Here is a 108,621-nt window from a genome sequence, read left to right as displayed (position 1 = left end):
TTAAAACCACAATTTTTTCCGGGGGGGCCCGCGCCGCGGGGGGGGGGGGGGGCCCCCCCCGGGGCCCCCCCCGCGACCGGTTCGATATCGCAGCGCACCGCGTCGCGCGGATCGAAGCCGCGCATCGCCGCGAGCCCGCGACGCGCGCCGCCGCGCTGCCAGACGATCCATACCGGCACCGCGATGACCACGCCCGCGGCGAAACAGGTCAGTAGAAATTCCATCACTCGTGCTCCTTGTTTCGCAGCGGCATCGCGTAAGGTTCGGCGTGGCGGCGCGGTGGTGTCGCGCGGGGCGTGGTTGGGCGCGATGCGCTCGAGGCCTGGCTTTTCTGTGGCAACGCGCCTGGGAGCGCTGCGTTGCGTTGCGTCGCTTCGGCGGTCTGCGCGCGCTCGGCGATCGCGGCGTTCGCGGCGTTCGCAGTCTTCGCCGCGCCGTTGTCCGCAAACGCAGCCGCACCCTCCGCCGCCTCATCACGTGCCCACGTCAGCGCCTTTTCCACCGTCGCGAGTTGCTCCGCTGCCGCCAGCTCGGCCGCGCCCAACGCCCTCTGTTCGACCCGCAAACTCTGCCTCAGTCCCTCGGCGCCGCTCGCGCGCACCGGTGCCGCGAACAGATCGCTGTAGTCAGCAATCCGCGCGCGCCGGTTCGCCGCGTCCAGCGCAGCCAGCTCATCGCCGATGCTCTGCTCCGCCAGATGCACGAGCGCATCCGCAATCCGCTCGACCGGCACATCGAAGATGCGCGCCAGCGCGGCATCCGCATCGGCCAGCCGGCACGCGAACAGGAACACGTACAGATGCGACGCGTCGGCGGTAAACACATCGCCCTCGCGGCGCGGCACGCAATGCCGCAACGCGTCGACATGCGCGCACTGCGGCAGCAGCGTCAACTTGACGAGCACATGCGGCAACTGCAGCACCGCGCTGCGTTCGAGCACGGTGCGCACGCGCTCGCAGAACGCGTCGGCGGGCAAATAGCCGAGCACGGCGTCGCTCAACGCGGCGCTGAGCGCGGCGCGATAGTCGGCGGCGACCGGCCGCGCATGAAGCTGCCCTTGCAGCGATTGCAGCAGCGACTGCATGCGCGAGAACGGCAGATCGCGCCCCAGCACGAGGTTGGCGCCGAGCGTCAGCACCAGCAGCTCGTATTGATGACGCAGCACCTCCCCGCGTTCGACAATCACGATCTTCAGCGCGCGCCCCGCCTGCCGGCGCAGCGCATGGACCGCCGCGCACAACGCGTCGAGCTGCGCGCCGCCCGCGTAGTCGAGCACCACGGTCGCCGCCTGGGCATCGGCGCAGGCGGCCAGCACCGCCGCCTGATCGGCCAGCACTTCCCAGTGCGGCGGCACCCACGCCTCATGGCCGCGCACGACCGCGCGGCTCACCACGACCCGCTGTTCGTCGCGCGCAAGCAACCCTTCGCCGCGTGCGATCACGCCGCCCGGCGCATCGGCCGCCACGCCCAGGCGGCCGCTCTCGGCGAACCGCAGCGCACGGACCTCGCCGGTCACGAGCGTGCGATCGGAGCGCCAGAAGTCGACCTGCCACAACAACTCGCCGTGCGTGTGCTCCATGTGCGCGACCCCGGCGCACGCGGCGTGAAATTCGTTGCGGTCATACTGCGCGGCCGCGTTGTCCGCCGCTGTGCGCGTCGCGAGCCAATCGGTGTCGTCGAGGTCGGCCTCGCCCGACGGCGCGCCGAGCAGCAGCACGAGCGTGATGTTGCGCGCCGCGCACCAGTTGGCCAGCATGCGGCCCTCGCGGGCGAGCGCGCGGGCGTCGTCCCAGCTGAACCAGCGCTCGGCACCTTCGATGAAATACAGCGAGCGCGAGCGGAATCCGAAGCGCTTGAGCGCGCGCAGACCGCCGAACACCCTGGCGAGTTCGACGGGTGCGGCGCGCGGCGCGCTCGCTTGGGTGGCATCGACCGCATCGACCGCCTCGACCGCCTCGCCGACGGCCTGCGGCATCGCCAGCACGCTCAGATGACGCGGCCAGCCCGAAGCCGGTGCGTTCGCGCTAAAGCCGAGTTCGCGCAGACGCTGCGCTACGTCGGCGCGCTCGCGTGCGAGCACGACCGTGACATCGCGCGTTTGCGCAGCGCGTGCGCTCTGCCAGATCAGCGCATCGGCGCCGGGCGTACGCGGCGCCGCATAGAGCGCGTAGAGCTTGCCCGCTTCGAGCGAGGCCCATTCGTCGGGCAACGCGTCGAGCGCGAGCCGTCCGAGCTTGCGCGCAGCCGCTCGCGAGCCCGCGCGGCCGAAGGCTTGCAGCCAGCGGCGCACGAAGGCGCCGGGCGCCGCAGGCTTGAGTGGATTCGAAACGGTGCTCACGCGTGGATTCCCTGATCTGGTTGCATCGCCGGTCAATAGCTGGAGTAAAGACGCACGGGGCGCGGCGACAGACTGTTGTCCTGCTTGCGCGCGTCGAACGTATAGCGCAGATAGACCAGCGCGGAACTCGGTGCGTAGTCGTGCGAACGATCGATGCTCAGTTGCGCGCCCGCCAGCAGATGCTGATTGAAGCGGTATTGCACGATGCCCGCGAGCCCATACGAAAACGCGACGCCGCGCGTCGAGCTCGCGGCATTCACCAGCGTGCCGAGGCCGGGCGCCGCACCGAGCCCGGCCGGCAAACCGTTCGGGTAGTACGGCGAATTTTTCTCGTACGAGTTGGACACGCCGAGCGTCGCGGTCAGATCCCAGTTCAGCGCGTCATGCCGGCCGGCCCATTCGATCGGCACGCCGAGCGACAGATAGCGCTGCGGACTGTAGTAGCCGCCCTGGCCGAACGAATAGAAGCGCAGGTTGTTCGTGTAGTGCCACACGTTGCCGATCAGACCGGTGCTCACGAGCGTGTCGATGCGCCGATAGACCGGCACCGTGAATCCCGTGCGCAACGTGACCTCCTGATTGCTCGCGACGTTGCGGCCGGTCAGCATGCCCAGGCCGAGATCGGCGAACAGACTCGTCACGCCGACATCGACGGACGAATGCAGATCGATGCCGTCTCGGCGCACACCACCCCATACCGTGCCGGTCACCGGGTCGTGCATGCCGGCGTACGAAAGCTGGCTGCCTGTTTCGGGACGCCGCGAGCCGCTGACCGAGAAGCTCGCCGGTCCGGCATCGAACGCATAGCGCGCGCCGCCGACCAGGTAATGCACGGGGAACCCAAGCGGCGTCGTGCCGATGTCGAAGCGCCAGGCATCGGACGTATAGCCCGCGCCGAGCGCCACGCCGGTCACCGATTGATGCAGATACGGCGAGCTCGCGAGCAGCGCGGCGCGGGTCTGCGCCGCAATGCCGAGCGAGGCCGCGAGGTTGTCGGCCGCGCCGATGGTGCCGAACGTGTCGCGCGTGAATGCGTTGCCTTCGCTCACGTCGAGCGTGCCGGCATCCAGGTGCACGGTGTCGATATGCGCGAAAAAATGGCCGTCGTAGCGATACGGAATCTGCAGGTACAGCGGCGCCTGCCAGGCGCGCAGCTGCGAAATGCCGGCATCGCCCGATTTATACGCGGGCAGCCAGCCGGTCTCGATCTCCGGATTGCGGCGCTGTTCGAGATCGGCGAGCGCCGCTTGCGCGGGGGTGCCGTCGGGACCGGCGCTCACGCCCGCCGCGCGCTCCTGCGCGAACGACAGGCGGTACAGCGAAGCGGCCTCCTCGTATTGCCCGAGGTCCTGCGCGACGCGGCCGCTTTGCACCGTCACGTCCGGGCGAGCCGGATACGCGACGCGCAACGCCGACGTCACCCGCTGCGCCTCCTGCGGCTGACGCAGCGCGGCGAGCCGGCGCGCCGCCGAGAGCCGCGTGTCGACATCGTCGGGCGCGGCATCGTCGAGCACGCTGCGCACCAGATCGAGCGCGCTGCGGCGCTCGCCGCTCTGCTCCAGCACGCGGGCAAGCGCCAGCTGCACATCCGGGTCGTTGGGCGTGGCGGCCAGCACCGGACCCAGCGCGGCGCGCGCGGCCGCGTAGTGCCCTTGCAGGCGTTCGAGATCCGCGACTTCGAGTGCGTAGCGTTTGTCGCGCCGGCCCGCCGGGCTCACCTGGGCGAGCAACTGCCGCGCGCGTTGGTAGTCCTGACGATCGAGCGCCTCGTCGGTTTCGCGCAGCACAAGACGCAGCGCCTGGTCTTCGAGACGCGTGCTTTGCGCAGCGCTCAGCTTGACTTGCGGATCGTCGCGCAAGCGGGTCAGCCACGCGTCGAGTTCGGCGTTGCCGATCTTCGCGCTGGCGCTGCCGAGCAGATCGCCATAGCGCAGGCGCACGTCGGCATCGGTCTGCTGCGGGTGAGTGTCCATCCAGTTTTGCAGCAGCGCGAGGCCGCGCTGCGCTTCGCCCTGCTCGATCCACATCGCGCCGACCGCCGCGAGCAGATTCGGGTCGTCGGCGGCCAGGGCGCGGGCTTCGTCGAGCGCCTGGGTGGCGCCCGCGCGATCGTCGAGCGCAAACGCGGCGCGCGCCTTGACGAGCCACTGCTGCGCCTGCAGATTGCGCATGAGCGCGCGCATGCCGTCGGTGCGGTCGCGCTCGGCGATCGGCGCGAGCACGGCCTGCGCGCCGCCGATGTCGTCGAGCGAGTTGCGGTACAGCGCGCTCGCGTAGCGCATTTCGGGCGAGGCGGAGATCGCGAGGCCGTCGTCCATCACGACGCGGCCGAGTTGCGGCAAGCCCAGATCGCGATACAGACGCGCAAGCGCAAAGCGCGTCCATGGCGCGTCGGGCGCGGCGCGCAAGGACGCTTCGTAGCGCGCCGCTGCGGGCCCCCGCTGACCCGCGGCCAGCAGCGTCTCGGCCTGGTTCGCGAGCAGATCGGCGCGCAGTTGCGCGAGGCTCTGGCGATCGTCGGCGGCGGTGAAGCGGCTTTGCAAGGCGTCCAGCAAGGGCTCGACCTGCGCCGCGCGGCCGGTGTTCTCGAACAGCGTCTGCGTGCTGCGCAGCGCCGCGATGCTCGGCTCGCGCGCGGCCAGCAGGTCGCGCAGCAGGGGTTCGGCCGCGCTCCAGTCGTGCTGTGCGAGCAGCGCATCGGCCAGCATCAGCTTCGCGTCCGGGTTGCCGGGCTCCATCGCGAGCGCGGCGCGCGCGAACCGCTCGGCGTCTTGCGGCTGGCCGGCCGCCGCCGCGTCGCGGCTGTGCGCGAGCGTCCCCCAGAACTGCGCGGCGCGCGCGAGGCTCTCCCACTTCGCGCGATTGTCCGGCGCGAGCGCGGCTGCACGCAGAAACAGCGCGTGCGCTTCATCGCGCCGCCCGGCCCGCATGCGTACGAGACCCAGACCGCCGAGCGCTTCGGCATCGTCCGGACGCGCCTGCGCGGCGCGCGCGAGCAGCGCTTCCGCGCTCGTCAGATCGTCGCGCGCGAGCGCCTGCAGGCCGCGTTGCTGCGCGATGTAATCGGGATTGCGTTCGAGTTGCCGCTGCGCGTCGAGTTGCGCTTCGATCGCGGCGACCCGCTCCTTGAATTCGGTGTCGCCCGGAACGAGTTGCAGATAGGCGCGCAGCGCGTCGACGTACGCCGGGTCCGCGCCCGCCGATTGCAGCACGTGTCGCCACGCGTCGAGCGAGGCCGAGCGATCCGAGTCAGGCCGCGTCGCCAGATTCCATGCGATGCGGTTGGCCTCGGCACGCGTCTCGCCGCGCGCGTTGAGCAGGTTCGCGAGCACCAGCGCCGAATCGACGTCGGACGGATCGGCGGCGACCCGCTGCCGCAACGCGCCGATGGCCTGCGTGCGGCCCTCGGGCGTGCCGGCGATGATCTGGTAGTACTCGGCGCCGAGCGAGCCGGACGGTGCGCCGTGCGGAAACAGCGCGAGCAGGCGGCGCGTCGCCTCGGCGGACTGGCCGCTGCGCGCGAGCAGACGCACGGTCGCGAGTTCCTGGCGGCCGTTGGTGGCGACGCGGAACTCGTCTTCGATCTGCTGCGTCGCGGCTGTACCCGGTGCGGTGGAGCGCAGCCGCGTGAGCGTGGCCTGCGCGGCTTGCGCCTCGCCGAGGCGCAACTGGATGCGCACCTGCTCGGCGAGCAACGACGGATCGTCGGGGGCGATCAGCAGCGCTTTCTGGATCGCCTGCGACGCGAGGTCGTCGCGATGTTTCGTCGACCACATGCGGGCGGTGGCGAAGAGGCGTTGGGTGGCGGCGTACTGCGGGGCCGACGCGCCGGGCTTCGCATCGATCATCGCGGCGGAAGCCGCCTGCGGTGCCACGGCACGCGCCATCGCCGCTTGCGCGACATGCGCCCACACGCTGCCCGCCATACCCATCCACGCGAGCACGGCCAGCCGCGTCGTGCGCTTCACTGAGCCGAGGCGCGACATGGCGAACTCCATCGTGGATCGAGGGTGCCGTCGGCGGCAAAACGGTAATGGCCGTCGCGCCAGCCCAGCGCGAACAGGCTCAGCACGCTGCTGTAATAACCAGCGGGCGTCTCACGGTCGAGTTGCGCCGCGCGCGCGATCTGCGCATCGGCGAGCGCGTGCTCGCCGCGCGCGTCGAGAAATGGCGCGGCCGCCGCCGAGAAGCCGGCGTTGCCCATGTTCGCGCCGACGGCGCCGGTCGTCGTCTCGACTCTTTCCGGCGGCGCGCCATGCGCGGCGATGAAGTCCGCGAACGGCGCGAAGCGGGCGAGCAAAGCCGGCGCAAGCGGATCGCGCGGATCGAGCATGCCGGCCCACAGATACACGCGGATCGCGTTATACGCGCTCTCGGCCTGGGTCTGCGGGTCCGGTGCGAAACCCTGCTTCGCGCGATACAGCGCCCAGTCGGGCGCGAAGCCGCGCGGCGCGGTGTCGGTCAACACACGGCGGCTGCTCGCGAGAAGACGCGTCCAGCGCGCGTCGTCCGGCAGCCGCGTGGCGATGCCGCGAAGCACCTGGGGCGGCGAATAGCTCGGATTGACGCGCCATACGTCAGCCGCCGGATGAAAGCCGACCGGCCCCGGCAGCAGCGTCAGGCCGAGTCCCGCGATGCTGGCGGCTTCCTCGTCGAGCACGCGCTTCGCGAGCACCGCGCCGCGCGCCGTGTAGCTGCGCTCGTGCCACGCGTGACCGGCTTCGAGCAGCGCATACGCGATCCACAGGTCCGCATCCGACGATGCGTTCGCGTCGAGCACCTTCCACTGCCCATCGTCCGCGCGGCCCCATAGCCAGGCCGGCAGATGCGCGGTCAGGTCGCCTTGCGCGAGATGCTGTTCGGTCCATTGCAGGATCGTGTCGAAGGCCGCGCGATCGTTCTCGACCAGCGCAAGGAAAAGCGCGTACGACTGGCCTTCGGAGACGGTGCGCGAATCGTTCGAGCCGACGTCGATCACCCGGCCGTCGGCGGAGATGAAATCGCGCTTGAATTGTTGCCAGCGTGGCCAGGGGGAGCGTGGGCAGTTTGCGGGGGGCGTGGCAGTCGCGTTTGACGGGCTGGTTGTGCTGGTTGCGTCGGTTGCGCCAGTCGCCAGAACGGCGTGAGCGGCGTGAGCATTCGATGCAATAGCCGCATTCGCTCCGCCGCCCCATTGCGTGATCTCGCCCGCAACCGCCTGCTGCGCGCCCATCCCCATCACGATCGACGCCCCCGCCAGGGCCATCGCCACGCCAACGGCCCGCACGACAACCACAGCGACCTTCAGGCCCAAACCCCGACCCGCATCCCCTCGTACATCGCCCCGCCCCCGTCCCGACGGCGCCTTGCCCCTCACCGGCGTCATCGTTCAGACTCCCCGGCGGCGCGCGGCCAGTTCCTGCAACGCGGTGAACGCGCCGATCGCCAGCAGCAGCCCGGCCAGCGCGCCGAGCACGCCGAGCAGGACCGGGTGCTCGATCGCACGGCTCCACAACTTCGCATACCACGGCACATAGCCGACCACATACGCGTCGCCGACGCGCATGCTGTCCACTTCGCCGCCGCGCAGCAACGCGACGTCGCCCTGCAACTGCGCGACGCGGTCGGGCTTCTCGAGCATGTCGAGCAACTGCGACAACTGCTGCTGATCGGTGGCCGTCAACGCGACCACGCTGCGTCCCTTGCTGCCCGGCAGCTCGAAACCCATCAGCGCGGCGAGCGCGCCGTCGCGGTCGATACGCGCGCTGCCATCCGGCAGATGCGCGCCGTTGCGCCACTGCTCCTTCACCGAAAACGATGCGCGCGTAATCGGACCGTCGGAAGCGCCGTCGTTCGATGCCGCGCCGATGCTCAGCGGCAACGCGTCGCGCCAACGTGCAAGCAGCGGCGCCGAGCCGTTGCCGCCGATCACGAGCAGATCCTTGCCGCTCAGGAGCGCAAGCTCGCGAGGCCGCGCGATCTGCACGCGCAGCGCCGGATAGCCGGTCCACTGCCCCATGTGGCCGAGCATCGTCAGCATGCCTTCGATTTCCTGCGGCGCAGGATGCTCGGGAATCACCACGGCTGTCTGCGAGAGATCGGCGTAGCGCGTGAACGGGAAGCCGCTGTTCGCGAAGTACGCGAGGTTCGGCATCTGCGCGTAGTGGACGAAGCCCGAGAAGTCGATCGTCGAATCGGGGTCGACCGCGGCCTGCACCGGATTCGAGGCCACCGACTGGCACAGCCCGGTCTTCTGCGAATCCAGATTGAAGCGCAACTGCAACTGGTTCGAGCTGCCGACGCGGAATGCGGGAATGTCGAGCGCGCTGCTCGAGCGGTTGCCGCCGTTCGACAGCACCGGCAGTTGCAGACGGCCTTGCGCGTCGTCGGCGCTGGCCGGCGCGAGCCGGTACGACTTGACGAGCTGGTCGTTGATCTGCACCGCGAGCGCCGAGTTGTTCTGCACCGTCGGCGCGGTATAGCGGTATTTCAGGTTCAGCGGCACGCCCGCGCCGTTCCACGAGAACAGATCGGCGGGCACGCGCAGATTCAGGCGGATTGCGTCCGGCGCGCTGCCCTGCACCTGCAGCTGGTTCGGCGTGTCGATCAGTTCCTTGAACGCGACCGGGCGATCCACCGGTACCCAGCGCGGCGCATCGTACGGTTTGCGCGGCGCACCGATGTCGATCTGCCCGATGCGCACGGCGGGCCCCGCCATCGCCGTCTTGCCGAGCACGAGCGCGGCGCTGGCCTGGTCGACTTCCTGCGCCGTGCGGCCCGTCACGATCAGCAGCTTCTTGCCCGGCGCGGCGGGATTGTCGGCGACGATGAGCATCGGGCCGCTCACCGTCGGCAGCTTCAGACCGGCGGGCAACTGCGCGCTGCGCGCGACCACCACCGCGTGCGCATCGGACGGCAACGCGGACACAGCCGGAAAGCGCGCCTGCCGGTAATCGGCCTGAGCGCCGAACCACGAGGCGAGCACGCCTGCGCTGCGCAGCGTCGCGTTGTCGGCGCCGGCCGGCAGCACGAACGGCAGCATCAGCCGGCTCACGTCGCGCCGGTCGAAAAACGGCGCGGGCAATAGCGCCAGATCGTCGGGCAAGCGGATCGGCGCGCTGTCGAGAATCAGCTCGCTCGTCGGACTGACGTCGGCCCATAGCGCCGAGTTGTCCGGGTCCTCGCAATGGTCGAGCGTGTAATGCGCGATCAGCCGCAGATCGAGCTGGTTGTAATCGGTAAGAAAGCGCGGGTCGAGCGCGATCTCCTGCGTGACGATCTGCCCGGCGTGTTCGCGATCGAACGGCACGGTCGCGACCACTTCGTTGTTGATCGACACCTTCAGATGCGAGAGCGGAAAGACCAGCGCCGGCGAATACGTATAGCGCAGGCGCAGCCGCGCCGCGGTGACCACGCGATCGAGCCGCACGCCGACGTTGACGGTGCGCGCGTCGTCGAGTCCGCGCAGGTTCAGCGGTTGATACGCGCCTAACGCAGCGAACGACAGGTGGGTGGTGGAGTTTGCCGCGTCGGCAGCAGCGCCGGCCTTGCCGGATGCAGTCGCCGCGTTAGTCGCAGGCGTTCCGTTCGCGGCGTTGGCAGCGAGGAGGCCCGCTATCGCCGCATTCGACGCCGGCGCGAAAACCGCAACCGATGACGCCGGACGCGCAACCGATGCAATCGATCCAGCGGGCACGGACGGCGCAGCGGCCGATACGGCGGCATAGAGAGCGCCGAATGCGGCGGTCAGCGACAGGCACAACGATACGACAGGTTTCATGACAGATCAGCTTGTTGGACCTCGGCCGTCCGCCCTTGACTGCATTGGGCACTGTGCGAATTCGGTCTGCCGCACGCGCGCGCGGAAATGGAAACGGATTGCGACTCGACCGCGATGCGGTCCTCTACCCCTGTATTACGGAAGATCTGGCGAAACCTTGAATGACCGGCAGGACGACGGGCGTGGCCACACATTGGAGCGGGTGCGGCACGGCGTGCCGGAAGCTCGTTCTTGTATTCCGTCGTCAGTCGGCTGCGGCAGCCCCGCGCCGAAGGGCGGCGCAAAGATAGCACAAAGTTGTGACAATTTGTGACATTTAAGGCATGCTGCCGCCTTTGAACGCAGTGCCGATCATGAGCAATCCGACCGAATCCCCCGCGCCCTGTGCGCCCGCAAAACGTAGTGGTCCTCTGCGTGCGCTATTCGCGCTGCGGCACTCGTGCGATGGCATCGTCGCGGCATTGCGCGAGGAGAGCGCGTTTCGCCAGGAGGCCGCGCTCGCGGCGATTCTGGTGCCGGGGGCGTTGCTGATGCCGGTGAGCGCGATCGAGCGCGTGCTGCTGATCGTGTCGGTATTGCTGGTGCTGCTGGTGGAGTTGCTCAATTCGAGCATCGAGGCTGCGATCGACCGGATTTCGCTCGAACGCCACGAGTTATCGAAGCGCGCGAAAGATTGCGGCAGTGCGGCCGTGACGATCGCGCTGCTGATTTGCGCGGTGACGTGGGGCGTGTTGAGCGGGCCGATTGTCTATCACTGGATACGCGGATAGCGCGGCAAGGTTTTTACGCTGCGCGCTCCATTTCGCGCTTTGCGTGAACGATGCGCAGGCTCGCAAACGTTAGCGGATGAATCAATGGTGCCGCTTTGCCTTGGGTGATTCGACTGCCGCGGATGGGTCGTTCGGGTCGAGCGCCGAATCGAGCGCAATCACCGCGGCCAGTTCGGCGATCTGCGATTGCGCGAAAACGCGAATGCCGTGCTGTCGCAACAGCGTCGCGGTGACGCCCGCGCCAGCGTGCGTGGCGCCGCTGAATTCGCCGTCGTGGATGAACGTGCTGCCGCACGAGGGACTGCCGTCGGCCAGCAACGCGTAGCGGCAGTTTTCCGCTTGCGCGCGCCGCAACGCATGCTCGGCACCGGCAATGAATAGCGCGGTGACGTCTGCGCCTGTGTTCTCGGGGATCGACGCTGCGTGGTTCAGCACGTCGGCGCCGCTGCGGCGCCACTGGATTTCCGCAGGCGGCCGCGGAGTCGGCAATCCCGCGGCCACTTCCGGGCACACGAGCACGAGACGGCCTTCGTCGCGCCAGCGCGCGAACCACGCATCGTGGGCAGTTTTGGCGGCACCGTCGTAGCGGACCGGGTGGCCGGCCAGACACGCGCTGACCAGAATCTTCAACATGACGATGAATGCGCCTTCGCGGGCGGGCGGCTTTGGGCAGAAGATTGTAATGTGAATGGCCCGTTGCGCCGGTATCAAGTTCGACAAGACGCCAGGCGCTCATCGCCTCGCCGCCCTTTCATCGCGCAAATCCAACCCGCTTCGATGATCCGCCACGCACCTCACGCGCGTGCGCATCCGTGGGCACACCTATTGCTCCATTCCGCTCACCGGCAAATCACCCGTCGAAGCATGCCATGCCCGCGACGGGTCGCCGTTTGTTACTTCAATCCAGCAATCCATCGGTGGGAGGTCCCATGCTTCGATACGCTGTAATTTTCTTCATTATCGCCATCATCGCCGCTGTGTTCGGCTTTGGCGGCATCGCCGCAGGCGCGACGGAAATCGCCAAGGTCCTGTTCTTCATCTTCGTGGTGATCTTCCTCGTCACCCTGCTGATGGGCGTGATACGACGCTGAGCGCCGCCTCGGCAGATAGCTGGAAACAGACCCTGCCCCGATGCGAGCAGCTGGGCGTCGATGCAATACTTGCCACACGGTATTGCAATAGTTGCTGCCCGCGTCGGGGCTTCATTCGTGCCATACGCGCCCTCGCGCGCGTGCTACTCACTTGTCATCGACACAATGCCCTGCAGCAGCGCTGCGCCAGCACGCATGCTTCGCGGCACCCATTCACGCCGCGCACGCAATCGGCTGCGCCACGCTCAGACGATGCGACCAGTTGGCGAGCGTGCGCGTCGCCACGGGTGGCTTGCTCAGAATCGCGCTGTCATAGCGTTTGCCTTCCACATGCATGAAGTCGACGATGCGAAACCCCTGGCCGCGATAGAACGCAATCTGCTGCGCAGCCGGTTGCGGCGTGTCGAGCGCAAGCTCCGCATAACCGCGCGTCGCAGCCCAATGCTCGGCAAACGCGATCAGCAGCGTGCCGATGCCGCGTCCCTGCCACTGAGGCTCCACGGCGAACTGCCGCAAGCTCGCGATATCGTCGTGCCGGTAGAGTTCGCACGACGAGCCGTGGTCCGGCGCGTACAGCGTCATCGTGCCGACCGTGCGTCCTTCGCAGACCGCCACGTAGCAATCGCCGCGCGTCGCGCGCGAGCGCGTGGTCTCGACGCTCTGATCCACACACGTGCAGTTCAGCCCCATTGCGCCGAGCGGCGCGAAGGCCCGATGCAGCATCGCCGTCAACGCGACGAATGAATCGCGCGCCGCGTCGAAGCGGCGCAATTCGACATGGCCGATGCCATGACACACGTAGTCGATACGAACGGTTTGTTTGGTCGTACGTCGCTTCACGTTGAGCACCTCGAACAATCGGGATGCTCGAAGTGTAGAGTTCGCCTGGAAGCGTCTCAAGAAAAAATGTCGTAAAAACTCACAGGGAAATCAGGCGATGTTTTCCGCTTCATAGAGACGCCGGCCCGCTGCATCCTTCGCGCCAAGGATGGGCTCGAAGTCGATCGGCCATTCGATGCCGATGTCGGGATCGCACCACAGGAGGCAGCGCTCGAGTTCCGGAAACCAGTACTCGGTGGTTTTCCAAATGCACTCGGCGACGTCGGACAGCACCACGAAGCCATGCGCGAAGCCCGGCGGAACCCAGATTTGCCGTTGATTGGCCGCGCTCAGATATTCGCCGCACCACTTGCCGAAGTTCGGCGAATTGAGCCGCACGTCCACGACGACGTCGAACACCTCGCCCTGCACGATCCGTATCAGCCGGCCCTGTGGACGTTGGACCTGATAGTGCAATCCGCGCAGCACGCCGCGCACCGCGCGCAAATGCCGGTCCTGCACGAAATCGAAACCTTTCGAGACGTCATCGGCAAACTCGTCCGCGCTAAAGCTCTCGAAGCAGAAGCCGAGGTCGTCCCAAAACACCTCAGGCTCGATGAGTTTCACATCCGGCAATGCCGTCGCCATTACCTTGTTGCCCATTGCCACTCTGCTCGTAAGAAGGCTGGCCGGCGAGAATACGGCCGCCGCTGTGGCCGCATTCAACAGTGATGAGGCGCACCCGTCGGCACGGGCGCCTTCCTGACATCCTACGCCTCGTTCGCCACCCTGCTGCGCGCGCGATATTCCGTGGGCGAAAGCGCCATGCGCTTGCGGAAGATCTTCGCGAGACGATCGCCGTTGCCGGTGCCGCTGCGCCGCGCGATCTTGTCGACCGGCAATTCGGTCTCGGTGAGGAAGTTGCACGCAATGCGCAGCCGCACCTGCAGAAGATAGTCCGATGGCGTGACCTGCATCTCGTGCTTGAAGCGGCGCAGGAAATTGCGCTCGCTCATTGCGGCCACCTGCGCCGCGTCGGCCACCGACACCGGACGATCGCAGTTCGCCTCCATCCAGCGCGCCGCGGCGCGGATTTTTTCAGCGACGCTCAGCGTGCCCCCTTCGGCGGGCAGCGGCACCCACGTCGCCGCCATCCCGGGCATAACGCGATCGGCGACGCTGCGCGCGAGTTCGGCGCCCAGGTCGCGCTTGATGAACATCAGCGCGGCGCGCGCGCAATCGTGACGGTCGTTGGACGCGCTCAGCGCGGCCTCGCTCGATGCACCGCCGGGATAGCGATTCATCTGCAGGCCGTCATGGTCGGTGGGACCGGCGGCTTCCAGTACGAGCCGGCCCTCGCCGATCGTTTCGATCGCCCGCGTACGCGCCTGCACCGCACGCAGCCAGATGAGCAGCCGCTCGTCGCGTGCGGCCGCCAGCGCGCCGTGGCCGCCGGCGATGAACAGCACGTCGAAACCGCTGCCGAAGCGCGCATCGATGCGATCGGTCCAGATGCGCGCCGACGAGGAACTGGAGACGCTGCCGCCCTCCATCGACAGAAACTGCACTTCGTAGGGCGGCTCTTCGCCGGCTCGCGAACCCGACAGTTCATTGGCACTCTGGAACATCTCGACCACCGTACCAGGCCCCAGCAGCCAGAAACCGTCGAACAGCAATATTCCAATTCGCCGCGCTGCGGTACGGACGTTCAAAGTCGGCGTGTGAAGCCACGTAATTCTCGCGGTATCAAGATGCATTTGCGGCATGATCTTCCCCAAACGGTCATACGTTGTGGACCCCGATGCCCCGTTAGCCGTCCGAGACGGACGAATGAATTATTACGACTGGAATTGCCGACAAGGCCGCTTAACGGATTAAGCGTGATGTTAGCGGAATGAACCGCCCGAGTAAATTTGAAAAACAAATTGACATCAGAAAATAGAATGTATGAAGAAAACGATTATCCGCCGTTTCATATGACAACCCGGCAAACCACGCCGGCACGGCGCACAGCGGGGAGCCCTCAGCGTCGGCAGGCCGCCGGGCCATATCCGGCCTCACTTTCCGGCGAATCGCGGCCAGACTTTCAGATGCTGCGAAGAAACGATTTGCGAACCCGTCCGTCACCGCACGAGTTCAAAGTGTTTCAAACATGAACTCGCAATCGCCCGGATAATGGCCGCTCAATACCTGATTTATTCGCAAATCGCAAATTTATCGACTTGAACTCCAGCCTGGTCGCCGATATCCTTAATTCAACGGAATTAATATCTAAAAGCACATTTCCGCGGGTGTCTGGAAATGTTTCTATATTGAAACATCGGGCGCCTTGCGCATGAGCTGATACGTCCCTTCAATGCGCAGATCGTTTATTACGTCAGATGAATAAACGCGTTGCAGCAATCGGGCACACATTTTCCTTAAACAAAGTTTCATCCGCGGATCGCGATCTTTAAGGAAAGGCCCGCTGAGGCCGCCCGATAATTTGCGCAATGTGATCGTCGTAAGGAGCTGAACCATGTCGCGCCCAATGAACATCGAGAGAGTCAACGAGTATGGACGCAACGCGGTCCGTATCGCCATCGACGGCAGCGCGGTGCTGCTCGAGGCGGCCGATCTGGACGCGCTGATCGAGCACCTCGCCGTGTTGCGCGCCACGATGCGCCCGGAAGTGCCCACGGCGCCGGTGCGCTCGCATCGGTATGTGATCGAGGTCGACCCTTGCTGGCACACGGAAAAGCCTGCGCTGAACGACGGCGCGGTCATGTTCCTGAGACATTCCGGTCTAGGCTGGGCGGGCTTCGCGCTGCCCGCCGAAAGTCTCGCCAAACTGCATCACGCGCTCACGCAGCATCTGGAAGCATCGTTCGAAATACACGGCATGCTCAACTGAAATGCCGCCGAACGGCGGCTGTTGCGTGTCGCGCGGCACGGCGCTTCAGGTTGCGGGCGCAATGCGCGGCGCAAGCCGCCTATTCTTCATTTGCCGCGTCACCGCGACTAGTTTCATTCAAGCTTCTGTCCCCGGCGCGGCTTTGTCCGCGCTCTTTTTTGCCAATTACTTAGTTATCTTGATGATCTCATGAGAAGCCACGGTACGCGGCGCTTCCGCACAGTTCATGAACATTGCACAAAGTTAAAAAAGACTTAATCCATCTAGTGGCGCGGATTTATCCGCGCTCACGGAAGATATGTCCATCGCCCTTCTCTACTGTTCCCCTATGAACCAGCTACAAGCGATGCGAGTCTTCACACGGGTAGTCGATCTCGCGAGCTTCAACCTCGCGGCGCGACAGTTAGGCATGTCCGCCGCCGCGGTGACGCGCAGCGTCTGCACCTTGGAGGCACATCTGAACATGCGCCTGCTCAATCGCACCACGCGCAGTCTTTCGCTAACCGACGTGGGCCGCGAGTATCTCGACGGTTGCCGCGCGATCATCGAAAAGCTCGACGAAATGGAATCCAGTCTGCTGGAAACCACGCGCGATCCGCAAGGCACGTTGCGTATCGCGACCCCGATGACGTTCGCCACCGCCGGCCTCGGCGCGTTGCTGGCCGCCTATCGAACGCGGCATCCCAGAGTGGACTTCGACGTCACCACGTTCGACACGCCCATCGACCTCGTGGAAGGCGGTTTCGACGTGTGCTTCTGCGACGACCGGCGCCTGTCCAACTCCTCGCTGGTCAGCCGCACGCTCACCAGCGTCGACGACATGACGGTGGCGTCGCCCGTTTATCTCGCCCGCAACGGCATGCCGCGCGACCCAGCCGCCTTGAACCGCCACGGCCTGCTGACAGTGTCCGACGGCACGTCGCGCGCGTGGGAATTCGCGGATGCCGACGGCGTCTACCGCGTCAACACCGGCAGCGCGCTCACCGCGAGCAGCAGCGCGATGGTGCGCGTGGCCGCCCTCAACCATATGGGCATCGCGCTGCTGCCGCAGCCGATCATCGCCGACGACCTCGCGCGCGGCGCCCTCGTGCCGGTGCTCGAACAGTTCGAGGTCAACGGCGGCCCGCGCCAGATATCGATCCTCTACTCCGGCCGCAACTATCTGTCGATGCGCGTGCGCAGCTTCATCGACTTCGCGGTCGGCCAGTACCGGGCGCCGGACCGGTCCGTTGCGCTGCGCGCGGTCGCCTGACACGGGCGCGCGCATCATGCCGAGAATCCTGACGATCGAAGACGACGAGCTGATCGCGCACGACATCGTGCGCACGCTCAGCGCCAGCGGCTTTTCCGTCGACGTGGCGCGCACCGGCCGCGAAGGGATGGCCAAAGCGATGGCCGGCGACTACGACGTCGTCACGCTCGACCGGATGCTGCCCGATCTCGACGGCCTGACGATCGTCGCGACGATGCGCGGCGTCGGCATGGAAACGCCCGTGCTGGTGATGAGCGCGATGTCCGACGTCGATCAGCGCATTCAGGGGCTGCGCGCCGGCGGCGACGACTATCTGACCAAACCGTTCTCGCCCGAAGAGATGTTCGCCCGCATCGAAGTGCTGCTGCGGCGCCGTCCGCGCCACGCCAAGGCCGAAACGCTGCTGCGCAGCGGCGCGCTCGAACTCGATCTGGTGCGCCGCAAAGTCACCTACCGGCAGCGCGAACTCGATCTGCAACCCACCGAGTTTCGCGTGCTCGAATTCATGATGCGCCACAGCGGCCAGGTGCTCACGCGCACGATGATTTTCGAAGCCGTGTGGGGCTGCCGCTTCGACCCCGGCACCAATCTGATCGACGTGCATGTGGGACGTTTGCGCAAGAAAGTCGAGACGCCCGGCGAGCGCCCGTTGATTCGCACGATTCGCGGCGCGGGCTATCTGTTCGGCTGACACGCACACGCGCCTTGACGTCCCACACAAGACGAGCGCTGGCATTCATTGCATGAATCGCCAGAGTCCGTTTTTTTCCGCACATCCACGGCGCCTACTCGCGCACCACTCGCGCACCCCTCACGACACACCACGCATCCGGCGCACCGCTTCCTAAAACTTGTTTCATCTGTTGAGTCGGTGCGTGTTAGGACTCGCTCCCCAGAATGCCGTTACGGGAGCGCGCCGCGCGAATCCCGCTCACCACACGCCAGCGCAGATTCAATCGCGCCTCTGAACGGAGCAGCCTTCGATGTTGAAAATAGTCCGGTTAGCTTTGACCCGGCCCTACACGTTCATCGTGCTTGCGTTGCTGATCCTGCTGATCGGCCCGCTTGCCGCATTGCGCACGCCAACGGATATCTTTCCCGACATCCGCATTCCCGTCATCAGCGTGGTGTGGAACTACGCCGGCCTGCAACCGGACGATATGTCCGGGCGCATCGTCACTTACTATGAGCGCACGCTCGGCACGACCGTCAACGACGTCGCGCATATCGAGTCGCAATCGTTTCGCGGCTACGGCATCGTCAAGATCTTCTTTCAACCGAGCGTGGACATCCGCACCGCCACCGCGCAGGTGACCTCCGTCTCGCAGACGGTTCTCAAACAGATGCCACCCGGCACCACGCCGCCGCAGATCCTGAACTACAACGCGTCGACGGTGCCGGTGCTGCAACTCGCCCTGACAAGCAACACGCTCGACGAACAGAAGCTCGCCGACTACGCGACCAACTTCATTCGTCCGCAATTGCTGAGCGTGCCGGGCGTCGCGATTCCGACGCCGTACGGCGGCAAGACGCGCGAAGTGCAGATCGATCTCGACCCGCAAGCGTTGCAGGCCAAAAAGCTCTCCGCCAACGACGTCGCCACCGCGCTCGCGCAGCAGAACCAGATCATTCCGGCGGGCACCGAGAAGATCGGCCGCTTCGAATACAACATCAAACTGAACAACAGCCCGCTCGCGCTCGACGAACTGAACGCGCTGCCGATCAAGACCATCGACGGCGCGACCCTCTATATCCGCGACGTCGCGCACGTGCGCGACGGCTATCCGCCGCAAGGCAACGTGGTGCGCGTGGACGGTCATCGCGCGGTGCTGATGAGTATTCTGAAGAACGGTTCGGCCTCGACGCTCGACATCATCGCGGGCGTCAAGGCGCAACTGCCGCGTATCGAAGCGACGCTGCCGCCGGGGCTCAAGCTCGTCACGATGGGCGATCAATCGACCTTCGTGAAGGGCGCGGTCAGCGGTGTCGCGCGCGAGGGCATCATCGCCGCGGCGCTCACGTCGTTGATGATCCTGCTGTTTCTCGGCAGCTGGCGCTCCACGCTGATCATCGCGGCATCGATTCCGCTCGCCGTGCTCGCCGCGATCGCCGGCCTCGCGGCGATGGGCGAAACGCTCAACGTGATGACGCTCGGCGGCCTCGCACTGGCCGTCGGGATTCTGGTCGACGACGCCACCGTCACGATCGAAAACATCAACTGGCATCTGGAACAAGGCAAGGACGTGAAGCGCGCGATTCTCGACGGCGCCGCGCAGATCGTCGGGCCCGCCTTCGTGTCGCTGCTGTGTATCTGCATCGTGTTCGTGCCGATGCTGCTGCTCGACGGCATCGCACGCTTCCTGTTCGTGCCGATGGCCGAAGCGGTGATCTTCGCGATGATCGCGTCGTTCATCCTGTCGCGCACCTTCGTGCCGATGCTCGCGCAATACCTGTTGCGCCCGCACGCGTCCGGCGGCCATGCATCCGGCGAGCTGGCCGCGGTGATGGACCCGCATGGCGACCACGCGCACGCGGCGCCGTCGCGCAATCCGCTGGTGCGTTTCCAGCGCGCTTTCGAGCAGCGCTTCGAGCGCGTGCGCGGCGTGTACCGGATCGTGCTCGGCCTCGCGCTCACGCATCGCAAGCGCTTCGTGGCGGGTTTCCTGATCGTGGTCGGCGCGTCGTTCCTGCTCGCGCCGTGGCTCGGCCGCAATTTCTTTCCGGACATCGACTCCGGTGAAATCGCGCTTCACGTGCGTGCGCCGATCGGCACGCGCATCGAAGATACCGCCGCGCAATTCGATCTGATCGAGAACGCAGTGCGCCGCGCCATTCCGCCGGATCAGTTGCGCAGCATCGTCGACAACATCGGCCTGCCCAATAGCGGGATCAACCTGACGTACAACAACAGCGGCACGATCGGTCCGCAAGACGGCGATATCCTGATCTCGCTGAACGAAAAGCACCAGCCGACCGCGGACTTCGTGCGCACGTTGCGCGCAAGCCTGCCGCGCGAATTTCCCGGCACCACGTTCGCATTCCTGCCCGCCGATATCGTCAGCCAGATCCTCAATTTCGGCGCGCCCGCGCCGATCGATCTGCAGGTGGCCGGCCCGAACCAGGCGGCCAATCATCGCTACGCGAACGAACTGATGCGACGCATGCGCATGATCCCCGGCATTGCCGACACGCGCATGCAGCAGGCCGCGACCTACCCGCAATTCACCGTGTCGGTGGACCGCTCGCGCGCCGATCAGCTCGGCATCACCGAGCAGGACGTCACGAACTCCGTGGTGGCGAGCCTGTCCGGCACGAGCCAGGTGTCGCCCACCTACTGGCTCAATCCGCAGAACGGCGTGTCGTATCCGATCGTCGCGCAGACGCCGCAATACCGGATGACGTCGCTGTCGAATCTGAACAACCTGCCCGTGACCGGCAAGAGCGGTGACGCGCAGCTACTCGGCGGCATTGCGACGATCACGCGCGGCGTGGGCAATGCGGTGGTCTCGCACTACAACATCGAGCCGCTCTACGACGTGTTCGCGACGACCCAGGGCCAGGATCTCGGCGCGGTGGCGGCGCAAATCCAGCACATCGTGCGGGCCACCGCGAAAGACGCGCCGAAGGGTTCGATCGTCACGTTGCGCGGCCAGGTGCAGACCATGAACAGCGCGTTCCTCGGACTATCGCTCGGTCTCGTCGGCGCGATTGCGCTGATCTATCTGCTGATCGTCGTGAACTTCCATTCGTGGAGCGATGCGTTCGTGATCGTCACCGCGTTGCCGGCGGCGTTGGCCGGCATCGTGTGGATGCTGTTCACCACGCATACGCCGCTTTCGGTACCCGCATTGACCGGCGCGATTCTCTGCATGGGCGTGGCGACCGCCAACAGCATTCTGGTGGTGAGCTTCGCGCGCGAACGGTTCGCCATGACCGGCAATGCGTTGGTCGCCGCGATGGAAGCCGGCTTCACGCGCTTTCGTCCGGTGCTGATGACGGCGCTCGCGATGATCATCGGCATGGCGCCGATGGCGCTCGGCCTCGGTGACGGCGGCGAACAGAACGCGCCGCTCGGCCGCGCCGTGATCGGCGGGCTGATTTGCGCGACCTTCGCGACCTTGCTGTTCGTGCCCGTCGTGTTCAGCATCGTGCACCGGCGCGACACCGCGCATGCGCCTTCCGACGACCATTCCTCATCCGAACCCGGAGTCCAACATGTCCACTGAGATCGAGATCAATTCGCCGAAGCGGCTGCGCCATCTGAAGCTCATCGGGCTCGCCGCGCTGCTCGCGGCGGCCGGCGTCGTCACGAGCGGCATCGTCAGCCGCGTGCAGGCGAAGCAGGAACTGACCACGTGGTCCGCCCAGCAGGCGATGCCCACGGTGGTCGCCTACACGCCGAAACACGACTCCGCCACGCAGGCGCTGGTGCTGCCGGGCCATCTGTCGGCCTTCGTCAACGCGCCGATCTACGCGCGCGTGTCGGGTTATCTGCATGCGTGGTACGCGGACATCGGCACGCAGGTCAAGGCCGGACAGCTGCTCGGCGTGATCGACACGCCGGACCTCGATCAGCAATTGCAGCAGGCGCGCGCGGATCTGCAGAACTCGCAGGCCAACGAGAAACTCGCGGCCTCCACGGCGCGCCGCTGGACCCAGATGCTGCAGCAGGATTCCGTCTCGCAGCAGGACGCCGACGAAAAGACCAGCGACCTCGTCGCGAAACAGGCCACGGTCGCGGCGAACCAGGCCAACGTGCGGCGGCTCGAAGCGCTCGAGTCGTTCAAGCGCATCACCGCGCCGTTCGATGGCGTGGTCACCGCGCGCACCACCGACATCGGCGCGCTGATCAACGCGGGCGGCGGCAATGGCCCGGAACTGTTCTCGGTGTCCGATGCGCACCGGCTGCGCGTCTACGTGAGCGTGCCGCAGGACGAAGCGGCCGCCATCCAGCCAGGCATGGTCGCGACGCTCACCGTGCCCGAGCGGCCGGGCATGAAGTTCGACGCCCGGCTCGTCGATACCGACGATGCGATCACGCCATCCTCCGGCACGCTGCTGGTTCAACTCGTGGTCGACAATCACGACGGCCTGCTGATTCCCGGCGAATACACCGAGGTGCACTTCGCGCTGCCAGGCAACGCGCATGCGCTGTCGATTCCGGCAAGCTCGCTGATCTTCCGGCAGAACGGCCTGCAGGTCGCCGTGGTCGGTCACGACAACCGCGCGGTGCTCAAGCCGGTGTCGATCGCGACCGATCTCGGCACGCATGTCGAGATCGCCTCGGGTTTGAACGCGACGGACCGCGTGATCGACAATCCGCCCGACTCGCTCGCTTCCGGCGATCAGGTGCGGCTGCAAGGCAAGCCTCCTGTCACTCGTGAGGCGAACGGCGCTGCTTTGGTGGAACGGCGCGCGGCGGAGAGCGCACATGGATAAACGGCGTCTGTGCATTGCTCTCGTGGCGGCCGCGTTGCTGAGCGGCTGTTCGTTCGCGCCGCCCTATCACGCGCCCGTCACCCCCCTGCCCACCACGTTCAAGGAAGGCGGCGCGTGGCAGCTCGCGCGTCCGGCCGACCGCGTCCCGCGCGACGCATGGTGGAGCGTGTATCGCGATCCCGTGCTGGCGCGCCTCGAAGCGCAGGTGGCGGCGGCCAATCCGGACGTGGCTGCCGCCGTCGCACGCCATGACGAGGCCAGTGCCGATCTGGCGCAAGCGCGCTCGAGCCTGTTCCCGACGATCGGCGCGCAAGCATCGGTGGAGCGCCAGCGGCAATCGGACAACCGGCCGCTGCGCGGCACGGATCAACCCTCCGTGTACGGCGCGAATACGGTCGACGTCGGCATCAGCTACGATCTCGACCTGTGGGGCAAGGTCCGCAACGAGGTGTCCGCGGGCCGCGCGGCGGTGCAGGCGAGCGAAGCCGATCTCGCATCCGTGCGGCTGAGTTTGCAGGCAAGCCTCGCCGATGCCTACTTCAATCTGCGCGGGCTCGACGCACAACAGCAACTGCTCGACGACACGATCGACACCTATCGGCGCGCGCTCACGCTCACGCTGAGCCGCCACGCCGGCGGCATCGCCTCGGAGCTCGACGTGTCGCGCGCCCAGACACAACTCGACATCGCGCGCGCTTCCGCCGACGATATCGCCGCGCGCCGCGCGCTCTACGAACACGCGATCGCCAGCCTGACCGGCACGCCCGCATCGGACTTCTCGCTCGGCGCCGCGACCGATGCAGCCTATTTGCCGTCGATTCCCACCGGCGTTCCGGCCGCACTGCTGCAACGGCGCCCGGACATCGCCGCCGCCGAGCGCCGCGTCGCGCGGGCGAACGCGCAGATCGGCGTCGCCAGGGCGGCGTTCTTCCCGGACGTCTCGCTCGGCCTCGACGGCGGCTATCAAAGCGACACGCTGTCGCCGTGGCTGATGGCGCCGAACGAAATGTGGTCGGTCGGGCCGAGTCTCGTGTTCACGCTGTTCGACGGCGGCCGCCGCGCCGCGCTGACGCAGCACGCGCGCGCGATGCTCGCGGAGAACGGCGCGAAGTACAAAGCGGCCGTGCTGCTCGCGTTCCAGCAGGTCGAGGACAATCTCGCGCAACTGCATCATCTCGGCGACGAAGCCACGCGGCAGGACGAAGCGCTGAACGCCGCGCAACGCACGCTGACGCTGTCGATGTCGCGCTATCGCGACGGCGTGGTGAGTTATCTGGACGTGGTCACCGCGCAGACCACCGAGCTCGACACGCAGATTGCCGCGCTGAACCTCAATACGCGGCGTCTGCTGGCTTCGGTGGGGTTGATCGAGGCACTGGGCGGCGGATGGTCGGCGAGCGGCGCCACGGCCGCGCCTGAGGTGCAGGCCGCGCAAGCGTCGTCCGTGCAGCCGCGCGTCGTCGCGTCCCACGGTTGAGGGGCACCCCGTTCGGGAAGCGGCGCTTTTCGACGATAAACGTTTGCTCGTGAGAAGTCGCCGGCCCATTACCGGCGACTACGTCTTCATGCCCCCCGCTCAGAACCGATGCCGCACGCCTACCGCGACGACAGCCTGCCGGTTGTTCGACGACGCCGTCAGCGAATAGATCGACGCGTTACCGAGCACCGCGATGCCGTCCGCGCCCGACACGTTTTGATACACACCTTGCAGATACAGATCGGTGCGGCGCGATAACGCGTAATCCGCCTGCAGCATGAACTGATTCCATTTCGGCGCGATGCTCCGGCCGTCGTCGCTGAAATACCCGTCGGTGAACGTGTATGAACCGCCCAGCGTGAGGGCTGGCGTCAGCGCATAGCGCGCATTGAGTTCGTAGTTGTTGAAGGTCAGCAGATCGCCGCCGAGCGTCGAATACGAGCCGCCTTGCATGATCTGGTCGGGCTCGTTGAGGATCGTGCGCGTGAACACCACGCCCACCGTCGCCGCGCCGTACGTATAGCGCCCCGCCGCGCCGAGAATGCGCTGCCGCGCGGCGGTGAACGTCGCATCGCCGTCGCTGCTGCTCACGGCGCCGCCCGTGTTCGCGGGTTGATCGACGCCGCCCGCGCGATTCACCTGCAGATACGCGACGGCCAGGTTGAACGGACCGCCGGCCCATTGCGCGCCGAGGCTGTATGCGCTGTTGTTGCTGAAGCCGCCCGCCGCGTTGCTGAACGCATACGCACCGCCGAACGTCAGACCGTCGTAGGTCGCACTGCGGAATTTCAGCGCGTTGTTCAGGCGCAGATCGTTGTTGAGGTTGTCGTTGTCGAACGGATGATCGGCGAGGTTGCCGCCGAAGCCCGAGCCGGTCGCCGACAACGGTGCGACGAAATCCACGAGGAAATCGTACTGCCGTCCCAGCGTCACCGTGCCCCCTTGCCTGCTCGCGAGACCCACCCATGCCTGCCGGCCGAATTCGTCGCCGCCATTGGAGAACTTGCCGTTGTCGAGATTGAAGCCGTTCTCCAGGTCGAACACCGCGCTCAGGCCACCGCCGAGATCCTCGTTGCCGCGCAAGCCCCAGCGGTTGGTGCTGAGGTTGCCGCTTGCCAGCATCCAGTTGCTTTTGCCGCCCGAGGCCGTCTTCTGATTGCTGATGTAGTCGAGACCGGTGTCGAGCGTGCCGTACAACGTGACGCTGCTTTGTGCGTACGCCGCTGTGCCGAACGTGCCGGCCAGCGCGACGAGCGTGGTTGCCATTGCTTTTTTCATGTTTGATTCCGGGTAAGAGAAAGCGCCGGCCCGCGCATTCACGGACCGATCCCGCACACCGTGCGGGTAGCCGCAATGTAGATAGACGCGGTGACACACCCATGATCAAAACAGGCCGCTTCATGAAACGTTTTTTATCTTCACGACATGCGTGCGATGAACGCCTGTGCGCCCCGTAAAAACGCTGCATCGATGGATAAATATCTTTTCATGCATACATCGCCGATCCGCTAACGCCCACTGACTATCCTGTTCATCAGCCGGTCCGCGAATGCATTGCGGTTCGCGCATCGGCCTCACCCAAATTGATTGATAAGGATGACGAACATGAAATCCCTGACGCTTGCCATCGCCTTGATCGGCGCCACCGCAACGGCTTCCGCTTTCGCCCAGACGTCCACGGCGCCCACGCAACAGAACGCGGCGCCGTCGATGCAGGTCGCCTCGAACTCCATGTCCGCGGTCAATGCCGCCGGCTCGTGGGTGTCGCCATACGGCCAGGCGACCGGAGAGAAAACGCGCGCGCAGGTCTACCAGGAACTGGTGCACGCGGAGAAGGACGGTCAGCTCGCGTATCTCAACTCGACGCTTTACGCGCATTGAGTGGCGCATTCCGAAGCACCTGCCGATGCGTGCGAGCGTGGCACTACCGCTCGCATCCGGCGTCGCGGCTGCGGCCCTTGCGGCCGTCGCAGCCGTCGCGGCGCCGTTGGCGTGCGGCGCGTTGAACCGCGCTCCTTTGCTTGCCGCCCCTGGTTAGCGGCGCTCGTCGAAGGCGACGAATGCATCCCCTTCCCTCGCCGCACGCCCCGCACCGCGGTTTTTCCCACGACACTATCGATCACTCTGCGATGACCCTCCGCACCGCCCTCAACCGCTCCGCCCGTTTCGCCGTCGCCGCCATTGCCGCCGGACTGCTGTTATCCGGCTGCGCAACGACGACATCGAACAGCGCCGACAGCTGTGTCGGCCCACCCAGCTACTGCAATGTCTATTTCGGCTCCTGAGGCAATGAGCGCGTAGCCCGTCGGGCAACGCGCTTTTCCGTCTGGAGCCGATGCGTCAGAACGAATGTCGAATGCCGACCCGGCCGACAACCTGCTCGCCATCGGATGAAGGATCGAAGCCGGCGATCTGCGCGAGCGCGCCGCCACTCGCTCTTTGCAGCACGGCCAGCGCATACACCGCGGTGCGCTTCGACACCTCGTACTCCGCGCTCAGATTGAGCTGCTGATACTTCGGCTCCTGGCCGGTCGCATGATTGCGGCCGTCCGTATAGGTATAGCCCGCCGCGAGATTCAGCTGACTCGTCGCCTGAAACGTGCCCGCGATTTCGTAGTTCTGGAACTTGACGTCCTGACCGTCATCGCCCTGCTGGAAATTGACGTTGGTGAAGTTGCCCATCACCTTGAACTTGCCAAGCGACCAGGAAGCACCCGCGGCAAAGATGTTCTGGCTGCGCGCGTTTGCCAGATAGTTGCCGTACACCGCATTGGTGAAGCCCGAGCCGTTCTGATAGCTCTGGATCGACTCCTGCGGATCGTTGACGCGCAAATAGCCCGCGCCAATCGAGAACGGCCCGTTCGAATACGATGCCGCCGCGCTATAGGCCGCGTTGTTCGAGAACTGTCCGGCCTGCCCGCCGAACGAATAGAGCGCCTCACCCGTGAAGCCGCCGATGTTGGGACTCGTGTACTTCACCGCATTGCTGATCGCAAAGCCGTTATCGAGGTTATCCATATCGTTAGGGTGCGAAAAATACCAGCCACCGTAACTGTCGTTCAGCGAGAACGGCTCGATCAGGTCGACGACCGGGTCCCACTGCCGCCCGAGTGTCACCGTGCCCATCGACTACTGGCGATTCCCACATAGGCGTTGCGCGAAAACGCAAGGCCGCTGCCCAGACCGCCGTTGCTCGAATTGAAGCCGCTTTCGAGGTCGAAGATCGCGGCGAGACCGCCGCCGAGATCTTCCTTGCCCCTGAGCCCCCAACGACTTCCCGCGCTCACGCCGCTGGCCATCTGATAGAGATGGCTGCCGTCGACATTGCTGGCGAAATCGATCCCCGTATCGAGCACGCCGTAGAGCGTGACGCTGCTTTGCGCGTGCGCAACGGATGCCATACCGGCACATAGGAGCGCGCCGACCAGATGCGTCAGCTTCATCTTCTGATTCATGAATATCCTTTTGTTTAATTGAGGATGCCTGAAGGCCATGGAGACACCGCAATGCCTGTCACCACGCAACGAATATATCGAGGCCAGAAAGCACCGCCTTTGCAAGACAGTCTTTCAATCAATACGTTGGATTTTCATGAACCGTTCATTGACTCGATGCGAGTCAATGCTCTGAATTGCCGCGAAGAAGCGGACAACAAAAAACCCGCATCACTTGCAGCAGACGCGGGCTTGAAGAGTTGAAAAAATGACTGCGCAGGCAGAGAGCATCAGGAAGAAACCGAGACCTGGTAGCCGAACCGGCTCACCGTCTCGATCTTCACTTGCGGCACGTCAGCGACCAGCTTTCTTCTCAACCGGGAGACAACCAGATTGACGCTGGACGGATCGACATCGTCTTTTTCTGGCCACGCGTAGCGAATCAGCTGATCGCGTGCGACCGGCGCATTCAACTGTCTCAACAGGCATTCGAGCAGAAGAAATTCGCGGCGTGTCACCGCCACCCGGCGCATGCCGCAAACCAGTTCCCGGGTCGCGACATCGAGAGACGGCGCGTTGAGCGCTATCGCGGCAGAAAAAGTGGCGGTTGAAGAGAAAACGGCCGCCGCCGAGCGCGTCCCGCCTGTGCGCTGCAACGCCTGCAAACGTTCATGCATTTCTATGAACGAATAGGGCTGGCAGAAGCAGGCATCCGCGCCCGCCCGCAACGCTCTCGTGCGATCCTGGGCGGTGGCGGCACCCAGCACGGCAACGATCGCCGCGCCGCTTGCGGCCAGCGTGAATTCCGCGAGCATCGCCTGAAACGCCGGATAGAGCGCAACGTCGAGCACCATCAACACGATCGCATCAAAGGGCTCCTGCGTCGCGAGGAAAACGCCGTCGCGCAGATCGTCGGCCCGCTGCAAACTATGAGCACTCTCCTGAAGCGCCTTGAACAGCCACGCGGCTTCAGGATGAGAAGGCCCCACGAACAGCACGCGCATTCAACACCTTGCCAGAACGGAAAAAGAAACGAAGCTCACGCGAGCGTCCTCGACCAGCATTCGATGGAGATGCGCGCGCCCGGTTGCGCATTGCCGATCTTCATCGAGAAGTCGTGCACGCGCATCACCGCGGACACGATGCTCAGGCCCAGTCCGGAGCCGGCGAGATGCCGCGTGCTATCGCCACGATAGAACCGCTGCAGCACGGCGTCGCGCTCGTCGGCGGCAATGCCGGGGCCGTTGTCGACAATGTCCACTTGCGGCCCCGCGAGAGTCTGGCGCAATTCCATCCGTACCTCGCCGCCTTCGGGGGTGAACTTGATCGCATTGTCCACGAGGTTGCTCAGCGCTTCGAAGAGCAAGGCGCGGTCGCCGTGAATCGTATCGACTGGCTGCGTATACACCGAGAACCGGATCGAACGGATCTCGGCGAGCGGCTCGTAAAGCTCGCCGACTTCCTCGACCAAGATCTGCAACTGCATCTCGCTGAATCCGCCGCGCCGCTGCAAGGTGCCGATCTCGGAGATGCGCAGCATCGCGCGAAAGCGGTTGAGCAGCGCGTCGGTCTCGGTGCGCGCGCGCTCCATCAAGTCCGATAGCTCGGCGTCGTCGAGCGCGGCGGTGCGCTCCGCCGCGTGCGCGAGCAAGGTGCGCACATGCGCGAGCGGCGTGCGCAGATCGTGCGCGATGCCGTCGCACGCGCCCTTCACCTCGTTCATCAGACGCTCGACCTCGGCGAGCATATGGTTGACGAGATGCGCGAGCATATCCACTTCATCGCGTCCGCCAATCGGCAGACGTTGGGCAAGATCACCCTGCGCGATGCGCTGCGTGACGCGCCGGATCGCTTTGAGGCGACGCATCTGCCGCACGCTCAGCGCGAGGCCGCCAGCCGTGCCGGCGAGCAGACAGAGTATGCCGCCGCCCACCAGCGCCCTGATGATGGTCTCGCGAATCCGCAGGATATGCGTGAGATCACGCGCGACCACGAGCGTCGAGCCGTCCTGGCGCCGCTCGGCCATGGCGCGGACCACCGGCGCCTGTTCGTCGCGGTCCATCGACAGGGCGAGATCGAGTGTCTTGCCGGTGCGGTCGGTCGGCAGTTGCTGCGGAAGCACGAGCACGTCGCCGGCCAGCTGACGGCCGTCCGCCGCAAACAGGCCGTAGTAGTTGGTATGCATGTGCTCGTGCTCGATGCGCCGGTAAATCGCCGTCGCGAGTTCCGAATCGGGCAGCGAATCGAAGTAGATCAGTTGCCAGTCCATCACCACGTCGGTCTCGCGCTCCATGTCGCCGGTCACCGCCCAGCCGATGAAGCCGAGCAGCAGCATCACGGAGAGCGAAAAGATGACCGCGTAGATCGCGAGCAGACGGAAGGTGGTCGAATGCCAGCGCCGCCCGAGCGCAGATTGAGCGGGAAAGGTTGTGTCCATCAGGATGGCTCGCTCATGCGAGGATGTAACCCGAACCCCGTACGGTCTGGATCATCGGCTCCACGCCGGGCGGGTCGATCTTTTTGCGCAGCCGGCCCATGTGCACGTCGATGAGGTTCGTACCGGGATCGAAGTGATAACCCCACACCGCCTCGAACAGCATCGTGCGCGTGATGGTCTGCCCCGCATGACGCATCATGAATTCGAGCACGCGATACTCGGTGGGCAACAGCGCGATTTCCTCGCCGTCGCGCTGCACCTTGCGTGAAATCAGATCGAGTTCGAGCGGGCCGACCCGCAAATGCGTGTCGAGTTGGGCGGCCGGCGTCTGATTGCGCCGCAGCAGCACTTCGAGCCGGGCGGTCATTTCTTCGGGATCGAACGGCTTGGTCAGATAGTCGTCGCCGCCGGCGCGCAGGCCGCGCACGCGTTCGTCGACATCGCCGAGCGCGCTCAACATCAGCACCGGCGTCTGAATGCCGATGCTGCGCATGGTGGTGAGAATCGTGAGGCCGTCGAGACCAGGCAGCATGCGGTCGAGCGTGATCACGTCGTAGTCTTCGCTGATCGCGCGCGCCATGCCGTCGCGACCGTTGGCCACCCAATCCACAGTGAAGCCGCGGCTTTTCAGCTCACCGACAATTTCATTCGCGGTAATTTCATCGTCTTCGATCGTCAATACACGCGACATGATCATTGCATGCGCCACCGCCAGCTCTACCGATGCAAGAGGCGGGCGCGACCGGTTATCAGTAGAAGGACATGATGCCATATTCGGCTTGCGCGTTCAGTGCACAGGCGTGCGGTTCGACGGCTGTCGACGCTTCGCCCCGGTGCCTGCGTGCAGGCTACGCGAGCGCTGCTAGCGGCTGCGTATCCGTTTCATGAAGAAAATTTTAAGTTGGCGGCGAGATCGTCAAAAGCATGCGCGAACGACGCTAAAACAAATTTCATTCTGCCGACGCCGCTTCGGTAAACCGCCTCCACTAGCCTACGGTCATCCCGCTGCTTTACTCGCGGTCCGACTCGACCCTTCTCGTGGATGGTATGAAAATGAAGCTCGCAACGAAAGCTTTGATCACTACGCTTCTGCTGACCGGGAGCGCATCGGCGATGGCCGCGCCCGGTCTCTCGCCGCAACAGTGCCATGACTATCCGTTCACCCAGGTAAAAGGCGAGGTGACGCATAAGCAGTTGATGCGTGAACTCGGCGAGCTTGAGGCGGTTGGCTACAGCCCCGGCAATGGCGACGACAACGACTATCCGGATGATCTGCAGCAGGCAGAGCAAAAATTGCAGGCGGAGTATCGCGCGGACTGCGTAGGCGCCGCGCCGCAAGTGTCGGCGAGTGTCGCCGGGCACTGATGCCGCGAAGCGGCGCAAACACGTTTCGCGCCGCTTCGCTTCCTCACCCGTTCGTCCCCTCGCCCGCCACCACGGCCGCCGTCCCCTGCTGCGTTCGCGCGAGCACAGGCCGCAACGCCGCACCCGTATGGCTGGCCGCGACACGCGCGAGACCTTCGGGGTCCGTCGCCGCGACAATCGTCCCGCCGCCCACGCCGCCCTCCGGACCGAGATCGATGATCCAGTCCGCCTCGGCAATCACGTCGAGATCGTGCTCGATGACGACGACGCTATGGCCGCCATCCGCGAGACGATGCAGCACGCGAATCAGCTTCGCGACGTCCGCCATATGCAGCCCGACCGTCGGCTCGTCCAGCACATACAGTGTGTGCGGCGGTTTCTGACCGCGCCGTGTGATGTCGTCGCGCACCTTGCTCAATTCGGTCACGAGCTTGATCCGCTGCGCTTCGCCGCCCGACAACGTGGGCGACGGCTGGCCGAGGGTGAGATAGCCGAGCCCGACGTCCTTCATCAATTGCAACGGATGCCCGATGTTCGTGATGGACGAGAAAAACTCGACAGCCTCGTCGATTTCCATGGTCAGCACGTCGCCGATGTTCTTGCCGCGCCATGTGACCGCCAGCGTCTCGGGATTGAAGCGCTGCCCGTGGCACACATCGCAAGGCACTTTCACGTCCGGCAGAAAGCTCATGCCGATCGTGCGCACGCCCTGCCCCTCGCACGCCGGACAACGGCCGTCACCGGTGTTGAACGAGAAGCGCGAGGCCGTATAGCCACGCGCGCGCGCTTCGAGCGTGCCCGCGAACAGCTTGCGGATCGCATCCCACACGCCGATGTAAGTGGCGGGACACGAACGCGGCGTCTTGCCGATCGGCGTCTGATCGACTTCGAGCACGCGGTCGATACTCTCCCAGCCGGTGATCGAATCGCACCCTTGCCACGCATGCGTGACGTTCAGCGGCGCGCGCGGCGCCGAGCGCGCCAGCACGCTGGAGCGCCGGTTCGCGGCGGGCTTCTCCTCGGCCGCGGCGCGCGCACGCCGCGTAGCCGGCGACGACAGCACCGAACGCCCGACCGCATCCAGCAGATTGGCCATCAGCACGTCGCGCGCGAGCGTGGACTTGCCGGACCCGCTGACGCCGGTCACCGCGACCAGCCGCGACAGCGGAATGCCCACCGTGACATTGCGCAGGTTGTGCAGCTTGCCGCCATGCACGCTCAGCCAGTTCTCCGGCACCGCGGCCGCGCGCTTGCCCGGTGCGACTACCGCGCGGCGCGGCTGCAACGGATGCACGATCGGATTCGCGAGAAACTGCCCGGTGAGCGAATCGGGCTGCGCCGACAGATCGGCCACACTGCCCTGCGCGATCAACGTACCGCCGCGCTTGCCCGCCCCCGGCCCGATATCGATGATGTGATCCGCGCGCCGGATCGTGTCCTCGTCATGCTCGACGACCACCAGCGTATTGCCCTTCTCGCCGAGCTTGCGCAACGCGTTCAGCAAAATCTGGTTGTCGCGCGGATGCAGGCCGATAGTGGGCTCGTCGAGCACGTAGCACACGCCCTGCAGATTGCTGCCGAGTTGCGCGGCGAGCCGGATGCGCTGCGCTTCGCCGCCCGACAGACTCGGCGCCGCCCGATCGAGGCTCAGATAGCCGAGCCCGACCTCTTCCAGAAACTGCAGACGGCTGCCGATTTCGCTGATCACGTCGCGCGCGATTTCCGCGTCGCGGCCGGTCATCTCGACGCTGTCGATCCACGCGCGCGTGTCGGCCACGGTCCACTGCGCGACGTCGACGATCGCCTGCGCGTCGAACGTGACCGCGCGTGCGGTCGGGTTCAGACGCGTGCCCGAGCAATCGGGACACGGTTCGTCGACGAGGCCTTCGGGTTCCTGCTCCTCCGACGGCAAGCTCTGCTCGCGGCCGCGATTGTCGTCGACGACGATCGTGTCGTCGTACGCGGCGCGTTGCTCACGCGTGAGCGACAGGCCCGTGCCGACGCAGGTCGTGCACCAGCCATGCTTGCTGTTGTACGAGAACATGCGCGGATCGAGTTCGGGATAGCTGGTGCCGCACACCGGACACGCGCGCTTCGTGGACAGTACCTTCACCGTGCCGAGCGGCGCGGTGGGATGGCCCCCGGTGATCGCGTCGTGCAGACCGTCGAGCGGCGCGAGCAGATGCATCACGCCCTTGCCGACTTCCAGCGTCCGGTCGAGCGCCTCGCGCAATTCGGCTTCATGGTCCGCCGACACGACGAGGTCGGCGACCGGCAATTCGATCGTATGTTCGCGGAAGCGATCGAGCTTCGGCCACGGGTCCACCGGCACGAACTCGCCATCGACACGCAGATGCGTATTGCCGCGCGCCTTTGCCCATTTCGCCAGGTCCGTATAGACGCCCTTGCGGTTCACGACGAGCGGCGCAAGGAAGCCGACATGCTGCCCCTTGTGATCGCGCAGCAATTGCGCCGCGATCGATTCGACGCTTTGCGACGTGACGGGCGTACCGTCGTGAATGCAGTGCTGCAAACCGAGTTTCACGTACAGCAGCCGCAGGAAGTGCCACACCTCCGACGTGGTCGCCACCGTGCTCTTGCGGCCGCCGCGCGAGAGGCGCTGCTCGATCGCGACGGTCGGCGGGATGCCGTACACCGCGTCGACCTCGGGCCGCCCGGCCGGCTGCACGATGGAGCGCGCGTACGCGTTCAGCGATTCGAGATAGCGGCGCTGCCCTTCGTGGAACAGAATGTCGAACGCGAGCGTGGACTTGCCCGAACCGGACACGCCGGTAATCACGTTGAACTTGCCGTGCGGAATGTCCACGTCGAGCGCTTTGAGGTTGTGCTCGCGCGCATTGACGATGCGCACCACGTCCTCGCCTTCGATCGCCCGGCGCGCGCGCGCCGCGCTCAGCGCCTTCTGCAGCGGAATGCCTTGCGACGCCGGTTCGGCCGCCGCGCCCATCGCGCGGTCGTACTGCAGCAGCGCCTCGCCGGTATGCGATTCCGCGCATTGCTTGACGTCTTCCGGCGTGCCCGCGCACAGCACGCGGCCGCCGCCGTCGCCGCCTTCGGGACCGAGGTCGATCAGCCAGTCGGCCGCGCGAATCACGTCGAGATTGTGTTCGATCACGATCAGCGAGTGACCGCTCGCGAGCAGTTTGCCGAACGCCTGCATCAGCTTGGCGATGTCGTCGAAATGCAGGCCGGTGGTCGGTTCGTCGAACATGAAGAGGCGCTTTGCGACCGGCTGCTTCGCGCTGCGCGCACCGCGCGCCTGCGCCGATTCCGCGAGAAAGCCCGCGAGCTTGAGACGCTGCGCTTCGCCGCCGGACAGCGTGGGCACCGGCTGGCCGAGCTTCACGTATTCCAGACCGACGTCGACGATGGGCTGCAGCACGCGCAATACTTCGGCATCCTTTGCGAAATAGGCTGTAGCCTCGCTGACCGTCAGCTCCAGCACGTCGGCAATGCTCAGCGCGCGCGCCGGCTCGCCGCGCTCGATCTTCACTTCGAGCAGTTCCGCGCGATAACGGCGGCCATCGCAATCCGGACAACGCAGATACACGTCGCTCAGGAACTGCATCTCGATGTGCTCGAACCCCGAGCCGCCGCAGGTCGGGCAGCGGCCGTCGCCCGAGTTGAAGCTGAACATGCCGGGGCCGTAGCCGCGTTGCTGCGCGAGCGGCGCCTTGGCGAACAGCTTGCGGATTTCGTCGAACGCGCCGACGTAACTGGCCGGATTCGAACGCGCGGTCTTGCCGATCGGCGACTGGTCAACGAACACGACGTCCGTGACCTGATCGGCGCCGGTGAGGCTTCTGAACGCGCCCGGCGATTCCGTGGCGAGCCCGAAGTGCCGCGCCATCGCCGGATAGAGCACGTCCTGCAGCAGCGTGGATTTGCCGGAGCCCGACACGCCCGTCACGCAGACGAGCCGCTGCAGCGGAATCTCGACCGTCACGTCACGCAGATTGTGTTGCGTCGCGCCTTCGAGCACGATGCGCGGCGTGCCGGCATCGACGGCGCGCTGCGACCAGTGCGCCGCGTCGGCGACATGGCGGCGGCCGCCGAGGTACTCGCCGGTCAGCGTGCCGGACGAGCGGATCGCCTCGGGCGCGCCGTCGAAAATGATCGAGCCGCCGCGCTCGCCCGGCCCGGGCCCCATGTCGATCAGACGATCCGCCGCGAGCATCACCGACGGGTCGTGTTCGACCACCACCAGCGTGTTGCCCGCGTCACGCAGCCGATGCATTGCCTCGACAATCCGGTTCAGGTCGCGCGGATGCAAGCCGATGCTCGGCTCGTCGAGCACGAACAGCGTCTTGGTGAGCGACGTGCCGAGCGCCGTGGTCAGGTTGATCCGCTGCACCTCGCCGCCCGACAGCGTGCGGCTTTGCCGGTCGAGCGTCAGATAACCGAGCCCGACGTCGCAGAGATATTTGAGACGCGTGCGCACTTCGGCGAGCAGCAGTTTCAGCGCGTCGTCGAGCAACGCGCTCGGCAGGCTGATCTCGTCGAAGAAGCGGCGGATGCGCTCGATCGGCATCAGCATCAGGTCGTGCACGGTCAGACCCGGCAGCGCTTCGAGCTGCGCGCGGGTCCACCGCACGCCGCGCGGCATGAAGCGCTTAGCGGGCGGGAGCACGTCGTCCGCATTCGCCTTGCTGCCCAGGCGCCACAGCAACGATTCCGTTTTCAGACGCGCGCCGCCGCAGGTTTCGCACGGCGTATAGCTGCGGTACTTCGACAGCAGCACGCGAATATGCATCTTGTACGCTTTGGATTCGAGGTACTCGAAAAAGCGTTTGACGCCGTACCAATGGCTCTGCCACTTGCCGTTCCAGTCCGGCGAACCGTTGATGACCCAGTCGCGCTCGGCGTCGGTCAGTTCACCCCACGGCGTGCCGCGGCGGATGTCGGCCTTCGCCGCGTAGCGCATCAGGTCGTCCTGGCACTCCTTCCAGGCGGGCGTTTGCATCGGCTTGATCGCGCCCTCGCGCAGCGTCTTGCGCGCATCGGGAATCACGAGGCCCAGGTCGACGCCGATCACGCGGCCGAAACCGCGGCAGACTTCGCACGCGCCATAGGCCGAGTTGAACGAGAACAGCGCGGGTTGCGGGTCGGCGTAGCGCAGATCGCTTTCCGGGCTGTGCAAACCGGTGGAGAAACGCCAGATTTGCGGTTCGGCTTCCTGACTTACCGGCCCCTCCGACGCAGCGGGCAGCACGTAGATATTGACGCGCCCGCCGCCGCGCTTGAGCGACGCCTCGATCGACTCGACCACCCGTTGTTTATCGACCGAACGCAGCCGGAAACGGTCGGCCACCACGTCAAGCAGCTTGCGCTTGCCGGTGGGCGAATCGACTTCGCGCTGCGCCTGCACGCGCGTGTAGCCGCTCGCCGACAGCCACTGCTCCACTTCCTGCTCGGAGGCCGAGTCCGGCAATTCGACCGGGAACGTGACGACCAGCCGCGGCTCGTTCTGCGCGGTGCGCTCGAGCAGCTCGGCGTAGATCGTTTCGGGCGTGTCGTGACGCACCTGCTGCGCGGTCTGGCAGTCGAACAGTTCGGCCGCGCGCGCGTAGAGCAGCTTCAGGTGGTCGTTGAGTTCCGTCATGGTGCCGACGGTGGAGCGCGAACTGCGCACCGGGTTGGTCTGGTCGATCGCGATGGCGGGCGGCACGCCGTCCACCCGGTCGACTTGCGGCCGGTCCATGCGATCCAGAAACTGCCGGGCATACGCGCTGAAGGTTTCGACGTAGCGCCGCTGGCCTTCCGCATACAGCGTGTCGAACACGAGACTCGACTTGCCGGAGCCCGACGGCCCGGTGACGACCGTCATTTCGCCGGTTCGCACGTCGAGGTCGACGTTCTTGAGGTTGTGCTGGCGCGCGCCGCGAATCTTGATAGTGCCGTTAGATGACAATTTTTCCGACCGTCTGAATGTCTGAATGAGTGGGGCCACCTCTCACGGACGCCTCGCGACCGCGCAAGTTCGGTGCAGCCGGGAACGGCGGCACGCACACGCGACGAGCGCCGCGCGCGCATTGAAGCCCTCAGGTTGCAGCGGGATACTATACTGTATATCTATACAGTTTTCCATGACGCGCGCAGGATGCGCTGTCGAACCGCGTCCTGGCTTGAGGAGCGGCGAAGCACGCGCGCTGCCGGACCCGTCAGCAAGCGTTGTGCCGATCTGGGCAAGAAGATTCGAGGGCCGCGAGGGGCGGCAATCCGGGGGTCGGGTGAGCGTGCCTCGCCGCCCTAACCGTACGCGCTTTCCACGCTAACCGGCCCCGCCGCCGATGCCACGGCTTGCGCTCGCGCACCGCCCTCGCCAAGCGCATACGCCACGCACCGCCTCGCCAGCACCTCGCTCGGATCGACGAGACGCACCACCCGACCGCCCGGGCACGCGAGCACCGCGTCGCGCAGCAGCAGCGGCAACTCGGTGCAGGCCAGCACGATGACCTGCACGCCTTGCGCGACGAGGTCGTCGACCGCCGCCGCGAGGTCGTCCGCGCACTCGCCCGACGTGTAGCCCGCCTTGGCGCCGCGCGGTCCGTAGATGGCGTTCATCAGCCGTCCCTGCGCGGGCGCGTCCGGCGCAATCTGCGCGAAGCCGCGCGCTGCGAGCGCCTGTTCGTAGACACGGCTCGCCAGCGTGCCCGACGTCGCCAGCACGCCGACTTCGCGCAGGCCCGGAAAGGTCTCGCGCAGATAATCGGCGGTACAGGTCAGCATATTCACGATCGGCACGCCCAGCGCCGGCTGGATCTGCTCGATGAACGCGTGCGCGGTATTGCACGGAATCGCGATCAGATCCGCGCCGCCTTCTTCGAGCGTCTTGCATGCGGCGTACAGCGCGAGTGTCGGATCGTCGCCGCCGCCGACGAGCGCCTCGGTGCGGTCCGGAATCTGCGGATTCTGTTCGACCATCACCTTGATGTGATCCTGGTCGCGCGCGGCCGGCGTGTTGCGCACCAGTTTGGCCATGAAATCGACGGTCGCCGCGGGGCCGACGCCGCCCACCACGCCCAGCTTGAAGCGCCGCGCCGGCCGCGCATAGTGGGCCGCCGCGACATGGCGCGCATAGACCTGATTGGTGTCGACGAGCGGCACGTCGAGCGGCTCGAGCGCGCGCAGGACGAGGCCGATTTCGGCCAGCCCCGGCAGGATGATCTCGGCCCCCTGCGCGACCAGGTCGGCGCAAGCCGCGCGCAGCAATTCCACCGGCCGGCCATGCAGACGGCCGGTGCGGATGCCCTCGTCGCCGTACACGGCGCTCGTCACGCAATCGACGCCCGTGCCGTGACGCGGATGCAGCACGTCGAACCGCGCGGCATCGAAATAGCGTTCAAAAAGGCCGTTTTCGCGGATGACCCCGCTGGTTAGCACGCCGATCCGCCGCACCGACGGAAACGTCCGCCGCACGTGGGTGGTGAGCGCCGTCATGATGTTGGCGACCGGTACGGCGAGGTTCGCCGAGAGTTCGTCGATGAAGGTATGGCTGAGGAAGCACGGCAGCACGATCGCATCGACGCCGCGCTTTTCCAGCTCGCGCATCGTGTCGAACATGTGGATCTTGAACTGGACGTTCGCTGTGTCCGGCGCGCTCGCGCCTTGCCAGCAGCGCGGCTCGAACACCAGATCGACGGCCCCCGCCGCGCCGGGCCGGCGCGCGGCGGTGCCGATTCTGCTCAGGATGTCGGCGCCGGCGAGCTGGGCCGCGCCCGCCGCCACGCCCAGCGAACGAAAGCGATGCATGATGACTTCCCCCGTCATTGTCCATCCGCCTTGATGGTAGGCGGCTTTTGCGCTTGAGGATGACATTATGTCGGCCGCGCATGACGTGGGGTTAACCACGAAAATCCGGTTTCTTGGCCTTAATTCGCGGCCCGCCTGCCGGGCCGCGTATCGGGAAACCGCCTAGGCCGCTTCGGCGACGCCGTGCGCCGCGCCCCGCTTGCGGCGTTCGAGCGTGCCGATGCAGACCAATGAAACGCCCGCGAGACAGCTATAAAACACCGCAAGCGGCCACCATGCACCCGGATAGTGATGCGCGAGCACGGTACCGATCAACGGCGTCAAGCCGCCGGCCAGCGCGGCGCACATCTGGTACGACAGCGAGATGGCCGAATAGCGCACGCGCACCGGGAACGCGGTCGACATGAAGCCGGCCATCACCGCGTACGAACTCGACATGCACATCACCGCCAGCGCGATGCCGGTCACGATCGCCACCGGCCGCCCGGTCGAGACCAGCGCGAACATCGGATACGGCGACAGCATCGCCAGCGCCGCCGCGCCCTTCAGGAAGCGTCCGGTGCCGATGCGTTGCGCGAACCAGCCCGAACCCAGCTGCGTGAACAGCTGGATGAACGCGACCACGAACAGGGCATCGAGAATCAGCGAACGATCGAGGCCGAGCGTCTGGGTCGTGTAATTGAGCATGAACGTGTTGACGAACCACGCGCCCGCCACGCCGATCACGTTTGCACCGAGACACAGCAGCACGGTGCGCCACGCGTCGCGCACTACTTCGGCGACAGGCAGCGCGGCCACGCGCCGCTGCGCCTTGAGCGCGTCGAATTCCGGCGATTCGCCGACGCCCGAGCGGATCAGCAGCCCGACCACCAGCAGCACCGCGCTCGCGAGAAACGGCAGGCGCCAGCCCCAGCCGAGAAACGCGTCCTTGTCCATCGACGCCACCGCGCGAAACGCCAGCAGCGACAGGATCAGACCCGCCGGACTGCCGAGTTGCGCGAAGGACGCGAAGAACGTGCGCTTGCCCTTGGGCGCATGCTCGCTCGCCATCAGCACCGCGCCGCCCCACTCGCCGCCGATCGCAATGCCCTGCGCGACGCGCAGCAGCACCAGCAGCACCGGCGCCCAGATGCCGGCGCTCGCGTAGGTGGGCAGCAAGCCGATGCCGACCGTGCCGACGCCCATGATCGCGAGCGTCGCGACCAGCGCCTTCTTGCGTCCGATGCGGTCGCCCAGATGGCCGAACACCAGCCCGCCGAACGGCCGCGCGAAGAAGCCCACCGCGAAGGTGCCGAACGACGCGAGTGTCGCGAAGAACGGGTCGCTGCCGGGAAAGAACAGCTTGCCGAATATCAGCGCGGACGCGGTGGCGTAGATGTAGAAGTCGTACCACTCGATGGTGGTGCCGACGAACGCGGCGGCTGCCGCGCGCCTGGGTTGACGGGTTGCTGCGTGATCGTCTGGCTCGCGATGCATGTCTGTGTCTCCGAGATCGTTCTTGTGTCAAAAGCGCGGCTTCTGCGTGCCGTCGCCGGAAAACGTGCGCGTCAGCTTTCGACCCTGCCGGCCTTCAGTACGCCCGCTTCGAACAGACGCTGCTGGGTCGCCGCGTCGATACCCAATGCGTCGAGCACGTCGCGCGTATCGGCGCCGAGCGACGGCGGCGCGTTGCGATAGGTCGCCGGTGTGCGCGACAGCTTGATCGGCGACGCGGTGCCGCGGTACTCGCCCATCTCGATCACCATGCCGCGATGCAACGTATGCGGATGCCTCGCGACGACCTCGACGGTTTGCACGGGGCCGCACGGCACGCCCGCGTGGATCAGCGCCTGCGCGAGCGGTTCGCAGTCGTGCGTGGCGAGCAGGCTTTCGAGCGCCGCCTTCAATGGCTCGCGATGCGCGCAGCGGCTGCGGTTGTCGGCGTAGCGCGGATCGTCGGCGAGTTCGGGCGCGCCGAGATGCGCGCACAGCTTCGCGAACTGCCGGTCGTTGCCGACCGCGAGAAAGATCGGCGCAGTTGCGGTGCGGTAGCTGTCGTACGGCGTGATGTTCGGATGCGCGTTGCCGCTTCTCTGCGGCGTGCGGCCCGAGCCAAAATAGTTCGGCAGATGCGGATGCAGCAGCGACACGCCGCAGTCGTAGAGCGCAATGTCGATCGACTGGCCGCGCCCGCTCTTCGCACGCTCGGCGAGCGCGAGCAGAATGCCGGCGAGCGCGTTCAGACCCGTGACCATGTCGACGACCGGCAGGCCGACACGCGTGGCCGGTCCGTCACGCTCGCCGTTTACGCTCATCAGGCCGGTCATCGCCTGGATCGCGGCGTCGTAGCCGGGCAAGCCGCCGAGCGGGCCGTCCGGACCGAAGCCCGATACGGCGCAATGAATCAGTGTCGGAAAGCGTTCGCGCAAGTCGCGTTCGTAGTCCATGCCCCAGCGCGCGAGCGTGCCCGGCTTGAAGTTTTCGACCAGCACGTCGGCGTCTTCGAGCAGCTTCCACAGGATCGCGCGGCCTTCGTCGCGCGACAGATCGACCGCGATGCCCTGCTTGTTGCGGTTCACACCGGCGAAGTACCACGCGGTGTCGCCGTAGAACGGCGGACCCCAGCCGCGCGTCTCGTCGCCGTCGGGCGGTTCGAGCTTGATCACCTGGGCGCCGTGATCCGCGAGTGCTTGCGTGCAGTAAGGGCCGCCGAGCACGCGGCTCAGGTCGATGACCTTGATGCCTTGCAGTGCGCCCTGGGTGGCTTGGGTGGCTTGGGTGGCTTGGGTCGCTTGGGTCGCTTGGGTCGCTTGGGCGGTTTGCGCCGCATGGTTCAGGAATCCGGTCATTGCGCGCCTCCGGCCGGCAGCAGTTGCAGGGCCTGATCGAGCGTCACGTCGCGGCCGTCGACCAGCGCGTCGATCACTTCGCTGTCGTCCGTCGCACGACGAACGTCGAGCGGATCGGACGGCAAGAGCTTGTGCCGCACCACCAGATGCGCGAGCGCCAGACGCCGGTAGTCCGGCGCGAGGCGCGCGCCTTCGCACGCCATCAGCACCGCCGTGCTCGCGTGATACAGCGCCGAGCCGGCCTGCCGCACCCATTCGTCGCGGCCCGATTCGGCAACGCTCGCCAGCGCGTCGCAAGCGCGCGTCAGGATCGAGCGCAGCAGCGCCAGGCTGGCCGCAGGCAAGCCCGCCGCGCCAAGCAGGTCTTGCAGATAAGCACGCAACGGTTCGAGCGCGCCGTCGCGCTTCGCGGCCCGCGCGATGTCGAGCGCGACGATGTTGCTGGTGCCTTCCCAGATCGAGCCGAGATGCGCATCGCGCACGAGCCGCGCGTCGCTCCATTCCTCGATGTAGCCGGTGCCGCCGCGCACTTCCATCGCGTCGCCGGTGACGCGGCGCGCGTCGCGGCAAGCGCGGAACTTGATCAGCGGCGTGAGGATGCGCACGCACTTCGCCGCCGCGCGATCGCCCGCATCGGCCTGCGGCAGCAGCAGCGCGATGCGCATGAACATCGAACGCGCCTGTTCGGCGGGCAGCATCATCTTCATCAGTTGCCGCTGCATCAACGGCATGTCGATCAGCTTGCGGCCGAACGCCTCACGATTGCGCGCGATGTGCAGCGCCTCGGTCAGCGCACGGCGCATCAGCCCCGCCGCGCGCACGCCGTTCGACAGCCGCGACATGTTGATCATGTCGGCCATCTGATGAAAGCCGCGCCCCACTTCGCCGATCAGATACGCGTGCGCGCCTTCCAGCACGATCTCGCCGCTCGCCATCGAACGGCTGCCGAGCTTGTCTTTCAGACGCACGATCCGGTAGCGGTTGCGCGAGCCGTCGGGCAGCGTCTTCGGCAGCAGGAACAGGCCGAGGCCGTTGATGCCGGACGGCGCATTGTCGGGACGCGCGAGCACCATCGCCAGATCGGCATCGGCATTCGAGCAGAACCATTTGTCGCCGTACAGACGCCACGCCGCGTCGCCGTTCGCATCGGTTTCGAGTGCCGCACGCGTGGCGATGCGCGCGACGTCGGAGCCGGCCGCCTGCTCGGTCATGAACATCGCGCCTTGAAACAGCGTGTCGAAATCGCGCGAGGCCAGCATCGGCAGAAAGCGCGCGACCAGTTCGGGCGCGCCGAATTTGCGCAGCGTGCGCGTGAGCGAATCGGTCATGCTGACGGGGCAGCACAGGCCGAATTCCGCCTGCACGAACAGGAACGTCAGTGCGTATTTGACGAGCGGCGGCGGTGGTGTCTTGCCGTCGCGGGTGTCGTGGCTCAGCGACGCGAGCCCCAGCTCGGAATACGCGACGCGTTCCAGCGCGACGTAATCGGGGTGCTTGTCGATGCTCTGCAGCGCTTCGCCGCGGCGCGTGCGATGGCGCAATTGCGGCGGGTTCCGGTCGGCGGAAAGCGCCCATACGTCGAGTTCGTCGGATGCGCGCTGGCCCAGCTCAACGAGCTGGCTTTCGAGTTCACGGTATAGCTCGTCGCCGAGATGCAGCCTGATGAGGCGCGCGAAATCCGGATCGCTCGTGAAGAAGTTGATGCCCCGGCTATCGGGAATGTTGGACGAGCCGTGCACCGGCTGCGCGATGATTTCGCTCATGCTTGTCTCCTGTCTTGTGGGAAGAGCATAGAAGCGGCTTCGATAATCGTCTAATACAACTTATATCCGGTACGATAGACACAGCTTATCGATAACAACGGAGACTGCCGTGGACCTGAAGCAATTGCGCTATTTCGTGGCGGTCGCCGAGGAACTGCATTTCGGCCGCGCGGCCAAGCGGCTGTTCATCTCGCAACCGGCGCTGAGCTTCGACATCCGCAAGTTCGAAGAGCAACTCGGCGTGCAACTGCTCGCGCGCACCAACAAGTCGGTCGCGCTGACCAACGCCGGGCAGGTGCTGCTCGGTGAAGCGCGCCGCCTGCTATTGCAGGCGGGCGAAGCCGAACGCATCACGGTGCGCTCGGCGCACGGCCTCGCCGGCCGTCTGCGGATCGGCTTCGTGAATTCGATGTTGTACCGGGGCATGCCGCAGGCAGTGAGCCGTTTCGAAGCCGACTATCCGGGCGTCGAAATCGTATTGAAGGAGATGAACACCAGCGAGCAGGTGCATGCGATCCAGCGGATGCAGATCGACATGGGTTGCGCGCATTGGGGCAACTTCCCGTCCGACGTCACGTCCACCCCGGTGTTTTCCGAGCCGTTCCTGTGCTGCCTGCCGGTCGATCATCCGCTCGCGCGCAAGCGCCGGGTCGATCTGCGCGCGCTCGCGCAGGAGCCGTTCATTCTGTTTCCGCGCACCGTGTCGCCGCATTATCACGATCTGATCATCGCGCAGTGCGTGAGCGCGGGGTTCAGTCCGTTGATTCGCCATGAGGCGCGGCTGTGGCAGACCGTCGTCACGATGGTCGGCTTCGGCATGGGGGTCGCGCTGGTGCCGTACACGTTGCGGCAGGTGCAGGACCCGCGCGTGTGCTTTTTGCCGCTGCGCGGCGAGACGCTGCTATCGCAAGTGCTGCTGTTGCGCAGGAGCGGCGATGCGGAGCCGGTCGCCGACCGCTTCGTCGAGTACCTCGACGAAGCCGCCGGCAAGTCCGCGAAACCGCCTCATTCGCCGCCGTCGAGGCGCCCGGCGTAGGCGCTCAACAGCTTGTGGGCGATCATGTCCACGGCCGGTTTGACGAGGCCGTTCTTGTCGGTCCAGACTTTGGGCGTCAAGGTGCCGCTCAGGGCGACGCTGTCGGCGTCGCTCAAGGCGAGCAGCGCGGTTTGCACGTCGTCGTCGAATGCAATCACGTTGACGAAGATCGTGTCGCCGTCGTTGGTGGCCGCGCGCACCTTGCAGGTGACGAAGCGCCTGCCGTTCTGCCCCGTGCGGATCTGAGCCTCGCCGTATAAACGTCCGCCCACCAGTCCTTCTATCATTGTGTCGCTCCAGTTATTGCGTGTCCCCAGGGAGTTTTGCTTTGGATGCGTTCCGAGGGTACTTCATTCGGGCGCACTTCCGGGGCACATCCTTGCGGTATATCGTGCGAAAGGCCCGTCGGCCAGCGCGGTGCGTATGATCCCATGAGAAGCCGCTCGGCTCGCAGAGAAAAACAGGTGCGTGCAGGTCAGCAGGATAGCGCCTGGCTGGCCCGCGCTCGCCGTGGATCTTTCCTCGCCCGTCACGCTATATGCCGCTTGCCGGTCAGTGACTCGTCATTCGGCCGTCGCGCGTCGCCAATCGTGGGGAGGTCGATTACAAGTTTGCTCACCTTGTCGCGAGTCACGTAGCTTGCACCGCGCAACGCTGCAAGACGCCGGCCTCAGATCGGACCGGGACCCATTGAAGGTAACCCCGAAAATCGAAATTCACCCTTGCGAACAATGCGCTTAATTATCTACGACCGCGCTTCTAAACTTGGCATCACCTGCTATGGATTCGATCCCGTGCTGTCGGCGCATGGTATGCCGTCAATACAGTGCAATACCGGCCTGAGAAGGCTTATTGTGCGTCGCGCGAGCTGATCGGGACATAGAGGGCATCGTGGGCCTGAACGAGGTGCCGGTCACGCAGGTCGGCTTTACACCGCGATGGAGAAATACGAATGGATCGTTGAGTCGAAATCCAGTCCAATCAAGGAGGAGCAGATTATGAACAAGCCAACCAGCGCATTCATCGCGGCCGTCGCTGCGCTCACGCTGTCGGCCGGCGCGTATGCACAGAGTAACAACACGCTGGCGACCCCGAGCACCGTGTCGCCGGTCCATACAACGAACACGACGAGCGGCTACGGCACGCCTGGCGTCACCAACTCGGACAGCGGTATGGGCGCCGGGTCACCGAACTCGGGCCTGCCGGGTAGCACGAACAATAGCTCGACGTCCCTCACCAACGCTCCCGGCAGTCACAATACGCTGGCGACGCCGACCACCGTGTCGCCGGCTGCCCAATAACCGCAATTCAGGACGACAACCAGCCGCAGCCGCAACCAAGCGCCAGGCGACTGCGCGCTTCAATCGCGTAGGGCGCAGTTGTAATTGTGAACGGTGCCCCGTTTCGCGACTAGCGGAAGTTTCGCGACTAGCGGGAGCTGGTTAGTACGATCGACCTGCACGGCTCCATGCTGTCGAGCGTCACGACAGCCGATGGGCGCGCGAACAGTTCAAGCCTCGGCAGAGCGATGCATCAAGACGCTTAGCGTGTGTCGTAACGGATTATCCTCACGAAATCCGTAAATCTGAAATTCGGGTTCCTCATTCGCCACCTGTCGCAAGAAAGACCGCTGTCCTGACAGACAGCGGTCTTTGTTTCTCCCCGACTTCTCCCCGGCCTCTTCCTGGCAGCGGCTTGCGTCACACCGACGGCTTGCATGCCCGTAGGGTGACGAATAACAGCGACCGGCGACACGTTTAAGCGACGGTGGAAACAGGTTAATGCAACTGGCCCGACCTGCCATCACGCGCCGAATGGCCGAATTCGCCCCAGCGTTGAATGACCGCTTCGCGGAAAATCGGGGAACCGAAATGGGTCAAGCAGAGACGCTCGCTGTTACGCGGCCCCCTTCGCACCGACGAGGTCGTGCAACGTCAAGTGAACCAGAACGCAGACAGCTCGCCACTCAAACGAAACGCCGGCTCAACGTTAAACGACCAACGCGGCCACGGAGCGCCCGCAACGACAACGCCACCACGTCCACTTCAACGCTGAACGCCTCCCGACTCAGGCGTCATATCCACACCGCGCACGAGCCGCTTCGCCAGCCGCGGTTGCCGCAACTGTTCGAGCCACCATTGCAACGCGCGCCCTTCGTGATCGCCGCGCCACGCGACGTACAACACGTTCGGCTCGCGCGGATCCGCAGTCGTCTTCTCAACCAGCTCGCCCTGCTTCAATAGCGACGCCACCCGCTGACGCGGCAGCCACCCCACTCCCAAACCGTCGCGCTGCGCGAGAATCTTTGCCCGCATGCTCGGCAGCGCCAGCGACGCCTGCCCGCCCATCACGCCATAAGCCCGCCCCGCCGTGGTACGCGACGAATCGGCGACCACCACCGCGCGATGTTCGAGGATCCGTTCGCGGCCGAGCGGCCCTTCGACAGCCGCCAGCGGATGACGCGGCGACACCGCGAACACCCAGTCCATTACCCCGAGTTCGAACCAGCGCAGGCCGGGAATCGCCGGCGGCTCATTGGTCGCGCCGACGATCAGATCCGCACGGCCGTCGCGCAACGCTTCCCAGGTGCCGCTCAGCACTTCGTGCGTGAAGCGCAACTTGACGCCCGAGTTCAGCGCATCGAACGCACGCACTACCGGCATCAGCAGCTCGAATTCGAGGATCTCATCCGTGACCACCCACAGCCGGTCCTCCCAGCCGCTCGCGATCTGCTTCACGCGCTGCGTCATGCGCGCCATGTCGAGCATCAGGCGCGCGGCTTCGTCGGCGAGAAGCTGGCCGGCGGGCGTCAGTTGCAGCCGGTAGCGGCGCCGGTCGAACAGCAGCGCGTCGAAGCGCGTTTCGAGTTGCCGCGCGGCATGCGACACCGTGGACGGCGCCTTACCGAGGCGCGCCGCCGCGCGCGACAGGCTGCCGGTTTCGCGAATCGCGTCAAGCAAGGCCAGTTCGTCTTCGGACAACATGTTCCATTCCTTCGAACGAGTTCGACGCAAAGATGGTACGGCAAAGCGATGAAGCGAGTCCACTATAGCGATATCGCGGCTGAAAAGAGGCCGAATAGATCGCGCGATGCGCCTTCAGAAAAATCGCACGAGTGATCCGGAAGGCAATCTGATCCATATCTTTGGACCGCGTGAGGCAATGATGTAAGTGTGGGAGTGGGTCGCGCGGGTTTGTCGCGCGCAGGCGGTAGCTGCCGTGCATCCACCTGAGTGCCCTTGCTCACGTCGAGCGCCGCGTCGCCTCACCATAAAGCCATCCACACGAGCCCACTGACAGACGCCGTTGCGCTCGCGCCCCCGCCTCGCCACAAAGCCGTCCGCACAGCCCCATTCACGCGCCCTCCCGCGCCGACTCCCCAGCCGCCTCGAAAATATCCCGCAACCATTGCGCAAACACCCGCACACGCGACGACAACTGGCGGTTTTGCGGATACAGCACCGAAACCGGCATCGGCGGCGGCGGGAAATCCGCAAGGATGATCTTCAGCCGCCCCGCTGCCAGTTCCCCCGCGACCCGGTATTGCGGCACTTGCACGATCCCCAGTCCGGCGAGCGCCGAACCGGCATAGAGATCGGCCCCCGTCACCGACACCGCCGACGGCAGCACCATCGCCGTATCCCGCCCGTCGATGCGGAATTCGAGCGGCACCGGCTTGCCGGTCGCGCTCGACACGTAGTTCACCGCACGGTGCGTGGACAGCGCAGTCGGATCGGCCGGCTCGCCATATTCCGCGAGATACGTCGGACTCGCCACCGTCACTTGCGGCAGTTGCGCGACGCGCCGCCCCACCATCGACGAATCCTGCAGATTGCCCGCGCGCAGCACGCAGTCGATCCCCTCGCGCACCAGGTCGACGAGGCGGTCGTCCTCACCGATCGTCAGCTCGATCTCGGGATAGCGCGCGAGAAACGCCGGCAGCGCCGGCACGACGAAGTGCCGCGCCAGCGTGCCCTGCAGATTCACCCGCAACAACCCCTTCGGTGCGAGATTCGAGAACGAACCCTCGGCCTCTTCCATGTCGGCGATCAGCCTTATGCAGCGGCGGTAATACGCTTCGCCGTCATGCGTGAGCCGCACCGTGCGCGTGGTGCGCTCCAGCAGCCGCGCGCCGAGCCGCTGCTCCATGCGCTTCATCAGATTGGTGACGGTGGCGCGCGGAATCTGCAGGTCGTCCGACGCGCGCGTGAAACTCTGCCGCTCGGCGATCCGCACGAAAACCCGCATTTCCTCGAAACGATCCATGGTCGGCATCCCGGCGGCCGGGCGCCGCCCATTATTAAAGCAAATGGAATGATCATGCTCATTCTAACGTGATTATCTATGCCGAAAACGCGTCCATGATTCACCTCACCTACTCACCACCTCGAAGGAAACGAATCATGAACACGCTCAACAACGCTCAAGTCGCCATCGTGACCGGCGCATCCCGTGGCATCGGCGCGGCGGTCGCGCAACGTCTCGCGAAGGACGGTTTCGCGGTTGCCATCAACTACGCATCCAGCTCGGCCGAAGCCGATGCATTGGTGAGCGAACTCACCGCCGCGGGCGGGAAAGCAATCGCGGTGAAAGCGGACGTGTCGAACGCCGACGACGTGCGCCGTATGTTCGACGTCACCGAACAGCAACTCGGCAAGGTGGACGTGCTGGTCAACAACGCCGGCGTGCTCAAGACCTTGCCGCTCGCCGACACCAGCGACGCGCTGTACGACCAGACCTTCGACATCAACGTGCGCGGCACCTTCAACACGTTGCGCGAAGCGGCCGCGCGGATGAACGACGGCGGGCGCATCGTCAACTTTTCGAGCACCACGCTCGCGCTGAACATGCCGGGCTACGCGATCTACAACGCAACGAAGGCGGCCGTCGAAGCCTTCACGCATGTGTTCGCGAAGGAACTGCGCGGCCGCAACATCACCGTCAACGCGGTGGCGCCGGGTCCGATCGCGACGTCGCTGTTCCTCGACGGCAAGACCGACGAGCAGATCCAGAACTTCGCGAAGATGCCGCCGCTGCAACGCCTCGGCCAGCCGGACGATATCGCGTCGGTGGTGGCGTTCCTCGCAGGCGCGGACGCGGGCTGGGTCAACGGTCAGATCCTGCGCGCGAACGGCGGCCTCGCCTGAGGCGATCGATTCGCTGCGGGCGCGCCCCGCGCGGCTTTCAAGGCCATCACATCGTCAATTGAATTGAATCGAATCGGAGGAAAAAATGCGCAAGAACGTCATCCTGGTCACGGGCGCCGGTACGGGCATCGGCAAGCTCACGGCCCAATCGCTGGCCGAGGCCGGCCACGTCGTCTACGCGACGATGCGCGACGTCGACGGCCGCAACAGGCCGCGCGCCGATACATTGCGCGCGCTCGCTCAAGCGCAGGACCTGCAGTTGCATCCGCTCGAACTCGACGTGTTGTCGCAAGACTCGGCCGATGCCGCCGCCGCGACGATCGTGCGCGAGCAGGGCCGGCTCGACGTGGTGATGCAGAACGCGGGGCATCTGGTGGTCGGCCCGAGCGAAGCGTTCACGCCGGAAGAAATGATGAAGGTATTCGACACCAACCTGTTCGGCGCGCAGCGCGTGAACCGCGCCGTGCTGCCTTACCTGCGTCAGCAGGAAGCCGGCCTGATGCTGTGGGTCAGCAGTACGACGACCAAAGGCGGCTTTCCGCCCTTCCTCGGTCCGTATGGCGCGGCGAAGGCCGCGATGGATTCACTCGCGGTCACACTGACGTATGAGATCGCGCGCTTCGGCATCGAAACCTCGATCGTGGTGCCGGGCGCGTTCACGCGCGGCACCGAGCATTTCCCGAGCGCCGGCAAGCCCGCCGATACCGAACGCGCAGCGGCGTATGCGCGCTATGACGGCGTGATGGACCGCATCGGCGAGCGCCTGTCCGAACTCACGCCGGACGACGCGACGCCGCAAGCCGTCGCCGATGAGATCGTGCGGATCGTCGCGCTGCCGTCGGGCGAGCGGCCGATGCGCTCGGTCATCGACTTCGTCGGCGACGGCGCACGCGAAGTGCTCGAAGTATCGGAGCGCGTGCGCATCGAGTTCGCGCGGCGCATTGGTATGGGGGATTTGCTGGAGGCGCGGGTTAAGCGGTGAGTGACGAGGGGGTGGTTGGGAGGCGAGATCGGTGATCGTGTATGCGTGGGTGGTTACCGCTTGCCATTCCCATTCCGCCACGCCCCGCACTCACCCCACGATTCCCTTACCGCCTCCACCTTCCCGGCCCCATCCCTACAGGACCCGCAAACTCATGCCCCGCCCCATCCTGAACGCAATCGCAGCCCTCCTGCCCCTGCTCGCCACCGCCTGCGATGCCGGCCAGCCGCCGCCCGACGCGTCCCTCTCCACCCGGAGCACGACCATGGAACCTTCGGTCACTTATCTTCATCTGTTGAAACACACGCCGTTCTTCACGAACCTGACGACCGGGCAGTTGCGCTGGGTCATCGGTCATTCGCATGAATGGGAAGCGCGCGCCGGCACGGTCGTCGCCGAACGCGACGGCAACGCCGCGAGCGGCGCGCAGGATCGGGCAATCTGGATTCTGCTGGACGGCGGCTGGCAACTCGAAGCCGCCGGTCATACGTACCCCGCTGATCACGCGAGCGCGGGCAAGTGGTTCAGTGCGGCGATGACGGATCGGCTATGCCGCCTCGTCACGACCGAACACAGCTACGTGATGAAAATCGAACGCGCCGACTTCGACGCGATGCTCGCGCAAGGTTTTGCGTTCGGCCCGCATATCGACGCGGGCCGCCACTACTATGGCGAACTCTTCGCCGCTCCGGTCTCACTCGCACAATGACGCCGAACCGGAACGTATCGCTACGGCACGAAAAACGGCGCGCTCACACCGCCTTCGGATTACGCTCCTCGAATCCTTCCTGGTGCCAATAGGGATAAGCGGGACGCACGGCGCTCGCCGCGTCGAGTTTCGCAACCTGCTCGGGCGTCAGGTTCCAGCCGACCGCGCCGAGGTTCTGCCGCAGTTGCTCCTCGTTGCGCGCGCCGATCAGCACCGTCGACACCGTCGGCCGTTGCAGCAGCCAGTTCAATGCGATTTGCGGCACCGTCTTGCCGGTTTCCGCGGCCACTTCGTCGATGGCATCGAGCACGCGGAACAGATACTCGTCCGGCACCGGCGGACCCATGTCGGCGGTCTTGTGCAGCCGGCTCGAATCGGGCAGCGGCTGGCCGCGCTTGATCTTGCCGGTCAGACGTCCCCAGCCGAGCGGGCTCCACACCACCGCACCCACGCCCTGGTCGATGCTGAGCGGCATCAGCTCCCACTCGTAGTCGCGGCCGACCAGCGAGTAGTAGGTCTGATTCGCGACATAGCGCGGATAGCCGTAGCGGTCCGCGACATCTTGCGACTTCATCAGATGCCAGCCGGAGAAATTCGACACACCGGTGTAGCGGATCTTGCCGGCGCGCACGAGATCGTCGAGCGTCGACAGGACTTCGGCGACCGGTGTTCTGGCGTCGAAACCATGCAGTTGGAACAGGTCGATGTAATCAGTTTGCAAGCGCTTGAGCGCGGCGTCGACCGCCTGGATCAGATGGAAGCGCGACGAACCGACGCTGTTCGGGCCGTCGTCGAAACGGAAGGTCGCCTTGGTCGAGATGATCGCCTTGTCGCGCTTGCCCTTGAGCGCTTCACCGAGCACCGATTCCGATGCACCGCTCGAATAAATGTCCGCGGTGTCGAACATCGTGACGCCCGCGTCGAAGCAGATGTCGATCAGGCGGCGCGCTTCGGCGACGTCGGTGGCGCCCCACGCCTCGAAAAATTCGCCCTTGCCGCCAAACGTGCCCGTGCCGAAACTCAGGACCGGCACCTTGAAACCGGATGCACCCAGATGTCTGTATTCCATTGATGAATCTCCGTGGCCTAGCCGTCGATAAGCGGATGCTCAGTCTACGCGTGTCTGGGCAAATGCGTCGGCGGGGAAGGCTGGGAATTGGCGGCAACGCGATGCACGACGAGCGGGTCAACCTCACCGTGCATCAACAGGCACAAGCGGCCTCCCTACTCCCCCTCTCTCGTCAACGCGTTCAACGCTTCGCGCGTGGCCCGCATCACACTGTCCCAATCCCCTAACGCCGGCTGCCTGAACAGCCGCGCGTGCGGATACCACGGCGTATCGCTGCGCTCCAGCAACCAGCGCCAGCAGGTGTCGAAGCGGTTCAGAATCCAGACCGGCTTGCCCAGCGCGCCGGCCAGATGCGCAGTCGACGTATCCACCGAAATCACCAGATCGAGGTTGGCAACCAGCGCGGCGGTATCCGCGAAATCGTGCAGGTCTTCCGTGTAATCGACGACGCACCCGCTCAACGCGCTGCCCGCCAACTGCGACGCCGCCGCCCCCTTTTGCAGGCTGAAAAAGCACACGCCCGGCACCTCGACAACCGGTGCGAAACGTTCGAGCGCAATCGAGCGGCGCTCGTCGATCCTGCGCAACTCCGCGACGTGCGAGCGGTTTTCGCCCGCCCACACGAGGCCCACTTTCAGACGCCGATCGGCCTGCGCATCGATACGCTCGCCCCATGCGCGCACGGCCTCGGTATCCGCGAACAGATAAGGCGTCGACGCGGGAATGCTCGCTTCGTCGGTCCTGAACGCGAGCGGCAAACTCAGCAACGGACAGTGGCAATCGAACGGCGGCAACGGCTGACCCGCTTCGACCAGCTGGCCGACACCGTCGAGCGTGGTCATGAGGCGCATCAGCGAAGACGGCACTTCGAGCACGACCTTCGCGCCGAGCTTCGACACCAGCGCGGCATAGCGGCAAAACTGCAGCGTGTCGCCGAGCCCCTGCTCCGCATGCAACAGAATCGTCTTGCCGTCGATGGGAAAATCGCCGAGCCACAGCGGCTGCGCGAAACCGCGCCTCGCCGCCTTGATCCGGGCGCGCTCCCAGCGCGATTCGTATTGCCGCCAGCCGGCTTCGAACTGCCCCATTCGCAGCAGACATAGCGACTGATTCCAGCGCGTTTCCACCGAACCGGGGTCGAGCGCGAGTGCGCGCTCATAACTCGACAGCGCTTGCGCATGCTGATCGAGGTCGCTCTGCGCGAGGCCGAGATTGCTCCATGCATCGACGAAGGCCGGCGCCAGTTCCAACGCGCGCCGGTAGCTGTGCTCCGCTTCTTGCGGCCGGTTCATGTCGGCGAGCACGGTGCCGCGATTGCTCCACGCCGCGGCATAGTCCGGGCGCAATGCAAGTGCGTGATCGAGGTCCGCGAGCGCGTCGCCGGCGCGGCCCATGTCGCGCAACAGGCACGCGCGATTGTTCCAGAACGGCGCGGCCTCCGGCATCGACGCGATGGCGCGATCGAAAGCGGCAAGCGCGTCGAGCGACCGGTTCAGACCGGCCAGCGCATTGCCGCGATTGTTCAATGCATCGGGGAAATTGGGCTGCAATGCGAGCGCGCGATCGGCGCTGGCAAGGCCTTCGGTGTAGCGCTGCTGTGCATTCAGCGCGTAAGCCAGGTTCGAATGAACGGGCGCCTGTTTCGCGTTGACGGCCAGCGCCTTTTTGAGCAGATCGCTGCCCTCTTGGGGACGGCCCGTTTGCAACGCGAGTTCGCCGAGCCATTTCAATGCGTCGAAATGGCGTGGCTTGAGTTCGAGAATCTCGCGATAGAGTTCTTCGGCCTCGACGATCGCGCCGTTCTGCTGCAGCGCGACGGCCTGCCGAAGCATGTAGTCCAACTGTTGCGGCAGATTGCCGGGCTTGTTCATACGGTCAGCTTCGATGGGATGCGCGAGAAATCGCCGGTGCGGTGCCGATGCGCGCGGCGTCCGGACAGACGCGGCGTGTAGCACGCAAGAAAAGAGCGATTATCGTCGAAAGCACCGCTTCGAACCACTGCCGGCATGCGGCGCGCAAGCGTGGCACGCCGGTTTTGCAGCAGGCCGGACACTCCCGCCGTCCGGCCCGTACGACACGCGTCGCGTCTTACGCATCACACATAGGCGGCGAAACATGACGCAACGCGCATCACCCCCCTTACTGCGCCGTGCCCGACAGATGCTTGCGCTTCGCGAGGTCCTGCGCCATCGCGTAATGCTGCTGAATGGTCGGCAGCGCCTTCTTCGCCGCGTCCTTCAACTGCTCGTCGCGGCCCGAGGCGATTTCCGCCTGGAACGCCGACAACGTCTTCTGTTCGCCGGCAAGCGCGACCTGTTCGATATACGTCTTGTCGAACTCCGCGCCGCGCAGATTGTTGATGCTCGCGAGCACCGCCGCGTCGGGATCGTTCTTCGGCACGTCGACGCCGCGCGGGCTCGCTGCGCGCAGCGCGTCCGAGATCTTCGCGTTATCGGTCGAGACGCGTTCGGCAAATGCCTTCACGTCGCGGTCGGTGGAACGCGACGTCGCGATGCGCGCGGCGTCGCGCTGCGTCGCGATGGCCTTGGTGCCGTCCGCGATGAACGTCTGGTCGGCGGCATGCAGGCGGGCCGTGTCCGCCGCTGCCGGTGCGGCTGTGGTGGTCTGAGCGCTGGCCGCGGTGGCGACAGCCAGAAGGCCGGTCATGCAGGCGCTGGCGATGGTGGCGAGAGGCAAGCGGATCATACGTTCTCCTTGAGGTGGAAGCGAAACAGCAGCGATGCGTGTGCGCGTCGAACATCACGCTGCGGAAAAAATTGCAGCCCGGCCCGAAGGCCGCCGACGGCGCCACGCTTTTATCGCTGTCGATTCTAGGAGGCGTGCGAAAGACCATGTGAAACGGTGCTGTCGCTTCTGTAACCTTAGGTAACCTTCATAACAATGCCTTGACATGCCGGTATCGCGCGTACTTTCCGCGTCCCGCCCGACGCCTGCGCGTTAGCGAGACGATGCGATTAAAACAGCGAGGAACCCCTGAATTTTTCTCCAATGGCGCCGATAACCGAAAGGTAAGCCACGCGCCAGGGGCCGACGCAACACTGCCTGGCGCACGACACACGGCGCAATCCTGGAGAGATTCGATGGCGGAAGAACAGCGAGCCAATCACGAACGCAGCAACCTGACCAGCTCCAACAAATTCGAGTTGTTGCTGTATCGCCTCGGCAGCGTGCCGGGCAGCGATGCGCATGAGCTGTACGGAATCAACGTCTTCAAAGTGCGGGAAATCTCGACCATGCCGCCGGTCACGCCGATCGCCGGTTCATCGCCGTTCGTGATGGGCGCGGTGGATATTCGCGGGCAGATCATTCCGGTGATCGACTTGCCGCGCCTGATGGGCTGTGAGCCGACCCGCGGCCTGAACATCCTGCTGGTCACGGAATTCGCGCGTTCGACGCAGGCGTTCGCCGTCGAGGAAGTGGACGATATCGTGCGGCTGGAATGGAACCAGGTGCTGTCCGCCGACGGCACCGCGGGCGGCAATCTCGTCACCAGCATTGCGCGCATCGACGGCAATACGGGCGATTCGCGGCTCGCGCAGGTGATCGACGTGGAGCAGGTGCTGCGCGACGTGTTTCCGTCACAGCACCCGAGCGTCGATCCCACTTCGGTCGGTGAGGCGCTGGGCATCCGCCCTGGCGCGAAGATTCTCGCCGCCGACGATTCCGGTTTCGCGCGCAAGCTGATCGAGCAGGCCTTGAGCGCGATCGGCGCGGACTACGTGATGACCAAGACCGGCGAAGAGGCCTGGAATACGTTGCAGCAGGTCGCGCGTGAAGCGCAAGCGAGCGGCGCCCGGGTCAAGGACCATATCGCACTGGTGCTGACCGATCTCGAGATGCCGGAGATGGACGGCTTCATGCTGACGCGTCAGATCAAAGCCGACGAACGGACCCGCGACATTCCAGTGATCATCCATTCATCGTTGACGGGCGCGGCGAACGAAGCGCACGTGAAGAATGCCGGCGCGAATGGCTACGTGGCGAAGTTCGCCGCGGCCGAGCTGGCCGATGCGATTCGGCATGCGCTGGGCGCGGTGCCTGAGGCTGCTTGAGGTGGTGAGAGGTTGCGGGTGGTCGATTACGCTCGCCCGGAAGATCGCTTAGGTTCGGCCCGGCGCGAACCGCATCGAGATCGAGCGGGCCGCGCCATGAAGGCGATGCAGCGCCGCCTCTATCGACGCGACGCGAGTTCCACCGAGAAGGCCACACGCCCCGTTTCGACACCCATCGTGTTGAGTCGCTTCGGTGCGTGAAAACCTTCGAGCTTCGCACGTTGCTCCGTCGTGCCGATATCGAGCAGCACAAGCAGTTCCGCGGCCACCGCATAGAGCATGGCGAGATTGCCGTCCTCGATCTTCACCGCGATGCCGAGCGCGCCAGCCGCGCCCAGGCGCGCGGTCTGCGCCGACGCGCGCACGCCGAACGCATAACTGCCGTCCGCGCCGACCTTGCCGACCAGCGCGCCGTCGAACGCCTGCATCAATACCGTACAGAATCGGTCCACGCCGCCCACCAGTTCCGGATACGCCGTCATCGCGCGATAAATGCGTGCGAGCGCAGCCGTGCGCGGCGCTACCGATGCGGCCGCCGATGACGCCGTAACCTCGTCCTGCGCGGCAGCCAGCTTCGCGAACATACGCGCGAGCCGGTCTAGCGGAAAAGCCGGCGTCGGCAGATTGCAGCCATCGGTCGACCACAGCACCGCGTCGGCGGGCAGATCGCATACGTCGGCAACGGTCTGCTTCACGCGCGTCTGCATCGGATGCCCGGGCCGTTCGTAGCCGTCGAGCGCCGCGCCGATCGCCCGCGCCCCGGCCAGCATGCCGGCGTGCTTGCCGGAGCAGTTGCTGCATACGCCGCCCGGCTTGAAATCGCGCTTGAGCCAGTCGATATACACCGCATCCGATAGCGGCGGATGGCCGCCGCAGCGCAGATCCGCTTCGCTCGCCTGCGCTTTCGCCAGCATGCCGCGCGTGCGCTCGATGTGACGCGCCTCGCTGCTGTGCGACGCGCACATCAGCGCGAGATCGGCTTCATCGAAACCGAAACGTTCGAGCGCGCCGGTTTCCAGCACCGCCAGCGCTTGCGCCGGCTTCGCCGCGGAACGCGCAAGCGTCACGCGCGCCGGATCGCCGAACGAATACAACAGGCGGCCGCTCGCGTCGACTACCGCGACATGCGCGAGATGCGTGTTTTCAATCGCCTCGCCGCGATAGACGGTCGCTGCGACCGGCGCGGTTTCGTGCAGGGTCATGCTCGTTCTCCTCATGAGCGCCGCGGCAGTGCGAGCGCACTGAATCGTCGGCGGCGCGAGCGATTCTACGTTCGTTTCGCAACTCGAACCAGGGTGCAGTCACGTTGCGTCAGTTTGCATCGAGACGCTCGCGCAGATGCTCGACCAGGTAATCGATCAACGCCCTTACCTTCGGCGGCAAAAAGCGGTTCGGCGGATACAGCAGCCACACCGTGCCCTCGTACGCGCGCGCTTCGAGACGCCAGTCCGGCAGTACCTGCACCAGCTCGCCGCTCTGCAACGCGGGCACCGCGGCAAACTCCGGCACGCTCGCGATGCCGAAGTCCTGCTGCGCGGCTTCGAGCCGGGCCAGCGCATGGTTGGCGATGTAGCGCCCCTTCACATCGACGCTTTGCGTTTCCGCGCCGCGGCGAAAGCGCCAGCGATTGTCGTCGGCGGTTTCGCCGAGATAGATGCAGTCGTGCTTCAGCAGATCGCGCGGCTGCGCAGGCGCGCCGCGCGCGCGCAAGTACGCGGGCGACGCCACCAGCAGCCAGCGCACCGCGCCGAGCCGCCGGCCCGCCAGACCTTGCGGCGGATGCTCGGTCAGACGGATCACGAGGTCGACGTCGTCGGCGAGCGGGTCGACGTCGTGGTCGGTGAAGAGCAGTTGCAGATCCACTTCGTCATACGCGCGCAGGAAGCCGGCGATCAGCGGATGAATCACCGCCTTCGCGAACTGGGTCGGCGCGCTCACGCTCACCTTGCCTTGCGGCCGTCCGGCCAGTTGCCCGGCGGCGTCGACCGCACCCGATGCGGCGCTCACCATGTCGCGGCAGAACCGCACCACCTGCGCCCCCGATTCCGTGACCCGCACCGTGCGCGTGGACCGTTCGAGCAGACGGGTCGCGAGCGCGTCTTCGAGCCGCTTGATCTGCCGGCTGACCGTGGACGGCGTGCTGCCCAACTGACGCGCGGCTACCGAGAAATTGCCGGCATCGACGACGCGTGCAAACACCGCCATGTCCGGCAGCAGCGCGAAAAGCTCGGTTGGGGTCATCGTGGCAGGCCCTTTCGGCGGGATATCGATTAATGCATTTGCGACATAAATGTTGTGCGCATCGACCCAATTATCGCCTCATACGCAAAGCTCGACAATACGCATTCCGTTGCTCGCGGTCGAGGTCTTTCAATGTCGAAACAAGAACGTCTGCTCCTGCTGTCCGATCTGATGCTGCTCGCGGTCGCGGTGGTATGGGGGACCAGTTACGGTGTCGTAAAAAGCGCGCTGGTGTTTTATCCGGTGCTGGGTCTGCTGGCGCTGCGCTTCGGCGTCACGTTCGTGATCCTGTCGCCCGCGTTGCGCCATCTGCGCGCCGCCGACGCCCGCACGCTGCGCGGCGTGCTGATCGCCGGCCTGCTGCTGCTCGGCATCTTCCTGTGCGAAACCTTCGGCATCCTGATGACCCGCGCGGCCAACGCCGCGTTTCTGATCAGCCTGTGCGTGGTGTTGACGCCGCTCGTCGAATGGTTGCTGCTCAAGCGCCGGCCGAGCCGCATCGAATGGGTCGCGGTGGCGCTGTCGCTGTTCGGCGCCTGGCTGCTGGCCGGCGACGGCGCGCTGAGCTTGAATCCGGGCGATGCACTGATCCTGCTCGCCGCGTTGCTGCGCGCATTGACCGTGTGCGTGACCAAGCGCGTGATGCGCGATTCAGCGCTGCCGCCGTTGTCGGTGACTGCCGTGCAGTCGGGTGTGGTGGCGTTCGGCAGCGCGGCGGCGGCCTGGCTGTTTGCGCCACATCAGCAATGGCAAGCCGTGCCGACGCTGAGCGGCCACGCGACGTTCTGGGCCTACGTCGCGTATCTGGTGCTGGCCTGCACGCTGTTCGCGTTCTTCGCGCAGAACTTCGCGATCAAGCGCAGTAGTCCGACGCGCGTGTCGCTGCTGATGGGCAGCGAGCCCGCGTTCGGCGCGCTGTTCGCGTGTATCTGGTTAGGTGAACGGATTTCGACGACCGCGTGGATCGGTGGCGCGCTAATCGTCGCCGCGTCGATTCTGGCGACGGTACGTTGGAGTGCCTGGCGCACGAACGTCGCGCAGGCCTGACGGGGAACTGGCGCGGCGCGATACCGGCGACGGCGCTCTGGCACAGCTGGCGTGCGAGCGCCACGCGGGCGTGATGAGAAACTGGCGCGGCGCGCCCACAGCATCATCGTGCCGCGAGCGCACCGATGCCACGGCCCGCCCGGCGCAGCTTGCGCGCAGCCGCGCCCGTTGGCGAATCAGCGCACCGCGACGACGCCCCGCTCGCTCACCACTTCGCCTCGCTGCAACACATACGCGAGACGCTCGCCCTGCCCGGTCAGCACGCCGATATCCTTCAGCGGATCGCCGTCCACCACCAGCACGTCGGCAATCGCGCCCGCCTCGATGACACCGAGCTTGCCCTTCAACTCGACAATGTCCGCAGCGATCGTCGTCGCCGAGCGCAACGCTTCCAGATTACCGAGCACGTCTGCGCGAATACGCAACTCGTCGCTCTGGAACGTGTGCATCTCGCCGAGCAGGTCCGAACCGAAACCCATCGGCACGCCCGCATTCGCATAGATCTGCAGCGAATCACGCCCTGCCTGGCGCACGGTTTCGATCTTCGCGATCGAATCGGCCGGCAAACCGTAGTCCGCGCCGTGTTTGGCCAACGCGTCGTAGGTGACGAGCGTGGGCACGACGAACGCGCCATGCTCGCGCATCAGTTGCGCGGCGGCTTCGTCGACGAGGTTGCCGTGCTCGATCGTTCGCACACCGCAGCGAATCGCCCGCGAGATCGCGCGGCCCGTGTACGCGTGCGCCATCACGTAGGTGTTGGCCGCTTGCGCCTCGGCGACGATCGCGCGGATTTCGTCCTCGGAATACTGCGTGTTGCTGATCGGATCGGTCGGCGACGCGACGCCGCCCGACGCCATGATCTTGATCTGCGTGGCGCCCTTCTGGATCTCTTCACGCACGGCGAGCCGCACCGCGTCCACGCCGTCGACCACGCGCGCAATCGCGCCCGCGCGAAACGCGCATGAGCACGGTTCGAGCACGTCGCCGCGCGGCCGGAAATCGCCATGACCGCCGGTCTGCGACAACGCCTTGCCCGACGGGAAAATCCGCGGCCCTGGAACCAGGCCGCTTTCGAGCGCCTGCGTCAACGCCCAATCCGCGCCGCCCGCATCGCGCACGCTCGTGAAGCCGCGCCCGAGCATCGCCTTCAGAATCGGCAACGCGCGAATCGCGGTGAGGATGTTCGGCTGCGCCGCGTTCACGCCCAGGTTCGCACGAGAAGCCAGCACGTGCACGTGACAGTCGATCAGGCCAGGCATCACCGTCTTGCCGCGCGCGTCGATCACGCGCGCGTTCGGCAGATCGACGGGACGGTCGGTGACTTCGACGATATGGCCGTTTTCGATCACGACATGATGATGTTCGAGCAACGCGCCCTGCGCCAGATCGAGTACGTTGCCGCCGCTGATTACCGTAATGCTCATTGATATCTTCCTGACTGGATGAAGGAAACCGTCCGGCCCCCGGCGGACCGGACGCGCCGCTTCAGGCGCGGCGTTGGCGCGAATCGCGCACGAAGAAGGTGCCGGTGAGGCTGATGGCCGCGGCGATCATCACGTAGATTGCGGGCGCCATGTTGCTGCCCGTCGAGGCGATCAGCCACGTGATGAAGAACGGTGCGAAGCCGCCGAAGATCGTCACGGCGAAGTTGTAGGCGACGGACAATCCGGTCGACAGCACCTTGGTCGGAAACAGTTCGGAGAACGCAGCGAGTATCGGCCCGGTGTACGCGGCGATCAGCAAGCCGAACACGCCCTGGAACACCATCAGCGACGCGAGGCCCGGCGTGTGATTGATGTAGGCGAACATCGGCCATGCGAGCAGCAGGATCGAAACGGCCGCGCCGGACAGGAACACGCGGCGGCCGAAGCGGTCCGCCAGCTTGCCGACCACCGGCGAGAAGCACATGATCATCAGGCCGCCGAACATGCCAGCGAAAAAGCCGGTGGATTGCGGCAGATGCAACGTGCGCACCGAGTAGGTCGGCATATAGAACAGCAGCACGTAGGTGCAGACCGTCCACAGGATCACCATCGAAAAGCTCGCGAACGTCTCGCGCGGAAAGCGCTGGAACACTTCGGCGAGCGGCGAATCGTTCTTCGCTTCGTCGGCCACCGCGCTGAACGCCGGCGTTTCATCCATGCGGCTGCGAATGAAATAGCCGACTGGTCCGATCAGAATGCCGATCAGGAACGGCATTCTCCAGCCCCACGAGTGCAGCGCGTCCGCGCTCAGGTTGGTGGTCACGAAGGTGCCGACCGCCGCGCCGAGCAGCACGGCGAAGCCGATGCTCGACTGAATCCAGCTCGAATAGAAAGCGCGCTGATTGGCCGGCGCGTATTCGGTGAGGAACGCGGTAGCGGTGCCCATTTCGCCGCCGGCCGAGAAGCCTTGCAGCAAACGCGCCATCACGATCAGCACCGGCGCCCACAGGCCGATCTGCTCGTAGGTGGGGGCGAGGCCGATCAACGCGGTGCCGCCCGCCATCAGCAGAATGGTCAGCGAGAGCGCCGCCTTTCTGCCGACCTTGTCCGCATACACGCCGAGCACGATGCCGCCCACCGGCCGCATGAAAAAGCCCACGCCGAAGGTCGCGACCGCGAGCAGCAGCGAGCTCAGTTCATTGCCGGTCGGAAAGAACAGCTTCGCGATGATGACCGCGAAAAAGCTGTACACGGTGAAGTCGAACCACTCGAGCCCATTGCCGAGCACGGTGGCGATGATGGCGCGGCGCCGTTGCCGCGCGAGCGAGTCGACGGAGAGTGCGACGTTGGATGAAAGCGTTCCCTGCATGGTCTCTTTCCTCATCTGGCTGCCCTGTCAGGCGAAAGTGTCGGCAACGCGCCGCGCCGTGATCGAGCGGCGCCTTCGCAGGCATAACACCGATCCTAGAGACACCTGAATTGTTTTCGAAACGAAAGATTCGCATGCACGCATGCGCGTAGCGCATGCGAAGCGGAATTCCGGGAATTAACCGGCCGCCCTGCCCATCTGCTCTTCGGCCTGCTCGAACAGCCAGCGCGTGAAGAGGCGCGCCGCCTGGTTCTGCGAGCGATCGTTCGGCGACACCACGTAATAGCCGCCGCCGTGACTCGCCGACGCCTGCGTCGCGCGCACCAGCAGCCCTTCGCTCAGGCACGCGTCGATCATATGCCGCCAGCCGAGCACCACGCCCTGGCCGAGAATCGCCATCTGCACGAGTTGCGGATAATGATTGACGACGACCGACTGCGGCGAAGCCGGCATCTGCACACCGTTCAGACGGAACCACTCGGACCACGACATCCATTGCCGCTGGCCGTCCTCCTGCATCAGCAGGGTTTCGTGCGCGAGGTCGGCGGGTTCGAGCACGCGGCCGGCGAGATATCCGGGCGAACATACCGGGTAGACCTCTTCGTCGAAGATGCGGCGCGCGGTGAAATGCGGTTCGGCGCGCTGACGGCTGTAGTACAGACCCACGTCGAATTCCGCAGGCGACAGCGACGCGAGACCGTCGCGTACGATCATTCTGATTTTTACGTTCGGATGCGCGGCGCGAAACGCGCCAAGCCGGGGCGTGAGCCACAGCACCGCGACGCCGGACGAGCACGCGATCGTCAGTTCGAGGTCGCCGTAGCGCTTCATCACATCGAGCGTGGCTTCGGAGCAGGTGGCGAGCAGCCATTGCACGTGCTTTGCGTAGCCTTCGCCGGCGATCGTCAGACGCAACGCGCGATGCTCGCGCACGAATAGCGAGCGGCCAAGGAAGTCTTCGAGCTGGGCGATCTGCCGGCTCACCGCGCTTTGCGTCAGATGCAGTTCGGCGGCGGCCTTGGTGAAACTCGCATGCCGCACGGCCGATTCGAACGCGACCAGACATTGGAGCGGAGGTAAAGGGGCGATGCGCATGATGACGATGGCCGAGTGACGATCGCACCATCATAGCGGGTGCGGGCATCGGTTCGATCATGTGGATGATGAAGGTCGTCGTGGTGTGTCGATGGGCAGATGGGTTCGCGCGTCACGCCGGGTCTTGCTGCGCGCAGTGGCCCTCACGCGCAACAGGCATGCGTCACGGGCATGGATGCCAGGAAAGACGCCGCGCGCCGTGCAGCCTTGGTGCGAACGCGATGAGGGCTCAGTCGCACCAGGCGCGTATTGTCATTCCACGCGGCCGATCCCGGCCAACGCTGGCACTACTCTCGATCAACGGCTCGGCGCCAGTTCCTCTTCGCGCTCCAGCGAGCGGGTGTCGCGCAGTGCAGGAAACAGCTTCATCCACAGCATCGCGACCGTGATTGTCGCGATGCCGCCGACCAGCACCGCCGTCCGCGCGCCCCACCACCCCGCCGTCACGCCCGATTCGAATTCGCCGAGTTGATTCGAGGTCCCAATGAAAAGCGAATTGACCGCGCTGACACGGCCCAGCATTTCGTCGGGCGTGCGCAATTGCACGAGCGAGAGGCGCACCACCACGCTGATGGTGTCCGACGCGCCCAACATCATCAGCGCAAACAGCGACAGGAAGAATTGATGCGACAGACCGAACACCACCGTGGCCAGGCCGAACGCGATCACGCCGCCGAACATCGCCGCGCCGGGCCGGTTGCGCAACGGGAAATGCGCGAGCCAGATGGTGCCCGCAAGCGCCCCGATCGCGGTGCCCGAGCGCAGCAGACCGAGACCGAGCGGCCCCGTGTGCAGCATGTCGCGCGCGAAGATCGGCAACAGCGCGGTCGCGCCGCCGAACAGCACGGCGAACAGATCGAGGGAGAGTGCGCCGAGAATCACCGGCTCCTTGCGGATAAACGCGATGCCCGAAAAGATCGACTCGAGCGTCACGGGCGCGCGGCTCGCGGGTTTCGTTTGCAGCGGGATGCTCCACACGGATGCGGCGGCGGCCGCGAACGACAGCGTGCACGCGAGGTAGGCAGCGCCCGGACCAATGCCGTACAGCAAACCACCCAACGCGGGGCCGGCGATCTGCGCCGTCTGATTCGCGGACGTGGCCCATGCGGTCGCTTTGGGCAAATAGCCGCGCGGCACGACGGCGGGCAACAGCGAGGCGACCGCGGGCGATTCGAACGCGCGCGCCGCGCCGACGCAGGCGGCCAGCACATAGATGACCGGCGCGCTGATCCAGCCGCCGAAGGTACCGAAAGCAAACAGCAAGGCAGCGACGCTTTCGAGGCTCTGGCAGATGGCCGCGATGCGGCGGCGGTCGTAGCGGTCGGCGACGTGCCCGACCACGAGCGTTAGCAGGAACATCGGCAGAAACTGCGCGAGGCCGACGAGACCGAGTGCGAAGGCGCTATGCGTGAGCGCGTAGATGTGCCAGCCCATCGCCACGGCGAGCATCTGGAACGATAGCGACGACAGGATGCGGGTGCACCAGAAGCGCCGGAATGGGAGGTGCTTCGGGAGGCTGAAGGTCGGGGAATCGGCGGGGTCGGCGGGAGATGGGGGCATCGGTGGGGTCGGCGGGAGATGGGGGCATCGGTGGGCTGGTCTTTACGTAGCGGGCTTGGGCGGGCGCTAGTTTAGTGCAAGATGCGCATCACTACGATGTCGAACCGCCTGGGGCTATCTCGTGAACCTTAACGATCGACTCGACGAGGACATGGCGGCGGCTCACAGCAAGGGGCATCGTCGTGTAGAAAAGGCGGCCGCGATCAAGGGGACTGCGGACATTCTGCGCATACTCTTGAACTGTAGATATTTGCCGTGCGCTACACTTTCGGCTCGAACCGGAGACCGCCGCCAGTGCACACAATCAAATCCAGAAATCGTACAGCAGAATTGCTTTCGTTCCTCGTCTTCCTCGCGGGGATAGCGGCGGCAGCTATCACCTTGGCGGTAATCGCCCGGACGTACCTCCCCCTCTTCTCAAGCGATTACGAGCAGGTATTCTTTCGCGCCGCTCAATTGAAACACGGAGAGATCAGCGTCGCGGACTTTGTGTTTCGCCGGCAGGTTGACCACCCCCATTTCATTGTCTTCGGTTTGGCATATCTGGATGCCATGTTCCTCGGCGGGCGTGCATGGTTGCTGTACGCGGCCAGTTTTGCATTTTGTTCGGCGACCATCGCAACAATCTCAGTGTCCATCTTTCGATCTGAACGGGACCGCGCGACACGCTTCGCGCTGATGGGTCTTGCGATCTTCCTTCTGCTTGGCCCTCAAAACATAGGCATCCTTGAGTGGCCGTTTCAGGTCACATTGGTCGGCACCGCGTCTCTGATAACAGTAGCCTCGTATTTACTCACGCGCGATCAAACGGTATCGAAGTCATTCCTCGCCGGGCTGCTTCTCGCTGTCGCGATCATCAGTCATGGGGCTGGCGTGCTGGCGATTCCTGTTCTGATCGCATTAGCTTTAATAGTGCGCAGAAAGAGCTTGGTCGTTATTGCGGTTTTGCTCACGATAGAATTTTCGGTGTACGCGGCTCACTATCCGGCGACACCTCATATTCACCTCGCGGCGATATTAGCGAAAATGATTCACGCGCCGTCCGCCTGGATCGGGATCCCGGCATACGTCTCGTATCTGCTCGGACATGGAGTGGCGTTCGGAGTGCTGAGCGCTGCCGCCGATGCGATCCTGGGTGCCGTTGGACTCTGTGCCTATTTATTTTCGATCGTCCGGTTTGTGCGCTTCAAACAGGGCAGTGCGCACCTCGCGTTTATTTCGACCTTCGGCTTGCTCGCCTGTTTGACGAGTGTCACGCTCAATATCGCCTACGAGGACTTGCGCAATGTGAATGTGAACTTCAGCTATTTTTTCGCCGTTCGGTATCTACCGTGGACCGCCCTCTTCTGGATCGGAACATTTGCGAATTCAATTAGTGCCGCCCGCTCGGTGCGCGTTGCGGCGCCCACGATCTCCGCAGTGGCGGCCGTCTTTCTCGCCATTGGTTCCATTCCTGCGATTCAACGGACTAACGCGGACTTCTCCTCGCGAGTCGCCATCATCGACAATTTCGGTTGTCTGGAGAAAGTTTCCGCATGTGTTCTTTCGCGCGCCGTGAGCCTGCCTGTCGATTCAGTTCGCCCATGGAGCGCGAGGGTGTTCGGATGGCAGCGGGAAGTCGGCGTATCGAACCTTCCCAGCGAAAACGCCTGTGTTGGAGGAGCGCAAACCAAGTTTGCGCCGGATTCAATACTTGAACACGTCATCAGCGTGCAGCCCGCCGACTTTTCCGACGTGAATTGGAGCCGGGGCATATCGAGAACGCGGGCGGGCTTCTTCGTAAGCAATGCTTCGGTGGTGGCGGATTTGAAGCCGTGCGACGTCGTCAAGCTGGCCGACGGCACGGTTCGCGGGATCGTCGAGATAGATGGTCGTAACGTCTATGTTGAAGGTGGACTGTTACCGGCCAGTGCGGGCTACCCCGCCATGATCGGCGTAATTCAGCACTAGCATGCGAGCCGCATCGCGCGGTCTTGTCGCTAGCGGAGGGTGAAAGGCTGCCTCGGATTTAGTTGAACAGCGCCTCGAGACGCACCCGAAGGCCAGATCAGCCGCCTTTACGAGTCTCCAAACAGGAGATCGAAAAGTAGCGGCGGCGAAGCCGAGGCCACTACGGTCCACTGGTATCATTACCAATGGAGACGACAGGCGCTTCTTACATGGACAATCACATGCCATACATACAAGACGACCCGAACTTCAAAAAAGCAATTCTCGATCCGCCGTAGTAAGCTACTCGCAGGAATCAATCTGGCTGCGCCGGGCACGCCTTCGATATGCACGCGCGCGACGCCGACGCTGATCTCAATCACTCCCGCGACGACCAGCTGGGCCTTGTTCTGCGATTGAGCGGACAACGCAACCGCGTTTTCGATCGTGCGTTCGTCGTGCGCCACTTCTACCGGCAATAGTGTTGCCGGCTCATACTGCCCAGCTTGATAGGCCCGGCGCGGCTTGAACAACAGATTCGTATTGAGCCCGTGTTCGAGAGCCAGTCGGGCGACCAAGACACTCGGTTCACATGCCAGCTTTGCGAGTTCTCGCCGAAACTCGATGGGGTGATCAGGGGTGCCTTTACGCGTGCGTCTCGCCGCTGTCGCTATCTCAGGTGACAAAGTAGTCTCCACCACCTGCTTGGTGAGGCGTACTGTGTCCACTTTGGCGTCAGCGGTCTAGACGGTGCTCAAGCAACGCTTACGGAAAGACGTATCAAGCCGACTCCGCAAGCCAGAACACATTGCTGGTCGCAACGACGCGACGCCGACGGGCTTCTACTGGGTGGCGAAGACAACACGCAAGTGCCATTCACGCTCGACGACCTAAAGGGCTTGTATGGCGTAATGCTCACGTAAGGCAATGTGGCGTTCAGCAAACTCCAGACGCTCAAGGCCAGCGTTCGATCTGCCACATCTACATCCGCGGTGGCAGCGGTTGCTTGGTAGGGCGACTCGGCATGACGCGGCCCTCCCCAGCGGTTGTTATCATTTAACTGCCGTCATGTGGGCTGCCCGACCGCCATGCAGTGATCGGGTAGCTAGCCAGCTCCCAAGTGCTATGCCGGGCTTCTCGACGAATAGATAGGTAGCTATGCATACCGACAGCAGCACCAACGCTGCTATCGCTTGAGCTACAAAAAAGTGCTTAGGCCCCGTCAAAGAGGACTCTAGCAGTGGCCCAGACGTGAACATGAACACGAGGACGGCACCATGCATCAGGTACAGGCTATAGCTGACATCACCCAGGCGTCGGGCGCCGGTTAGCTTGAGCAGTCCGAAGATCGAAGTTCCGCCTGCGATCAACGCAAAGAAGCCGCCAAGCAACATTGTGGCTAGCTGGGCATACGCGGTATCGCAAAAACGGAAGGCTCCGGTCAGCAACAATATCGCCCCGATGGAGCGCAAGGGCCCGTCTCCACGAATGGCCGGATATTCCCGATTGATCGATGCGGCTAACATCCCACACAAAAACTGCGCAATGAAAAAGCGCACGCCGGGACCGACTGCGCCATCGACGAAGAGCACGAATAGTTGGAGGGCAACGACAATGAGAGTCGTGTTGCGATTCCTGGCCAATAGCGCTAAGAGTGGCAAAGACGCATAAAACAGCCATTCATAGTAGAGGGACCACGACTGGCCAATGATTCCGAGTGTATTCGGATAGTTAAGAAACGGCTCTGGATTCTGAACCATACCGAAGGCAAGCCATTGTATGGCCTGCCTTGCGATATGCGATGCGGGGATGTCTGCTGGAACGCCTATCGCCTTAAGTGTCGCAAGGCCGTAGACTATTGCCACGAAGCAGTACAGCGGCGCAATTCGAAAGAAGCGTTTGATGTACAAAGACTTCCACGCGACCGGCTGTTGTGCGCTGATTAATCTGGACCAAAAGAGAAATCCAGTGATCATGAAAAAAAGCGAGACGCCGACCGAACCCAGCATTTCATAAAAGTGGGACGGGAACTTCGGCGCGCTTATGCTCGGACGAAAGTGTCCGAGTGAAGAATGATGGAAAAAAACGGCAAGCGCGAGGAAACCCCTTAAGCCATCCAGCGACTGCAGCCTTCGCGTCGAATGGAAGTCGGGAGTATCCAGTATTGAGAATAGTCTTTGGGGTGTAAGAACGAGAACCAAGACGGCGACCGTAAGTGCCGTAGGCCATATGGCGTAATTATTCATTTGCATGGGCGGGCAAGACACCGCCTAGGTATATTTATCTGACGCCTGCCAGGCTGCGTACAGGCAGGCGTTCCTGCACCTGCATCGGTCCATCGGGGAGCTAGGCGCACGACATCTATTTGAGCGAACGGCCTTCCTTGTACCCGTGCAGTCGGTAATGCGTGTAAGCGTCGATGCCTGCTGCTGCTACGTCAGGATGAGCTTTCAGATAACTTTCAGAGTCGAATTCACCCGGTACGCGTCCTTCGAATCGCCCGGTGGTGAAATAGTGGTGACCCGGATCCCATCCGGACTGTGCGACATCGGGATTCGTTTTCAGGTAGCCCTCTGTATCAAACGGCAAGTTCATCACAGAAGCAGGCATGCCTATCAGATCGTGGTAGCAAGTGCATCCCTCCGCAAAGAAATGGCACACCACCGCTTTTCTGCTCACGCGGGCTGGATCTTTCATTCTGCTGCCGCCGTGCAGAAGATTTGCATGCCACAGCAACACATCACCCTTATTCGGAAGGAAGTAGTGAGCTTCGAGAGTATGCGTAGAGATTAGATTTTGGACGGCGGGTTCATATTTGCTCTTGTATGCCTTGTAGCCAACATCAAACGGGATGTCCAGCTCGTCAGACATGAGATAAGGGAGCTTGTGGCTACCAGGGTGGTAGACGAGCGGGCCGCTGTCCGGGTGAATGTCCTCGAAGGCGATCCAGTTTGCGACCAAATACCCAGTCGGATAGGTCGACATATGGATTGAATCGGAGTGCTGTAGCTGCTCGCTGCTCTTATGTCCAGAAATTGTCTGGAACGGGAGGGCTCGGGTTCCCAGCAGCAGGCTAACGATTCCGGACATCCGGTCATCGAAAAGCATCTCCTTTACCTTTCCGACCTTAAAATGCGTATTGAGTACGCGACCGGGAAGGGTGTCGCCTTCAAACAACGGCTCATTGGGGGGTTGAACATTTCCCGACGCAATTTCCGCTTCGTATGCAGCCCACGTTGCGTCTAACTGTTCGTGGCTGAAAAATCCCTTCAGGATGATATAGCCGTCTCGCTCCCATTTTCTGCAGAGCTCGGCTTCTTCCTCAGTCAGTTCCTGTGCGTGCAGGCGTGCTTCAATCTGCTCCTTCGCATCCGGGCGATCCAGCCACGGGTGCGGCCCGGAATCCGGGAAGTCCTTATGGCGAAACGGCTGCGTATCAACGTCGATCGGGACCTCCGGTACCACCGTTTTTTCGTAGAACCGTTTGAAATTTCGTTTATTTGATTGATCGTTCATGACGTTACTTAAGAAAAATGCCCGGCGCGTAAGGCCCAGACTTGTAATGACGTCTACTTCGAAACGGCAGAATATAGCAAAACTGGGGAATCCACTTGCAGATTTCACGACCGATAACCCAAGGGTCGAAAGGTGAGCCGCGCGGAACCCTAGCGGCACATTGCTATTGCCGACGTTCTTTAAAGGTTTGCTGATGTAGGTGTAGCGCACTGTCACTGTTTTGTAGGCGACGGACGCGCCAGCCACCCACGTGAGCTGCGGCTTAGGCAACGTAGCCTTTTCTCATGCGACGGAATCGACTGTCGCGTCATATTTCGCATGCCCACACGACTCAAAAGTCTGACCGAACCAAGGAGTTATTCAGGCAAGCGACGCAAAATGGCTTGCGTTTTATGATTCGCTGCCGGCAGGCTTGCAAGATGCATTGCCGGCTCCGACTCAAGCTTGACGGCGTGCGATAAAAAACACGTCCTGGTGGTTATCCCAAGCGCCCGCGTCAAAATCTAAGACTCGGAAACCAAGTCTCTCGACTGCATTCAGCATCCAAGAGTGCGGGGTTAATGACACTCCGTACGACTTGCCAATATAGTCGACCGTCTTTTTTTCGAATGGCTGTTCTGGCGTGTAGTTTGCAAAACCGTATGAACCTGCTGCATAAGCGCTGAGGAGGGCGGATTTGTCCTCTGGGGCAACTTCGAACCACCCGCCAAGCGAAAGCATCTCGTGTGCACGAACACCATGCGTCGTGACAACAGCAACGCCCTGGCGAGCAAGCTTAGCCAGAAAGTGCTCGAGCACAGTTCGCGCATCGCTCTCTGAAAGATGGGTTAGCAGAGACCCCATAACGGCGATGTCAAACATGGCCGCCGCTATAGAGCGAAACTCGTTGACCGGATCGACGACGTAGTGGCCTTTAACACCGAAGGTCTGAGCCGTGTAGTCGACGGCCGGAACCATAATATCTGCGACTTCAATCCGGCTCGGGTCGAACCGTTTCACGAGATGCCGAGTCACTCTGCCGTAGCCGCAAGGCAATTCAAGAATGCGGGGGGCGGAACTGCCCGCTAATTCTGCCGCCCGCTCGGCAAAGAGGGCAAATTGCTTTCCGCACGCCTCATAGTGTGCAAGCGATCCAGTAAACATGTCGTCATCGGGATGAATCGTTTCCGCCTGCATAAGTGGCCCTTCACCTTTAGCTGATGATCCGCAATTGTACGCAATCTGCCAGTCACCCACCGATATTCTAAGGTCACAAGGTGGGCTGAACGGACCCTAGCGGCGCATTGCTATTGCTGACGTTCTTCGACGGCGTGCTGATATAGGTGTAGCGCACTCGCTGCTCGGCCCTACGGCTCTGACCGACCTGAACCCGAGGCACATTCACCCGTACATAGACAAAGCGATCATCAAAGACTTCGGCGCGCCGTGAAATTGAAGTGCTATCACATGCGTACACGAACCCGTGGGAATACATCGGAGCAAATCCACCGCCGGCCCGGAGCCGCATGGTATGGGCCCTCTTCCCTTATTCTTCGCGATGACTCAATGGGAACTCGACGCCGGTGCATCGAACAACGGCGACAATGCATGCGCCGAATCGAAGCAACGATCGATTTGAAAGCCGACTCCCCGACGCTGGATGGAGAGCCGCAACCCTATTAATGTCGCTTAGCTGCGCGTCCGTTGTCCGCTGCAAGCTATACCACCCGTTCAAATCGCGAGATAAAAGTGACATTCGAACAGTGGGCGAAGAAGGACTTGAACAACCATCAATCGGCATATTCGGCGGCAAAGGGGGCGTGGGATTACCTTACAAACTGTGCGCTGCGAAAGCGCGCAGATGAGACCAAGCGCGAGCCATATACGGCCAGATCAGCCGCCTTTACCAGTCTCCAAACAGGAGATCGAAAAGTAGCAGCGGCGAACCCGAGGCCACTACGGTCCACTGGTATCATTGCCAATGGAGACGACAGGCGCTTACATGGACAATCACATGCCATACATACAAGACGACCGAACTTCAAAAAGCAATTCTCGATCCGCCGTAGTAAGCTACTCGCAGGAATCAATCTGGATACAGCCACCGGCGTGGAGATCGGGGCGCTCTGTCGGCCATTTGTACGGCGTGAAGATGGACCGATTATTTACGTAGACTACACCGACACTGATTCGTTAAGCCAACGTTACGCCAGCGATCCAATGGTTGACATCACCAGAATCGTTGACGTTGATGCGATCTGGGGAGAAAACACGCTCATCGATGCCGTCAAGGGCCAATGTGTTGACTACGTTGTTGCGTCCCACGTTGTTGAACATGTACCTGACTTGGTCGCCTGGTTACGCGAGATCGCGTCCATTCTCCACCCGACCGGCGAACTGCGCCTTATTGTCCCCGACAAACGATTCACGTTCGACTATTTCAGGCGCGAGAGCAGTCTTTCAGATGTCCTGCTTAGCCATGTAATCGGCGCGCGGATTCCACAGCCGCATTCGATTCTTGATTTCGCATTAAATGCCGCAGATATCGACACGGCAACGGCTTGGCGAAGGAAAATTCGCATCGAAGAAACGCGCCGTGGGCATACCCTTGAAGGGGCACTGATACTAGCTAAAGACGCTATCGAGCGCGGCATTTATCATGATGTTCACTGTTGGACTTTTACGCCTGCGTCTTTTGCGTTGATCCTCAGGGATCTCGCGAGCGCCGGCCTAACAGATTTTGCATGTGAAGGCTTTTACGACACCGAATATAACGATTCCGAGTTCTTCGTGAGGCTGCGCCGTTCCAATAACAAAGATTACATTTTGCAGAGCTGGACGAGAATGCATAACGTAGCCTGGAAAGCTCGCGGATTGTGGCGCCTGAAACGTAAGCTAATAGCCAACCATGGGAAGCGACGACCTCCTGAGCTTTTTGCAATGCACGGTCCGCGCATTCCCAACGAAGCCAGCGAGCTTGATCCTGTTGTGCCTATTGCGTTGCCGCCAAACTTTCGCGCAGAAGAATATCTCCAGGCAAATCCAGACGTTAGGGCCGCTGGGTCAGATCCAGCCCAGCACTATCTGATTTGCGGCTGGAAAGAAGGCAGGAAAATCAAGCTGCCGGATCAGGCAATTGGGATCGAGTGAATTCGTTAGGGAAAGGCAGTAGCTTTTCCAGCATGAATCATCCATCCTCGATGTTTCCCAAGTTCGCGAATGCTGCTCGATTCTGGCGGGGCGAACATGCCGCGCGGCTATACGCTTCTGCTCCCATTTCGGTTGTGTCGGCTGCGAGCCAAATGCGCGAGCGATGCAGGCGCGTTTGAGAACGCCCGGACACTTCTTGCGCACGCTGATGTCAAGGTCGCAGAGTGGACTACAGAAGAAAACAGGACCGCATGGAACCGTTGCGCTGACGATTCTATGGCACAGCGCAAACTTTTAGTCGGCCGTTAAGCCTGACGGGAAGGGTGGCGGAGAGACGGTCCGCCTAATTGATGAATATTGGCCGATACGAAAAGATACGAATACCCGTCAAATCAGCCACAGCAAAGGCATTTATGTATATCAACCGCTAAGGGAAAATGCTACCATCTACCTCGCAAGTGTGGGTAGAAACGTGGGTAGAAAATTTAGGCGGACCAATGGCACGACCGATTAAAAAGCTATCAGCAACCAAGGTACGGCAGGAAAAAACACCCGGCTACTACAGCGACGGCGGCGGCCTGTATTTACAGATTAGCCCCAGCGGTTCCAAGTCGTGGATTTTCCGCTACGCCCGGAACAAGAAATCTCACGAAATCGGGCTGGGCGCGTATCTGAATGTTCCCCTGGAAGCCGCCCGCGACAAGGCTGATGGTATGCGACGCGCGCTAGGAAACGGCGACGACCCGCTGGCCATGCGCCAGTCAGAGCGCGCGAAAATCGCGGCGAAAATGACTTTCACGGAGTGCGCGACTGCCTATATCGATGCGCACAAGCCTGGATGGAAGAACGTCAAGCACGCCGAGCAATGGACGAACACGCTGACGACGTATGCTGCGCCATTTATCGGCAAAAAGGACGTGGCGAACGTCGATACACACGACGTTGTGCGGGTGCTGGAGCCAATCTGGACAACCAAGAACGAAACGGCGTCGCGCGTTCGGGGGCGAATGGAGAAGGTACTAGCGTGGGCGACTACGCGCGGCCTGCGCAGCGGCGAAAATCCTGCGCGCTGGAAAGGCCATCTAGATACGTTGCTGGCAAAACCTAGCGCCGTCCAGGCCGATGAACACCATCCCGCGCTGCCCTACCCTCAGATTTCATCGTTCGCGGCTGCATTGCGAAGCATCGACGGAATTGCAGCCAGGGCGCTGGAGTTCGCCATTCTCACTGCTGCTCGCACTCAGGAAATCATCGGGGCGCAATGGTCCGAAATCGACATGGACTCAAAGCTGTGGACCATTCCTGCTGAACGCATGAAGATGAAACAGTTGCACCGCGTGCCACTGAGCGCCAAGGCAATTGTCATCTTGAAGGCAATGGAAAAAACGCGCCTGGACGATTTCGTCTTTCCGGGTATGACTAAGGATAAGGGCCTATCGAATATGTCCCTTCTAGCCGTTATCAAGCGCATGAACGGCGCAGCGAAATCGAAGGGCGACGCACCAGCGCCAATCTGGTTCGATCCGAAGACCGGCGCGCCGGTGGTGCCGCATGGATTTCGCTCAACATTCCGCGATTGGGCGGCGGAGTGTACGAGCTTTCCTAGGGAACTGGCGGAAAAGGCATTGGCTCACGCCGTCCGTAGCGAAGTGGAAGCGGCCTATCAGCGCGGCGACTATCTGGCGAAGCGCGCCAAGCTGATGGACGCCTGGGCGGAATACTGCGCCGGGAAACGATCCCGGCAAGCCGCCTAGGGAACGAAATAAGGCCCGCACATCGGGCCTTTTTCTTGCCCAAAAAACCCTCATGTGGTTTTCGAAAACCCCCGCGTAGAAGATGCGTCCTATCCGCTAATAAATGCGGCTATCGATTCTTATACATAGGACGTTCAGATGCAAACCACACAGACGCACGCACGCATTCTCCGCATCCAATCGGTTAGCGAAATGACTGGACTGGCCATCCCGACTATCTATCTGCACGCACGCCTTGGCACATTTCCGAAGCAGATCAAGCTTGGCCCACGCGCTGCGGGTTGGCTCGCCAGCGAGGTCAACACGTGGATCGAGTCGCGCGCTGCCGCTCGCGGCCAATAAAAAAGGGAGCACCACAGCCATGGCACTCCCCGAAGAAAAACAACATACCGTCGAAAATTTTAAAGCGTGGTCCGCAGAGACACAAGCGCAGCGACAAGCCATGCAATCAGCCATCCGCGATGATGCGCGAGAAAACGTCGTGCGCTTCGTGATGCACGAAATGCAGAAAGGTTATTCCCTGGATGAGGCTGGCGATATGTTTCTCAAAGTCGCCAATTGGAAGCCCCGACGCCCCGACGCATTTGTGCAGGCAGCCCGTGAAACGCTGGCCGCAATGGGCTGGACCCCGAAGCGGGAGCGCGCATGACGGAAAAGGCAGTAACCGACGCAGTATTGGTTAGCCCGTTTCTGGCTGTCCAACGCCTAGCAGCCGCAGGCGTGATGGTTCAACCGAACGGACGCGGCGAAGCGATTGGAACGGTCTCTAACGTCCGCGAGGTACTGGAAAGGCATCCGCGCTTCTCCGGGTGCTTCTGGAACGATACGTTCCATCAGGAAGTCTTTACGACGTGGGACTGCGAAAAGCCGCGACGGTGGGCCGACGTGGACCGCATCGCAATCGCGGACGTGCTGCAAGGCGAAATGGGGCTGGTCAAGTTCACGCCTGATATGGTGGAACAGGCTGTAATGGTTCTGGCGACGAAGAACCAACGCGACCACCTGAAAGCATGGCTGCAATCGCTCCACTGGGATGGTAAGCCGCGTCTGGATTCCTGGCTGACAAAAGCCGCTGGCGCGCCGAATGACGAATACCATACGGCTGTCGCCCGAAACTTCATCATATCCATGGTTGCACGCGGCATCGCGCCAGGTTGCAAGGTTGACACTATGCCAGTGTTCGAAGGCAGCCAAGGTAAAGGCAAATCTACCCTTCTTGCGGTTCTAGGCGGGCCTTTCTATGCCGAGCTTACCGACTCCCTGGACAGCAAAGATTTCTTCGTGTCCATTCAGGGCAAGTGGCTGGTTGAGATTGCCGAACTGGACGCGTTCCGGAAGTCGGACATTACGCGCATCAAGCAGGTCCTTAGCTCGCAAACCGATCGATTCCGGCCGCCGTATGCCAAACATTCCATCGACGCACCCAGGCGAACCGTATTCGCAGGCACGACGAACGAAAGCGACTATCTGCGCGACGCGACGGGCGCGCGTCGATTCTGGCCAGTCGCTGTTGGCAAGATTGATATTGAATGGCTCACCTGCAACCGCGAACAGCTATTCGCAGAAGCCGCGGAACTGTACACGGGCACTGCGACGTGGTGGGAAGTGCCCGAGCATGCACACCGCCAGCAAGCCGAAGAAAGGCGCGAGGATGACGCCTGGGAATCGGTTATCTCCGAATACTGCTTGGGACGCAAAGAAATCATCGTGACTCATCTGCTGCGCGACGCCATCGGGCTGGATACGGCCAAGCAGGGCAAGACAGAGCAAATGCGTGCGGCAAAGATTCTTCGCGCGCTGGGCTGGGAGCGCAAAACCACCCGCAAAGGAAGCCGACTTATTAAGGCGTGGCACAGAGTGACGCCAGAACCCGACGCCCCGTTTTAACGCATACCCGCTTTCGGCGGGTTTTTTGTTCCCAGCTTGTTACCAGCTTGGCGGCCATGTGGTAATGCCGAAAGCCGCGCCGCTTAAGGGCTGTTACCTTGTTACCTCTGTTACCACCTTAAATTAAAGAAAACCTATAGAAGTATTTATGGGGAGGAGATGGAATGCATGTTTTTGCGGTAACACAGGTAACACTCCCCGCAAGCCCAATATACACAGGGGTTACCGCGTCACCACCTCGATTTCGGCAGGTGGATACAGGTAACGCCAAGCTGGTAACAAAATGCGTTTAAACGCGAAATACCTCAGATCAAAATTCGAATTAGAGCAAAACATCTAACAATATATTTCCACGACACATCAATACGTTACGAACATTTAAATCGAAAATTGTTTCCATAAGAAAACGCGTGTTGACATAGGTAAACAGCGCTAACTATCCAATCCTTTTCCGACTAGATACTATTCGTGCCATCAAACGTTATCTAGAGGTTAGCGAATGTCCCAAAGACTAAGCGACGTTGTTTTAGCCGCCCTTACTCAGCAGATTGCGGGTGAGATTGAACAGTTACTGCTGAATCGCATCCAGGCAATGCGTATCGGTCATTCATCGGCCTTGCTGAGTGCCGAAGCGAGCAACGACATTCGGCGCATTGTTCGTCGCGTCATTGGTGATTCTGCGATCGACTATCGCGGCTCCAACGGGGTGGGCGATGTCAATAGCTGACGCAACCAAGCGGCATCAACGCGAACGCGATCAACTTGGCAAGCGGCATATACAGATGCTGCGCGCTGTCTCTCCCGGCGATGTGATTGCCTGGATGACATGCGGGTGCATCATCGCTGCTGAGGCATTCGCTAGCGGGCTGAGCGCATGGAACGGCCGCGCCGATGGGCTTGTTAGACCGCGTGGCATCTCTCAGACCGAAGGCAAAGGGTTTGCGTACGCGCTGACTCGACGCGGCGTAACAGCATAGCCGGACGTTGATGCACCCTGTGCACCGCCTAGGCCCCTCCCCCCTACTAGGGTCCTTCCTGACGGGGTGACGGGGCGGGGTACAAAGCACCGCGTGAATAAATTTCTGAGAGGAATTTCAAAACGAACACTACTACTATGTTCGCATATCGAACAATCTGATCACAAAGCAGAAAGTGACTTTCCAGAAGTAGTTCCCGACGCACCATAACCAACAAGGACCGCCACGATGCACGACGCTACAAACCACGCGATGAACGATCACAGTCCCGCATATGCTTGTACGGCAGAAAGGATGGCCATGCTGTTCGGCATCCCCGAGCAAAATATTCAGTTGTATGCACGCGATGGCATGCTTCCCAGCCTGGCTGACGGGAAACACGATTGTGTATGGCTTCTCAACCTCGCCATCGGCCAACAAATCACCGCTGGCCAGAAGGCATCGTTGCCTGTTACCGCCACTGTCGTGCTGGGCTGGCTGGATTCCATCGGGGACGATCTTGAAGACGATGACGTTCGCGCCTTCATTGCTGTATTTGAGCGCAACGGCTTCACTCGCAGCGACTTCAACTCTGCTCTAGATGCAGCGCTCCACTTCTGCGACTCCCGGCAGGAATCGCGGTAGGCGCAGGAAAAACCCTCATGTGTAGTTAGTGCGCAGAAGTCTGAATAATACAGATGAACGCACACTAGTTCGTATTCCTATTCATTTATTAAACGAAAAATGCCCACACCAAACAAGCTTTATGACCTTTTCGACTTTGCCCGCAACGCGCAGGGCGATAAGCCGCTGTTCAACCAAAACGGCGACGTGCGCGCCGTCATTCCGGGCAGCCCGTCGGTGCGCGGCATCATCGATTTGAACAGCGATGAACTGCCGAAGATTCAGGCCGCAGACGGCACGCTAAAGCGTCCGCCGAATGGCAGGCCTGCTGTGGAAAACCTGAAAATCGACGCCGCAATCCTGCGCCAATCGCTGGTGGCACAAGCTGGTGCGGAAATCATCATTTACAAAGACCCCACCGAGGCTGTTTCCACGGGTGTGCTAGGCGATGTGGTGATGATGAGCAAACAGGCTTACTTCGAAACGTTCGAGGCTGCACCGTTCTCACCGGTCGCAGATGGCGACGAAGTGGCCGTTTCGCCCCTGCCGACCAAGCGGGCGCAAATTCACCTGGATGCGGCAGGTGGCCCGCAAACCAACACGGCCATTTATGGCCTGCGATTCGAGTTCAGCCGTGCCACCCTGAAAAGCTATCCGTCGATTGAAGACGCGGTCATGCACGCCATTGCTCAAGGCCTGGCGCGCGGCGCCGATGCCGTGTTGCTGGGCGCACTGGTTGCGGCCAACCCAGCCCTATTCACCCTGGCTTCCGCTGCTGCCGCTGGCGTCCGCATGAGCGAGCTTCGCGGACTGGTCGGCACATCGGGCAACGGTGCCGCAATCGACAACAATGGTGTATTGCGGGCTGCTGGCATCACTGCCGAACTGACGCCCGATATGGCTGACACCATCGTGGGTTCGTTTACACGTTCGGCCGTGATGATTCGCAGCGACGTGGACGTGATCGTGGACCGTACCAAAATCGACGGTTCGCTGGCCCTGACGGCATGGGCTGCGCTTCAGCCGCTGCTCCCGGATACGACGCGTTTCTGGACGGTGGAGGCGTAATGGCACTGCATATCATTGGCCACTGCGGCAATTGCCAGGCTACTACCAGCCGCACCGTTGAAGGTTCTTATCAGTGCCGCGCCTGCCATAAAAAAGGCATCAAGCCCATTCAGGCGCAGCGTGCCGAGAAAGCGGCAAAGAATGCTAGCGAGTTGCCGCGTCACATTGAGGACTCGCTGGCAGATGCCGCCTACATCCTGCGTTCAGCCGACGAGAGCGGTCCGCGAGTTGCCGTAAGCATTCGTGACCTAGGTTCTTTCATGCTGGGCGGCGAAAGTGGCGAAGACATTGTGGACCGCATCCAGCGCATTTGGCCGACGCTGAACGATGCGCAGGTGCGCCGCGTCGTTCGCTACATCGACGCTTGCGCAAAGGCTAGGATTCGGGCGGCTACGGAGCGCCCCAGCCGCGAGCATATCCGCTGGGTCGATCGGTATTGAGACAGGGCATCAACATGCAAACAAGCACTTTCGAAGCAACGGCGAAAGCACGCTTTACCCTGGTTGCCGAGCGTGATTTGTTGGCGGCCATCGAAGCCCACAAAGAACGCATCGAGCAGCAGACGGGCATGCGGGTTTCTTTGAGCCAGGTAGCAACCGGCCTGCTGCGCCGTGGGCTTGAACTGGCGAGCGATTCATGAAGCCGCCTCGCACCATGCACACGAAGGAAAGCAGATGCAAGATAGTTCAGCGCCGACGTGATCCCGTTGCGCGCGCCATGCGATTCATAGCCGATCGCAAAAAGGCTAAGTACGCCAATCGACACCCGCCGTACCACCGGTAAGACGCATCTTTTTCGCGCTGGCCCCGACGCCGGAAGTATCGGGGCATTCCTCTGGAACGCGGTCAATAAATTTGGCTGATCTTATTGATACAGTCGGAGAAGTTGGACTCAAGAAAGTACGCGTTGTTTTTGCTGAACTTCCCCTTCCATTCGAGAAAGCTTGGTTCGGCGGCTTGGGACCCAACATAAGTCACAGCTGCCTTCGTTTTCCCTAGCTCGTCCCAAATATGGGTATCTTCGGCGACCACTCGCACGCCAATCACAACCGCGCGGCGAGCGCTCGCCAACACGGTACGCCAGTGGGCTTGGTGTTGCTCAACGTAGTCAGGACTAACTTTTACCGCTTTGCCCTTCGCATACATGGCAATCGCTGGCGCTACACTATCTTCGTTGAGGCAGCGGTAAATTGTTTGATCCTGGTTCAGCGGTTTAATTCGCGCTTGAATATCAGCCCTTCCGCTGCCGGAAAAAGTCGAGTTCCGGAACATTCCTACAGGAATATCCGGCCAAAAATTACAAGAGCCGTGCAGCTTCAAGATTCGCACGCTTCGCGCGACAGGTGAGACGCTATATTCCGTATCGAATCCGAGCCGAGCAGCTGCGAGTTCCAGCAAAATGTCGTAGTTGAGGCTGCAATACACGACCCGGCGAATACCTAGTGTTTCAAGCAAGCGGATGTACGTGTTATTCGGCCCGGGACGGAACTGCGCGAGATAGTGAGCTAGTTCACGCTGGAATGCCATGATGTTTCCGCCGCTATGCTCATAGAATCGTGCCATTCCATCTTCGAAATTTGCACGAAACGCGGCCTTCAAGTCATCAGGCAGAGACGCAGCGACCCCACCGGAAGCTTCCAAGGCGCCAAAAAGTCCTCCACCTAAAGGCGGCGTGTGTGGCGTCGCATCTTCGCTGCCGAAACTCGCCCCGGCTCCCAGCAATACAACACGAACCATAATTCGTCCGTCCAAAGTGACCTGCAATCATCGGAACGTAGACCAACGAGTTGCGCTGGCGGCGACGTCGGAGGTATCGGGGAAGTGATTTACGTCCCAGACTCGGTACAATGCTCCATCACACCACTGGGCAAATATCATGGCCGAAGACGAACCACTTTGGGAAGAAGAACTCAAAAAAAATCTAGTCGAAATCAACGACGTCTTCGTGAAGGAACAGAAAGGTGATAAGACCAGCGTGCCACCAGAGCAGTTGTACCACTATACAAACATAGCTGGACTTCAGGGAATCATACAGTCATCCAGGCTTTGGGCAACTAATACTCCCTTTCTGAACGATGCAGGCGAACATCGTTACGCCTGCAGTTTGCTACGCGATTTGCTGAAAGAGCGTCGATCACAGACGAACAATGAAGATTTACTTACTTTTTACAATGAAATTGAAGCAAGTTTGAATGCAATAAATCTCGGAGTTTATACGCATTTTATCGCTTGCCTATGCACCGAACGGGACCTTCTTTCTCAATGGCGTGCGTATGGAGCAGGTGGCGGATACGCGATAGGGTTTGATCCTTTGAAATTCAATGGGCATACTTACGCGCAAAATCCGCAAAGGCAGTATGAGCTTCACAGAGTCATTTATGAGCCAACGCAACAAAAAAGCTTTTTGAGAAAATTTCTAAAGAGATACGAGGATTTCATTGAAATCGGAATTGATAGCAAAGTAAATGACCCTGAGAGGTACATAGATCTGTGCTCTATTTATTTTGTATCCGACGTAGATGATTGGCTAATATCTTTTAAAAACTCTGCATTTGCAGAGGAAAACGAGTGGCGATTAATTGTTCGTCGCAGAAAGGGAGAAAATCGTCTTTTTGAAAGCGTCAGATTCCGTGCGGGAAAAGGAACCCTTGTCCCGTATTGCGAACTGGACGTCACAAATTCAACAGTTGCGGCTCCTGCGCCAACACTACCTATCACAGAGATCATGATTGGCCCCTCACCGGCGCCAGACCTAGCCAACGAAGGCATTCAGATGTTCATGCAAGCTATGGGATACAACGATATACCCGTGATCCATTCCAGCATCCCGTTGAGATAAGTCTATTGCGCTGGCGCTCGCAACTCCGAGGCGGCGACATTGCTTGCGGGTTACTGGCACAAAATCGGCGGAGGAAATCAATGGATGAATTTCAGCGCAAGGTACAGTACACCCGCGACAACCAGTTGCGACGCGACCAAATGAACCTTGGTCTTTGCTAGGGCACCAGTCAACTCTGGCGACGTTAACCTTAAGTCGGCTCTCATAGTGCCCGACTGTCCGAACAAATCGTGCAGTACACTGGCCAGCGCTTCCGCTTGACGCCGTTCTAAACCTGCGTCAGTGAGACGCCGGGTCATCCGTAGCGTGTCGATCATCCTTGCCCCCAATCCCGTTGTCGATCAGATTGTAGTCAATCCACGGAAAGAAGCCGCAAACACTGCCCGTGGGCCATGAAAATGGAATGTGGGTGGAAGTGTGGGTAGACAAAGCACATAAACAAAAAAGCCCATGAAATCATGGGCTTAATTTTGTTCCTGGCGGAGAGACGGGGATTCGAACCCCGGATAGGTTATTAACCTATACACGCTTTCCAGGCGTGCGACTTAAACCGCTCATCCATCTCTCCGGCGGGGAGCCGAATTATAGCAAACTTCGCGCCGTGTGCCACACCCATGCGAAAACCCGCTCAAGGATGCCGGATATAGTCCACCAGCGCGATCGTATAGGCATCCGGTTTGCGGTCGATCAGACTCACGCCGATCGCCACCAGGAACCCCGCCGGCACGCCGAACACGCCCGAGCTGATCGGCTCGATGCCAAACCAGCGCGCGCCCGTGAAACCCGTCATCTGCGTGAAGAACGGATAGGTCGAGACGATGTAATAGATGCACACCACGAGTCCCGCCACCATGCCGGCCACCGCGCCGAGCCGCGTCGTGCGCTTCCAGAACACGCCGAGCACCAGCACCGGAAACAGACTCGACGCCGCCAGCGAAAACGCCGCGCCCACCAGAAACAGAATATTCCCCGTGTTCAGCGACGCCACATACGACGCGAACAGCGCCACCCCCAGCAGCAGAATCTTCGAGATCGTCACGCGCCGCTGGCTTGACGCGCCGGGGTCGACCATGTGGTAGTACACGTCGTGCGACAAGGCGTTGGCGATCGTCAGCAGCAAACCATCCGCAGTCGACAACGCCGCGGCCAGCGCGCCGGCCGCGATCAAACCCGACATCACATACGGCAGCCCCGCGATCTCCGGCGCGGCAAGCACCACCATATCCGGCTGCATCTGGATCTCGCTCCATCGCACGATGCCGTCGCCGTTCGTATCGGCGAGGCTGATCAGGCTCGGCTCGACCTTGCGCCATTGCATGAGCCATTGCGGCAGATCGGCAAAGTGATGGCCGACCAGGTTGCTCAGCATCTCGTACTTGATCAGCACCGCGAGCACCGGCACCGTCAGATAGAACAGCGCGACGAAAAAGAGCGTCCAGCCGACCGAGCGCCGCGCGGACGCCACCGAAGTCGTCGTGTTGTAGCGCGTCAGGATGTGCGGCAGGCTCGCCGTGCCGAGCGACAGACACAGCAGCAGCGAAAGAAAATTGCGTTCGTGGATGCGCCGGTCCGCGTCGTTGACGGCGGGAAACGGCTCGTGCATCGGCACCGGCGCGGCCGCGCGCATCAGCAGTTCGTCGCGATGCCGGGTCCAGACGATCTGCGCGGCGGCGGCGTCGCGCGGGAACTGTTCGAGCGCCCTTTCGCGCTCCTTGATATCGCGCAGCGGCCCGTTGTGGCGGCGCAGGTCGGCGACTTCCTGCGTGAGCCGCTGCTTCTCGTCGACGAACGAGTGCGGCAACGCGTCGAGGCGTATCTGCATCAGCGTCGCGCGGCGTCGATAATCGTCTCGCACGGTCTGTTCGAGCGGCTCGTCGCGCACCTGCTGCTCGAGGCGCTCCATGCGCTCCATCAAACGGCCATAACTGACTTGCGGAACCCAGCCGAGGCCGTCCTTATGCGCGATCATCGACACGGGAATCAGGATCGCCGCGATCAGGATGATGTACTGCGCGACCTGCGTCCACGTGACGGCGCGCATGCCGCCAAGAAACGAACACACCAGGATGCCCGCGAGTCCGCAGAAAATGCCGATGGCGAAATCCACGCCGATAAAACGCGTCGCGATCAGTCCGACGCCCTGGATCTGCGCGACCAGATAGACGAACGAGCACAGGATCGCGGCCAGTGCGGCGAGCCCGCGCACCGCGTTGCTCGAAAAGCGCGTGCCGAGAAAATCGGGAATCGTGTAGCGCGCGAGCTTGCGCACGTAGGGCGCAAGGAGGAACGCGACAAGGCAATAGCCGCCGGTCCAGCCCATCAGATACGCGAGACCGTCGTATCCGGTTGCATAGATCGACCCGGCCAGTCCGATGAACGACGCGGCCGACAACCAGTCGGCCGCGGTCGCCATGCCGTTGAACGCGGACGGCACGCGCCGCCCCGCCACGTAGTATTCGACCAGATCGGACGTACGCGAGAGCACGCCGATCACCGCGTACACCGCAATCGGCACAAACAGGAACACGTAGCCGATCCATACACCTGGCCCGGTGTTGCGCTCGATGCGCCACATCACGTAGATGAACAGCAGGAACCCGAGCGTATACAGCGCGTAGGAGCGGATTAGCCGATGCGTGAGTTTCATCGGCTCAGCGTCCGCGCCCGGTTGACGCGTTGGCATCGGCATTCGTGCTTGCGCTGGCTGCGGCGCTTGCGCTTGCGCTTGCATTCGCATGCGCATCCGCATCCGCATCCGCATCGAACGCACGTTGCAGGCGGCGGTCGGCACGCTGCATCAGCACGATATACACGACGATGAGCGCAAGGTAGACGAGGATCGCGCCCTGTGCGCCGAAATAGAACGGCAGACTGAAACCGCCGATGCGCACATGCGCCAACGCGGGTGCGATCAGCGGCAGCACGAACGACACGATGAAGCCGATGGTCATGAGCGTCGCGATCAGCGCGAGATTGAAGCGCCAGTACTTCTGATGCGCTCGCGCCATCGCCGCCGAAACCGCAGGCGGTTCGGGCGCGGGATGAAGCGTAGCGTGAGAGGAGTGGTGCGGCGCGGCCATGCGCCTATTTAACAAAAAGCCACCGGGCAGGCAATCGGGATTGTCCGCGCGGTGGCATCGACGGTGTGGCCCAAGTGGTCTAAGCAGACGACCAGTGATCGCCGTTTGCGTCAGATCAAGCGCGCATCGTTCGGCACGCGCTTGTCACGGCCACAGACTAACCGCCGCTCAGAGCGACTCCCCGAGCTGATCGAGAATCGCCGGGTTCTCCAGGGTGGACACGTCCTGAGTGATGGCCTCGCCCTTCGCGAGCGAGCGCAGCAGGCGGCGCATGATCTTGCCCGAACGGGTCTTCGGCAGATTTTCGCCGAAGCGGATGTCCTTCGGCTTCGCAATCGGACCGATCTCCTTGCCGACCCAGTTGCGCAGTTCGTTGGCGAGCTTCACGGCCGCCTCGCCTTGCGGACGTGCGCCCTTGAGCACGACGAACGCGCACACGGCCTCACCCGTGGTCGCATCGGGCCGGCCCACCACCGCGGCCTCGGCCACGAGCGGATTCGACACCAGCGCCGACTCGATCTCCATCGTCCCGAGCCGGTGACCCGACACGTTGAGCACGTCGTCGATGCGGCCCATGATCGTGAAGTAGCCGGTCTCCTTGTCGCGCACCGCGCCGTCGCCGGCGAGATACAGCGTGCCGCCGAGTTCTTCGGGGAAGTAGCTCTTCTTATAGCGGTCCGGGTCGCCCCAGACGTTGCGCAGCATCGACGGCCACGGACGCTTCACCACCAGAATGCCGCCCTGCCCGTTCGGCACGTCCTGCCCGGTTTCGTCGACGACCGCCGCCATGATGCCCGGCAGCGGCAGCGTGCACGAACCCGGCACGAGCGGCGTGGCGCCCGGCAGCGGCGTGATCATGTGGCCGCCGGTTTCGGTTTGCCACCACGTATCGACGATCGGGCAACGGCCGCCACCAACGTTCTCGTGATACCACACCCATGCTTCCGGATTGATCGGCTCGCCGACCGTGCCGATGATGCGCAGCGTCGACAGGTCGTAGCTCTTCGGATGCACTTTCGCGTCGGCTTCGGCGGCCTTGATCAGCGAGCGGATCGCGGTCGGCGCGGTGTAGAACAGCGTGACCTTGTGCTTCGCGATCATGTCCCAGAAGCGCCCGGCGTTCGGATAGGTCGGCACGCCTTCGAACACGACCTGGGTGCCGCCAAGCGTCAGCGGGCCATACGCGATGTAGCTATGCCCGGTGATCCAGCCAATGTCGGCGGTGCACCAGAACACGTCGGTGGGCTTCCAGTCGAAGGTCCACTTCAGGGTCTGCGCGGCCCACAGCAGATAGCCGCCGGTGCTGTGCTGCACGCCCTTCGGCTTGCCGGTCGAACCGGACGTGTAGAGGATGAAAAGCGGATGCTCGGCGCCGACCCACTCGGGCGCGCATTGATCCGACTCGGCTTGCGCGAGTTCATGCATCCACAGGTCGCGGCCTTCGTTCCACGCGACCTTACCGCCGGTGCGCCGATACACGATCACGCTCGTGACCGCTTCGCAGCCGCCCATCGCGAGGGCTTCGTCGGCGATGTTTTTCAGCGGCAAGGCCTTGCCGCCGCGCATCTGTTCGTCGGAAGTGATGAGCGCGACCGCACCCACGTCCACCAGCCGCTCGTTGAGCGACTTCGACGAGAAGCCGCCGAACACCACCGAATGCGTCGCACCGATGCGAGCGCAAGCCTGCATCGCGACGACACCTTCGATCGACATCGGCATGTAGATCACCACGCGGTCGCCCTTTTTCACGCCGCGCTTCTTCAGCGCGTTCGCAAAGCGCGACACGCGTTGCAGCAGATCCTGATAGGTGACGTTGGTGACGGTGCCGTCGTCGGCTTCGAAGACGATCGCAACGCGCCCGCCATGGCCGGCTTCGACATGACGATCGAGGCTGTTATACGAGGCGTTCAGCTGACCGTCTTCGAACCACGTGTAGAACGGCGCCTTCGATTCGTCGAGCACCTTGCTGAAGGGGGTGTTCCAGCTCAGCGTCTCGCGAGCGAGGCGCCCCCAGAAGCCTTCGTAATCGCGTTCCGCTTCGGCGGCCAGCGCCCGGTACGCATCCATGCCGGAAATGGTCGCGCCTGCCGCTGCTTCAGCGGAGGGCGGGAAAACACGGCGTTCCTGAAGAACCGATTCAATCGCAGACATCGACAACCCCTTGGTGAAGATGAAACGTAAATCCTGTACCGGCGCGCCCGTGGCGCGCCATGTCCTGTCGGCGCCGACCTCGATGACCGACGCGCGCTGTCTCCAACCCTCGCGCAGCGAAACGCCGGGCGCCGCGCCGCGGCCTGTTCGCCTGCACAGTCTATCCATGCGGCGCTGCAGCATGGATACGTGCAGGAACTCGCCGCTCTCATGCCCAAAACATAAGCGTTGCAACTTACCAGCCACTTACGCGAGCCGCATCGGCTTGCCAGCGAAAACCCTTAGCCGCCGGGCAGACACGCGGCACGCCTGTGCAACGTGCCGCGGACGGCCTGAACCGTGACGCACACGACATACAAGCGGCGCAGTCGACACTACGCAAGTCCAGGCGCGCATGCTACGCGTTACGCCACGTTTATGTATTCGAACTCGCATACGATGTGCACATCGCACGCGTTGCGACGCCGGGCATCCGCCCTCATGTCTGCCCGTGTGCCTTTACGCTGGTTCTCACGGCCTCTTACAATGCTAACTGAACTAGCCGCCCGGACTCCAGCTTGAATCGCTACGCCCTTCTTCTCATCACCTCGATGCTGCTGGTCGGCAGCAATGTCGGAATCGGTAAATCGATCGTCGAGTTCGTCCCCGTCCCGCTGTTCGCGCTGCTGCGCTTCGTGATCGCGATGGCGGTGCTCTGGCCGCTCCTGCGTGTGGCGAAACTGCGCCGCGTCAAACGCGACGAATGGGTCAACCTGTTTCTGCAGGCGCTGTTCGGCACCTTCGGATTTACGTTGCTGATGCTCAACGGCGTGCAGCGCACCAGCGCCGTGGCGGCCGGCGTCATCACCAGCACGATCCCCGCGGTCGTCGCGTTGCTGTCGTGGCTGATCCTCAAGGAGCGGCCGAACGGCCGGGCGCTGGCGTCGATCGCGTTGGCGATCGTCGGCGTCGTCGTGATCAATCTCGCGCACATTGGCCAGAACGCGGCCGGCGAGACCTCGTTCGTCGGCAATCTGATGGTGCTCGGCGCGGTGTGCTGCGAATCGCTCTACATCATCCTGTCGCGCCGTCTCACCCAAACGCTCGCGCCGATCGACATCTGCGCGTACACGCACCTGTTCGGCCTGCTGCTGATGCTGCCGCTCGGCGCCGGCGCGCTCGTGCACTTCGACTATCAGGCGGTGCCGCTCAGCATCTGGACGCTGGTGCTGTGGTACGGACTGTCAGCCAGCATCTTCTCGTTCTGGCTGTGGATGAAGGGCATCCGTCATGTGCCGGGCAGTCTCGCGGGCGTGTTCAGCGCGGTGCTGCCGGTGGCCGCGGCGATCTACGGCATCACGTTTCTCGGCGAACGGCCCACGCTCGCGCACGGCTTCGCGCTCGCCTGCGTGGTCGCGGGCATCGGACTCGCGAGCCTGAAAACGAGGCGGGTGCCGCCGGTGGCGTCCTGAGCACGCCGCCCGGCCAAGATGTGGCTCAGGCGGTTCACGGGGCCCGCCCTGCCCGCCGCGCCGCAGCAAATTCACCCGACGCTGTACAATAGCGCGCCTGACGCAAGCTTACCCGGCGCTCTCACGCCGTGCACCGAGCCGTCTGCGCATGGTTTGCGTGTCCGATCCGCGTGCGTCATTGCACACCGGTCCGCGCATGTGGTCCGTGTTCCGTCACCCGCGTTTCATCTGATTCTTGCCTATGTCTGCTCCGCGACCCGACTCCGCCCGTCAGCGCCGCCCGATGCGTCCGCTGCCCGTCATCATCTTCATGAGCCGCTGGCTGCAGGTGCCGCTCTACCTGGGCCTGATCATCGCGCAGGCTGTCTACGTCGTGCTGTTCCTCAAGGAAGTCTGGCATCTGGTCACGGCGTCGATGACGCTCGACGAAACCAACATCATGCTGGTCGTGCTCGGCCTGATCGACGTGGTGATGATCTCGAACCTGCTGATCATGGTGATCATCGGCGGGTATGAAACCTTCGTCTCGCGCCTCGGCGTAGAGGGTCATCCGGACGAACCGGAATGGCTCGACCACGTGAACGCCGGTGTGCTCAAAGTCAAATTGTCGATGGCGCTGATCAGCATCTCGTCGATCCATCTGCTGAAGACCTTCATCAGTCCCGACCAGAACACGACCCACACGATCATGTGGCAGGTCATCATCCACGTGGCGTTCCTCGTGTCCGCGCTGGTGATGGCGCTGGTCGACCGCCTCACCACGCATACGCATCCCAGGCATTTCGAAGAACCCGCGGCGCTGCATGCCGTGGCTTCCGCAAAAGGTTCCACTCCCCTGAAGGCGCACGACTGACCGCACCGCGCTGCGATCGGAAAACAAGCGCCGTTGTCCCCACTGAGCCAAGCCATGACCGTCATCAAACAGGAAGATCTGATTCAGAGCATTGCTGATTCGCTTCAGTACATCAGCTATTACCACCCGCTCGACTACATCCAGGCCTTGGGCCGCGCTTACGAGCTCGAACAGAGCCCGGCGGCGAAGGACGCCATCGCGCAGATTCTCACCAACAGCCGCATGTGCGCGGAAGGCAAGCGCCCGATCTGCCAGGACACCGGCATCGTCACGGTGTTCGTGAAGGTCGGCATGGACGTGCGTTGGGACGGCGCGACGATGGGCGTCACCGAGATGATCAACGAAGGCGTGCGCCGCGGTTATCTGAACCCGGACAACGTGCTGCGCGCGTCGATCGTGAGCCCGCCCGAAGGCGCGCGCAAGAACACGAAGGACAACACGCCGGCCGTGATCCATTACGAGATCGTGCCGGGCAACACCGTCGACGTGCAGGTCGCGGCCAAGGGCGGCGGCTCGGAAAACAAGTCGAAGTTCGCGATGCTCAATCCGTCGGATTCGATCGTCGACTGGATTCTCAAGACCGTGCCGACCATGGGCGCGGGCTGGTGTCCGCCGGGCATGCTCGGCATCGGCATCGGCGGCACCGCTGAAAAAGCGATGGTGATGGCCAAGGAATCGCTGATGGACCCGATCGACATTCAGGACGTGATCGCACGCGGCCCGAAGGACTGGATCGAGGAACTGCGCGTGGAACTCCATGAGAAGGTCAATGCGCTCGGTATCGGCGCGCAGGGTCTCGGCGGTCTCGCCACCGTGCTCGACGTGAAGATCATGGCCGCGCCGACGCACGCCGCGTCCAAGCCGATCGCGATCATCCCGAACTGCGCGGCCACGCGCCACGCACACTTCACGCTCGACGGCTCGGGCGTCGCGAAGCTCGAAGCGCCGTCGCTCGACGCATGGCCGAAAGTCCAGTGGGAACCGAACACGGAAACCAGTAAGCGTGTCGACCTGAACACACTGACACCGGAAGAAGTTGCCGCCTGGAAGCCGGGCCAGACGCTGCTGCTGTCGGGCAAGATGTTGACGGGGCGCGACGCCGCGCACAAGCGCATCGCCGACATGCTGGCGAAGGGCGAAAAGCTGCCGGTCGACTTCACGAACCGCGTAATCTACTACGTCGGCCCGGTCGATCCGGTGCGCGACGAAGCAGTCGGCCCGGCAGGCCCGACCACCGCCACGCGGATGGACAAGTTCACCGAAACGATGCTCTCGCAAACGGGCCTCATTTCGATGATCGGCAAGGCCGAGCGCGGACCGGTTGCGATCGAGGCGATCAAGAAGCACAAGGCCGCGTATCTGATGGCCGTGGGCGGCGCCGCGTATCTCGTGTCGAAAGCGATTCGCAGCGCGAAGGTGCTCGCGTTCGAAGACCTCGGCATGGAAGCGATCTACGAGTTCGACGTGCAGGACATGCCGGTGACGGTCGCCGTCGATTCGAACGGCACGTCGGTACATCAGACCGGGCCGAAGGAATGGCAGGCGAAGATCGGCAAGATTCCGGTTGCGACGGTTTGATCGATACCAGGATCTACTGAAGAAAACGGAAACCGGGGCCTTGCGCCCCGGTTTTTTTATAACGAAATGAGAACAATAAGCAACACGCGAAAACCTTCGAAATCAGGCGCAAAACTGCATTTTTACCTTGGCTTTTCGGGCGTCGGCGTTTATCGTTCTGGAAAATTGAACCCCCATTAAAGGACACATCATGCAAGGCGATAAGAAGGTCATCGAATATCTCAACGCTCAGTTGAAAAACGAGCTGACCGCCATTAATCAGTACTTCCTGCATGCACGTATGTATCGTCACTGGGGTCTGGAAAAACTCGGCAAGCACGAATACGACGAGTCGATCGGTGAGATGAAGCATGCCGACTGGCTTATCGAACGCATTTTCATGCTCGACGGTCTGCCCAATCTGCAAGACCTGCACAAACTGCTGATCGGCGAGGAAACCAAAGAGATCCTCGAATGCGATCTGAAGCTCGAACAGATTTCGCAGAGCACCTGCAAGGAAGCCATCGTGTATTGCGAATCGGTCCGCGATTTCATCTCGCGCGAAATCTTCACGAAGATTCTCGACGACACGGAAGAACATATCGACTGGCTCGAAACCCAAATCGATCTGATCGACAAGGTCGGCATCCAGAATTACCAGCAAAGCGCAATGGGTACGGTCGAGTCCTGATCGATCCACGCTGAAAACAGTCCGCGCGACGCATGGACCAGGTCACTCACGACGGCATTCGCCATGACCGGTTCCGCGCGGGCGATATACTTGCGCACCTTCCCGTTTTTCCGAGCATCCCTTGACCGCCGCGCCATGCGCGCGCTCTTCGCCTATGCCTGCACAATCGCCGTCCCCGACCGTCCGGACATTCGCCTCGGGCGCCGCTTCGAGCGCGCCGGTGGGCATTTTCGATTCGGGCCTGGGCGGTTTGTCGGTGTTCAGGGCGGTCCGGGCGCAACTGCCTGACGAAGCCATCCTGTATGTCGCCGATTCGCTCTACGCACCGTATGGCGAGCGCGACGACGACTTCATCGCCGACCGCACGCTCGCGATCGGCGAATGGCTGGTCAAGCAAGGTGCGAAAGCGCTGGTTGTCGCCTGCAACACGGCGACCGCGCAATCAATCGCCCTGGTCCGCGAAAAGCTGCCCATTCCGCTGGTGGGCGTCGAGCCCGGCATCAAGCCGGCTGCGCTGCAGTCCAAAACCCGCGTGGCCGGCGTGCTCGCCACCCAGGTGACCTTGCGCAGCGCCCGCTTTCAGGGACTGATCGAGCGCTATGCCGCCGATTGCCGCTTCCTCTGCCAACCCGGCCACGGGCTCGTGCAAGCCGTCGAACGCTGCGACGTCGGCTCGGCCGAGGTGCGCACGCTGCTGCGCGGCTACCTTCAACCGATGCTCGATGCCGGCGCCGACACGCTGGTGCTCGGCTGCACCCACTACCCGTTTCTGGACGAGGCGATTCGCGACATCGTCGGCGATCGGCTCACGCTGATCGACACGAGCGTCGCCATTGCGCGTCAGTTGGAACGCGTACTGGACCAGCACGGCCTGCGCGACGCCACGCAAAACGCGGACGCGGCTCTGCCCCGTTTTTGTTCGACCGGCGACGGCACCCATCAGCAGCAACTCGCGGCCACCCTCCTGCATATCGACGCGGCCGTCGAACAGGTACAGATTCCTTCGCGCCGCACGGCAGCGCCGGACTCCCAAGCCGCATAAACCGCCCGTCCGGCACATTGTGGCGCCCTCCAAGGGCGTTTTTGCCCACGTTTCGGGCATTTTCTGCCGTATCAGCCGAGAGACGTCCAACACCACTCCTTAGACGAAACCCTTCTAAGAGTCTGGTTTTGTTACAAAAAATCACGCAGGGCTCTTGCCAAACGGCCCAAACAAAATGATAATAATTCGCATTAACGTTAGCTATGACGTCCTGCCATGATTGTCTGTGTCTGCAAGTCCGTTTCTGACCGCACGATCCGTTCCTCGATCGCGAATGGCGTCGACTCGTTCGACGAGCTTCAGTTCGAGTTGGGCGTCGCTTCCTGCTGCGGCAAGTGCGAAGAGTCCGTGCGCGATGTCATGCTGCAAAGCGGCGTGTGCGCCAGCCGCTGCGGCGTCGGCATCGAGCTTCATCCGCAAGCTGTCCCGCTGACATTCTACGAACGCAAAGCCGCCTGAAGGCTGCTTTTGGGCACGCCGCGAGCCCTGCCAAGGGGCGCCCGGCGTCCCGCTGTTTCAAGCGCCGTTTCAAGCGCTGCATTACGCGTTATCCCACTGCCGTCAGCAAGCCAGTATCCGTCTTCGTACCAGCCAGCTACCCGCTCACCCATCGAAAGGAGTTCGAGATGGAATTGCTGATTGGTTTCGTGACTACTTTATTTATTTCGCTGCTGATCTTCCGAACATGACGATGTCTTGTCTGACGCGTTGCTCCACCAGCGCGCTGCCACGCTAACATGCAGGCCTCGCCTACTGTCCCGGCTGGCGCGAAGCCGGCTTCGTCCGCTCGTATGAACTCCCGTGCGATGACTGCGACCGCCGTAGTGGCGGTAATTCACATCAGTTTGCTAGCGGTGATCATGACGCTGCGTCACGAGCCCGTGCAGCCCACGCTCGAATCGCACGTGATGACCGCGCAGTTGTTGCCGCCGGCGCCGCTCGCCGCGCCGGTCGCGATGGAATCCATCGCGCCGCCGCCGCCGAAGCCGGCGCCACCGGTTCATACGAAGCCCAAGGTCCAGCCGAAGCCGACTCCGACGCCCAAACCGACGCCGACGCCGTTGCCTCAGGCAGCCGCACCGTCACCGACCCCTGTCGCGGCGCCCGATCCGGCGCCGCCCGCGCCCGCCGCGCCAGCGACGCCTCCGGCTGAGGCCGCGCCGGCAATCGGCCGTCAGACGATGGAGATCAGCGCGCCGAAGAACGTCTCACATCTCGACTGCAACATCGCCAGGCCCGAATACCCGTCGCTCTCGAAGCGGCGCGGCGAAACCGGCACCGCGTATGTGAAGTTCGTGGTCGGCCTGACGGGCAGGCTCGAGAACATCGAGTTGAAAAAGAGCAGCGGCTTCAGCCGCCTCGACGATGCCGCGCTCGCCGCCGTGCGCGCGAGCGCCTGCAAACCGTATCTTGAGAACGGCCAGCCGATTCGGGCCGCGTACACCCAGCCTTACGACTTCAATCTGAGCGATTGAAGCAGATTCTAAAAAAGGACTTGCAATGCAAAACTACGGATTGGCGCACGTGTGGGCGCAAGGGGATTTCGTGACGCGCGGCATCGCGCTCGCGCTGTTGATCATGTCGGTGATGTCGTGGAGCGTGATCGTCGTCAAAGGCTGGAATGTGATGCGCCTGAACCGCCTCACGAAGAATGCCGAAAAAGCCTTCTGGCATTCGGACGATCTCGCCGACGGCGTGAAGAAACTCGGCGCCGGCTCCTCGACGCCGCAGGACAACCCGTTCCTCGCGCTGGCGCTGTCGGGCCAGGAAGCGGCCGATCACCATCATCAAACGCAGCCGCATCTGCACGATCGCATGGACGTGTCGGACTGGATCACGCGCTGCCTTAAGGACACCATGGATGAAAGCGTCGCGCGCATGCAGAGCGGTCTCGCGATTCTCGCGTCGATCGGCAGCACGGCGCCGTTCGTCGGTCTGTTCGGCACGGTGTGGGGCATCTACCACGCACTGCTGGCAATCGGTGCGAGCGGCCAGTCGTCGATCGACCAGGTCGCAGGCCCGGTCGGCGAAGCGCTGATCATGACCGCGTTCGGCCTGTTCGTGGCGATTCCCGCCGTGCTCGGCTACAACGCACTGACGCGCGCCAACAAGGGCATTGTCGCCAAGCTGAGCCGCTTTGCGCATGGCTTGCACGCGTTCTTCGTGACGGGCGCACGCCTGTCGTCGTCCAGGCGCGGCGACGGCCTGCGTCTCGCGACCCGCGCGAACTGATCGACGAGGCACTCCGATGGCAATGAGCCCCTTCGCCGGCGACGATGACGACGGCCTGATGAACGAGATCAACATGACGCCGCTCGTCGACGTGATGTTGGTTCTCCTGATTGTCTTCATGGTGACGATTCCAGTGATTCGTCACGCTGTCAAAATCGATCTGCCGCATGCAAGCAGTCAGAAAGAAGATACCAAGCCCGCGCAGGTGACGGTCGCGATCGACGCGGACGGCAACGTCCTGTGGAACGACCAGAAGGTCGACGAAGCAACGTTGAGCGCGAAAATTGCAGAGGCCGCGCAAGCGAGCCCGCAACCGGAACTGCATCTGGACGCGGACCGCAAGGTCCCGTACGAGAAAGTGGCGCAGGTGATGTCGGCGGCTCAGTCCGGCGGCCTCACGAAGATTGGTTTCGTGACGCAGCCCAAAGCCAAATAAGCCTGGCAAGTAACGCTGCTCTGGAACCCCGGCGCGTTACCCGACACCTGCCAAAAAACGCGCAAAAGCCCTTGAAACAGGGGACAAAAAGTAAAAGGCCTTCATCGTCAGATGAAGGCCTTTTTTTGTGCGCACTCGGCGCCTTCGGGCGGCGGGCTCATTTGCCATCGGTCGCAGATTGACGGCTTCCTGGGTCACCGCATGCGACAGCCGTGATCGACACGGACAGCGCGCTCAGCCCTATCAGGCTCGCTATGATAGCGGCCATGAGTTTCCGCATAAGAGACTCCTTAGCGAAGGGATTTCACTATAGGCCCGCGAGCGCGCGCATTCAAGCAAACGGCCATTGAAAGTACTCATGACAGCCCACGCTTAAATGCTAAAAGCGATGTCGCCACGCGCAACGCCCTATGACACGACCGCGAGCGATGCCTGCGCCGTGGCCGTCTCTTCGCGTACTGGACACTCGCCCATGATGTGTTTGCCGTCGTCCGGATCGAGCATTTCGACCAGATAATCGACGAATGCGCGCACGGCCGGCACCATCCCCTGGCGCGACACGAATACGGCGTACAACTGAGGTGTCGGAAAGGTCCAGCCCGGCATCACCGGCGACAACTGTCCCGTGCGCAACGCGGCGCCATACATCATCTCCGGCAGCGCGGCGATGCCGACGCCGGCGAGTACCGCTTCACGAATCGTCATCAGATCGGCAGTCACGAGGCGCGGCTCATGTTCGTGCGCGTGTCGCGTGCCGTCGGGCGAGATCAGGTTATAGACGTGGCGGCCGTCGCCGGTCGGCACGTCAAGCGTTTCGAAGCGGTTCAGATCGGCGGGCGTGAGCGGCGGCGCGTTCTGCTGCAGCAGGCTCGGCGCACCGACCAGCATCTGCTGCGTGCGCCACAAGGGCCGCACCACGATGTTGGCGTTTTCCGGCGGATCGGAGCGCACGCGCAGCGCGACGTCGATCGAGTCCTCGAACAGGTCGACCACGCGGTTCGTCACCCGCATCACCACTTTGACTTCGGGATAGCGATGCATGAATTCGGGCAGGATCGTCGACAGGATGGTCTGCGAGACCGTGACCGGTACGCTGACGCGCACGGTGCCGCGCGGCGACGAGCGCAGTTGCTGTACGACGTTGACCGCCGCCTGCGCCTCACTCAGCATTGCCTGACAGTGCTGATAGAACAGTTGACCGGCCTCGGTCAGCGCCAGCTTGCGCGTGGAACGTTGCAGCAGACGCACACCCAGCGACGCTTCGAGCTCCGTCAAACGGCGCGACAGGCGCGACTTCGAGATGCCCAGCACCCGCTCGGCGGCGGAAAAACCGCCATGTTCGACGACCTGCGAGAAATACATCAGGTCATTCAGGTTGTGTGAATCGATCTTCATCTCATCGTTCCAGTAATAGAACAATCCATTGCGCGACGGCGGCTGGCACCTCTTAAAACGGTCCCTATAATAGCGCCATGTTTCAAAAATGATGCTATTCCCCATTTTTCGAGGTGATATTGATGAGCACGACACGCACGATCGAACGCACGTTTCCCGCCGTTCGCACGACCGAAGGCGGCGGCTTTATCGTCCACCGCCCGTTTCCCACTCGTCTTTTGATGGACTTCGATCCGTTCCTGCTGCTCGATGAAATGGGTCCGATCGATTACGCTCCGGGCGAGGCCAAAGGCGCGCCCGATCATCCGCATCGCGGCTTTGAAACGGTCACTTACGTGCTGGAGGGACAGTTCGGCCATAAGGATTCGGCGGGCCATTCGGGCACGCTGCATGCCGGCGACGTGCAATGGATGACCGCCGGCGCGGGCGTCGTGCACAGCGAGATGCCGGACCCGTCGTTCGTGCGCACGGGCGGCCGCGTGCACGGCCTGCAATTGTGGGTGAATCTGCCGCGTCGCGACAAGATGATCGCGCCGCGCTACCAGGAAATACCGTCGTCGAGTATTCCGGTGGCGACGTCCGCGGACGGCAAGGTGCGCGTCAAGGTAATCGCCGGTGAAGCGCTCGGTGTGAAGGCCGCCATCGAAACGCGCACGCCGATCCTGTATCAGCATTTCTCGCTGCAACCCGGCGCAACGATCCGGCAACCGGTGCCGGCCGATTATCGTGTGTTCGCGTATGGCTTGTCCGGCAAGGGCTTCTATGGCGAAGGTGAAGCGCGCCAGCTGATCGACGCGCAACAGATGGTCGTGTTCCAGAACGATGGCGACACCGTCACGCTGAGCGCCGGCGAAGAACCGCTGGAAGTCCTGCTGCTGGGCGGCGTGCCGTTGAAGGAGCCGGTGGTGCGCTACGGCCCGTTCGTGATGAATACCGAGGATGAGATCCGCCAGGCGGTCATCGACTATCAGGCCGGACGCATGGGCGAGATCACGCACTAACTCAACGGCGTTGGCGGCCGCAGCGACCACGTGGTGGCTATAGCGTGCCGCCGCATTAGCGACGAGCGCCGCGCCTCCGGCAACACGAGCGCGGCGCGCAAAAGCCTCCGGCACGCCCCGCGCCGGTTTCATTCGACCCGCACACACCTCCCCCCAAGGCGCCAAGCCCGGTAATTTCGGTCACAATAGCGTTTCATGCCGCGCGCCACGGCGTTTCATCACAATGAGGCTCGGCGCGCGGCAATTTTCCGTCCCGTTCAGGAGCCGCACGCATGGCAGAGCCTACCGTCACCGCCCATATCGGTTCGACGAATTTCCAGGTCATTTTCGACGACGGCAAGCACACGTGGCTCGCTGACGAACCCGAGTCGCTCGGCGGCGGCGATCGTGGGCCGACGCCCGTTTCACTGCTGCTATCGAGCCTCGGCGCCTGCACGTCGATCACGCTGAAGATGTACGCTCAGCGCAAGGAGTGGCCGCTGACGGATGTGCGCGTGACCCTGTCGATCGAAACCGGCGACGCGGGCACGACCATCGACCGCAAGATCGTGCTCGAAGGCGATCTGTCCGACGAGCAGCGGGAACGGCTTTTGCAAATTGCCAATGCGTGCCCGGTCCACAAGATCCTCACGCATTCGATCACGATCCGCTCGGGTCTCGCCGTCGCGTAACGCGGTGGTGGTCCGAAAGGCGCGCCCGCACTGACAGGCCGCATGCAATCTGACGCAACGCAACGCTTTCATAGGAAGCTGTCGACTTGAATTTCGAACACCTTATCCAGATCAACGATCCGTTGAATCCCTTTGTCGACTCGATGACCCGCGAGCAGTTGTGGGAGGGACTCGTGCTACGCGCCGAGCAGCCGCAACTCTTCGTGATGGGGCTCGACAGTTGCACGATTCTGTCGCGCGCAGGCAATGTCCTCGAACGGGAATTGCACTACGGCCAGGCCACCGTGCGCGATCGCGTCACTCTGGAGGAGAGCCAGAGCGTGCGCTACGACATCCTGCCGACTGAAGACTACGTAGGCGGCTCGCTCACGATGACCATCGAACAGCCGGACGAACTGCAACTGTTCCTGCGCTTCGAGTACGCGACCACGCTGCCCGTCTCCACCGACCAGGACGCCGTGCAAACGCAGGAAATCGTGAAGTCGGCGTATCGGGAAAACGACATCGATACCGTACGTCTGATCCGTCAGTACGTGCAGGCCAAACAGGAACCCGGCTCGCTGCATTGAATTGCGCGCGGGCGGCCCTGCCCGCGCCGCCGCGTTTGCCTTGCGAGCCGCCCGCTGAAGGCGGCCTCGCGTCATTTTTCTCGCTGGTCATTCACGCAGCTATCAGAACGACAATCCGATGAATTTCTCTTTCTTGTAAATGGGAATAGTTATCATTTAGAATAAATCCATCGAATCGACAAACAAGCCAAAACGAATGACCGATCTCAACCGCCCTTCCACGCTCAGCCTGCGCCGCCCCGCGGCCGCGCTGACCAGCCGCCCGAAATCGTCGACGGCGAGCACGTCGGCCGCCAAGCCTGCTGCGGAGCGTGCAAACGGTTCGGGCGAGACATCGGAACGGGTCGTCCGCAGCGATGCATTGCTGCAGGGACATAGCCATATCAGCATCGTCCATAACGGCGAAACCTACCAGCTGCGTGCCACGCGCTTAGGCAAGCTGATCCTGACGAAGTAGGAACGAACAGAGGTAAGTACCGCGTATTGTGGGGACCACCTCCTCGAGAGGTGTTGGGCATTAGCCAGCCACGACGGCTTGCACGTGAGAACTAGACCCCTTCGTGCAGACACCAAGCCAGCCGTCGCAGCCAGCCAGGCCGCTTTTTTTGGTTCTCACCCAACGTGGATGCACGCAAACGCCGTGTATCGCTTAGCAGAAAACAAAAAAGCCGTGGGATGACGTTCATCCCACGGCTTTTTGTTGGTGCAGCGCCGGCGGTGTTTCCGCAAACGCGCCAGCCTGGAACCCGACGTTCCGGCTTACTTCGAAGCCCAGCCCCAGAACATCAGCCACCACGCGCTATCGACCACGGCCAGCGCCGCGACGAACCACAGCATCGCGAGGCCGCGCTGCACGAAGCGCTCGCTATAGCGGCGTGTGACGAGCCAGGCCAGCCATGCGCTCCACAGATTGGCGATCGCCAGAATCGTGATGCGCAGATCCGACGCCCACCACAACGACACATGTTCCGCGCGCAGCAGCGACAGTGTCGTCGCGGACAGCCCAAGGAACACGCCCGCGCCGGCGATCGGAATCAGCGCCTGCGTCAGATGATGCAGACGCACGGCGCTGAAGCGTCCGAGCATGCGCGTCGCGCCCGTCAGCAACAGCAGCAGCGCAGTGCCGTACACCAGCGCCGTCGCGAGGATGTAACCGATCACCATCGTGCCGTCGAGCCACGAAAACACGTCGTTCTGCTCGGGGTAATGCGTGAACAGGAACCACGGCGCGTTGGTGTCGAGCGGCCAGGTGATGTCGTGATCGACCAGCCACGTCGCGAAGAACATCTTCAGGTCGATGAACCAGCGCGAAGCGGTCCAGTGGAATGCGCCGATCGCGATACCGAGCAGGCCGTACAGGATCAGCGCGGTGTCCCATGGGTTCGCCTGCTTGTCGCCGAGCTGCACGACTTCCGACGACGGCGCGCGCCATGTCAACGCAATCGCGTCGCGGTGTCCGCTGCACCGGCCGCACATATGGCAGTCCGACGCGCCCTTCATGTTGCGCAGCGGCACGAGCGGAGCGCAGTTGATCGGAATCACGCGATGCCCATGCTCGCCGTTCTTGTACGAACGGCGCCATGCGTCTTCATCGACCTTGTAGTGGAACGGTGCGAGGCGCGCCAGAAGCGAAAAAACCCCGTTGACGGGGCACAGGTACTTGCACCAGACGCGCTTCTCCCGCCCGTATAGCAAGCCGATGATGATCGCCGCGAAGGTCGAGCCGCCGAGCACCAGCAGCACGGCCTTCGGATACTGGTACACGCTCACCATCTGACCGTAGATGGTGGTGATGCCGAATGCGACGAACGGCCAGCCGCCCCAGCGCATCCAGCGCGGAATGGCCCAGCCGCGGCCGAACTTGCTGGCGAATTCGGCGAGCGCGCCTTCCGGACACAGCACGCCGCACCAGACCCGGCCGAGCATCACCATCGACAGCAACACGAACGGCCACCAGATGCCCCAGAACACAAACTGCGCGGCAAGCGTCAGGTTGTTCCACAGGTGCGCGGTGTCGTCCGGCAGCGGCATCACCGCCGGCACGATGATCAGGAACGCGTAGACCGCCACCACAACCCACTGAATGCCACGGATCACTGCGCCGTGACGCTGCATCCATTGTCCGGCCGCTGCGAGGCGCCCCGGGCGGGTCATGACGGTACTCATGCCGCGCGTCCCGCGGTCTGCTGCGCCGGCTTGCGACTCGCCCGGCGCACCAGCAGATAGACGACCGCCCAGTACGCCGCATACGCCAGCAGATTCATCAGCGCCGGATGAGCGCGGTAGCCGGTCAGCGTCGCGACCAGCGAACCGAAGGTGCTCGAGTCGTCGAGGATCGCCGACGAATTCCACATCTGGTCGACGAGGGTCGGCAGGATTTCCTTGTCGATCAGCTTGTCGACGCCGGTCTGGAACAGACCCGCACCAAGGAATAGCAGCATGATTTCGGTGACGCGGAAAAAGAGCCGCCACGAGAAAATCTTGCCGCCCAGTTGCAGCAGGTAGAACGTCAGGAACGCGAGACCGAGGCCGATCACGACCGCGAGCATCTGGCTGCCGTCCACGTGGCCCGACTGGCCGAAGCCGAGGCCGTACAGGAAGATCACCGTTTCGCTGCCTTCACGCGCGATCGCCAGTGCGACCAGCAACGCGACGCCCCACCAGTTCGAATCGCGCTGACTCTTTTGCAGCGACTGTTCCATGTCGCGCTTCAAGGTCCGGCCGTGCTGCTTCATCCACAGCACCATCTGCACGATCAGCACGCAGGCGACCAGCACCATCGCGGTCTGGAAATAATCTTGCGCATCACCGGAGAGCACTTCGGTGAACCCCACTAGCGCTGCGCCGAGCGCGACCGCCGCGATCACACCGGCCGCGACGCCGCCCCACAGGTACGGCAAGCCGCGGCGCGCATCGTCGTCGCCGTTTTTCAACCACGCGTACAGGATGCCGACGACCAGCAAGGCCTCGACGCTTTCCCGCCACACGATGAACAGAATCTGACCCATCCAAGCTCTCCCTTCGATCCTTCTGCTGCTCACTGCCTGAAATGAATGCGGCACGCCCGAGAGTCGCGCGCCCGCACGCCAGGCCATTACTTCGCGACGATCACGCCCTGCGCCTGCTGGTGGAAATCGTCGAAAAACTTGTATTCGCCCGGCTCCAGCGGAGCAATCACGACGAACGAATCCGCGCCCGGCGCCAACACCTTCTCTTTACGCAACTGCACGCTTTCGAATTCGGCCGCGCCTTTACCGGTGTTGCGCACTTCGATCTTGATGCGCTGCCCCGCCGGCACTTCGATGCGCGCCGGGGTCAGCTTGCCGTCGTTCATTTCCAGCTTGAAGGTCGGCAGGTCGGCTGCGTGGGCCGCGCTCGCGAGCAACGCCGTAGCGGCGAGCAGCGCGATCTTTCGGTCAATTCTCATTAGCCTTTCCGGAAAACGCGGGGCGCGGATGTCGATCGTCGGCGCCCCGCCTGCTGCATTCACTGATTCGCCCAATCGTCGCCGCCTGGCCAGGCGTTCGAGCGCGGCTTGACGGCGTGACCGGCGGGTAATCCACCGCGATCGGCAGATCAGTAGCCACCCTTCTTGCCGATGCCGGCGAAGGTGAAGTCATATTCGAGCGCGAACGGCTTGAACCACGGACCCACCCCGGTTTCCTTGTCGACGTGGCGGCCGAAAGCCATGTGGCCGGTCTGCATCGGCGGTTCGACGATCAGCTTGAGGTGATACTTGCCCGGGCCTTGCAGCTTGACGTTGTCGCCATAGTGCGGACCATCGTTGGCGACCATCGCCATCATGTCGCCCTTCTGCGTCTGATTCGAACCGGCTTTCGTCAGCTCGTAGCGAAGTTGCAGATACGGCATCCAGTCGCCTTCGGCGAAACCGGTCGGGTTGTTCTTGACCGCGTGGATGTCCGCTTCAAGGTGGATGTCCGAATCCGACGCCTTGCGCATCATGCCTTCCGGTTCCATGGTGATCGGCTGCAGGTAAACCGCGCCGATTTCCATGCCGCCCTGGATCTGTTGCTTGCCGATCGGGTATTCCGCTGCCGTCGCCGACAAAGCGGCCACTGCGGCCACCACGGCTGCGCCGCCGCGCGCAAATGAAGAAATCCGCATTAAAACTCCTTGTTTTTATCAGACTGGAATCGAATCCATTGGAACAGCGCGTCGGCGTGCCTGATGCGACGGTCCCCGCCTTTGGGCAGGCGATCGACCGGGTGCAACTCGCATACAAGAACCTTAAATGCGAACCATTCTCAATATTAGGGGAGTCTATCATTGATCTCGAGGGAGAACAAATATCGACGCTCGCAAATCCTTGTCGCAACAGGGGCTTAAGGCTGCTTTAAGAAAGCGCGTATGGAGGACGGCGAGACGAGCTGGGAGGGGTGTGTCGCTGCAACTTGACGGGCGCGGCACGTTGCCGCGCCCCGGGGTGGAAAGAGGCCTTATTCGACGCCGGAGACGTGATCGCCGACATTTGCGCCGAACACACGCTGGCGCAGGAGCGCCAGCTGATCGCGAGTCTGCGCGGCCTTCTCGAACTCGAGGTTCCTGGCATGCTCCATCATCTGCTTTTCGAGACGCTTCAGTTCCTTGGCGAGCTGCTTCTCGGACATGTCCTCGAATTTCGCGCGCGTTTGCTGCTCCTTCAGTTCGGCGCGTGCGTCGTCGACGTTGTACACGCCGTCGATGATGTCGCGAATGCGCTTGACCACCCCGCGCGGCGTAATGCCGTTCGCGAGGTTGAAGGCAATCTGCTTGGCGCGCCGCCGCTCGGTTTCGTCGATCGCGCGGCGCATCGAGTCCGTCACTTTGTCCGCATACAGGATCGCCTTGCCGTTCACGTTACGCGCCGCCCGGCCGATGGTCTGGATCAGCGAGCGCTCGGCGCGCAGAAAGCCTTCCTTGTCCGCGTCGAGAATCGCGACGAGCGACACCTCCGGAATATCCAGCCCTTCGCGTAGCAGGTTGATCCCCACCAGCACGTCGAAGGTGCCCAGCCGCAGATCGCGAATGATCTCGACCCGCTCGACCGTGTCGATGTCGCTATGCAGATAGCGCACCTTGACGCCGTGGTCGGTCAGAAATTCGGTCAACTGCTCGGCCATCCGCTTGGTCAGCACCGTGACCAGCACGCGGTCGCCGGCCTTGACGCGCTCGTTGATCTCGCCGAGCACGTCGTCGACCTGGCTGCGCGCCGGACGCACCTCGATTTCCGGATCGACGAGGCCGGTCGGACGCACCAGCTGCTCGGCGACCTGTCCGGCCGTTTTCTTCTCGTAATCCGCCGGCGTGGCCGACACGAACACGACCTGGCGCATCTTGCGCTCGAACTCGTTGAACTTGAGCGGCCGGTTATCCAGCGCCGACGGCAGGCGGAAACCATAGTCGACCAGATTTTCCTTGCGCGCCCGGTCGCCGTTGTACATGCCGTTCAACTGGCCGATCAGCACGTGTGACTCGTCGAGCATCATGATCGCGTCCGGCGGCAGGTAATCGACCAGGGTCGGCGGCGGCTCGCCCGGCGCGGCGCCGGAGAAGTGCCGCGAGTAGTTCTCGATGCCCTTGCAGAAACCCAGTTCCTGCAACATTTCCAGGTCGAAGCGGGTGCGTTGTTCGAGCCGCTGCGCTTCGACGAGCTTGCCGTCGCTATAGAAGAATTCCAGCCGCTCGCGCAATTCGCTCTTGATGGTTTCGACCGCACGCACGACCGTGTCGCGCGGCGTCACGTAGTGCGACGACGGATACACGGTGAAGCGCGGAATCTTCTGCCGCACGCGGCCGGTGAGCGGATCGAACAGTTGCAGTGTTTCGATTTCGTCGTCGAACAATTCGATACGCACCGCCATTTCGGCGTGTTCGGCCGGGAAGATATCGATCGTATCGCCGCGCACGCGGAACGAGCCGCGCTGGAAGTCGGCTTCGTTGCGGTTGTACTGCATCGCGATCAGCCGCGCGATGATGTCGCGCTGGCCGAGCTTGTCGCCCGTGCGCAGCGTCAGAATCATCTTGTGATATTCCGATGGATTGCCGATACCGTAAATCGCCGACACCGTGCCGACGATCACCACGTCGCGCCGCTCCATCAGGCTCTTGGTGGCCGACAGCCGCATCTGCTCGATGTGCTCGTTGATCGACGAGTCTTTCTCGATGAACAGGTCGCGCTGCGGCACGTACGCTTCAGGCTGGTAGTAGTCGTAGTACGAGACGAAGTACTCGACCGCATTGCGCGGAAAGAACTCGCGGAACTCCGAGTAAAGCTGCGCGGCGAGCGTCTTGTTCGGTGCAAACACGATCGCCGGGCGGCCGAGCCGCGCGATCGTGTTGGCCATCGTGAAGGTTTTGCCGGAGCCGGTCACGCCGAGCAGCGTCTGGAACGCGAGGCCGTCCTCGACGCCTTCAACGAGCGTGTCGATCGCCGTGGGCTGGTCGCCGGCAGGCGGGTACGGCTGGTAGAGCTGAAACGGCGAGCCTTCGAACGTGACGAATTTGGATTCGTCGAGCGTATCTTCGGCTTCAGTCAGATGTTGTTCGGACATGGGGACGGCACCGGGCCTTGGGCAAAGGACCATTCTAACGGGTTGCGGGAAACGCGGATCGAGCGGGTCTGCGTAGGGTTCGGAAAGCTGCGGGCGGGATTGCGAGTGCTCGGGCGAATCTTATGTGACGACCCTTCACCTGAACGATTCGTGGCCTTCCGGTCACATGCGGGCAGCGGTTATGAAGCGCGTTCGCGCCGTGGGCCGATGCCCGCCTGGCAGCCCTCGCCGGGCGGCGCTCCGGCAGATCCGCCGATGTCACATGACGCCGGAGTGCCTGTTTTTCAAGCAAATAATTCCTTCCAGCGAGCCTGGTCGCCCGAAAAACGCGCGCGGATTCGTTACAATGCGAAGTTGCGCTCGCTTGCCGCCGTCCGCCGCCTGTCCGCGTTGTCCATCAGACGCCTCGGGTCGGGCCGTTCGCGCTCGGAGCCGCCCTCTTTTTACTACTGCTGCCCACCCATCATGTCTCTGTTCTCCGCCGTCGAACTTGCTCCCCGCGACCCGATTCTGGGCCTGAACGAAGCCTTCAACGCCGATACGCGTGCCACCAAGGTCAACCTTGGCGTGGGCGTGTACTTCAACGAAGAAGGCAAGATTCCGCTGCTGCGCGCCGTGCGCGAAGCCGAAAAGGCCCGCGTCGACGCGGCGCTGCCGCGCGGCTATCTGCCGATCGAAGGCATCGCGGCTTACGACGCGGCCGTGCAGAAGCTGCTGCTCGGCGACGACTCGTCGCTGATCGCGGCGGGCCGCGTCGTCACGGCGCAGGCACTGGGCGGCACGGGCGCGCTGAAGATCGGCGCGGACTTCCTGAAGCGCGTGAACCCGGCGGCCAAGGTCGCAATCAGCGATCCGAGCTGGGAAAATCACCGTGCGCTGTTCGAAGGCGCTGGTTTCGAAGTGGTGTCGTATCCGTACTATGACGCGCACACGCATGGCGTGAACTTCGAAGGCATGCTGAGCGCGCTGAACAGCTATGCCGCGGGCACCATCGTCGTGCTGCACGCCTGCTGCCACAACCCGACCGGCGTCGACCTGAGCGTCGATCAATGGAAGCAGGTGGTCGAAGTCGTGAAGGCGCGCAATCTGGTGCCGTTCCTCGACATCGCCTACCAGGGCTTCGGCGACAACATCGAAGCGGACGCCGCAGCCGTGCGTCTGTTCGCGGCCTCGGAACTGGACGTGTTCGTGTCGTCGTCGTTCTCGAAGTCGTTCTCGCTGTACGGCGAGCGTATCGGCGCACTGTCGATCATCACGTCAAGCAAGGAAGAGGCAGCACGCGTGCTGTCGCAACTGAAGCGCGTGATCCGCACGAACTACTCCAACCCGCCGACGCACGGCGGCTCGGTGGTGGCGGCAGTGCTCGCCTCGCCCGAACTGCGCGCCACGTGGGAAACGGAACTGGCTGAAATGCGCGACCGTATTCGCGCGATGCGCAACGGTCTGGTCGAACGCCTGAAGGCAAGCGGCGTGGATCGTGACTTCAGCTTCGTGAACGCACAGCGCGGCATGTTCTCGTACTCGGGTCTGACGGCGCCGCAAGTGGACCGTCTACGCGAAGAGTTCGGCATCTACGCGGTGAGCACGGGCCGCATCTGCGTGGCTGCACTGAACACGCGCAACCTCGACGCGGTGGCTAACGCAATTGCTCACGTGTTGAAGTAAAGCAAGCCGGAGCGCGGATCCTGGTCGCGCGCTCTGCTGGAACCGCCGAGAGAAACGGCGCCCTTTCCGAAAGGGCGCCGTTTTTTATTGCCCGAACGTTTCGTTGTAGTCCTGTCAGCGCGAATCACGATGGATATCGTGCGTGACGAAACCCGCGTCGTTATCCGGCATGTCGAGCCAGTCGGGATGCTCGAGCGAATGGCGAATGTCGTCCAGACCGCTTTGCCAGTGCTCGCGCATGGTCGAGAGGCCGAACTGGAAGTCCTTGTAGTGCCCCTCGTATTCCTTGTGCCGGTAGATGAGATGGATCACGTTGTAGCGCTTCGAACACGCGAGGTCTTCGGCCAGCTTGCACCACGGGTCGTCACGCTGCTCGGGCGGCACG

General features: G+C 63.2%; 90 protein-coding genes, 1 tRNA gene and 1 pseudogene (1 of these 92 running past the window's edge). 45 read left to right on the top strand and 47 right to left on the bottom strand.

The features are described from left to right. From PQQ53_RS23535 to bcsB, 5 genes are all read right to left on the bottom strand, one after another. Nucleotides 1-224: hypothetical protein (locus tag PQQ53_RS23535; protein ID WP_408326524.1), on the bottom strand; the 224-nt coding region annotated here is incomplete at its 3' end. Then, nucleotides 224-2,338: a cellulose biosynthesis protein BcsE gene (gene bcsE, locus PQQ53_RS23530; RefSeq protein WP_408326521.1), complete on the bottom strand. Its 2,115-nt coding sequence runs from the start codon at nucleotides 2,336-2,338 to the stop codon at nucleotides 224-226. The genes bcsE and PQQ53_RS23535, both read right to left, overlap by 1 nt. 32 nt (nucleotides 2,339-2,370) lie before the next feature. Beyond that, nucleotides 2,371-6,324, bottom strand: coding sequence for a cellulose synthase subunit BcsC-related outer membrane protein (locus tag PQQ53_RS23525; protein WP_408326518.1), 3,954 nt, complete (start codon nucleotides 6,322-6,324; stop codon nucleotides 2,371-2,373). Beyond that, entirely contained in the window at nucleotides 6,303-7,583 is a 1,281-nt protein-coding gene (bcsZ, locus tag PQQ53_RS23520; protein WP_408326514.1) for a cellulose synthase complex periplasmic endoglucanase BcsZ, read from the bottom strand. Before bcsZ ends, PQQ53_RS23525 begins: the two co-directional genes overlap by 22 nt. 123 nt (nucleotides 7,584-7,706) lie before the next feature. Next, nucleotides 7,707-10,097 (bottom strand): cellulose biosynthesis cyclic di-GMP-binding regulatory protein BcsB, encoded by a 2,391-nt coding sequence (gene bcsB / locus PQQ53_RS23515; RefSeq protein WP_408326511.1) that lies wholly within the window; start codon nucleotides 10,095-10,097, stop codon nucleotides 7,707-7,709. A gap of 353 nt (nucleotides 10,098-10,450) precedes the next feature. Between bcsB and PQQ53_RS23510 the strand changes: the two genes are divergently transcribed. Beyond that, entirely contained in the window at nucleotides 10,451-10,867 is a 417-nt protein-coding gene (locus PQQ53_RS23510) for a diacylglycerol kinase (RefSeq protein WP_408326508.1), read from the top strand. 81 nt (nucleotides 10,868-10,948) lie between these two features. On the opposite strand, the gene PQQ53_RS23505 is transcribed toward PQQ53_RS23510, so the two are convergent. After that, the gene (locus PQQ53_RS23505) at nucleotides 10,949-11,500 is read right to left on the bottom strand and encodes a 2-thiouracil desulfurase family protein (RefSeq protein WP_408326505.1); all 552 of its coding nucleotides are present in this window, start codon (nucleotides 11,498-11,500) and stop codon (nucleotides 10,949-10,951) included. A 296-nt stretch (nucleotides 11,501-11,796) separates the two neighbouring features. Here PQQ53_RS23505 and PQQ53_RS23500 point away from each other — a divergent pair, with 296 nt between their 5' ends. Next, entirely contained in the window at nucleotides 11,797-11,958 is a 162-nt protein-coding gene (locus PQQ53_RS23500; protein ID WP_085481861.1) for a DUF1328 domain-containing protein, read from the top strand. A gap of 213 nt (nucleotides 11,959-12,171) precedes the next feature. On the opposite strand, the gene PQQ53_RS23495 is transcribed toward PQQ53_RS23500, so the two are convergent. The 3 genes from PQQ53_RS23495 to PQQ53_RS23485 all read right to left on the bottom strand — a co-directional run bounded on the left by PQQ53_RS23495 (nucleotide 12,172) and on the right by PQQ53_RS23485 (nucleotide 14,543). Continuing rightward, a complete protein-coding gene (locus PQQ53_RS23495) occupies nucleotides 12,172-12,798 on the bottom strand; it encodes a GNAT family N-acetyltransferase (RefSeq protein WP_408145253.1) in 627 nt (208 codons plus the stop codon). A 90-nt stretch (nucleotides 12,799-12,888) separates the two neighbouring features. After that, entirely contained in the window at nucleotides 12,889-13,440 is a 552-nt protein-coding gene (gene rfbC / locus PQQ53_RS23490; protein WP_408145251.1) for a dTDP-4-dehydrorhamnose 3,5-epimerase, read from the bottom strand. A 107-nt stretch (nucleotides 13,441-13,547) separates the two neighbouring features. Then, complete coding sequence (locus PQQ53_RS23485) at nucleotides 13,548-14,543, bottom strand: GlxA family transcriptional regulator (protein ID WP_408145250.1); 996 nt, start codon at nucleotides 14,541-14,543, stop codon at nucleotides 13,548-13,550. Nucleotides 14,544-15,295: 752 nt separating this feature from the next. Between PQQ53_RS23485 and PQQ53_RS23480 the strand changes: the two genes are divergently transcribed. The 6 genes from PQQ53_RS23480 to PQQ53_RS23455 all read left to right on the top strand — a co-directional run bounded on the left by PQQ53_RS23480 (nucleotide 15,296) and on the right by PQQ53_RS23455 (nucleotide 23,838). Continuing rightward, entirely contained in the window at nucleotides 15,296-15,670 is a 375-nt protein-coding gene (locus tag PQQ53_RS23480; RefSeq protein ID WP_408145248.1) for a hypothetical protein, read from the top strand. Nucleotides 15,671-15,998: 328 nt separating this feature from the next. Continuing rightward, nucleotides 15,999-16,922 carry a LysR family transcriptional regulator gene (locus PQQ53_RS23475; RefSeq protein ID WP_408145246.1) on the top strand — a complete coding sequence of 308 codons (924 nt, stop codon included), beginning with the start codon at nucleotides 15,999-16,001 and terminating at the stop codon, nucleotides 16,920-16,922. Between the two features lie 16 nt (nucleotides 16,923-16,938). After that, a complete protein-coding gene (locus tag PQQ53_RS23470) occupies nucleotides 16,939-17,613 on the top strand; it encodes a response regulator transcription factor (protein WP_408145244.1) in 675 nt (224 codons plus the stop codon). Nucleotides 17,614-17,905: 292 nt separating this feature from the next. After that, nucleotides 17,906-21,148: an efflux RND transporter permease subunit gene (locus tag PQQ53_RS23465; RefSeq protein ID WP_408326503.1), complete on the top strand. Its 3,243-nt coding sequence runs from the start codon at nucleotides 17,906-17,908 to the stop codon at nucleotides 21,146-21,148. Continuing rightward, nucleotides 21,138-22,361: an efflux RND transporter periplasmic adaptor subunit gene (locus PQQ53_RS23460; RefSeq protein WP_408156651.1), complete on the top strand. Its 1,224-nt coding sequence runs from the start codon at nucleotides 21,138-21,140 to the stop codon at nucleotides 22,359-22,361. Before PQQ53_RS23465 ends, PQQ53_RS23460 begins: the two co-directional genes overlap by 11 nt. After that, nucleotides 22,354-23,838: an efflux transporter outer membrane subunit gene (locus tag PQQ53_RS23455; RefSeq protein ID WP_408326501.1), complete on the top strand. Its 1,485-nt coding sequence runs from the start codon at nucleotides 22,354-22,356 to the stop codon at nucleotides 23,836-23,838. Before PQQ53_RS23460 ends, PQQ53_RS23455 begins: the two co-directional genes overlap by 8 nt. Nucleotides 23,839-23,937: 99 nt before the next feature. Here the strand turns inward: PQQ53_RS23455 and PQQ53_RS23450 are convergent, their stop codons facing one another. Next, a complete protein-coding gene (locus PQQ53_RS23450) occupies nucleotides 23,938-25,116 on the bottom strand; it encodes a porin (protein WP_408326499.1) in 1,179 nt (392 codons plus the stop codon). Nucleotides 25,117-25,443: 327 nt separating this feature from the next. Between PQQ53_RS23450 and PQQ53_RS23445 the strand changes: the two genes are divergently transcribed. Next, nucleotides 25,444-25,719 (top strand): DUF4148 domain-containing protein, encoded by a 276-nt coding sequence (locus PQQ53_RS23445; RefSeq protein ID WP_408156655.1) that lies wholly within the window; start codon nucleotides 25,444-25,446, stop codon nucleotides 25,717-25,719. A 179-nt stretch (nucleotides 25,720-25,898) separates the two neighbouring features. Beyond that, nucleotides 25,899-26,123 carry a hypothetical protein gene (locus PQQ53_RS23440; RefSeq protein WP_408326496.1) on the top strand — a complete coding sequence of 75 codons (225 nt, stop codon included), beginning with the start codon at nucleotides 25,899-25,901 and terminating at the stop codon, nucleotides 26,121-26,123. Nucleotides 26,124-26,178: 55 nt separating this feature from the next. Here the strand turns inward: PQQ53_RS23440 and PQQ53_RS23435 are convergent. Beyond that, nucleotides 26,179-27,293: pseudogene (locus PQQ53_RS23435) on the bottom strand (porin). Nucleotides 27,294-27,344: 51 nt separating this feature from the next. Here PQQ53_RS23435 and PQQ53_RS23430 point away from each other — a divergent pair. Beyond that, entirely contained in the window at nucleotides 27,345-27,536 is a 192-nt protein-coding gene (locus PQQ53_RS23430; RefSeq protein ID WP_408145231.1) for a hypothetical protein, read from the top strand. A 26-nt stretch (nucleotides 27,537-27,562) separates the two neighbouring features. On the opposite strand, the gene PQQ53_RS23425 is transcribed toward PQQ53_RS23430, so the two are convergent. From PQQ53_RS23425 to PQQ53_RS23415, 3 genes are read right to left on the bottom strand one after another with little or no spacing between them, the layout of a single operon-like run. Further along, entirely contained in the window at nucleotides 27,563-28,276 is a 714-nt protein-coding gene (locus PQQ53_RS23425) for a response regulator transcription factor (protein WP_408326493.1), read from the bottom strand. A 35-nt stretch (nucleotides 28,277-28,311) separates the two neighbouring features. Beyond that, on the bottom strand, nucleotides 28,312-29,709 hold the full coding sequence (locus tag PQQ53_RS23420; RefSeq protein ID WP_408145227.1) for a sensor histidine kinase: 1,398 nt from the start codon (nucleotides 29,707-29,709) through the stop codon (nucleotides 28,312-28,314). A gap of 13 nt (nucleotides 29,710-29,722) precedes the next feature. Next, complete coding sequence (locus PQQ53_RS23415; protein ID WP_408156662.1) at nucleotides 29,723-30,400, bottom strand: response regulator transcription factor; 678 nt, start codon at nucleotides 30,398-30,400, stop codon at nucleotides 29,723-29,725. A 362-nt stretch (nucleotides 30,401-30,762) separates the two neighbouring features. Between PQQ53_RS23415 and PQQ53_RS23410 the strand changes: the two genes are divergently transcribed. Further along, nucleotides 30,763-31,074, top strand: coding sequence for a DUF4148 domain-containing protein (locus PQQ53_RS23410; RefSeq protein ID WP_408326490.1), 312 nt, complete (start codon nucleotides 30,763-30,765; stop codon nucleotides 31,072-31,074). A 43-nt stretch (nucleotides 31,075-31,117) separates the two neighbouring features. Here the strand turns inward: PQQ53_RS23410 and uvrA are convergent, their stop codons facing one another. The 5 genes from uvrA to PQQ53_RS23385 all read right to left on the bottom strand — a co-directional run bounded on the left by uvrA (nucleotide 31,118) and on the right by PQQ53_RS23385 (nucleotide 43,438). After that, nucleotides 31,118-37,006 carry an excinuclease ABC subunit UvrA gene (gene uvrA / locus PQQ53_RS23405; RefSeq protein ID WP_408326487.1) on the bottom strand — a complete coding sequence of 1,963 codons (5,889 nt, stop codon included), beginning with the start codon at nucleotides 37,004-37,006 and terminating at the stop codon, nucleotides 31,118-31,120. 338 nt (nucleotides 37,007-37,344) lie between these two features. Continuing rightward, nucleotides 37,345-38,847 carry a cysteate racemase gene (cuyB, locus tag PQQ53_RS23400; RefSeq protein WP_408326484.1) on the bottom strand — a complete coding sequence of 501 codons (1,503 nt, stop codon included), beginning with the start codon at nucleotides 38,845-38,847 and terminating at the stop codon, nucleotides 37,345-37,347. 162 nt (nucleotides 38,848-39,009) lie between these two features. Next, nucleotides 39,010-40,323: an MFS transporter gene (locus PQQ53_RS23395; RefSeq protein WP_408145219.1), complete on the bottom strand. Its 1,314-nt coding sequence runs from the start codon at nucleotides 40,321-40,323 to the stop codon at nucleotides 39,010-39,012. Between the two features lie 71 nt (nucleotides 40,324-40,394). Beyond that, the gene (locus tag PQQ53_RS23390) at nucleotides 40,395-41,675 is read right to left on the bottom strand and encodes a CaiB/BaiF CoA transferase family protein (protein ID WP_408326482.1); all 1,281 of its coding nucleotides are present in this window, start codon (nucleotides 41,673-41,675) and stop codon (nucleotides 40,395-40,397) included. Continuing rightward, nucleotides 41,672-43,438: an acyl-CoA dehydrogenase family protein gene (locus tag PQQ53_RS23385; protein ID WP_408326479.1), complete on the bottom strand. Its 1,767-nt coding sequence runs from the start codon at nucleotides 43,436-43,438 to the stop codon at nucleotides 41,672-41,674. The genes PQQ53_RS23390 and PQQ53_RS23385 overlap by 4 nt, the downstream gene beginning before the upstream one ends. Nucleotides 43,439-43,547: 109 nt before the next feature. On the opposite strand from PQQ53_RS23385, the gene PQQ53_RS23380 reads away from it, so the two are divergent. Further along, entirely contained in the window at nucleotides 43,548-44,474 is a 927-nt protein-coding gene (locus tag PQQ53_RS23380) for a LysR family transcriptional regulator (RefSeq protein ID WP_408326476.1), read from the top strand. On the opposite strand, the gene PQQ53_RS23375 is transcribed toward PQQ53_RS23380, so the two are convergent. After that, nucleotides 44,444-44,761: a single-stranded DNA-binding protein gene (locus tag PQQ53_RS23375; RefSeq protein WP_408326473.1), complete on the bottom strand. Its 318-nt coding sequence runs from the start codon at nucleotides 44,759-44,761 to the stop codon at nucleotides 44,444-44,446. The two genes, PQQ53_RS23380 and PQQ53_RS23375, sit on opposite strands and share 31 nt — an antisense overlap. A 711-nt stretch (nucleotides 44,762-45,472) precedes the next feature. Here PQQ53_RS23375 and PQQ53_RS23370 point away from each other — a divergent pair. Next, entirely contained in the window at nucleotides 45,473-45,775 is a 303-nt protein-coding gene (locus PQQ53_RS23370) for a hypothetical protein (RefSeq protein ID WP_408145209.1), read from the top strand. Between the two features lie 744 nt (nucleotides 45,776-46,519). Here the strand turns inward: PQQ53_RS23370 and PQQ53_RS23365 are convergent. Together PQQ53_RS23365 and PQQ53_RS23360 are read right to left on the bottom strand one after the other, a co-directional pair. Continuing rightward, complete coding sequence (locus tag PQQ53_RS23365) at nucleotides 46,520-47,458, bottom strand: LysR family transcriptional regulator (protein ID WP_408326470.1); 939 nt, start codon at nucleotides 47,456-47,458, stop codon at nucleotides 46,520-46,522. Nucleotides 47,459-47,828: 370 nt separating this feature from the next. Further along, nucleotides 47,829-48,740, bottom strand: coding sequence for a LysR family transcriptional regulator (locus PQQ53_RS23360; RefSeq protein ID WP_408326467.1), 912 nt, complete (start codon nucleotides 48,738-48,740; stop codon nucleotides 47,829-47,831). Nucleotides 48,741-48,877: 137 nt separating this feature from the next. Here PQQ53_RS23360 and PQQ53_RS23355 point away from each other — a divergent pair, with 137 nt between their 5' ends. From PQQ53_RS23355 to PQQ53_RS23345, 3 genes are all read left to right on the top strand, one after another. After that, nucleotides 48,878-49,621 (top strand): SDR family oxidoreductase, encoded by a 744-nt coding sequence (locus PQQ53_RS23355; RefSeq protein WP_408156683.1) that lies wholly within the window; start codon nucleotides 48,878-48,880, stop codon nucleotides 49,619-49,621. Nucleotides 49,622-49,706: 85 nt separating this feature from the next. Further along, nucleotides 49,707-50,603, top strand: a complete 897-nt coding sequence (locus PQQ53_RS23350) for an SDR family oxidoreductase (protein WP_408326464.1) — start codon at nucleotides 49,707-49,709, stop codon at nucleotides 50,601-50,603. A gap of 154 nt (nucleotides 50,604-50,757) precedes the next feature. Then, a complete protein-coding gene (locus PQQ53_RS23345; protein ID WP_408326460.1) occupies nucleotides 50,758-51,312 on the top strand; it encodes a hypothetical protein in 555 nt (184 codons plus the stop codon). Between the two features lie 43 nt (nucleotides 51,313-51,355). Here the strand turns inward: PQQ53_RS23345 and PQQ53_RS23340 are convergent, their stop codons facing one another. From PQQ53_RS23340 to PQQ53_RS23330, 3 genes are all read right to left on the bottom strand, one after another. Then, nucleotides 51,356-52,381 (bottom strand): aldo/keto reductase, encoded by a 1,026-nt coding sequence (locus PQQ53_RS23340; RefSeq protein WP_408326457.1) that lies wholly within the window; start codon nucleotides 52,379-52,381, stop codon nucleotides 51,356-51,358. A 155-nt stretch (nucleotides 52,382-52,536) separates the two neighbouring features. Beyond that, nucleotides 52,537-54,252, bottom strand: coding sequence for a tetratricopeptide repeat protein (locus PQQ53_RS23335; RefSeq protein WP_408326455.1), 1,716 nt, complete (start codon nucleotides 54,250-54,252; stop codon nucleotides 52,537-52,539). 268 nt (nucleotides 54,253-54,520) lie between these two features. Then, nucleotides 54,521-55,087, bottom strand: a complete 567-nt coding sequence (locus PQQ53_RS23330; RefSeq protein ID WP_408145193.1) for a DUF4142 domain-containing protein — start codon at nucleotides 55,085-55,087, stop codon at nucleotides 54,521-54,523. 395 nt (nucleotides 55,088-55,482) lie between these two features. On the opposite strand from PQQ53_RS23330, the gene PQQ53_RS23325 reads away from it, so the two are divergent. Next, nucleotides 55,483-56,454: a chemotaxis protein gene (locus PQQ53_RS23325; RefSeq protein WP_408145192.1), complete on the top strand. Its 972-nt coding sequence runs from the start codon at nucleotides 55,483-55,485 to the stop codon at nucleotides 56,452-56,454. Between the two features lie 119 nt (nucleotides 56,455-56,573). Here the strand turns inward: PQQ53_RS23325 and PQQ53_RS23320 are convergent, their stop codons facing one another. Next, nucleotides 56,574-57,656 carry an asparaginase gene (locus tag PQQ53_RS23320; protein ID WP_408326453.1) on the bottom strand — a complete coding sequence of 361 codons (1,083 nt, stop codon included), beginning with the start codon at nucleotides 57,654-57,656 and terminating at the stop codon, nucleotides 56,574-56,576. A 109-nt stretch (nucleotides 57,657-57,765) separates the two neighbouring features. Beyond that, nucleotides 57,766-58,695 (bottom strand): LysR family transcriptional regulator, encoded by a 930-nt coding sequence (locus tag PQQ53_RS23315; protein WP_408326451.1) that lies wholly within the window; start codon nucleotides 58,693-58,695, stop codon nucleotides 57,766-57,768. Between the two features lie 132 nt (nucleotides 58,696-58,827). Between PQQ53_RS23315 and PQQ53_RS23310 the strand changes: the two genes are divergently transcribed. Then, nucleotides 58,828-59,742, top strand: coding sequence for a DMT family transporter (locus tag PQQ53_RS23310; RefSeq protein ID WP_408326448.1), 915 nt, complete (start codon nucleotides 58,828-58,830; stop codon nucleotides 59,740-59,742). 176 nt (nucleotides 59,743-59,918) lie between these two features. Here the strand turns inward: PQQ53_RS23310 and PQQ53_RS23305 are convergent, their stop codons facing one another. The 4 genes from PQQ53_RS23305 to PQQ53_RS23290 all read right to left on the bottom strand — a co-directional run bounded on the left by PQQ53_RS23305 (nucleotide 59,919) and on the right by PQQ53_RS23290 (nucleotide 65,190). Beyond that, nucleotides 59,919-61,166 (bottom strand): metal-dependent hydrolase family protein, encoded by a 1,248-nt coding sequence (locus PQQ53_RS23305; protein ID WP_408326445.1) that lies wholly within the window; start codon nucleotides 61,164-61,166, stop codon nucleotides 59,919-59,921. A gap of 61 nt (nucleotides 61,167-61,227) precedes the next feature. Next, entirely contained in the window at nucleotides 61,228-62,535 is a 1,308-nt protein-coding gene (locus PQQ53_RS23300) for an MFS transporter (RefSeq protein ID WP_408326442.1), read from the bottom strand. A 177-nt stretch (nucleotides 62,536-62,712) separates the two neighbouring features. After that, entirely contained in the window at nucleotides 62,713-63,630 is a 918-nt protein-coding gene (locus PQQ53_RS23295; RefSeq protein WP_408326439.1) for a LysR substrate-binding domain-containing protein, read from the bottom strand. 297 nt (nucleotides 63,631-63,927) lie between these two features. Continuing rightward, nucleotides 63,928-65,190, bottom strand: a complete 1,263-nt coding sequence (locus tag PQQ53_RS23290) for an MFS transporter (RefSeq protein ID WP_408326437.1) — start codon at nucleotides 65,188-65,190, stop codon at nucleotides 63,928-63,930. A gap of 294 nt (nucleotides 65,191-65,484) precedes the next feature. Between PQQ53_RS23290 and PQQ53_RS23285 the strand changes: the two genes are divergently transcribed. Beyond that, nucleotides 65,485-67,140, top strand: coding sequence for a hypothetical protein (locus tag PQQ53_RS23285; RefSeq protein ID WP_408326435.1), 1,656 nt, complete (start codon nucleotides 65,485-65,487; stop codon nucleotides 67,138-67,140). A 179-nt stretch (nucleotides 67,141-67,319) separates the two neighbouring features. Here the strand turns inward: PQQ53_RS23285 and PQQ53_RS23280 are convergent, their stop codons facing one another. The 4 genes from PQQ53_RS23280 to PQQ53_RS23265 form a co-directional block, all read right to left on the bottom strand. Next, nucleotides 67,320-67,817, bottom strand: coding sequence for a transposase (locus PQQ53_RS23280; RefSeq protein ID WP_408326534.1), 498 nt, complete (start codon nucleotides 67,815-67,817; stop codon nucleotides 67,320-67,322). A 354-nt stretch (nucleotides 67,818-68,171) separates the two neighbouring features. Next, entirely contained in the window at nucleotides 68,172-69,371 is a 1,200-nt protein-coding gene (locus PQQ53_RS23275; protein WP_408326432.1) for an acyltransferase family protein, read from the bottom strand. A 109-nt stretch (nucleotides 69,372-69,480) separates the two neighbouring features. Beyond that, nucleotides 69,481-70,905, bottom strand: a complete 1,425-nt coding sequence (locus PQQ53_RS23270; protein ID WP_408326429.1) for a phytanoyl-CoA dioxygenase family protein — start codon at nucleotides 70,903-70,905, stop codon at nucleotides 69,481-69,483. Nucleotides 70,906-71,073: 168 nt separating this feature from the next. After that, nucleotides 71,074-71,871 (bottom strand): class I SAM-dependent methyltransferase, encoded by a 798-nt coding sequence (locus PQQ53_RS23265; protein ID WP_408326427.1) that lies wholly within the window; start codon nucleotides 71,869-71,871, stop codon nucleotides 71,074-71,076. Between the two features lie 492 nt (nucleotides 71,872-72,363). Here PQQ53_RS23265 and PQQ53_RS23260 point away from each other — a divergent pair, with 492 nt between their 5' ends. From PQQ53_RS23260 to PQQ53_RS23215, 10 genes are all read left to right on the top strand, one after another. Then, a complete protein-coding gene (locus PQQ53_RS23260; protein ID WP_408326424.1) occupies nucleotides 72,364-73,764 on the top strand; it encodes a methyltransferase domain-containing protein in 1,401 nt (466 codons plus the stop codon). 497 nt (nucleotides 73,765-74,261) lie between these two features. Further along, on the top strand, nucleotides 74,262-75,518 hold the full coding sequence (locus PQQ53_RS23255) for a tyrosine-type recombinase/integrase (RefSeq protein WP_408326421.1): 1,257 nt from the start codon (nucleotides 74,262-74,264) through the stop codon (nucleotides 75,516-75,518). A 138-nt stretch (nucleotides 75,519-75,656) separates the two neighbouring features. After that, nucleotides 75,657-75,860, top strand: a complete 204-nt coding sequence (locus PQQ53_RS23250) for a helix-turn-helix transcriptional regulator (RefSeq protein WP_408326418.1) — start codon at nucleotides 75,657-75,659, stop codon at nucleotides 75,858-75,860. A 19-nt stretch (nucleotides 75,861-75,879) separates the two neighbouring features. Next, nucleotides 75,880-76,167 carry a hypothetical protein gene (locus PQQ53_RS23245; RefSeq protein ID WP_408326415.1) on the top strand — a complete coding sequence of 96 codons (288 nt, stop codon included), beginning with the start codon at nucleotides 75,880-75,882 and terminating at the stop codon, nucleotides 76,165-76,167. Beyond that, nucleotides 76,164-77,405, top strand: coding sequence for a virulence-associated E family protein (locus tag PQQ53_RS23240; RefSeq protein ID WP_408326412.1), 1,242 nt, complete (start codon nucleotides 76,164-76,166; stop codon nucleotides 77,403-77,405). The genes PQQ53_RS23245 and PQQ53_RS23240 overlap by 4 nt, the downstream gene beginning before the upstream one ends. 499 nt (nucleotides 77,406-77,904) lie before the next feature. After that, a complete protein-coding gene (locus PQQ53_RS23235) occupies nucleotides 77,905-78,132 on the top strand; it encodes a hypothetical protein (RefSeq protein WP_408326410.1) in 228 nt (75 codons plus the stop codon). A gap of 478 nt (nucleotides 78,133-78,610) precedes the next feature. After that, nucleotides 78,611-79,006: a hypothetical protein gene (locus PQQ53_RS23230; protein ID WP_408326407.1), complete on the top strand. Its 396-nt coding sequence runs from the start codon at nucleotides 78,611-78,613 to the stop codon at nucleotides 79,004-79,006. 99 nt (nucleotides 79,007-79,105) lie between these two features. Next, nucleotides 79,106-80,053, top strand: a complete 948-nt coding sequence (locus PQQ53_RS23225) for a hypothetical protein (protein ID WP_408326405.1) — start codon at nucleotides 79,106-79,108, stop codon at nucleotides 80,051-80,053. Further along, nucleotides 80,053-80,493 carry a hypothetical protein gene (locus PQQ53_RS23220; protein WP_408326402.1) on the top strand — a complete coding sequence of 147 codons (441 nt, stop codon included), beginning with the start codon at nucleotides 80,053-80,055 and terminating at the stop codon, nucleotides 80,491-80,493. The genes PQQ53_RS23225 and PQQ53_RS23220 overlap by 1 nt, the downstream gene beginning before the upstream one ends. Before the next feature lie 14 nt (nucleotides 80,494-80,507). Next, nucleotides 80,508-80,693: a hypothetical protein gene (locus PQQ53_RS23215; RefSeq protein ID WP_408326399.1), complete on the top strand. Its 186-nt coding sequence runs from the start codon at nucleotides 80,508-80,510 to the stop codon at nucleotides 80,691-80,693. 205 nt (nucleotides 80,694-80,898) lie between these two features. Here PQQ53_RS23215 and PQQ53_RS23210 read toward each other — a convergent pair whose 3' ends face one another. After that, nucleotides 80,899-81,789 carry a hypothetical protein gene (locus tag PQQ53_RS23210; protein ID WP_408326396.1) on the bottom strand — a complete coding sequence of 297 codons (891 nt, stop codon included), beginning with the start codon at nucleotides 81,787-81,789 and terminating at the stop codon, nucleotides 80,899-80,901. Between the two features lie 139 nt (nucleotides 81,790-81,928). On the opposite strand from PQQ53_RS23210, the gene PQQ53_RS23205 reads away from it, so the two are divergent. Continuing rightward, nucleotides 81,929-82,891, top strand: coding sequence for a DUF2971 domain-containing protein (locus tag PQQ53_RS23205; RefSeq protein ID WP_408326394.1), 963 nt, complete (start codon nucleotides 81,929-81,931; stop codon nucleotides 82,889-82,891). 477 nt (nucleotides 82,892-83,368) lie between these two features. Here PQQ53_RS23205 and PQQ53_RS23200 read toward each other — a convergent pair. From PQQ53_RS23200 to acs, 4 genes are all read right to left on the bottom strand, one after another. Next, nucleotides 83,369-83,459, bottom strand: a tRNA-Ser gene (locus PQQ53_RS23200). Nucleotides 83,460-83,519: 60 nt separating this feature from the next. Then, nucleotides 83,520-85,538, bottom strand: coding sequence for a sodium:solute symporter family protein (locus PQQ53_RS23195; RefSeq protein WP_408145281.1), 2,019 nt, complete (start codon nucleotides 85,536-85,538; stop codon nucleotides 83,520-83,522). 4 nt (nucleotides 85,539-85,542) lie between these two features. Further along, entirely contained in the window at nucleotides 85,543-85,971 is a 429-nt protein-coding gene (locus tag PQQ53_RS23190; RefSeq protein ID WP_408326391.1) for a DUF4212 domain-containing protein, read from the bottom strand. 168 nt (nucleotides 85,972-86,139) lie between these two features. Beyond that, nucleotides 86,140-88,122, bottom strand: coding sequence for an acetate--CoA ligase (gene acs, locus PQQ53_RS23185; protein WP_408326531.1), 1,983 nt, complete (start codon nucleotides 88,120-88,122; stop codon nucleotides 86,140-86,142). A gap of 557 nt (nucleotides 88,123-88,679) precedes the next feature. Between acs and PQQ53_RS23180 the strand changes: the two genes are divergently transcribed. From PQQ53_RS23180 to PQQ53_RS23140, 9 genes are all read left to right on the top strand, one after another. Continuing rightward, a complete protein-coding gene (locus PQQ53_RS23180; RefSeq protein ID WP_408145175.1) occupies nucleotides 88,680-89,573 on the top strand; it encodes a DMT family transporter in 894 nt (297 codons plus the stop codon). A gap of 283 nt (nucleotides 89,574-89,856) precedes the next feature. Continuing rightward, nucleotides 89,857-90,426: a TIGR00645 family protein gene (locus PQQ53_RS23175; RefSeq protein WP_408156720.1), complete on the top strand. Its 570-nt coding sequence runs from the start codon at nucleotides 89,857-89,859 to the stop codon at nucleotides 90,424-90,426. A 54-nt stretch (nucleotides 90,427-90,480) separates the two neighbouring features. After that, nucleotides 90,481-92,004, top strand: a complete 1,524-nt coding sequence (locus tag PQQ53_RS23170; protein ID WP_408326387.1) for a fumarate hydratase — start codon at nucleotides 90,481-90,483, stop codon at nucleotides 92,002-92,004. A gap of 190 nt (nucleotides 92,005-92,194) precedes the next feature. Then, a complete protein-coding gene (bfr, locus tag PQQ53_RS23165) occupies nucleotides 92,195-92,674 on the top strand; it encodes a bacterioferritin (RefSeq protein WP_408145171.1) in 480 nt (159 codons plus the stop codon). 154 nt (nucleotides 92,675-92,828) lie between these two features. Continuing rightward, nucleotides 92,829-93,716, top strand: coding sequence for a glutamate racemase (gene murI, locus PQQ53_RS23160; RefSeq protein WP_408326384.1), 888 nt, complete (start codon nucleotides 92,829-92,831; stop codon nucleotides 93,714-93,716). Nucleotides 93,717-93,932: 216 nt separating this feature from the next. Next, entirely contained in the window at nucleotides 93,933-94,175 is a 243-nt protein-coding gene (locus tag PQQ53_RS23155; protein ID WP_408145167.1) for a (2Fe-2S)-binding protein, read from the top strand. A 278-nt stretch (nucleotides 94,176-94,453) separates the two neighbouring features. Further along, on the top strand, nucleotides 94,454-95,191 hold the full coding sequence (locus PQQ53_RS23150; protein ID WP_408326381.1) for an energy transducer TonB: 738 nt from the start codon (nucleotides 94,454-94,456) through the stop codon (nucleotides 95,189-95,191). A gap of 25 nt (nucleotides 95,192-95,216) precedes the next feature. Then, nucleotides 95,217-95,948, top strand: coding sequence for a MotA/TolQ/ExbB proton channel family protein (locus PQQ53_RS23145; RefSeq protein ID WP_408145163.1), 732 nt, complete (start codon nucleotides 95,217-95,219; stop codon nucleotides 95,946-95,948). A gap of 16 nt (nucleotides 95,949-95,964) precedes the next feature. Then, complete coding sequence (locus PQQ53_RS23140) at nucleotides 95,965-96,384, top strand: ExbD/TolR family protein (RefSeq protein ID WP_408145161.1); 420 nt, start codon at nucleotides 95,965-95,967, stop codon at nucleotides 96,382-96,384. A gap of 408 nt (nucleotides 96,385-96,792) precedes the next feature. On the opposite strand, the gene PQQ53_RS23135 is transcribed toward PQQ53_RS23140, so the two are convergent. Beyond that, nucleotides 96,793-97,779 carry a LysR family transcriptional regulator gene (locus tag PQQ53_RS23135; RefSeq protein ID WP_408145159.1) on the bottom strand — a complete coding sequence of 329 codons (987 nt, stop codon included), beginning with the start codon at nucleotides 97,777-97,779 and terminating at the stop codon, nucleotides 96,793-96,795. Between the two features lie 122 nt (nucleotides 97,780-97,901). Between PQQ53_RS23135 and PQQ53_RS23130 the strand changes: the two genes are divergently transcribed. The 4 genes from PQQ53_RS23130 (at nucleotide 97,902) to hemP (ending at nucleotide 100,477) form a co-directional block, all read left to right on the top strand. Continuing rightward, entirely contained in the window at nucleotides 97,902-98,780 is an 879-nt protein-coding gene (locus PQQ53_RS23130) for a pirin family protein (RefSeq protein WP_408145157.1), read from the top strand. A 272-nt stretch (nucleotides 98,781-99,052) separates the two neighbouring features. Continuing rightward, complete coding sequence (locus PQQ53_RS23125; RefSeq protein ID WP_408145155.1) at nucleotides 99,053-99,451, top strand: OsmC family protein; 399 nt, start codon at nucleotides 99,053-99,055, stop codon at nucleotides 99,449-99,451. 86 nt (nucleotides 99,452-99,537) lie between these two features. Beyond that, the gene (locus PQQ53_RS23120; protein ID WP_408145153.1) at nucleotides 99,538-100,020 is read left to right on the top strand and encodes an SRPBCC family protein; all 483 of its coding nucleotides are present in this window, start codon (nucleotides 99,538-99,540) and stop codon (nucleotides 100,018-100,020) included. A 196-nt stretch (nucleotides 100,021-100,216) separates the two neighbouring features. Beyond that, nucleotides 100,217-100,477: a hemin uptake protein HemP gene (hemP, locus tag PQQ53_RS23115; RefSeq protein ID WP_408156709.1), complete on the top strand. Its 261-nt coding sequence runs from the start codon at nucleotides 100,217-100,219 to the stop codon at nucleotides 100,475-100,477. Nucleotides 100,478-100,779: 302 nt separating this feature from the next. Here the strand turns inward: hemP and PQQ53_RS23110 are convergent, their stop codons facing one another. From PQQ53_RS23110 to uvrB, 5 genes are all read right to left on the bottom strand, one after another. Next, a complete protein-coding gene (locus PQQ53_RS23110; RefSeq protein WP_408145149.1) occupies nucleotides 100,780-102,186 on the bottom strand; it encodes a 4Fe-4S binding protein in 1,407 nt (468 codons plus the stop codon). After that, nucleotides 102,183-103,028: an FTR1 family iron permease gene (locus PQQ53_RS23105; protein WP_408145147.1), complete on the bottom strand. Its 846-nt coding sequence runs from the start codon at nucleotides 103,026-103,028 to the stop codon at nucleotides 102,183-102,185. Before PQQ53_RS23105 ends, PQQ53_RS23110 begins: the two co-directional genes overlap by 4 nt. An 86-nt stretch (nucleotides 103,029-103,114) precedes the next feature. After that, nucleotides 103,115-103,447 carry a cupredoxin domain-containing protein gene (locus PQQ53_RS23100; protein ID WP_408145145.1) on the bottom strand — a complete coding sequence of 111 codons (333 nt, stop codon included), beginning with the start codon at nucleotides 103,445-103,447 and terminating at the stop codon, nucleotides 103,115-103,117. Nucleotides 103,448-103,596: 149 nt separating this feature from the next. Then, nucleotides 103,597-104,145, bottom strand: a complete 549-nt coding sequence (locus PQQ53_RS23095; RefSeq protein ID WP_408156713.1) for an iron transporter — start codon at nucleotides 104,143-104,145, stop codon at nucleotides 103,597-103,599. A gap of 332 nt (nucleotides 104,146-104,477) precedes the next feature. Next, complete coding sequence (gene uvrB / locus PQQ53_RS23090; RefSeq protein ID WP_408326378.1) at nucleotides 104,478-106,571, bottom strand: excinuclease ABC subunit UvrB; 2,094 nt, start codon at nucleotides 106,569-106,571, stop codon at nucleotides 104,478-104,480. Nucleotides 106,572-107,036: 465 nt separating this feature from the next. Between uvrB and PQQ53_RS23085 the strand changes: the two genes are divergently transcribed. Beyond that, nucleotides 107,037-108,236 carry an amino acid aminotransferase gene (locus tag PQQ53_RS23085; RefSeq protein ID WP_408326375.1) on the top strand — a complete coding sequence of 400 codons (1,200 nt, stop codon included), beginning with the start codon at nucleotides 107,037-107,039 and terminating at the stop codon, nucleotides 108,234-108,236. A 114-nt stretch (nucleotides 108,237-108,350) separates the two neighbouring features. On the opposite strand, the gene PQQ53_RS23080 is transcribed toward PQQ53_RS23085, so the two are convergent. Continuing rightward, nucleotides 108,351-108,621, bottom strand: partial view of a DUF3734 domain-containing protein gene (locus PQQ53_RS23080; protein WP_408326372.1) — the 3' end only. Its footprint extends 968 nt past the window's final position; only the last 271 of its 1,239 coding nucleotides appear in the window; its start codon lies beyond the right edge, outside the window — the gene reads right to left on this strand; its stop codon occupies nucleotides 108,351-108,353.

The organism is Paraburkholderia strydomiana (assembly GCF_046030495.1).
Lineage (GTDB): Bacteria > Pseudomonadota > Gammaproteobacteria > Burkholderiales > Burkholderiaceae > Paraburkholderia > Paraburkholderia strydomiana_A.
The sequence above is the reverse complement of the archived record's forward strand: the minus strand, read 5'-3'. Positions and strand labels throughout refer to the sequence as shown.

Bases quoted from the DNA above. Each gene is read 5' to 3' on its own strand.
- PQQ53_RS23175 (WP_408156720.1), top strand. From the start codon at position 89,857: ATGCGTCCGCTGCCCGTCATCATCTTCATGAGCCGCTGGCTGCAGGTG.
- PQQ53_RS23450 (WP_408326499.1), bottom strand. From the start codon at position 25,116: ATGAAAAAAGCAATGGCAACCACGCTCGTCGCGCTGGCCGGCACGTTC.
- PQQ53_RS23210 (WP_408326396.1), bottom strand. From the start codon at position 81,789: ATGGTTCGTGTTGTATTGCTGGGAGCCGGGGCGAGTTTCGGCAGCGAA.
- PQQ53_RS23325 (WP_408145192.1), top strand. From the start codon at position 55,483: ATGGCGGAAGAACAGCGAGCCAATCACGAACGCAGCAACCTGACCAGC.
- PQQ53_RS23220 (WP_408326402.1), top strand. From the start codon at position 80,053: ATGGCACTGCATATCATTGGCCACTGCGGCAATTGCCAGGCTACTACC.
- PQQ53_RS23395 (WP_408145219.1), bottom strand. From the start codon at position 40,323: ATGCATCGCGAGCCAGACGATCACGCAGCAACCCGTCAACCCAGGCGC.
- PQQ53_RS23145 (WP_408145163.1), top strand. From the start codon at position 95,217: ATGCAAAACTACGGATTGGCGCACGTGTGGGCGCAAGGGGATTTCGTG.
- PQQ53_RS23195 (WP_408145281.1), bottom strand. From the start codon at position 85,538: ATGAAACTCACGCATCGGCTAATCCGCTCCTACGCGCTGTATACGCTC.
- PQQ53_RS23230 (WP_408326407.1), top strand. From the start codon at position 78,611: ATGCACGACGCTACAAACCACGCGATGAACGATCACAGTCCCGCATAT.
- PQQ53_RS23360 (WP_408326467.1), bottom strand. From the start codon at position 48,740: ATGGATCGTTTCGAGGAAATGCGGGTTTTCGTGCGGATCGCCGAGCGG.
- PQQ53_RS23295 (WP_408326439.1), bottom strand. From the start codon at position 63,630: ATGCGCATCGCCCCTTTACCTCCGCTCCAATGTCTGGTCGCGTTCGAA.
- PQQ53_RS23460 (WP_408156651.1), top strand. From the start codon at position 21,138: ATGTCCACTGAGATCGAGATCAATTCGCCGAAGCGGCTGCGCCATCTG.
- PQQ53_RS23290 (WP_408326437.1), bottom strand. From the start codon at position 65,190: ATGCCCCCATCTCCCGCCGACCCCGCCGATTCCCCGACCTTCAGCCTC.
- PQQ53_RS23305 (WP_408326445.1), bottom strand. From the start codon at position 61,166: ATGAGCATTACGGTAATCAGCGGCGGCAACGTACTCGATCTGGCGCAG.
- PQQ53_RS23445 (WP_408156655.1), top strand. From the start codon at position 25,444: ATGAAATCCCTGACGCTTGCCATCGCCTTGATCGGCGCCACCGCAACG.
- uvrB (WP_408326378.1), bottom strand. From the start codon at position 106,571: ATGTCCGAACAACATCTGACTGAAGCCGAAGATACGCTCGACGAATCC.
- PQQ53_RS23190 (WP_408326391.1), bottom strand. From the start codon at position 85,971: ATGGCCGCGCCGCACCACTCCTCTCACGCTACGCTTCATCCCGCGCCC.
- rfbC (WP_408145251.1), bottom strand. From the start codon at position 13,440: ATGGGCAACAAGGTAATGGCGACGGCATTGCCGGATGTGAAACTCATC.
- PQQ53_RS23300 (WP_408326442.1), bottom strand. From the start codon at position 62,535: ATGCAGGGAACGCTTTCATCCAACGTCGCACTCTCCGTCGACTCGCTC.
- PQQ53_RS23335 (WP_408326455.1), bottom strand. From the start codon at position 54,252: ATGAACAAGCCCGGCAATCTGCCGCAACAGTTGGACTACATGCTTCGG.
- PQQ53_RS23275 (WP_408326432.1), bottom strand. From the start codon at position 69,371: ATGCAAATGAATAATTACGCCATATGGCCTACGGCACTTACGGTCGCC.
- bfr (WP_408145171.1), top strand. From the start codon at position 92,195: ATGCAAGGCGATAAGAAGGTCATCGAATATCTCAACGCTCAGTTGAAA.
- PQQ53_RS23430 (WP_408145231.1), top strand. From the start codon at position 27,345: ATGCCTGTCACCACGCAACGAATATATCGAGGCCAGAAAGCACCGCCT.
- PQQ53_RS23135 (WP_408145159.1), bottom strand. From the start codon at position 97,779: ATGAAGATCGATTCACACAACCTGAATGACCTGATGTATTTCTCGCAG.
- PQQ53_RS23455 (WP_408326501.1), top strand. From the start codon at position 22,354: ATGGATAAACGGCGTCTGTGCATTGCTCTCGTGGCGGCCGCGTTGCTG.
- PQQ53_RS23470 (WP_408145244.1), top strand. From the start codon at position 16,939: ATGCCGAGAATCCTGACGATCGAAGACGACGAGCTGATCGCGCACGAC.
- PQQ53_RS23320 (WP_408326453.1), bottom strand. From the start codon at position 57,656: ATGACCCTGCACGAAACCGCGCCGGTCGCAGCGACCGTCTATCGCGGC.
- PQQ53_RS23350 (WP_408326464.1), top strand. From the start codon at position 49,707: ATGCGCAAGAACGTCATCCTGGTCACGGGCGCCGGTACGGGCATCGGC.
- PQQ53_RS23235 (WP_408326410.1), top strand. From the start codon at position 77,905: ATGTCCCAAAGACTAAGCGACGTTGTTTTAGCCGCCCTTACTCAGCAG.
- PQQ53_RS23370 (WP_408145209.1), top strand. From the start codon at position 45,473: ATGAACAAGCCAACCAGCGCATTCATCGCGGCCGTCGCTGCGCTCACG.
- murI (WP_408326384.1), top strand. From the start codon at position 92,829: ATGCCTGCACAATCGCCGTCCCCGACCGTCCGGACATTCGCCTCGGGC.
- PQQ53_RS23105 (WP_408145147.1), bottom strand. From the start codon at position 103,028: ATGGGTCAGATTCTGTTCATCGTGTGGCGGGAAAGCGTCGAGGCCTTG.
- PQQ53_RS23505 (WP_408326505.1), bottom strand. From the start codon at position 11,500: ATGTTGAAGATTCTGGTCAGCGCGTGTCTGGCCGGCCACCCGGTCCGC.
- PQQ53_RS23410 (WP_408326490.1), top strand. From the start codon at position 30,763: ATGAAGCTCGCAACGAAAGCTTTGATCACTACGCTTCTGCTGACCGGG.
- PQQ53_RS23390 (WP_408326482.1), bottom strand. From the start codon at position 41,675: ATGACCGGATTCCTGAACCATGCGGCGCAAACCGCCCAAGCGACCCAA.
- PQQ53_RS23110 (WP_408145149.1), bottom strand. From the start codon at position 102,186: ATGAGTACCGTCATGACCCGCCCGGGGCGCCTCGCAGCGGCCGGACAA.
- acs (WP_408326531.1), bottom strand. From the start codon at position 88,122: ATGTCTGCGATTGAATCGGTTCTTCAGGAACGCCGTGTTTTCCCGCCC.
- PQQ53_RS23170 (WP_408326387.1), top strand. From the start codon at position 90,481: ATGACCGTCATCAAACAGGAAGATCTGATTCAGAGCATTGCTGATTCG.
- PQQ53_RS23385 (WP_408326479.1), bottom strand. From the start codon at position 43,438: ATGAGCGAAATCATCGCGCAGCCGGTGCACGGCTCGTCCAACATTCCC.
- PQQ53_RS23480 (WP_408145248.1), top strand. From the start codon at position 15,296: ATGTCGCGCCCAATGAACATCGAGAGAGTCAACGAGTATGGACGCAAC.
- PQQ53_RS23425 (WP_408326493.1), bottom strand. From the start codon at position 28,276: ATGCGCGTGCTGTTCGTGGGGCCTTCTCATCCTGAAGCCGCGTGGCTG.
- PQQ53_RS23225 (WP_408326405.1), top strand. From the start codon at position 79,106: ATGCCCACACCAAACAAGCTTTATGACCTTTTCGACTTTGCCCGCAAC.
- PQQ53_RS23465 (WP_408326503.1), top strand. From the start codon at position 17,906: ATGTTGAAAATAGTCCGGTTAGCTTTGACCCGGCCCTACACGTTCATC.
- PQQ53_RS23100 (WP_408145145.1), bottom strand. From the start codon at position 103,447: ATGAGAATTGACCGAAAGATCGCGCTGCTCGCCGCTACGGCGTTGCTC.
- hemP (WP_408156709.1), top strand. From the start codon at position 100,217: ATGACCGATCTCAACCGCCCTTCCACGCTCAGCCTGCGCCGCCCCGCG.
- PQQ53_RS23125 (WP_408145155.1), top strand. From the start codon at position 99,053: ATGGCAGAGCCTACCGTCACCGCCCATATCGGTTCGACGAATTTCCAG.
- bcsZ (WP_408326514.1), bottom strand. From the start codon at position 7,583: ATGGCCCTGGCGGGGGCGTCGATCGTGATGGGGATGGGCGCGCAGCAG.
- PQQ53_RS23130 (WP_408145157.1), top strand. From the start codon at position 97,902: ATGAGCACGACACGCACGATCGAACGCACGTTTCCCGCCGTTCGCACG.
- PQQ53_RS23140 (WP_408145161.1), top strand. From the start codon at position 95,965: ATGGCAATGAGCCCCTTCGCCGGCGACGATGACGACGGCCTGATGAAC.
- PQQ53_RS23420 (WP_408145227.1), bottom strand. From the start codon at position 29,709: ATGGACACAACCTTTCCCGCTCAATCTGCGCTCGGGCGGCGCTGGCAT.
- PQQ53_RS23150 (WP_408326381.1), top strand. From the start codon at position 94,454: ATGCAGGCCTCGCCTACTGTCCCGGCTGGCGCGAAGCCGGCTTCGTCC.
- PQQ53_RS23525 (WP_408326518.1), bottom strand. From the start codon at position 6,324: ATGTCGCGCCTCGGCTCAGTGAAGCGCACGACGCGGCTGGCCGTGCTC.
- PQQ53_RS23345 (WP_408326460.1), top strand. From the start codon at position 50,758: ATGCCCCGCCCCATCCTGAACGCAATCGCAGCCCTCCTGCCCCTGCTC.
- bcsB (WP_408326511.1), bottom strand. From the start codon at position 10,097: ATGAAACCTGTCGTATCGTTGTGCCTGTCGCTGACCGCCGCATTCGGC.
- PQQ53_RS23095 (WP_408156713.1), bottom strand. From the start codon at position 104,145: ATGCGGATTTCTTCATTTGCGCGCGGCGGCGCAGCCGTGGTGGCCGCA.
- PQQ53_RS23485 (WP_408145250.1), bottom strand. From the start codon at position 14,543: ATGCCGCAAATGCATCTTGATACCGCGAGAATTACGTGGCTTCACACG.
- PQQ53_RS23215 (WP_408326399.1), top strand. From the start codon at position 80,508: ATGCAAACAAGCACTTTCGAAGCAACGGCGAAAGCACGCTTTACCCTG.
- PQQ53_RS23330 (WP_408145193.1), bottom strand. From the start codon at position 55,087: ATGATCCGCTTGCCTCTCGCCACCATCGCCAGCGCCTGCATGACCGGC.
- PQQ53_RS23355 (WP_408156683.1), top strand. From the start codon at position 48,878: ATGAACACGCTCAACAACGCTCAAGTCGCCATCGTGACCGGCGCATCC.
- PQQ53_RS23440 (WP_408326496.1), top strand. From the start codon at position 25,899: ATGCATCCCCTTCCCTCGCCGCACGCCCCGCACCGCGGTTTTTCCCAC.
- PQQ53_RS23365 (WP_408326470.1), bottom strand. From the start codon at position 47,458: ATGTTGTCCGAAGACGAACTGGCCTTGCTTGACGCGATTCGCGAAACC.
- PQQ53_RS23415 (WP_408156662.1), bottom strand. From the start codon at position 30,400: ATGTCGCGTGTATTGACGATCGAAGACGATGAAATTACCGCGAATGAA.
- PQQ53_RS23310 (WP_408326448.1), top strand. From the start codon at position 58,828: ATGTCGAAACAAGAACGTCTGCTCCTGCTGTCCGATCTGATGCTGCTC.
- PQQ53_RS23250 (WP_408326418.1), top strand. From the start codon at position 75,657: ATGCAAACCACACAGACGCACGCACGCATTCTCCGCATCCAATCGGTT.
- PQQ53_RS23245 (WP_408326415.1), top strand. From the start codon at position 75,880: ATGGCACTCCCCGAAGAAAAACAACATACCGTCGAAAATTTTAAAGCG.
- PQQ53_RS23375 (WP_408326473.1), bottom strand. From the start codon at position 44,761: ATGATAGAAGGACTGGTGGGCGGACGTTTATACGGCGAGGCTCAGATC.
- PQQ53_RS23340 (WP_408326457.1), bottom strand. From the start codon at position 52,381: ATGGAATACAGACATCTGGGTGCATCCGGTTTCAAGGTGCCGGTCCTG.
- PQQ53_RS23240 (WP_408326412.1), top strand. From the start codon at position 76,164: ATGACGGAAAAGGCAGTAACCGACGCAGTATTGGTTAGCCCGTTTCTG.
- PQQ53_RS23255 (WP_408326421.1), top strand. From the start codon at position 74,262: ATGGCACGACCGATTAAAAAGCTATCAGCAACCAAGGTACGGCAGGAA.
- PQQ53_RS23085 (WP_408326375.1), top strand. From the start codon at position 107,037: ATGTCTCTGTTCTCCGCCGTCGAACTTGCTCCCCGCGACCCGATTCTG.
- PQQ53_RS23155 (WP_408145167.1), top strand. From the start codon at position 93,933: ATGATTGTCTGTGTCTGCAAGTCCGTTTCTGACCGCACGATCCGTTCC.
- PQQ53_RS23475 (WP_408145246.1), top strand. From the start codon at position 15,999: ATGAACCAGCTACAAGCGATGCGAGTCTTCACACGGGTAGTCGATCTC.
- PQQ53_RS23315 (WP_408326451.1), bottom strand. From the start codon at position 58,695: ATGACCCCAACCGAGCTTTTCGCGCTGCTGCCGGACATGGCGGTGTTT.
- PQQ53_RS23510 (WP_408326508.1), top strand. From the start codon at position 10,451: ATGAGCAATCCGACCGAATCCCCCGCGCCCTGTGCGCCCGCAAAACGT.
- cuyB (WP_408326484.1), bottom strand. From the start codon at position 38,847: ATGCATCGCTTTCGTTCGCTGGGCGTGGCGGCGGGCGCGGCCCAGCTC.
- PQQ53_RS23500 (WP_085481861.1), top strand. From the start codon at position 11,797: ATGCTTCGATACGCTGTAATTTTCTTCATTATCGCCATCATCGCCGCT.
- PQQ53_RS23205 (WP_408326394.1), top strand. From the start codon at position 81,929: ATGGCCGAAGACGAACCACTTTGGGAAGAAGAACTCAAAAAAAATCTA.